Here is a 110,013-nt window from a genome sequence, read left to right on the forward strand (position 1 = left end):
ACTGTTATTCAAATGTCTTTTTACACTCAATATGTCTGTTTTTATTCTCAATTAGATGTTTTCTCTCCGTAATTTCCCTCTGTGACAGTTAGGGGGCGGAAGGTGGGATGTAACTTTGGGTATTGAGTTAAAGGTGTGGCGGGATAAAAAACGCGATCCCCAAACTGAGGGTATTGAGCAGTTAGAATCCTATTTAGGGCGTTTAGAGTTAGATTTTGGTTGGTTGTTTGTGTTTGATAGGCGGAAAAATGCTCTACCAATGGAAGAACGTTTATCAACTGAGGTTGTGGTGACGGAAAATCAACGTAGGATTACTGTTATTCGGGCTTGAGTATTTTGAATGATTGATTTCGTGTTTGAATATTGCTAACAGATAAGATTCCGGTTACACCCTCACTGATAGGTCGCTGTTGCTTCCCTGATTACTTCTAAAACTTCTTTCGGATGCGAAATCATAGGAAAATGACTTGATTCCACAGTAACTGTTTTTGCCTTCATTCGCTCAGACAAGTCACGCTGTAAATCAGGCGGAACCGCCTTGTCGTTTGTTGCTAAGATATACCAGCTTGGTTTATGTCTCCAAGCGGGCAAACTTGCCTTCACTTCTGTTAATGATATAGATGGTGTTGTTTGAGTCACATGAATTAATGCCTTTCTTTCTTCTGAGAGATCACTTGCCAAAACTTCATCAATACCTTCTTTAGAAATCCAAACAAAACCATTTTGCTCTTGAAAATGCGGTGAAGGAGAACCATATTTACTCATTAAATCAATCATGGATTCACCAGCATCAGGAGCAAGTGCCGCAATATATACCAAACCAGCAACTCGTTCGTCATTGCCAACTATAGTAATAACGAAACCGCCCCACGAATGACCAACCAGAATACATTTCCCTTCGATACGATCTAAAGCACGTTTAGTCACAGCAATTTCTTCTTCTAGAGATGTAAGTGGGTTTTGCACTGCAATAACTTCATAGCCTTCTGCCAGCAGCGTTGGAATAATCTCCCTGTAACAAGAGCCATCTGCCCAAAAACCGTGAACCAATAGGATGTTTTTAATTTTGCTCATAAATATTTGTATAAATACAGTATTAATTGCAAAGCATTGATTTTCTAGGTAAAGTTTAACATTCACATCAACTCAGGTTGTAATAAAGTCGCTTTTCTCAAATATATTTAACGGTGAAGTTATGAGGTGCGTTACATTCCATTAACGCACCCTACAAGATAGCACTGATGCAGAATTAGGTGTTTTTGTTATGTGTTTTATCCATCAATTTCAACTCTTCAAAGGTTATTGATTTCCTTTTTGAAAAAATAGAAATTGTAAGTGCTAACTCTTTAGGAATTGTAAGATTATCAGCATCAGCCTTACCGGATAATAAGATATCTTGGCTCATCTTACTACCAATGTAGAAAGAATCTGAACAAATATGTCTGCCAGGCTGCAAGTCTCCAAAATCAATTTTAATCATCTTCCCTTCAAAATTATTTTCAATGTTTACATCTCCAGGATTTTTATGAATGGATCGAATACTTTTTAAAAATGTAGCGTTTTCAAATCTTTTTTTGTTCGGGCGTAGTGGCAAGTCAGATTCTTCAAAGGTTAAGATTTCACCCTGGTTCGGAACTGTCAGTTCAACGCGCACATTTTTGGCAGCAACTTTGCCAGTGTTTTTAACAGCTAATCGCACAGGTTGACAAAGCCGACGAACATACTCATAGTCAGCTAGCTGGCGATAAAAATTGGAATTAACCTGATCTAATATGTTAGATTGCCATAATTCATTCGTGGGACTAGGCAAATCAGGAATTGAATACTTTGATGGCATTTCGTAATACTCAGATTTCCAATCAAGTGAAGAACCTATAAGCATTCCAGTTTCTATATCGCAGAACTGAACGAAGAGTAAAGCATCTTCATGAGATGATCCTATTCTCATTGTTGCGATCTCATCAGGCAATGCAGGCTTTGTAGGATCAGTAGAACTTCCCCTGCGAACATAAACCTCATTTTTTTTAAGCTTTCCGTAATCACGCTTCAAATAGATAGGCCGTATTTGTTCTTCAATACTTATGATGCCGATTTGCTTGCCTTCAAAACAGAATGCTTCATATTGAAACTTCACTGGATAATTAGTTAAGTTGTGGACAAACTGTTGAAGTGCATGATCTTGTAAATGGTCATTTGGAGAAATGCCTATTATTTTTCCACGACCACCTCGAATATCTTCTACCCCAATAAGGATGTATGCAGTAGTTCTACGCCAAGCGTTGGCAAAACCTAAAATGTCTTTAAGTAACTCTGACTTTTCTTCATCTGTTGCTTTTGAAAACAAATACTGCTCTTTCTTAAAGTCAAGAGTGTTTCCTTCTTCTTCATACAAAAGCTGTTCAAATTGATCCCTGTCCATAGCTTATCACTATTTAATATCCATATATTAACAACTTTTCTGAACAATCAGCCGTATGACCTAAATTATCTGCTATGACTTTCATTCTTCCATAACTCATACGTAAGTCCTAGTAATATTAGAAAACATCAGCCTAAATAGACTCAGAAAACCGAGCAATCTTCTGTTGATATATCCAAAAAAGACCACCCAACACTGCCATCAAAACACCAGCCAAACCATAAGTACCCGACAGTTTTATCGCTTGGTTCAGGGGTTGAGTGACGATGGGCGACAAAAATTGTCCTAAGAAAATACAGGTTGTTAGTCCACCTAAAGCCCGCCCTCTCAATGCGGCTGGAACTGTGATTGTAGTCCATACATTTAAGTTTGGTGTGAGCATTCCCAGACCTAAACCTGCGGGAATTAGCACTAATAAAATGAGGTTATAATTTCCCACTAAGCCAATTCCTATATATCCTAATCCTACCAAAACAAAAGAAATAGATAATATTTGAACATAACTAAATTTCTGTTTGATTTTGCCGTAGTTCATAGAAGCGATCGCTGCAAAAAGTGTTACCAAGGCGATCGCCAATCCACTTTGAGAAGCACTCGCTCCTGATAACTGGGCTAGATAAAATGGCAGTTGCACAGGAATCATATAAAATACAATCTGCAAGATGAGTGCAGAACCATAAATTAAACCCAGCAACTTGAAAGGAGTTTTTACCTCAGTTTGCTCAACATCTGGAGAACTGATTGATGTAGATGGGTTTTGGGTTGAATTAGAAGCAGGTTCATACAGCGCCCAAATAATGGTAGGTAGTAAAAACCAGGAGAACAGATAAATCAGAAATGGAAAGCGCCAGTTGATGTCTGCAATAAACCCACCCACAGACAAAAAGACCACACCGCCCAGAGACATAAACGCCGCCTGAAGTCCCATAAAGCTAGAACGGCGATCGCCTTGGTAATAATCAGCGATCAGTGTTGTGGCACTCACCATAATTCCAGCTACAGCAAGCCCTAAAAATGCCCTTCCTGCCAGCATTTGGAATAGGGAGTTGAGAACAAAACCTGAACTTCCAGCTAGTCCATAAAGTAAAGCTGAGACAATTAATAGGGGTTTACGTCCCAGAGTATCCACCAATTGTCCCGCAACAGGCGCACCAAGAGCAATCAATAAAGCTGGAGTTGTCAGCAACAAGCGTACCCAAAATTCTACATTTTCAACATTAGCAAAATGGTTTTGCATGGCAGGTAAAGAGGGCGCAATTGTCGCTCCAGCCATGATGGTGAGGGTGCTGGTGAGCAGCAGTGTGAATTTAAGAAGCCAGAAGTCAGGATTATTTTTAGTCATGTTTAAAGGGTATTTAAAAAGAAAAAACAGTGCGGATTGTACCGGTCATAATCGTGCCGTTGTCAGCTTGGTTTCCCGGATTCACAATCACTTGAATCAAAGGTGTAATGCGAATATTTTGGTTAACAGGAAAGTTATAAAATGCTTCAAAATTGGTTTGGGTAGCGTTGCCAATATCACTTTCAATAAACGGTTGCCCCATAGCGATGCCAGCGATCGCACCTTCCTGGAATAAATCAGGAAAAGCCAGTCCAAACATCCAATAATTAGGGTTAATATCTCCCACAGTGGTATCAGGATAGGAACTATAGCCGTATCTGCCAAAAATCCCCACGCGATCGCTCAAGGCCAATTCTCCATTAAACCCAATTGCTTGAAAGTTACTCCCGAAAACTTCACCGCCGCTATATTGCAACCGTAGAGCTAGGGAGCGATTTGGTGCATACTCTAGTTCAACTACCCCCTGATAAGGATCTCCAAACAATCCACCTTTTGCACCTCCCCCCGCACTAGGAAAGAGTCGAATATCTTCAGAACCACCACCTCCCAAACGTTGTTGATTTTCGGGTAACTGATTGGTGGCATCTCCGGCAATATAAACGGCTCTGACAGAAAAAGCCCCAGCACCTGGATTCCAGTGCAACGCCGCTCCAGCCCCCCTTTCTCTGGGAAGTAATACGAAGTTTCCCACAAAGGCTTGAGTGGAAAAATCCTGAAAACTCCGCTTGGCATAACGGTTGTTGTCTATATAGTCCGACGCAACCATAGAAGCTCCCACAGTGGCTGTTAAATCCTTAGCGGGTCTGAAGGTATAGTAAGCACGAGCAAGGCTGAGTTCTTCCCGTCCTGGAATGGAAAACTCTAAGGTGCTGCCTAAATTTGGCTCTAGGAAACCTGCCGCATTATCATCAGCCCCATTACTCCCCGCCACCAAACGGACTTGCAACAAATCAGTGCCAGTAAAGCTGGTGTTGAGATTTAAGCTTGCCCGGTAGATAAAAGTAGCTTGGGGTTGTGCAGTGGTAATTGTCGCACCTCTGGGGGCAATCATGCGATCGCCTGTAAAACCACCTGCATTCACCGCAAAAATGACTTGACCACTGAGTTTAGTGGTAGTGGAGAATTGATTACTCTCTAATTCTGTAACATCATTCTCCACTTTGTTGATTTGCTGCCGTAATATGGATAATTCTGGAGCAAATTCAGCTTGCAGTCGTTGTATAATCAACCAATCTTCTTGAGTAATAAAATCTTGGTTTCCTTGCTGAAAACGCTGCTCTAACTGCTGTAACACCATGTTCAGAGCTACCGCAAAAGCATTTCGACTCCAACCCTTGCCATCCTGACGACTAACATCAAAATTCTCATCCAGGACAAGACCATATTGTTTAGCTAGTGACTGGAGTGCTTGAAATGCCCAATCATCCGGTTTTACTCCTGAGAATTGACTCACAAAAGGAACTGAACAGAAATTAGAGTCAGTGGGATTGGGTTCTACTGTGGTTAAACATTGAGGTGGTGAAGATGCGATCGCGAAGCGCGACCTAGGAATCGCAGTTATTTCTGCGGTTATCACTGTCATTGCAACCATACCCAGCCTCAACAATAATTTAGGTTTCATGGGAGGTGGGAGTAATGACAACATTGGAGCTATAGATATGAGGTGCAACTTTAGCGATCGCTTTGTTAAAATCCTGATCATGCAGGTCTCGAAATCGGGGAATATCCCACAGCGCTTTCAGCCTATCTGGATTATCCCAGTGAGCGATCGCTGTAACTGTTGTACCATCATCACTTTTTAGTAAAGTGGCATCCATAAAGCCCGGTTGCTCTTTCACCACCTCGGTATAAATTTGATGAATGCGTTCAAAGGCTGTATCCTGCTGACCAGGATTGACGGTAAACACATTAACAAAGGTAATCACTTGTAAACTACTCCTCTCAGAACTGGTGAAAAACTCAAGCAAGATTTTTTTAGGACTTCGAGTTACTGGGCAAACGACGACCCCAGGGTTTGAGTACAGAGATAGCAATGATAATTAAAAGGCAAATTGTTTGAATGATTCCGCCCCAAATAACGGCATTAGTGTCTAAAACATAGAGGGGATTTTCTAAAGCTTTCAGGCGTTCTGCTTCAGAAATTGCCGTAATCGCATTAGTCCAAGGACCGAGCCAGAAAGTACCAAACACAATCAGAGAAATCGTCAACAACCATTTGGTGATCACCCAATAGTGTTTCACAAATCCCCAAGTGGTCAGCCAAGACAGTAGAAAGCCTGTGAACAGTGACAGAATGGCGGTAGGAATAATGACAAAATCATCTAGAAATTTGACCATTTCATTGACAGCATAAAGAGCATCGCCATCGGTGGTGTGGGCATTTTTCAGACCCATGATGACTAAGCAAAGAGCAGTGCCAAACCAAATACCCACAAAGGCAACGTGAGCCGAAACTAACCAGTTCTTCTGTTTGACATCGAGTTTGAAAGCTTTTTTGGAGGGAATATCTGTAGTTGAAGTCATGGTAAAAATAGGATAAATTCAGCACTATTTAGAGGTTAAATGTTTTTAGTTTTGCCAGTAGGCGATCGCTCTATGGAAGCTGTATTTAATCTACAAGTGATACAAAATCTAATAAATCTGGTTAAATGAAATTGACTATTCCATACATGGAACAATTGTGGAAATACCGGATTTAAATGCCTTGGTGGTGTTTGCCCATGTCGTCAAGCAAGGCAGTTTTGTGGGGGCAGCACAACGCTTGAATTTACCCAAAGCAACCGTTAGCCGTCGCATTCAACAGTTAGAAGATTTTTTGCAGGTTAAGCTGTTAGAGCGATCAACAAGGGTGGTGCGACTGACAGAGATTGGAAAGCTATACTACGAATATTGCGATCGCATCGTGGCCGAAATTGAAGAAGGAAATGCCGCGATTGATGAGCAACAGGCAGAACCCCAAGGTATTCTCCGCACCAGTGCGCCCAGCGCCTTTACTCACCTATTTCTCAAAGATTTGATACCTGAGTTCCTCAGTCGCTATCCCAAGATCAGGCTGAATCATTGCATCATGAATCAAGAGGTGAATCCCTTACAGGAAGGATTTGATATCTCCATTAGAATTGGACGCATAGAAGACTCACTACTCAGGATTCAGCCATTGGGTGAACTTTCTCGTCAGTTGTTTGCCAGCCCCACTTACTTAAAGCGTCACCATACGCCCCGGACTCTCGCTGAACTGGGCAATCATGACACTATCATTACTGGGAACAGAGACAGTCCCCATTGGGAGTTGTGCCACAAACTCACAGGTAATCAAACCATTGTACTTAATCCCCGTTGTTGGATGAATGACCCTACAATTGCTTTTGAAATGGTATTAGCTGGGGTGGGTATTGGCTTATTACCAGTTTTTTTCTGTATCGAAGCCATACAATCGGGAGCATTAGTCCCACTGTTAGAAGATTGGTGTGCTGCTCCTGTTCCTCTCAGTGCTATCTTTCCTACTACGCGGGAGCGATCGCCCAAGGTTAAAGCATTTCTTCAATTCCTACAGGAAAACTTGCAACTTTAACAATTAAACTCTTGTGGGGTGGGCATCCTTGCTCGCCAAAGTTCTTGTACATTGCAATTGTTAGGCATTATCTTGATGCTTCAGAAAAGGTACTAAATGCATCATAAAGTCACGCTTACCTATTGGCGCTCCTGCCATACGTAGGATATTGTACGCCGTTGTGATATGGAAATAAAAGTTGGGTATGAGAAAATCATCTACATAGGAAAGTCCAGATAATTCCACATATAGCCCTTGTCCAAGATCGATCCGATGGAGTTCTGACAACTTAGAATCAGCAACATTGATACTTGCTAACAACTCCTTAGTTGATGAAATATGACCACGGGCCTCAACTAAAGATGGGACATTAGGGTTCAAGTTGTTTGCCGGCTGTCCTAAGCACCACAATGCAAAGTTACGGGGCTGATTGCAAACAAATGCTATTTGTGTGCTGAAAGGCAACATATCGGGTGCAATGCGACGCTGCAATATAGACTCTACATTGTCTGTGAAATGACTCTCTGCTATGTCTAATAGATGACTCAAGGTATCCAGCCTAGAACTGAAGATATTTTGTAATCCTATAATCTTCTGATTTTTCATACAATTTTACTAAAACGACTTATACCAATTCTCCAAAAGCAACCGACACATTTGTTGGGTTTCGTTCTTCAACCCAACTTACACTCTACCTATTCTTGCGATCAAAAAACTTAACCAAACCAAAAATACCAGCATAAGATATGGTCAAAACGATCAATCCTTTGATTATTAGATCGAACATCAAATAGAAAATCCAAGAGAACATCCAATACAATAAATCTTGAATTCCACGAGCAAACATTTTATTGCAAGTGTCTCCAGTCCCTCCACATGCTAATACCGCAGAGTGACTTGATAAACATATTCCACTTACCAAAATTCCTATTACCCATAGCTTAAAAGGAAGCGGCTTCAGATAGGAAAAAGTTTCCCGATGAAGTTTGGCTAAATATGTCCTGAATTTTTGACTCATAAGACGCTCATAATCAAGGTTAAGTTGCTTCTTTTTTTGGTTAAATAGGGAGATAGAGGGATTGTTAATAAACTTCATCCTATAAACCAATAGCTAACAATACAATTTTTTTGGCTGCTTTTTCGCAAGCTTTTTCTTGATTTAGCTCTAAAATGCCTTTTAGGGCTTCTCTTAGACTTTCAAAATGTACCCTTAATCTTTGGAAAAAGGAACTTTTTTCGAGAATTTGATGTTTGTTTTGAGCGTTCAGAATACAAGATAAAAATTATCCGAAGTGATTAGCGATATCGCGTTTTTCAAAGATGTTTAACGGTAAAATTATAAGGTGCATTACATCTCATTAACGCACCCTACTGGCATGTCAAGCCTAAAGTAGTGCATTATCAAAAAAGTTGAAAACATTGATTTATCTCGATTTCATCCAAAATCTATGGAGTTAAACTCAATGAGTGCATTATTTAATTTACTCGAAAAAATTAAAACCAAACCAGGCTTATATTTGGGAACAGCATCTATCAGTAATTTACGGATGTTTATTTTGGGATATCGCTTTTCTCGCTCTGAATTAGGTATTACTAATACTGAAACTGAAAGCGATTTTTATAAAAACTTTCAACCCTGGCTACAAAACCGCTTATCTATCCATACCGTTAACGCTTGGGATAAAATTATTTTACTTACCTGTATTGATGAAAAAGCTGCATTTGATTACTTTTTTCAATTACTAGATGAATTTATCCAAAGAGACAAAAGCCAGGATATTGAACCAATTCTGGCTGAACCATCTTCTAAAAATTCTCAAAAAGCTGCCTGAAGAATAACACAATTATTTTTTCAAGTGCGATCGCCTTCTCATTTTAACCTAGCAAGGATCGCAGTTAATAGTAGTTAAGGAAGCACAAGAAAATGGAACTTGAGCGATCGCACTCTCGCGCACTGCCAAAGGCAATCGCATTTCTCAAAGATGTTTAACGGACTCGTTAGACCTTACCTCACAGATCGCTTATGATCAATGTATTCTCGTATGTCTGGGAGTTTAAACTATGTCACTCGCTGAGTTAATTCCTCTGGTTAATAATCTGAGTCACTCAGACAAATTATCACTCTTCAAACTCCTAGCCAAACAAATCCCAGACGCTGAACTACAAGTTATCTTTTCTGCTTCAGAGTATCCCATTTGGTCGCCCTACGACGCAACGGAAGCTACAAACATTCTCATGCAGATGATTCAGGATGGCCAAGAGGCATCTACTGATGGCTAGTACAGTGGAATTTCCCTTTAATGATGATGAAGCATTACCCACAATTCCTATCATTCTGAGTTATGCAAACTCTTCTATTTATACGTTCGCACTACATCATAAAAATTCCTGAAAGAGATTATCGAATGGTTCTGTATTTTTCCAACGATAGGTGTTAAAGTCTCGATAATCAACTGACAAAATTCGCCCATGACCTAATTCTTCTGCCAAGATAACGAGAGAGGAATCGGCTAAATCCATCGGTAAGTCTTTATATTTTTCCATCAGTTCTTCAATACGCTGGCAATGATGTAGTTTCAGATCAAAGATTTGTAGCTTTCCTGTATAAATTTTATGAATAAAGATTTTTGGAGCATCTACTCCTACTCTTTTTTGTAATAGATAGCACGTTTCCGTGACGACACACCAGGTTGTAATAAATTGCTGATTAGCTAAATCTTGAAATCGTTTTTTGGCGGCTATATGAACTGCATCTTGTTTATTGGCAAGAGCTAACCAAAAGCCTGTATCAACTATGATCATATTTTTGGTTAAGTTCACGTTCTAAGTAGTTTTTATAGTTTTTTGAGAGGTCTGTTTCAGCTTCTATGCAACCGATAAAGTCTGACCAGTCTTGCAAGGAATTTTCTGAAGATTCGTTTTGATTGAGAAGATAGCGTTTTTTAAGGACTTCTACGAGTTCGACTATGATTTGTTGTGCATCGGGAGGAAGAGACGCAATATCTTGTTGAATTGTATCTAAGTTCATAATCTGATTTTGCTGTTTCTCTGATTATAGTTTAGCGAAAAATGTTTTTACTAAACCAATGAAATAAGATGCGTTACATTGATAGCTTCGCTCTCTTCGAGACGCTCCGCGAATGTAGTAGGCATCGCAGTGTTTGATGAAAACCTGTCCCAATCGCTGTTTTCAAATATTTTTAACAGCAAATCTAACACCTCTAGACTGCGATCGCTTGCTTACAGTCCACAATATCGGTACTTTTCCAGGAATTTATTTGTGGATTAATTAGCAATTGTTGTGAGGAAAGCACCCTACAAAATCTGCGATCGCACTACAGGATTGGCGATTGCACTTCCATCTCGTCTATAGTTGAGTGTTCTTTCCAGAATAAAGGGGACTGCGATTATCGTTGTGTTGTAACCACTTATAATAGCCATCTATTTCCCGTCCACCAAGGTTTAACGCATACTCTACTCCAAACAAGGCAACAACAATATAAAACTCAGAAGAATCAGTAACTAAAATATCGTACTCATGCAGTACTTCAAATGTTTCACCTTCTTTTACAAAGAGGAAATCAGGTGGATAGATTGAACGGCAAGAATATGGCCAAACACGTCCAGGCGTACCGATTCTTACATATGAACGTAGTTCATTCAATTCTGGTTTATCTACAATTTCATCTAAACCACCCTCAATATCAATAAGACGAGATGCTAACGATTCCAATCCAACTTTAGCTAGAAACCGTGAAATAGCATAATCATCGGGTAGAGAAGCAACAGGAATTATAAGTGTTCCATGTTTCTGCTCTGTTACAGATTTAATCCATCGCGATTCATTTTGACCTAAAGCAGCACCTATACTAGTTCCATCTTCATTTGGTCGCTTCATGAATTCAATCAGTGTATGAGATTGAAGATGGATGCCACTAATTGTTGGAATTTTATTTCTTTTGCTTGGAACAGACATATTGAAACGCTGTTCCTTGAAGTAAGGTGAATCTAGCAAAGGCTTTTCTATTTCACGAGCGATGTAATTGTTACATCTATCACACACAACGCCAGGTGGTAACGTGTGCTCCTTATTGCCAAATGATTCAGGAATAATATGTTCTCTTGAAGTAGATGAGGAGGACTGACACTTGCAGAAAATACAACGCATAACGCTATCTAGCAAAAAACTCAATTTCAGGTAGGTCTTAGCTCGATGTTATCACAACAAAATAATCTTTATACCCACGTTGTTAACCGTGGTGCTAAACCTTTTCGCAGTCCTCTAGATTGTTAAACATTCTCCAACAATTTCAACTTTTCCACCTCCAACCTTAACGTTTCATTTTCCATCCTTAACGCCAAAATTTCATTCTTCTGCAACTCAATTAACGACCTTTGACTAATTACCTCACCAAAGGCTTTTTTCCTATTTTCAATTCCAAACCATCTTTGATAAGTCTTTGTATGTTCATCAACAGTATGACCTAAATTATCTGCTGCGGCTTTAATTGGTATTCCCTGAAGATGCGCTCGAATCGCGCAGGCGTGACGCAAATCGTAGGGTTGAAATTGAATTCCCACTTTTCTAAACCATCTGGATATATCTCTCCGCATCCAATTAATATTTTGTACCGATGCAATTTTTTCAACTTTTCTTTCTAAAATATTTAATGGTTTGGAATTTCTTAAATCAAATAATTCTATCCATTCAGGTACAAAGGGAATAACTTCTCTATATCCAGTTTTTGTATTTTTATTCACTTTCCAAGTATGGTCTATATTTTGGGTAGACATCCACCAATTAATATCCGGTTCTACAAATAGTTCCCTTGGTCTTAACCCAAAAGTTGCTAACATGCCATATACCCAACGCCACATTTCCCAGGTGTCTATTTCATCACTAATGTTGGTATTTTTGCGACTGAGGGCGAATTTTTCAAACATGTGAAAAGCAGATATGATTTTTTCATCATCAGGTATTTCTCGATAAGCAGGGGTGACATGATCTCGTTTGACATCAAGTTGAAATCCTAAATTAAAAGTTTTAATCAAAACAGAAGTTACAGCAATTAGTTCATTTTTTTTATTACCCTGAACCGAATTAATAATTGCTTCAATGTTTTCTTTTGTGGCTAAATGGGTGAGAGGAAAGTTTCTTTTAATTACAGATAGATAATTAGCAAAAGTATTTTGACTAGTTATGGTTTTCTGACGGGTTTGATAATATTTTTCTTCAAATGTATCTAATAATTCCCCAATTGTTTTTATCTCTTGTTTCTCTCTAGATTTAATTCCTAAATATTTCTCATTCCATTGGAAAGTATGACGAGCAATTAATTTACCTAATTCGTAACTTTCTTCAATGGCTGTTTTTAGTCCTTCTAAATTCGCAGGTATTCCTAGAGACAAATCATACTGTTTTTTCTGCTTACCTACACTGTTATCACCTGGTTTTAGGGGTAGGGTAGCTCGTAATTGGAGAGAATTGCCAGTTTGTTTAATGGTAACTCTTATTCTCTCTCTTTTTAAATTAGTATTGGCTTCGACTAACTTCTGTTCAAAAACCGCTTGATAATGTAATTCCGTTGCTTTTATTTTCGCCATTGTTCCCCTATAGCTGCCATCTGTGGTGTTCTGCGGCTCAAAATCGGCAAACATATCTGCGAACCAGTCCCCTGAGTCTGTATTCGCATCCTCATGTAGAGATGGGGTATCTGTTTCCGATATTAACTTTTGGTGGTCGCAATTACCCTGATTTTGCCGACTCATTCCCTAAATATTCCCTTATTTATAAGCTGCAATGGCGAAAATAAAATGTTCTGAATGAGCAAAGTTATTTCACGAACTAAGTTTATCAGTAACATTTTCAGGATATCACTAGTTGTCATAGCAGTTATATGGTGCCTGGTGGTGTGATGTGCGCCCCCACTCTGACTGACATTACTCGCGCTTGGGGTATTCTCGAATATTTCCGCACTAATTGGTTAGAACCAGTTTGGTTAGGTTGTTCTTTGGAAAGATACGAAGAAATCCAAAGCTATGACGACTTTATGAATTGGTTAGATGAAGATGTCAAACATCGGGAATCTGATTTAGGTTTATATTGGCGGATGGGTTTGGATATCGGTTTAGAGCGTTTTGGTGGTGGTGTAGGTAAATATGTAACTTGGGGATATTTACCCCATGAGGATAGATACAACAAACCCACTATTGAGGGTCGTAACGCTGCGGTAATTATGAAAAGCGGTGTTTACGATAGCTTTAGTGATAGCCATACTTTGATGGATCAATCTTTTGCCCGTGAGAATTTAAGCCATTCTTGGTATGATGAAGGAACTCAAGATTGGCATCCAAGCGATCGCACCACATCACCCACCATCAACAACCAAAAAGACTTTAGCGGTGCGTATTCCTGGGCAAGTGCCGTCCTCCACAAAGACTTCGGACGTTTAGAAGCAGGCCCCTTAGCCCGGCAGTTAGTTGCAGGTGGCACACATGGTGAATCTTGGCAGCATTATGACCCCTTCATTCTGGATGTGTTCAAGAAAATGGGAGGGCCAAGTGTTCATGTCCGTCAATTGGCACGGCTTCACGAAATTGTGAAACTATACCGTCAAGCTGAACACTGTTTGCGAGAATTCAAATTAAATGACCCTTGGTATATCAAACCCAAAGAAAAAGACGGCAAGGGTTGGGGTGCCACTGAAGCTGCAAGAGGTGCATTGTGTCATTGGGTGGAAATTGAAGAAGGGAAGATTAAACAATACCAAGTTATTGCCCCTGGTACTTGGAATATTGGCCCCCGTGACGGTGCTGGTAAACGCGGCCCCGTTGAAGAAGCATTAATTGGTACACCGATTGAAGACCCAACAGACCCGGTAGAAGTGGGTCATGTTGCCCGTTCTTTCGACTCTTGTTTAGTGTGTACAGTTCATGCCCACGATGCGAAAACCGGGAAGGAATTGGCACGTTTTCGGACAGCTTAGTATTTTTATCACGCAAAGACGCAGAGAGATTTTCTTTCTGTTCTTTGCGATTTTTTTAAATTGCAATTACTAATTACGAATTATAAATTACAAAAAATCTTAAAACATTGGGATAGGCTGATTGGAAATGAGTGATTACTAATTGAAGATATTGATTTATTAGTAATCCAAAATCTCAAATCTAAAATTGGTACTGCTTGTGTCTGATTTAGCATTATATAAATATCTGCCTCGTCTTTCTGAGGAAGCACTAAAAGAATTTGCAGAATGGTGTATTTTAGAACATGCGAAAGTTGCGGAAATAGAGTTTACACCTGATGCAGCAAAGTTAGCTAATTTAATACCCAATGAATATATTTGGGAATTGATTGACCAATTTTTGAAGGTTAAACCAGACCCCATTCGTGCAGGTTTAGTTTTACCAATTGCTGGGAAAGAAGCTGATGATCATGGCTTAACTGGTTCTGCCATTATGGTTGATTTTATTTCCCTATATATCAAATATTTGATTCCTAAGGATGGTTCGACTGGAGAGTTTGCTGATCAATTACTAGCTGAAGCATCCAAAACTCAGTATGACAAGTTGATGGAAATTGCTAAAAAACACGGTATAGATTTATAGATTTTTCGGTGGGCATTGCCCACCATATTTTTTATTTCGAGCTAAGTCGCAAAGGCGAAAGAACGGCAAGATTAATGAATTTGCAGTTGACACATAACAAGCAGATATAAGACCTGCTATAATCGTGCAAATACAGTCAGTTCCCGATGCTTGAATAGTAGTCTGGTGTAGACAATTAAAATCAAACAACTATAGCTTGTAAAGGTTGGGGTTAATATTGTTCAACCCAAGCTACTTGAATACATTAACTGACAACGGGAATAATTATTCATTTCTGTTTTTCAGTGCTTCTGCATAACCTTTAACTATTTCCCTGTCTGGTGATTCAGCAAGAATACTAACTATTTTTTGTTCACCATTATATTCAACTTTTCTCTCAATTACCGTTGCACTAAAGGAAAATTCTCGATTCTCTATAGAAGGAATAGGTGAATTCTCTACCTCAGCCTTTATCCCAACTCTTTTTGTAATTTTGAAGGAATCACCCTTTTGATAACCAGGATCTATTTCTGTTGGTCCCTCAATAATTAGTCCGCCTGGTTCTAGAGAATCAATATGTATAAGCAATATTACCTCATAAGTGGTTTGAATAGACATATCTTGTTCACTTCCCCTGGAGTTAAATTTTAGTAAATCACTACCCAATAGTATCACGCTTAATTATTTATGTGCTTAGACATTTAATCTTTGCAATTAATTGTGACGAATATTAATTATTTAGATGCGCTACGCAAACTTTTTATATAGCCATCTCTAGAAATTAAATATGTATTTTCTACCGTTGTAGAGACGTTACATGTAACGTTTCTACTTTTTCACCAGGTGTCTAATTGTTGCTATGTGAGAAACTTATTCCATCACATCAAACCATACAGGGGATAAATCATCAACACGCCCATTGTAATTAACTGTAATTTCCTCACCTTCCCGAATATATCGATAAGCAATTACTTCAATTACCTGTTCAGCGAACTTTTTCACATAAAAAGCATTGGGATGGTAAGAGTGATTAAAAAGTGACACAACTCCTAAAGCTATTGCCCCACTTTCTCCATGCCACCCAAAATAATAATTAGTGAGAACGGTCTTGGTAATTAACTTCACTTGCTGCTTAGGAATCACAATTACAGCAGCCTTTTCAATTACTTGACTTTGAGCATAATCTTGGGCAGCAAACACACCTCTGCCTTTAGTTTCTGTATCACGAACTACAAGCATAGTAATGAAAATTGCACTCTGAATAACCTTCACAAATATTAATTTTGGGGTGCCAATTTCACGAGTTTCATGTTATTATAAATATCCCATGATAACGATAATTGGCTGCGGAAATCTGAATCGGAATGATGATGCCGTAGGCGTAATTATTGCCCAACGCCTACAACAATATCTCTCACAAAATCCTCACCCCAATATCCGCGTTTTTGATTGTGGAACTGGAGGCATGGAAGTGATGTTTCAAGCTAGAGGAAGTACACAGTTGATTATTATTGATGCCAGTTCCACTGGTTCAGAACCAGGTGCAGTTTTTAAGGTTCCTGGTAAGGAATTGGAGGCTTTACCGGAACCTAGTTATAACTTGCATGACTTTCGGTGGGATCATGCTTTAGCAGCAGGGAGAAAGATTTTTAAAGAGGACTTTCCCCAGGATGTGACAGTGTATTTAATTGAAGCCGCAAACCTGGATTTGGGGCTAGAATTAAGCCCGGCTGTACAAAGTTCTGCTAACTTGGTATTTGCGGAATTAACATCAATGATTAACGCAGAATCTTGATGTCACTTTGATGTTTTCTAGTGTCACCTATTGTCAAGGTAAAACGCGAATTTAGGCCCAATGACGATATACAGGCAGTTCATCTACTCGCATTTCAAAGGGTACACCGTTATCGGGGGGACAAACGCGGATTTTGGCAGTGGTGACAATTCCATACAACACATTGGCCATGGGGACTATGTTTTGCAAGACTTGCCAGTTAGTAACCTGATCAGTACATTCAATCACCAAGGTTAAAATGCTGCCGTGGTTTGTCGCATACCATCGACAATTAGACAACAAACTCCGCAGAGAGCGATCACACCCTTCATAAAAGTATTTACTGATGGAATGCTCTAATTGTTGCCGCAAGATTATATCTGCCGATGTTGCTTGCAGGGGGTGGAAATCATCTTCATTTCTGGCCATCATACCTGAACTTCCTATTTACCTATTGCCATGGCATAAAGTACATCTTTCTTGGTTCCTAGAAATGCTTGGGCTTCATCATCATAAAAAGCACCAATACCGCTACAATCTATTCCCCAATAATTGCTCACCAAATAAACTCTGTGTCCCATCAACCCAGCAATTTGCATTGCTGTTTGATAACTTAAATAATCGGACACAAAAAACAAAGTCACAGCGCAATCTTTAGCAATACTTTGGTTAATACATAAATAACCAGTTTGGTTGCTAAATTCACCTGCTTGAATTAAATTTCTACCCTGATATATTCCGGGCAGCATCCCCTCAACTCGATGCACCACAGAGAAAATTTCAATTTCTTCAAAATGCTCACTAGGTATTGGTTGCTTGACATCCTCAAAAATACGCCAATAAGTTTCTTGAGATATAGGTTGTTTGTACAACCGTCGTTGAGAACGGCGATACCAAACACTCTCAAAAAACTGTGTTTGTTGCCAATTAAATTGAGGATCAGCTAATTTTTGCTGGCGACTAATTTGCCCAGAGGTAGCTTGATAAGCTTCTTCAATGAATGAATTCGCTTGAAAATAATCAGTACCATTTACAAAGGGAATTGGGAGTCTTAAGCGTCTAACTTGCTTCTCCTCTGCTTCTCCAGAAATCACACAACCTGTCACAAACTCTTTATTCTCAAACCCTAAATCTTGATTGAGAGTGAGTTTATCAAAATCAAAAATCAGTTGAGTATTTCTGTCATGGAGATATGCAGATGCGGCAATTGCTCCTAAATGGTGGCCGCTATCTAACAAGCAATATCTCAGGCTTCTGTTTTTGTATTTCCAGCTAGACCTATAATAAACACAACTAACTAAAAAAATGAAGCCGTTGATACATTTACCAGGTGTTACATAATTTTCTAACCCATCATCAATTAATTCATAGATGAGAGTTAGACAATTATTCTCAATTTCTAGATGGTAGATGCCATCAATAATTCCCTTTATTCCCCGCATCTGTACATAAATTTCTGTGGGATATAAGGCACCTGCTGAAGGATTCACACGGAGTTGATAGGTGACATCTTTATAGGTTTTCTCCAAAGTGATGGCACTAGTTAACCAGATAAAATTATGAATGGGGTCTTGGCGATTTAATTGCCAACGTCGATAGAACTTTGGATAAACTTTAACGCTGCTAGGTTGGGTAGAAGGATCTACATAGTTGGGGTCAATTTGTACAGATTGGTAAGAATGCTTGGTGGCATGATGATAGGTTTTTCCCAACATCTTACTTGACCGCTTTTTTCAGCAAATTTAAAACTTCTATATTACTAGCAAAATCAATGGCTTGATAATCGTCCAAATTCTGTAAATTCAAATTCGGATTATGCTGCAAAAGTAACTTAACCACTGCGGTTTTACCTGCGGATGCACCATACATGAGAACTGTAGCACCGTTATCATTTTGATTATCTATATCAATCTTGGCGGCTAGGAGCAATTCCATTAAATCGTAATGATTACCAAAACAAGCAAACCACAAGGCATTATTGCCATCATTATTTCTCGCGTTGACATCTGCACCAGCATTTAATAATTCTTTGACAACGGCATATTGTCCTAATCGTGTTGCTTTCATTAATGCCGTATCCCCATTTTCACCACGCTGATTTAAATCCTCACAGTCATAACCATAATCCATCAACCATTGACTAGTTTCTCTACTCAGATTTCTGGAATTTACTGTACTCATAGTTACTTTTGAGAATGGAAAAACGAAAAAGGTTATGGTGGGCATAACCCACCATAATTTAAAACACTATTTGAATGATGAAAACCTCACAGTAGCCAACAAACAATTTCCAGTTGTTAACAACATTAATTTAGTGCTACAATTACCTTAGAGCTAAACAAAATTCTCGAAACATTTAGCTTTCTTTAAGCATTTCTTCCTGACAATAGAGATGCTGAACAAGCTAGAGGAATTGCTAAACTCTGCGGTTTTTGATGACTCAATTAATGTTTTCATCCCAACTTGTCTAGCCAACAGGTTGTTCAACAGGAGTGGGTTTTCGTTCTTCAGAGAATAGCTCTCTAGCAGTTTTTTCTGATCTAGGTAGACCATAAAAAGTAGCTTCTGCTTCTAACTCATCAACGATATCCCACGCTTCCATTGCTCGTTTCGAGTCTGAACCGTAGTTAGCAGAAATTGAGCGAGCTTCTGAGACAGCTTTGTGCAATTCTTTCCGCAGGAATTTTAATTTTGGTTTTTCGACAAAGTTGCCTTTAGTAATAATATCGGTAACAGAAATAATACCTAATAATTCGCCTTGAATAACGGGAGCGCGCCATACCCCAGTATTGGCAAACAAGCGAGCAACATATTCAATATCTAGGTCAGGATTGACGAAAACGCATGGTTTCGTCATTACTTCAAAGATATGCACCCGTTCTGGATCTTTGCCATAAGCAGCAACTTTGCTGACGATATCCATTTCTGTCACCATGCCATAAGCATCACCGCTATGACGAGGTTCAACAACTAATGCCCGTAGTCCTCTGAGTCGCATAAGTTTGACTGCTTCAGCGATAGTAGCGGAACCGCGAATAGTTGCTACATCTTGAGTCATGATATGTTTGGCTCTCATAATTCCTACTCCTTAAGATCGGTTTCGCTTTTTGTGCGAGGTATATCTAAAAAGCTGCTACTTGGTGAGACTAGATTTACTGCTCGACAATTACAGCAATTAGAATTCCCAACCAGAATAATTAAACTCTTTGGAGGTTTTGATTATTCTGTTGATATTAGGAATAAGATTTACGCAGTTGACCAGTTATATGAATTTGATGTTGATTTATCTTTGATTCTGTTTCAGTTGAATTAGAAATCAACAGATAAACTTTGGAATCACTCTGTAATCGCCTCTTGCTGCGTTTCAGTTCACTAGCAACAATTTAGCTTATTTATATATTATCACTCCGATAAGTTTGAATTATGAATGATTCATTAAGATCCCCAGATATTTACCTCTAAAACGGTTTAAAAAAACCTAAAATTGACCATGAATTGGTGGATTATATTTGATTTTTGACAATGCAATATTACAAATTATGTTGTGCATACATAATTTTGCTGCTAAGTAATTGCTATTAAAAAAAGTGGAAGTTTATTTGTTTTCGTTGGGCTTACTTGTTGCTGCTGGCAATGTCCTCTACAGCTTGCAACAGATGCTCAATTTCTGATTCGGTGTTGTAGTGGACTAAGCCAATTCGCACCAAACCACCCGCAGCATCAATTCCTAGTCTGGTAATCAGGTCAATGGCATAGAAATGGCCATGCCAAGTAAATATACCGCGATCGCCTAAAATTTGAGCTAGGAGTTGTGGTGTTTGCCCTTCTAAGGTAATTCCTACCGTTGGTGTGCGTTGAGTAAAGCGGTTGGGGTCAGTGATACCGTAAACTTTCACCCCAGGAATGGCCAATAATCCAGAAATTAGCTTTTTACTCAACTCTCGTTCGTATTGCTGAATCGCTGACATAGCTGCAATTAAGGCTGCACGGCGACTATGGTAGGCAGAGGCTAATTCATGGCTTGGTTGTTCTGGTGAGGTGAGGAAGCGGGGACAATGAAAGGTGGTTAATCCTTCTTTATCCGCATTCATCAAAGCTGATAGTAATTCACTATCTAAAGTAGGAGCAACATGACAACCTAATTTGGCTAGATAGTTAACCGCTGCCACTACTCCCGCTAAACCTTCATGATTTAACGTTCCTGTTTCCCAACGGGATGGCACTGTATCGGGTGCTGGTTGGACTTTATAGGGTGTAAACCGAGCTAAATGTTCTCGTTTCCCATAGAGAATACCCACATGGGGCCCAAAGAATTTGTAAGCAGAACAAGCGAGAAAGTCACAATCTAAAGTATGGACGTTAATAGGTGCATGGGGAGCATAATGGACAGCATCGACATAAACTAAAGCGCCCACACTATGGGCTAGGTGGACGACTTTGGCAATATCATTAATGGTTCCCACCGCATTAGACGCATAAGTAACAGCAACTAATTTTGTCCGTTCATTAATTTGCTGTTCTAAATCCCTCATATCCAGGGTGCAGTCGGTGGGATTAATATCAACTACACGGATATTTACGCCTTTTTCTGCGAAAGCGTACCAAGGGGAAATATTGGCAGAATGGTCAAGACGAGTAACGATAATTTCATCATCGGGTTGGAATTCTTGAGCAATGGCACGACTGACAGCAAAGGTCAGAGTAGTCATATTCGCCCCAAATACCACCTCATCATGATCGCATCCCAAGAAATCAGCGATCGCTGCCCGTGCAGAATTAATCAAGGCATCGGTGCGTTCACTCGTCACAAAAGGCCCGTGAGCATTGGCATTGGAACGGACTAAATAATCGCTCATCCCATCCAAAACTGCACCGGGGACTTGAGTTCCCCCAGGCCCATCAAAATAAATAGGTGGATGTCCATTAATTTTTTGAGTGAGTGCAGGAAACTGAGCACGAATCCATTTCAGATCGAGAGATTCCATAAGAAAATATATCTATGATTTTCATTCATCATAGACGCTTGCACCCTAGCCACTGTTCTCAATCATCAAAATTTGGGGCTTGCCAATTTAATTAAATCAACCTAACAATGAAGGGAAAATTGGCAAAAAGCTGTTAGTTAATAACTAGTGACTTTTGGCCAAACATGATTTCAATCGCAGACGAATTGTGATGAATATAGCTAATTTCCCGTGGTTGACGACTATTATTCTGTTACCAATAGCTGCGTCACTACTGATTCCCATCATCCCCGACAAAGACGGTAAAACCATCCGTTGGTATGCCTTAATTGTGGGATTGATTGATTTTGCCTTGATTGTTACTGCTTTCTATACTGGGTATGATTTCTCTAACCCCGATTTGCAGTTGGTAGAGAGTTATGCTTGGATACCACAAATAGATTTAAAGTGGTCAGTAGGGGCAGATGGCTTATCCATGCCCTTAATTATTCTCACTGGCTTTATTACCACCCTAGCCACTCTAGCAGCTTGGCCTGTCACACTTAAACCAAGGCTATTTTACTTTTTATTATTGGCGATGTATGGCGGTCAAATCGCTGTTTTCGCCGTGCAGGATTTGCTGTTGTTTTTCTTGGTGTGGGAATTAGAGTTAATTCCTGTGTACTTGCTGTTAGCAATTTGGGGCGGGAAAAAACGTCAGTATGCAGCCACCAAATTTATTTTGTACACAGCAGGTGGTTCCCTGTTTATTTTGTTAGCAGCATTGACGATGGCATTCTATGGCGATACAGTCACATTTGATATGCGATCGCTCGCTGCTAAAAATTACGCCCTGAATTTCCAACTTCTACTCTACGCTGGCTTCCTCATTGCTTACGCCGTCAAACTACCCATCATTCCCCTCCACACCTGGTTGCCAGATGCCCATGGTGAAGCCACAGCCCCCGTACACATGTTATTGGCAGGTATTCTGTTGAAAATGGGTGGTTATGCCCTCATTCGCATGAATGCCCAAATGCTGCCCGATGCCCATGCGTATTTTGCACCAGTATTGGTAATTTTAGGGGTAGTTAACATTATCTATGCCGCTTTAACATCCTTTGCCCAACGCAACCTCAAGCGGAAAATCGCTTATTCGTCCATTTCTCACATGGGCTTTGTCACCATTGGCATCGCTTCCTTTACCGACTTGGGCTTAAGCGGTGCCCTCTTGCAAATGGTATCCCATGGCTTAATTGGTGCTAGCTTGTTCTTCCTCGTTGGTGCCACCTATGACCGCACACACACCCTGATGTTAGATGAAATGGGTGGTGTTGGTAAGCGAATGCAGAAAATTTTCGCCATGTTCACAGCCTGTTCCATGGCATCTTTAGCATTACCAGGAATGAGCGGCTTTGTCGCAGAATTAATGGTATTTGTAGGTTTTGCCACTAGCGACGCTTATAGCTCTACCTTTAAAGTTATTGTCGTATTTTTGATGGCAGTGGGTGTGATTTTAACCCCAATTTACCTGCTATCAATGTTGCGAGAAATTTTCTACGGTCAAGAAAACGCAGAATTAGTTTCTCACCAAGCTTTGATAGATGCTGAACCCAGAGAAGTCTTTATCATTGCTTGTTTACTAGTACCAATTATCGGTATTGGTTTCTATCCCAAACTACTCACACAAATGTACGATTCCACAACTGTACAATTGACTGCCAGATTACGTGACTCTGTGCCCACCTTAGCCGCAGAAAAAGAAATACAAAATATTTCTTTAAATGCTCCAGTCATTGGTAATTAAATAGCAATTACCTAATAGAATGACTAAGAAAAGAAAGGGCAGGTACAAAACCCGCCCTTTTTTCATTTATGTCAATTTATTCACCAATAATTGAAAATCAAAAATATGATTTATTAAATGATTGGTTCCCTCATTTTTTTCAGGGCATCACCGATATTGAGAAATTCAGAGTTTTTACTAATTTCTTGCAACACATTACTATCAGCCTTATCAACAATATCGTTATAGGCAGTAATTGCTTGATTTAATTGAGTAATATTGACATCGGAATTTTCTCTAATCAAGCCATTAAGACCTAAAATCAAATTACCCACAGATTCAGGATCTGCCCCAGCCATCACCAAAGCAATAGCAGTCTTCACTCCTGAAGCATTAACCCCTGCTGCCAACATAATGGCTGCGGTAGCAGCAGCATTATTAACTCTTTGTGGTTGGCCAGAAACTTCAAAATTTAAACTTTCCCCATTAGCTTGTTTAAGTGTTACCACTTTCTTGATTGTTTCTGGAGATGAAGCTGAATTTTGCCCATGACTAGGTAGACTACATACACCTACAAGCATAGTGCTAATGCTCAGGGACAACAGTAATGATTGCAGAGTTTTTTTGTTCATAAACATCACCAAACGAACCAGTAACTCAAAACGCCTTACATTCTTCTTAATTTTCAACAGACTCAATTCAGAAGATTATTCTTATTACTGGAGTGTCACAGTAACATCGCCAATGGTCAAAATAATATTCTGATTATTATCAATTTCGCTATTTAAATTTCTTAACGCCTCCCTTAAGTTGTTAAAAGAAACGGTATTATTAGCACTAGCAATCTGGCCTTGACAGGCTACTGTAGTGGTATTTAAAGCAGTACATAGTGTAGGTGATGATGCTAACAATTGTGCAAGTCCTGAAGTTGAAATACTCACAATAATATTTCTGCCCACATTATTGACGGAAGTAGCGATCTCAGGTGTCACACTAAGATTAGGAGTAGTACCTGGGGTTGTTGGTGTAATAATCAGATTTGCAGGTATACCAAATACAGGAAATGAGTTAAAACCTGGTAAAGAAAAAACACCTCCACTGCTGGTAGTAGTTCCGCCACCACTAACGAAGCCAGCCGTACCTAAACTAGGTGATGTGAAAAATGAAGAACCTGATGAAGAACTGGATGAGCCGCCACTTGAAGAACTAGATGATCCTCCAAAACTTTGTGCATTGCTGGGTAATTCCCCAATACTCAAAAGTAAAGAACTTAAGCCGACACTAAAGAGCAAAGATTTAATATTCATCACGGTGATTGTCCACAAGGGAAGTATTGTAAATGGACCAGACTTTGATTCGCCTATAGAGACTACAAAAAAGATAATTGATGACTGGTAGTCACAAAATCTTATCTAGGCAAGAAGTTGAAACCGTAACTGACGCTAAGGACAAAAATCGTACCGCCAACAGAGTTATCTGTTAAGTCTGCACCCTGCGCCACAATAGTTAGGGGTATAGTTGGTACTGGCACTACAGATACACCCAAATTTAAACCAACACCACTCCAAGCCAACCCCATACCCACTTGAGGATGAACTTGCAAACCAACACCGCCAAATACTCCTGTACTAGCATCACCCTGGCGAAACTGGCCCCCTCCTACCCCAAATGTGAGTAATAGAGGCAACTTATTGTGTGGGTTGTTGGGTTGCAAGAGAGAGTAACTGGTAACAGCACCATAGGCTGAAGAAGGAATATCTGTTTCACTACTTGCATCACTTTGATACTGAGCAAAAGCATTCCAACCAGCTGCTACGGCAACTTGAGTTCTTTCGTTACCATAGACAACACGGTGTCCCTTGAGGTCAAAAGTACCATTGCTGCCAAAGTTGCGGAAACTGCCAAGGTTATAAGCAAGCTCTAAGCCAACTAATTTGCGGCTATCTCCTAAACCCAGACCCACGCTCATACTACCATCAACATCTCCACCACGAGCCTTACCAGCTGTTGCTCCTGATACTCCTACAAATACATCACCCCAGTTCGCACCAAAAGCACTGGGAATACCAAAACTTAAACTGGGTGAATAGGTTGGTTTTCCTGCTCTTAGTAATGGTGTAATTCTCAGTCTTTGGCGTAATTCACTCTCACTTTCTGGTGTATCAGAGTTAGGAGTAGAAGTTTCTGCTTGGGATATTAATTGCTTTGGCTGAGGTTGGGGTAAAATTTCTTCAGCTTTAGCTTGGGCAGAATCAATACTTTTTGTACTATTTGAATCTTCTGCGGTAGTTTGAGTTTGGTCTAAAACAGAGATTTCTTGAGTAGCTGAGAAGGTAGCCTGTTCAGCTTGATTAACATTGATACTGGTTGTGGAATCTGTTTGTAAAGCTGAAAGTTTTTCAGTGACTGGAGATGAATTAATATCTTTTGTAGCCAAAATAGCAACAGGTGTTTCCTTTTCAATTTTTTCTGGGCTATTTTCAGATATTAAAGCAGTATTTATACGGTTGGGATTAGTGGCGGAAATGCGAGAATCCTCGTCTCCAACTGAGTTCAATTCATCTGCTGATGATAGTTGTGTGTTTGTATCTTCTAAATCTTCTACTTTCGTGGGTATATAAGCGGCAATCTCTATTGGAGATATTTCTAGGCGGGAATCAGCCTGAGCAGGGTATATCCAACCTAAAGTCAGGATAGAAGTTAAGGAAAACAAATAACTTAATAGTTTACGAATTTTCATGGTGACTATCGTGAATTGCCAATTATCAAATTGATGTTGAGTTGTAATATGCGGATGCTGTTGATGAATTTTCATTCGTTGCATCCATTGCTCAGGGTGTTAAAGAAAAATTCTCAGTAGTTGTTAGGATATCCTTCTACTGGGAAATTCATTTTTAACCGCATTTTTCAAAAAGCGCAAATTGGCTACACCCTCTCATAAGTTTACAGTGAATAGCAAGTATTTACTACTAAGCTAATATGTTGATAAATTACAGAATTAGGGTAAGTAAGATATCTACTCTACAAAGCTTTTACTCTTCAAGAATATGCAACTTTAAAATTCCATAGACTCTATTATGAGAGTAATTTTATACAAAATACCTGGCAATGCAGACGAAGTGTGCTCAATGGCTGGGTTCTAAATGCGTTTTGTCTTATATTTACGTGTTTATTTTTACAGCAAAATATTTAGTATCAACAATACATGTAAATACATATATTTACGATTTAAAAGTCTGTCACCCTACAAGACTCCAGATTTATCAGTGATATCAATCCAAAATCTGATGACTATTGATTGGTAAGTGCTGGCATACACTAAAAATAGTTTTACGTTAAGGATTGTTAAGTAATGACCATTACGACTTCCCATAGTCAGGTGACGCATTTTGAAAAACGCCTTTGGAATTGGCAAGATTATCAAATTCAATATACTGTCCAGGGAAATGGGCAACCATTGTTACTAGTTCATGGCTTTGGTGCTTCCATTGGTCACTGGCGAAAAAATATTCCTGTGTTAGCTGAAGCTGGTTATCAGGTTTTTGCGGTGGATCTTTTGGGGTTTGGTGGTTCTGATAAAGCACCCATTGATTACAGTATGGATGTCTGGGTAGAAATGCTCAAGGATTTTTGGGCTGTACACATCCAAACACCAACTGTATTGATTGGTAATTCTATTGGTGCACTTTTAAGTTTAATTGTGGTGGCTGAAAATCCGGAAATGGCATCTGGGGCCGTGTTGATTAATTCAGCAGGAGGTTTAAGTCATCGTCCCCATGAATTAAACCCGGTACTACGAGTTGTTATGGCAACTTTTAACAAGTTAGTTGCTCACCCAGTGACTGGCAAGTTCGTATTTAATCGGATTCGGCAAAAATCACAAATTCGCCGCACTCTTTACCAAGTTTATCGCGATCGCCAAGCGGTAACAGATGAATTAGTCGATTTACTTTATACTCCATCCTGTGACCCAGGAGCGCAACAGGTTTTTGCTTCTATTCTGACTGCACCTCCTGGGCCTAGTCCTGAGGAACTATTACCCAAGGTAGAACGTCCTTTACTAGTAATTTGGGGCGCAGATGATCCTTGGACACCCATTACCGGGTCTACAATCTACGCCCAGGAACGTGACAATGGTAAAAATATCACTATTGTGCCTATTCCTGGTGCTGGTCACTGTCCCCATGATGAAGTTCCCCAAGTTGTCAATAGTCAAATTATTAATTGGTTAGGACAACTCAGATAATTTTTGGTCAAGATGCAAAGACTATGCTTGCATCTTGGCTGAGGTAGGGTACACAAGCGGCTAAAAATTTTATAAGAGTGCCTTTATAGATATTTTCTTCTTCAGTGACCAAACATTAAATAATGTCTATTAGTCAGCTTGATGTGCAGCAAAATCAGAAATTATACAGGGAAAATCATTACCCAGATTTTTCCCAGTTTGGTTACGGTGTTATCCGAAAATTAGGATGTAACCAAGCAGGAGGAAGAACTATTTATTTAGCTGATGATTTGAAGTCGCAGCGAAAAGTTGTCATTAAAGAGTTTTCTTTAGCTAGCAACATTTTTGACTGGTCGGGTGTCAGGGTTTATGAACGAGAAAGGGATATTTTACAAAAGCTCAACCATCCACGTATTCCCTGTTATTTGGGGTCTTTTGAAACAGCTACGAGCTTTTGTTTAGTACAGGAATATAAGTCCGCTAGTTGTTTGGGTATAAGCCGGAATTTTCAGCCAGGAGAAATTAAAAAAATTGCCTTATCGATTTTAGAAATTTTAGTGTATCTCCAACAACAAAATACTCCCATTATTCATTTAGATATTAAACCAGACAATATTTTAGTGGATGAAAACTTAAATGCTTATTTGGTAGATTTTGGTTTAGCTAGAACGAAAAATGAGCGCAAAAGTTTTAGCACCTTAGTGGCAGGAACTCCCGGTTTTGTACCTCCAGAGGAATATAGTGGAGACTTACTGACTGAAGCATCAGATTTATATAGTTTGGGAGTGACTTTGATTTGCTTGCTGACTCAGACTCGTTCCGCTGATATCCATCAGTTAATGGATGATGGCAGACATTTTTTATGGAAGAATCTGTTAACGCCAATTAGCCATGATTTGCGCCTATGGCTGCGAAAAATGGTAGCACCGAGTCGAAAACGTCGCTATGTCAATGCAAAGGCGGCATTGAAGGCTTTAGAGTCTATTCAGTTGATTGGTCAGGGTCAACAACGAGGAAACTTCAGCACTGTCAGCGAAAGAAACAGGTTAATCACTATGGTTGGATGGGGAACAGTGAGTGCATTAGCCGTTATCGCCACAAATGTGTTGATGCTTCAACCTGAAGATAGAATTTTTTTAGAAGTGCAAATTGATCAAGAATTAGAACTAATGCCAGTTACCGCTAACTCTAAACTGGAGTAACTCTTAATGGAAACTAACAAGTAAAGATTGTTCAGTACCCTTGTTCTATCAGAAGCAGATCAAAGATAGTATTATGAAGAACTGTTTCACAGGGTCATTAGTTCACCGTCTGCAAATATGTCAGAACAATCAGCAGCATCCATCAACGGTCGTCTTCCCCACCCCCAGCACAATAGCCAAAATACCATTCGTATTCGGGGAGCAAGGCAGCATAATCTAAAAAATATTGATTTGGAATTGCCCCGTGACCAGTTGATTGTGTTTACTGGTGTTTCTGGTTCGGGTAAGTCGTCTTTGGCTTTTGATACGATTTTTGCAGAAGGTCAACGGCGGTATGTGGAATCTCTGAGTGCCTACGCGCGGCAATTTTTGGGACAGTTGGATAAACCTGATGTAGAGGCAATTGAAGGGTTAAGTCCGGCCATTTCTATTGACCAGAAGTCAACTTCCCATAACCCCCGTTCCACGGTGGGGACGGTGACGGAAATTTATGATTACCTGCGCTTGTTGTATGGTCGGGCTGGTGAACCCCATTGCCCTATATGCGATCGCTGTATTTCTCCCCAAACTATTGACCAGATGTGTGATCGCATTATGGAGTTGCCTGACCGTACTCGCTTCCAAATTCTTGCCCCTGTGGTCAGGGGTAAAAAGGGAACTCACCGTAAACTTTTATCGAGTTTATCGTCCCAAGGTTTTACGCGCATCCGGGTCGATGGAGAGGTGCGAGAGCTATCTGACTCGATTGAATTAGATAAAAATATTACACATACTATAGAATTGGTTATTGACCGCTTAGTTAAAAAAGCTGGTATTCAGGAGCGTTTGTTTGATTCTCTCTCTACTTGCCTTAAGCAATCTAACGGAATCGCTATAATTCAGGTATTTAATGATACAAAACAAGAGTTAACGCAGGAGCGACGTGATAGTAAGTATATAGAAACTGAGGAGAAAAATCAAGATATTTCCTCACAGGAATTACCATCAGAAATGGTGTTTTCAGAAAATTTTGCTTGTCCAGAACATGGTGCGGTCATGGAAGAATTATCACCGCGATTATTTTCTTTTAATTCACCTTATGGTGCTTGTCCCCATTGTCATGGGATTGGGACGCTCAGAAGATTTGCAGCGGATTTGATTATTCCCAACCCGGAAGCACCCATGTATGCAGCGATCGCTCCCTGGTCAGAAAAGGAAAACTCCTACTACCTAGAGTTACTTTACGCTTTGGGGCAGAACTACGGCTTTGAGTTGCAGACCCAGTGGAATAATTTGACACCAGAACAACAGCAGATAGTTTTACATGGGGAAGGGGAAGAGAAAACTGCTGAAGGCAAGAAGCAAAGTTTTAAAGGTGTAATTCCCATTTTGCAGAGACAGTATGAAGGTGGGTCAGAACTAATTAAGCAGAAGTTGGAAGATTATTTAATCGACCAGCCCTGTGAAGTTTGTGGTGGCAAGCGGTTAAAACCAGAAGCCCTGGCGGTCAAGTTGGGACAGTATGGAATTTTAGATTTAACTGGGGTATCGATTCGGGAATGTCGAGAGCGGGTAGATAAATTCAAGTTGAGCGATCGGCAAATGCAAATAGCGGATTTGGTGTTGCGAGAAATTAAAGCCAGATTGCAATTTTTATTAGATGTAGGCTTAGATTACCTCACCTTAGATCGTCCGGCCATGACTTTATCCGGTGGTGAAGCACAACGCATTCGATTAGCCACGCAAATTGGTTCAGGTTTAACAGGAGTTCTTTACGTTTTAGACGAACCAAGTATTGGTTTGCATCAACGGGATAACGGACGGTTGCTGAAAACTTTAACCAAGTTGAGAGATTTAGGCAATACATTAATAGTCGTTGAACATGACGAAGAAACCATCCGTGCTGCCAATCATATAGTGGATATTGGCCCTGGTGCAGGTATTCATGGTGGTCACATTGTTGCCCAAGGGAATTTAGATAATTTGTTAAAGGCAGAAACTTCTTTAACAGGTGCATATTTATCTGGGAGAAAAGTTATTCATACCCCAGCAGCGAGAAGAGAAGGTAACGGACGCAGTTTAATTATCAAAAATGCTCGTCGTAACAACTTAAAAAATGTTGATGTAGAAATTCCTTTAGGCAAATTAGTTGCAGTTACTGGCGTTTCTGGTTCTGGTAAATCTACATTAATTAATGAATTACTTTATCCATCCCTTCAACATCATTTGTTAAAAAAGGTGCCTTTACCAAAAGATTTAGATGAAATTAAAGGCTTAAACTGTGTAGACAAAGCCATTGTTATTGACCAATCACCCATTGGGAGAACACCCCGGTCTAACCCAGCTACATACACCGGAGTTTTCGATGTTATTCGTGAAGTATTTTCCCAAACCATCGAAGCAAAAACCAGAGGTTATAAACCAGGACAATTTTCATTCAACGTCAAAGGTGGAAGATGTGAAGCTTGTAGTGGTCAGGGTGTAAATGTAATTGAAATGAACTTTTTACCTGACGTTTATGTCCAGTGCGAAGTGTGTAAAGGTGCAAGATACAACCGCGAAACATTACAAGTGAAATATAAGGATAAATCTATTGCTGATGTTCTCAACATGACCGTTGAGGAAGCCTTAGATTTTTGTCAAAATATTCCTAAAGCTGTGACTCGACTGCAAACTTTACTGGATGTGGGTTTAGGTTATGTACAGTTAGGACAACCAGCCACAACTTTATCTGGTGGGGAAGCCCAACGGGTGAAATTGGCAACGGAATTATCTCGACGTGCTACAGGGAAGACACTGTATTTAATTGATGAACCAACAACTGGTTTATCTTTTTATGATGTCCACAAATTATTAGATGTTTTGCAAAGATTGGTGGATAAAGGAAATTCCATTTTAGTCATTGAACATAATTTAGATGTGATTCGTTGTGCAGATTGGGTGATAGATTTAGGCCCGGAAGGTGGAGATAAGGGGGGAGAAATTATTGCTATGGGTACACCGGAAGATGTAGCGAAAAATCAGCGTTCTTATACTGGGGAGTATTTACGGCAGGTGTTGAAGCAGTATCCGGCAATGGTGTGAATTAGGATTTAGTGGACGAAATAATAATTGTGTTTCGCACAATCGCGCTTCGCGATCCCGTTCGCGTTAGCGTCTCCGAAGGAGAAGGGTAGACGCAAAGAAAGAAGCTAGAGATGCAAAAAGTAATTTGTTGCAGGTTGCGTGTTATCTTTGTATGGATACACACCACAATTTACGCTTCTCTTAAGAAATTAACAAAAAATAAATATGCGTGATTTATTCCCTGGCTACTATAAACCCACAGATGAAGAGTTTGCTGAACTATAGAAAGAATGTGTATTTTCTTTTGATACAAATGTTTTATTACACATCTATCGTTACTCTTCTAATACAAGAGAAAGATTGTTTGATATTCTCCAAAAGCTTCAGGAAAGAATTTGGATTCCACATCAAGTAGCTTACGAAATTCATAAGAATCGGTTAACTGTAATATCTGATCAGTCAGTAGCTTACAAAGAAATCCAAACTATTTTGGATAAGAATCTAGCTATAGGAACATTAAAAGATGAGCTATTTAAGAATTATAAAAGACATCCTTTTATTGATGTAAAACAAATTATAGAAGATATTGAAGGAATTATTAATAAAGTTAAAGATGATTTGCAAGCTACGAAGCAAGCACATCCAGATTTTCTTGAAAATGATGAACTGTGGAAGCAATTAATAGCCATTATAGATGGTAAGGTAAGTCAAGCATATAGTAAAGACAAACTAAAAGAAATTTATAAAAATAGTGAGCAAAGATTTAAAGATTTAATTCCTCCAGGATATAAGGATGATGATAGAAAAAAAGGCGATGATAAGTATGGTGATGTTGTGCTTTGGTTACAATTGATTGATTATGCCAAGTCTCAGAAAAAACCCATTATTTTTGTAACAGATGACGACAAAGAAGACTGGTGGCTAAAACATGGTGGAAAAACCATCAGCCCAAGACCAGAGTTAGTGCAAGAAATGCTAACTGAAGCTGGTGTGAGATTTTATATGTATCCATCTCACAGATTTTTGGAGGAAGCGCAGAAGTTTCTAACTCTTCCAGAACAGCCAGAAGTAATTGAAGAAGCTAGAGAAATTAGGGAACAGAAAAAATATATTGATTACTTGTCAGCTTACTCTTCAGCAATTGAAAATAGTTTGATAAATTCAGAAATGACAGAGGCTATAGCTAACATGACAAAACTTCAAGATAGGTTGATAAATTTAGATATAAATCAATTCTCATAAATAACAGACAAAATTTTGATAATTTGATAGTTTTTCTCACGCAGAACCCCAAAGAAAGAAAGGAAATAAGAAGTGAGTTTATAATATTAATACACAATAAAAAGGTGAAAATTTATGAAGAAGGAGAAGCTTAATAAATGATCAGGAGTTAGAAGTTCTCCTATGTTTCACTTAAAACCTGCTGATGGTGCTATTGGCGCTCATACTAAAATCGTGAGAAATGTTTATGATGATTTTAAAAAATTAGCTTACAAGATAGCAGAAATAACACAAGTAAAAATTCTAAATATTTAGTGGATAAATTGTGTATTTATCCATACATTTAGGATGAAGGGATATTCAAGGACAAAAAAGTAAATCATAATTTGAATTTTTTTAGCTACCCTGTTATGCTCACACGCGTAGTAAATACTGAAATTTAATTCTCATGTTTTAGAAAACTAAATTTTTTTATAAGCAACTGCAAAACGTTCTATTCCTTCTAAATCATGATGAATAGAAATATTTTGATAATTACCATTATTTTCCAATAATTCTTTCACTGCATCTGCTTGTCCCGCCATCATTTCAATTAACCACACTCCACCGGGATATAAATAAGTGGTGGAAACATCTATTAAATGACGAATACAATCTAAACCATCAGCACCACCATCTAAGGCTAAATGGGGTTCATGATTGACGACTTCCGGTTGTAAAGTTAAGACGGTATTACTGGGAATATAAGGTGGATTAGATACCATACCACTAAACTTACCTTGCCAAAATTCTAAAGGTTGCCACCAATAACCTTGATAAAAATTTATTCTTTCCCCAAAACCTAAATTCTTTGCATTAGTTCGGGCAATAGCTAAGGCATCTGCACTCAAATCAACAGCGTGGATAGTAGCTTGGGGAAACACTTCTGCTAATCCCACAGCGATCGCACCACTTCCTGTACCTAAATCAGCCCAATGTCCTGTTTTTAAATCATCACTGGCAGCATTCACTGCTAAATCAATTAAACATTCTGTTTCTGGTCTGGGAATTAAGACTGCATTGGAGACCGCTAAGTGAAACTTCCGCCAAGGTGTGACTCCTGCAATATACTGCACTGGTAAGCTTTCATTTAATCGCTTTTCCCACAATTGCTTTAATTCATTAATAGATAACTGCGTTGATATTTGTTCCCATGTTTTAAACGACTCCAACCGCAGTGCTAAACGGTCTAGACCAGCTATTTCCTGTAATAGCCAATCTACCTCCCCTGGTGAGATATGATGAGCGATCGCTGTGGCAATTGCTTGTTGTCGCCATTGCCAAAGCTCAAAACCAGAAACTAGCTGCTGTTTCTCTCTCATACCAGGGGGATAGATGACTTATTATTGATTACTTATTTTTTTGGTGCAGCTGGAGTTTGATTGTTTGCTGGTGCCTTCTGAACCAGAGACCGAATAAACTCTATTGACTCCCGTGATGGAAATAAGAAAATCTTACTCAAAGTAGGATCATTACTACTATTGAGAGTATCAATCAAACCGTAGAGATTCACTACCTGAATTTCTGTATTTGCGGCTTCCTGTGGAACAGCTTGTTTAAAAGCATCCAATAACGCTAATGCTTGTTCCTTATCAAAATAGAAAGGAATAAATCGTTCATTTCCTTGAGGGATGGTCAAATAGCTATTATCTTTCTTAAATTTGGGTACAAACAAAGGAATGCCATTAAATTGCTGTCCCTGTTGACCACTTTGTGTTAGCAAATTTCTCGCTGATTCTACTTGTTGTTGGTTAGGGACTAAAGTAAAAGCAACATTGGAGTCTTTTTTCTTCTTATTTTCTAGCACCAATTTATAATAATCTGCTAAAGAAAGAGGTCTAATCTCCAGAGTATTGGCCAATTGAGGATTTTCTTTTTTCAGACGATTATCTAAAAACTTCTGAGCATCTTGTTTGCTAATAAAAAATCCTATTTGTGAAAGGGTCTTTGATTCTTTTTGAGTGGACAGTACAACAAATTCCCCTTTGTTATTAGTCAATGTAAATACTGGTACTTCTTGTAATGCTTTGACTACTTGCTCCTGTGGCAATGCCATTGCTGATAAATTTCCCATCCCAGAAATGCCAGCAAACATGACACTACCTGCAATACCCAATGTTACGCCCCAGCGCAATAAAAATTTCATGACCGCTCCTTGTTTCAACAGCTTAACTAACTCAAACAATCATTAACAAACTCAGATTTATCAAGCATTAAACAGCTTTGGTGATATAGCAATCCTTCAGAGTTATAAAAAACTTATGATAGCTCTGGGAAAATAACTATCAACTTTCAAAACACGATATTACGACATTATGCAATTTGACTATACTATCGCCTTCATCAAGTGACGGTCAGCACTAACTTAAGTTCTTTGTTATTAATTTCGTTGTTTACGACACAATTCTGTCAACACCTATGGGATTCTTTTTGTAAAGTCTAATGATTTCTGGGATTTTTAGCAAACCCATGCTCTCCGATAGCCTAGTTTAATCATCGGTGACGCTTGATTTCCATCAAACGTTCCAACTGAAATTGAGTAAATATTCAAGCAATGAAGACTATACAAAAGCAAATACAGCTATCCTGATATCTTCTTCAGGAATTTCTGTGCTTTTAGTCTTACCATATGGTTAAACCCAAACTTAATATTTTTATTTTCTGTTTAAAATCGGGATGACAGGATTTGAACCTGCGGCATCCTGCTCCCAAAGCAGGCGCGCTACCAAGCTGCGCTACATCCCGGAAATTGGACTGGCTGATGAAGAATTTTATAATTTCTTCACATCAACTCATAGATTATATCATACCTCAGCCTAGTTGGAAACCCTTTTTTCACAAGAAAAATGTGAGCTACCTGGGTTTAAATATGTTAAAGCTGATTTTATAAATCCCCCAAATAGGATTTGTGGGGATTTACTCGCTGCTCATAACCAAGAAAACCAACCCGAAATGGATATATCTCACTGAGGATACCAAAACATGCCTTTAATGCCTTCAGGATCAGACATAAAACCCATCCCTCGATAAAAATCGACTACGTGGGGATCAGCGAAAAGAGTCACATTACTAATCTCTTCACTTCTGAGTTTCTTCAGGACATATTTCATCAGTGCTTTCCCCAGACCTTTACCTTGAAAGTCTGGATGAACTACCACATCCCAGATAGTGGCATTAAAAGCATGATCTGAGGTAGCACGGGCAAAGCCAATTAACCGCCTTTGATTTCCTCGTACTTGCCACATGGAAGCAACGAGAAAGCTATGTTCAATGGCTTTTTTCACTTTTCGCAGAGGACGACGCGACCAACCAACAGCATCACAAAGTTCCTCCAGTTCATATAGGTCAATATCTCGTTCCGTACTGAAAACGATTTGTTCTTTGACCGAACTAGAGTTACTACCAGCGATCGCTGTGTGCTCCTCAAAAGCACCTGTTTTACTGGTCGTTACAGATTCAGACGTACTAAACCAAGTTTTCCAAAAACCCATGCCAACGTGGTTCGGGTAATATAACTGAATTGATTACAACTCTCTGAGAGTGTAAATTTATAGTTTCCATCAGCACAACCTTTGAGGTCAGACTTGACAGTTAGTCGGGGATAATTACGACTGGGTGAACTACAACACCCCCATCCCTTGGCCTAAACCTATTGGGACTGCCATTTTCAACTTTAGCATTTTGTTTTGACACTCCTCCATAAAACTAATACAAAGCCAGACTAATCAACGAAATAAGCATGTGTCAGTATGGCCCAGTGTTGGTTTGATGAGTTTTATCTGGGGAAATTTCATAATCATCCTGAAAAAGCCAAATTATTTCACTCCAGTGTTTACCAATGAAAGAAAAACTACCTCTCTTGTTCCCCATGGTTTGCCAATCGTTCATACAGAAGCATCAGCAGCGTTATCCACCCCTGATCCCAATTTTTTTTGAAGATGCACATAATAACACCCTTCTTGCCAAGGAGGGACAGCGAATCTGGGGGGTAAATATATGCAGCTACACAAAGAAACGGTATGAGACGTGAAGCTACAAAATCTTTATTCTCACTGCTTTCTCTTTTTTCTGAACCCCTGAACCTATGAACTTCTTATTTCTTCAGGTACAAAGTGTAATTCATACCACTATAACCCGCTATGATCTAAGCACTTTTTAGCTTTAGATTTGACACAGCAAGCAAGTCTTACCTCCAACAATGACTTCTGGTTTAAAATCTTCAACACTAGAACTCCTCAAACGCTTTAATCGAGCGTTCCCGCAATTCTACGAGCAATTTGTCAGCAGCGAAATTCAGCTGCAAAATTTACGCCTGGCATATCGTCTGTATAAAACCAGACGGGCTGTCATAGAACTAAAACCGGAGGGTAGCAAAAGCGCCCTGCATTTTGCTTACCGTAACCAGTCTTTTTTGCTCAGTGATATTTTTGGTGTGTTAGCAGCTTATGGGTTAACCATCCACGGTCTGAGCCTCTACGGTCAAATTCGACCACCAATGTTAGTCTTTATCAAACTTTTGGTGTCTCGTGGCAGCAAAGCCTTAACGGAAAAAACTGCTGAAAATGTTTGTCGTGCGATTCGTGAGGCACTGGGTGGTCGGTTCGAGGTAGAGGAAATGCTGGCTGTAGAATTTAACCTAGATGCCGGTCTAGAGCAAGTACAGACAGAATTTTATGTTGACCCAGTCTTCCATCTTCCAGCTTTAGTGATTGAGGCTGATAATCAGCCTGGATTATTTTATAAAGTGATGTACGCTATTTGGCAGGAAGACCTGCTGGTAGTCAATGCCAACTTATTGGTATGGCGAGGACGTACAAGGTTGATACTCTACTTACTTGGTCCTAATGAAAGCCTCATTCCTGAATACTTAGGTCACAAAATTGCTGAAGGAGTACGACAGCGTTTACTTGCATCCTAAGTTTCCCAATCAAAATGGCAAATTTCCAACTTTGATTTTGTCTTGTCTCCCTGAGTATTTAGTCGCACCCACTCTAAGGGGTACGATATAAGTATGGCAACAATAGAAATCTTAGGCATTCCACACGCATACGAACTGACGGCTCCTACGTCTTGCCCCCATGCTTTAGTCTTTATCCACGGTTGGCTGAATAGCCGTGGATACTGGCAACCTGTGATTTCTCGTCTATCAGTTGATTTGCAGTGCTTGTCTTATGATTTGCGTGGTTTTGGTGAATCTCAATTAGTATTTAAATCTCATGTTCATCAAGCTACACCTGTGCTGACTCCTCTGTCTTCAGAAATTCAGGAGTCCAGGTCAACTGGAGATTCCCAATATTCGCCTTTAGCCTATGCTCAAGATTTAGGAATTCTCCTCCAACAAATGAATATTTCTAGTGCCTGGTTAATCGGCCACTCCTTGGGAGGGACTATTGCCCTGTGGGCTGCATCTCAACTGCCAGAAGTGATTCAAGGTGTCATTTGTATTAACTCTGGTGGCGGAATTTACCTGAAGGAAGCATTTGAGCAGTTTCGTACAGCAGGGCAGAAATTTTTACAAGTCCGTCCTCGCTGGCTGTCTCAAGTTCCTTTAATTGATTTGTTATTTACCAGAGCAAGTGTTGCACGGCCTTTAGAACGCTATTGGGCAAGACAACGGGTCATTGATTTTGTCGTAGCTGACCCAGAAGCAGCCTTGGGAACTTTATTAGATTCCACTACGGAAGAAGAAGTTAATCGCTTACCTCAATTAGTGTCGCAGATCAAGCAACCAGTATATTTTTTAGCTGGTGCTGACGATAAAGTGATGGAACCGAAGTATGTCCGTCATTTAGCGAGTTTTCATAGGCTTTTTCAATATATTGGCGATAATGTGATTGAAATTCCTGATTGTGGCCATTTGGCAATGCTAGAACAGCCGGATACAGTTGCTGAACTTATTCGGTCAATTGTGATTGGTCATTAACAGTTATTTTGGATTTTGGAGAAACTCCATAGATATAAATGAAAGCCACTCCAAAATCGATCATTTGCAACCAGAAGAATATAATTCCATCACTTGGGTCAAAGGTAGGCGCGAATGAACTCCTAAGGTCAAAGGAGATGTATGACCACGAGACAGGTGTTCAGAGGCTGCACAGCCTATCATAGCGGCGTTGTCAGTGCAGAATTTCATGGGTGGAAAGAGGACTCGCAAATTGTGCTTTGCTCCCGCAATTTGAAGGTGGTTTCTCAGCCCACTGTTAGCAGCAACACCTCCTCCCACAGCAATGGTTTCTAACCCATAATCAAGGGCACAAGCGATCGCTCTTTTGGTGAGCGATCGCGCTACAGTATCTTGAAAGCTAGCTACTATATCTGCTACTGGTATTCCTTGCCCTTGTTGCTCAAACTGCTGGACTAACCTCAATACCGCCGTCTTTAAGCCACTAAAACTGGCATCATAGGGATGAAAACCCCCATTGGGTAAAGAAATCTTTCCTTCTGGTAATCCAAAGGCTTGGGGGTTGCCTGTTTGCGCCAATTTATCAATGACTGGCCCCCCTGGATAACCCAATTTTAATAACCTAGCAACTTTATCAAACGCTTCTCCCGCTGCATCATCACGGGTTTCGCCCAAGGTTTCGTACATACCACAGTCTTTCACATAAATCAAGCTTGTATGTCCGCCTGAAACCAGTAAGCTAAGAAATGGGGGGTTTAAATTGCGATCGCTCAAATAGGTCGCATGAATATGACCTTCTAAATGATGAACTCCCACAAAGGGTTTATTATGCACCATGGCCAGGGTTTTGGCAGCCGTTAGCCCTACTAATAGCGCCCCCACTAATCCCGGCGCACAAGTAGCGGCGATCCCATCAATCTGTCCCCAGTTCATCTGGCTTTGCGCCAAGGCTTGTGCTATTGCTTGATTCAGCGTTTCCAAGTGTTGGCGCGATGCCACCTCCGGTACTACTCCACCATACTGCTGATGGACGGGAATTTGTGAAGCAATAATACTGCTAACAACTTGACGCTTAGTGACAATTGCCACAGCAGTTTCATCACAACTAGTTTCGATGGCTAAAACGGTTGTCATAGGGGGTAATGAGTGGTAAGTCCAAAAAGAATGAGTTTAGGCACTCTGTGACTAAGCTTGAATTAATGGGGTTTTCTTCCCATATTAAGAAATTTTACTTAGCACTTGTCACTCCGCACAGCCGATGGGCAGAACTAAACAGGGAATTGATCACCCTTAGACTTTCATCTAGGTTGAGAAGCTTTAACTTTTATTGACTTAAACTTTACTCAATTCCCCGCCAAGAGTATGATGACTTGCTAGTTAAGCAAATAAAAACTGTACAAGCCGCTTCGTTTTGTACACAGAACTTTTTGTTTTGTAATAAAAGGAAACAACTCCATGAGACGATTGTTTGCTTTGATTTTGGCGATTTGTCTGTGGTTCAACTTTGCTCCACCTGCCCATGCACTAGGAGCTAACCTTGTACCTTGTAAAGACTCCCCCGCCTTTCAAGAGCTAGCAAAAAATGCTCGTAACACAACCGCCGATCCCCAATCAGGCAAAAAACGCTTTGAGCGCTACTCTCAAGCCCTCTGTGGTCCTGAAGGCTATCCCCACTTGATTGTGGATGGTCGTCTAGATCGTGCTGGTGACTTCCTCATTCCCAGCGTGCTATTCCTCTACATCGCTGGTTGGATTGGTTGGGTAGGTCGTGCCTATCTCCAAGCAATTAAGAAAGGATCTGATACAGAGCAAAAAGAAATCCAAATTGATTTAGCTACTGCACTACCCATCATTTCCTCTGGTTTTGCTTGGCCCGCATCAGCACTGAAGGAATTTGTCTCTGGCGAATTAACTGCTAAAGACAATGAAATTACAGTTTCTCCACGCTAATTAATCTGTCCTGATTCACTGATTTTGGAGATAAAATTCATGGCTGACAAAAGCGACCAATCTAGCTACTTGATTAAGTTCATTAGCACTGCTCCCGTGGCTGCTACCATCTGGTTGACCATCACCGCAGGCATTCTGATTGAATTTAATCGCTTCTTCCCAGACTTGCTTTTCCACCCCCTGCCATAGCAGAAAATTCAGGTTGAAAAGTCAAAATTTCTGGAAATTGTCAATTGAGAATTGTGTAGTTTAATTCCTTAGTTTGCGGAATTCAACTAACACAATTAAATCAGTTTCCACCTAGTATGAAACTCGTCAGGCTGGGATTCAGCTTGCGAGTTTCATACATCTAAAAAAAATTAAATTAAGTTTTCTAAACTTCCTTACTAAAAAACAGTTGGAGCGACAATTATTATTAATAATAAAAATGCCACCATTCTCATTTAGAGGCGAACATAAAATATGGCGCAAGCAGTAGATGCATCAAAAAATCTCCCCAGCGACCCCAGAAACCGGGAAGTAGTTTCAGTTGCTGGAGGTGATCCACAAATAGGTAATTTAGAAACCCCAGTGAACTCTTCTCCCTTGGTGAAGTGGTACATTGGCAATTTGCCAGCCTATCGCGCAGGTTTAACTCCTTTAAGACGCGGTTTAGAAATTGGCATGGCACATGGTTACTTTATCTATGGACCCTTCGCTAAATTAGGGCCATTGCGTGATGCAGCCAATGGTAACTTGGCTGGTTTACTGGCGAGTGTTGGCTTGATTGTCACTCTCACTGCCGCTTTATCTTTGTATGCCAACAGCAACCCCCCCAAAGCTCTTGCTAGCGTTACTGTACCTAATCCTCCAGTAGACGCTTTCAATTCCAAAGAAAGCTGGAACAACTTTGCTGGTGCCTTCTTAATTGGTGGTATTGGTGGAGCAGTAGTTGCTTTCTTCTTAACCAGTAATTTCGGACTAATTCAAGGTCTAGTAGGTTAATTTCCTGCTTGGTAATGGGTAATAGGTAACGAAGTATCATTGATGACTTTTACTTATTACCTATTACCAACTTGCATGTATTATTCAGCTAGCACTGAAATTAGCTAAATAAAGCTTGTTCAATTTGCCCAAGGGCGGTTTCAAAATCGTCATTAACTATTTGAATATCAAATTCTTCAGCAGCAGCAATTTCTACTTCCGCTCGATTGAGTCTGCGAGCGATCGCTTCATCTGAATCTTGACCACGACCACGTATTCTTTTTTCTAATTCCGCAAAAGAAGGCGGCAAAATAAAGATATTCAAAGCGCTAGGGTAAGAAGTGCGGATTTGTCTTGCACCTTCTAATTCAATTTCTAGCACCACTAATTTACCAGAGTGAATATGGTTAAGCACAGCAGCACGGGGAGTGCCGTAATAGTTGCCTGCAAATTCTGCCCATTCCAGAAATTCACCTTGAGCAACTAATTGTTCAAACTTGCTCCGACTGATAAAGTAATAGCTTTTGCCTTCTATTTCTCCTGGACGAGGAGAACGAGTCGTAGCAGAAATTGAATAATACAGTTCTTGATGACGCTGTAGCAGCGCCTTCATTAAAGTACCTTTGCCGACTCCACTGGGGCCAGTTAAAACAATCAGTCTGCCCAGAGGCGGGCTTGCTTGGGTAGTAGCACCACTAGGGATGGGTAAAACTTGCATTATCCGTTCAAATTGTGAATTAATTGGTAGACATGGTTCCTTAGTTCTGTATCTGTTGTCAGGTCAACACCAGACTAAAGAGTTTTGTAGCACTAGTGACAGAAAACTTGTCTAATTCACATGGTACGGCCGATATGGTGCAAATAGGGGTGAGTTGATAACCCCACCTCTAATTAATTAATTGTCCACAACTTGATGCTCACGAGAAATCACAAAGCGATTGGCTACCGTTTCTGGTTGAATCGCTGAGAGAATCACATGACTAGAATCGGTGATAATGACAGCCCTAGTGCGGCGGCCATAGGTAGCGTCTACCAGTTGACCTCTGTCCCTAGCATCCGTAATGATGCGCTTAATGGGCGCAGATTCTGGACTGACAATAGCCACTACTCGGTTAGCAGAAACAATGTTTCCAAAACCAATGTTAATTAGTTGAATCTCCATAACAAAACTGACCCTAAAGGAGCTATTAGTAGCTGTTAAGAAACTTATTTACATGTTATCCCTAAAGAATCGGAGTTACAACGATTCAAGTCTCGTGAGGTTGTGTTTTTTTCTATCAACTGGTCTTTTTTAGCTATTTATCAACTAAATTTCCGAAAAATCTGCCCTAAGAGATATGCACAATGACAGTAAGACAAGTTAAGGAAAAAGACTAAGAGCGAAAAAATAGCTTACTTATGTCAGCGTTACCTTGGTCTATCATTCTGGATCAAGTTTCCGACACAGCGTGCTGCAAGTAAACTATTTTCTCTTGTTAATCTTGAACTGGGAAGTTTGCATTTTTAACCCCGCCCATTTATGCTGCAATTCCTGCCAATCCGGATTATGCCCACCATAACGCCACTGCACATAAGCTTGGCAGATGTCGTCAATAACTTGAGCAATAGATAGGGAATGATGGTGATAGGAGGCTTGGGCGTATTCTAGGGGTGTCTGGGCTGGATGCTTACCTAAACCTTTTTGGGCTGTCCACTGGAGCATTTGTTGATAGAGGCGTTCCATTGGTGGTAATTGATTGAGCCAACGTTGATTAAGCCATTGTCGCCACTGTACCCAACCTAACCAAGAGAGGAAAGATAGGGCGGTAGCCACCATCAAACCAGCCAAAATCCCAAACCAGCCTTGAGTAAATAAGGCAAAAAACCATGATATGGCTCTAAAGATGGCTCCAAATATTGCCCCAAATACAGAATTGAGTAATCCCGTCACTGGGGAAGGTAGCCAACCTGCCACCCAATTCCAGAATTGGCGCAGCACACTAAAGGTCTCCACATCTTCCACAGAAGGGGGATATAAAGGATGGTTGGGAATTGGGTCAAAGGTAAACCAACCGTATTTAGGAAAATACACTTCTGTGAGTGCATAGGCATCTGTATTTTTGACTACATACAGCCCCGTAAAAGGATTAAATTCTCCTGATGCATAGCCAGCTACCAACCGTGCCGGAATGCCAATGGAACGCAGCATCATAGTTAGCACTGTGGAGAAGTGATCGGGATAGCCGCCTTGATGCTTGAATAAAAAGGCTTCTACTAAATCTTCTTGCTCACCCAAATATGGCAAGTCTAAGGGGTTTTCGGGAATGGAGTAATTCTGTTTAAGATACTGAGCTAAATACAGGGCCTTTTCATAATTGGAATTGAGACTTTTCTTTTCTTGAGAGCGGGAAATGGTTTGGCGATGATAGTTAGCTAAAATTTCTTCGGTTTTCTGCTTGACCTTGGAGGCAATGCTAGGAGGAATTTGTAAATAATGTTTTTGGATGGTGGCAGAATACTTAGTAGAGGCTTGATTGAGGCGGGTTCGATTCCGCAATGGTACTTCGGATACTACTGTATAGGTTAAACCCTCCGACAATTGGACAGGCGATCGCAATCCGTTCTCCTGATCCACAGCAATTACAGCGGTGGGGAAGAAAATCTCTTTCGGATCAGCCATTGCCGGAATCAGGTTTGGTAAATCAGAAACCACTGTATATGTTTGGACTACTTCCTGTGTCCGAGTGGCAATTGGGGGTAAATCTAGTTGAATGCGGTAAGACCAAGGAGATTGTCTGAGGGTTCTTACATCATCGTTGCGAGAAATTTCCCATCCCTTACCTGTGTAACGGTCAAAGGCTAAAACTCGCCAAAAACCCTCTGCTTGCGATCGCACCCGCATCACTACTTTGGGTTTCATTTCTCCCCGCAAGTTCTGGTTAATTTGGCTATTAAACCCGTAGTAAAAATCACTATCTATCTTACCGGGTTCACCATTATTGACTTGTTCTGTACCTGCACCCCTGCCATTACCATTGCCTTGACGCACATAACCAGGATTGACAATACTCTGCCCTGTAAATCTTCCCCGTATTTCAATGGGGGTACTGACTGGAAACTGGCGTAATTGATAACCTGGGAACCGGGGTAAAACAGCAAAAATTGCCAGTCCTAGACCGACAATCAACAAAAAATTAAAGATTAAAAATTTAAAGTTAAAGTTAGAAGACTTGTAGATAGTAAATATTTTGTTATTGGCAGGTTGAAATCCTAAACGGGAGCGGTAGTCTAAAACTAAAGTTGGCAGGGCGATCGCTAAAAATAACAGCAATACAGGCGCAAAGGCCATAGTTTGGCTTAAAGTAGCCGCCACACCCAACAAAATTAACCCAATGACAATGGAATAGCCCAAGTCCTTACGTCTAGGAGTATCAAAGCAGTGCAGGGCTTGCAGTTGAATCAATAATTCTGCCAAACTCAACCGCGTATCATTCCACTCCCCTACAAACCTGCCAAAAAAAGCTCCCAATGCCGCTAACATGCCAATGGCAATACAAAATTTCACCGCTATGTTAGATTTGCGGCGACTATAATAACTCCAAAAAGTGCCAACTATACTGAAGGGAATCGCCCAAAGGCTAAATTTAGACTCACTGGCAATATCTGTGGCCCCAATTCCCAAAACTACCAGTGCTAGCACCAGTACCCGTAAAAGAATAGAATCTTCTACTTCTTTGAAAGGCGACTTCTGGAAATTTTGCCGCCAATCATCAACCGCAGGTAAACGCCACAATCGATTTATCCTGGATAAATTAAACATCTTCAGGTCAGCAAAGCTATGAAGTAGACGACACGGACACCATGCTAGGGACGAAAATTAATCACCTTGTCTTCAACCGTAGCGTCCCTATCCTAGCCTAATATTTCCTGCCAATATTTAAGGAAATTTACGTATTTTTGTAGGTATCCTCATCATAGCACCTGCTTTAAACCCCCCTAAAGATAATTGATTCAAAAGCTCAGTCTATTTAAAACCAGGATATTAATTGTTAATTATTAATCGCTATGGCAGTTATTTAGTGACGTGCTAGCACTGGTAGTTACGCTTACATCATAACTTTGATTACCAACACAAAGGGCTGAGATTGGTTGAGTTCTGGAAATTCAACCTTGAGAAAATAAGTTTGGTTAGTCTCTGGAATGGATAACTCAACACCAGGATTTACAGATATGGGAGAAAGAGCAAGATTGGTAGCGCCTTCACCTTGTAGCTGTAAATTTCCTTGCATAGGTAACTCAGCTTGGACATTTAATTGCATCAGCTGGTCTAAAGACTGTAATTCAACTTTGAAGCTGAGATTACCAACACTACTGAACAATAGTTTTTCAGCTACAGGTTCAGTTAGTGATACAGCCAACGTCATATTCTCCAGCATTTGTCTAGCAGCCATTAATGACAATGCCATTTGCTGACGTGGTAATAAATCTGAGTAATCGCTTTGCAGATTAGGTGCTGTAGCAGCTACAGCATTTCCAGAACGATAAGCACTTCTGAGTACCAAGCCCGCTAAATCATTGACCGCTTGATGCTCATCAGGAAACAAACTCTCTACCGCTTGAACTAGTTTTGCTCCTAACGGTAGGGAAGATGTCACCAATGCCTGACATTTGGTAGCTAATTCCTGGAATACCTTTTCTGGTATAGGGATTGGCAAATTAAGCAGACTGGGCTGTGTTAACCACCCCCAACCAGACACTGAGGCAATTGACGGTTGCTCAACAAACTCAGGATAATCTACTAATTCCGATTCCCAAGGGAATAACGGCGGGTGGTTTTGGCTTTGAATTTGTAGCCGACGCTTGAGGACGGCTTGGTAACGTTCTTGCACAGTAGGAATTTCTCCTATTTGAAAAGTTTGGGGTTCTACTCCCAATCCTGATTCATCACTTGTGACAGTAATGTTTTGATTCAGGGGGTTAGATACCCCATCATCTTCCTCACTTTTTACCAAGGCCTGCTCACCAGTTGTGACATTATCTATCATTAACCAAGTAAGTAGTTGGTATTGTAAGGATTCTGAGTCACTATTCATGAGTAGATGCACCTGATCCGGACACTAAAGAGTTACGAATTTCCCAAGCTTGTTCCAAAATTTTGAACCACCGTTTTTGTAGTTGGGCCATAGACCATCCTAAGGTTTTGGCGATTTTTTCATCGGGTAATCCCTGTTGTTTTAACTCTAATAAAGACCGTTGCTTTGTATCCAATTGACTGGTATAGGCCTGCCATTGATGGGGAGTTAGACCCAAGTTAGTGGGTAAGGATGCTTCTAACCATTCATGGACTAATTCCCATCGATGTAATAAAGCGAATCGGATTAAATGGTACTTAAACCTTTGCTGTAGATAATCTCTCTGTCTGGGGGTTAGTCCTAAAATTGCTTCAATCTCCGGTGCTGACAAATCCTGAAGCCGTAGGGCAAAATAATCAGCACAATCAGATTGTTGTCGTTCCTCTAAATAATTCATTAATTCTTCAATCACCACCGACCGCAAGGTTTCTTCTTCTGGCTCTGGTTCTGGCTGCATAGCCATTGCCGATCGCAATTGTTGAATGGCTGGTTCTTCCCAGGAACCGTCTCCTTCATTACTGCTGCCTTCCGCAGCCTGTTCTATATCAACACTGGTTTCTGGTGGTTGCTGTTGAGAAAAAGTTTGCGCTCTTAAAATGATTAACTGTTGCTGTCTCCCTGGTAGGGGAATACGACGTTTACCATAACGCTCGGTAAAGGCCATATATTCAGCTAGTTCTAATAAGGTTTGGGGGCGATAGGTAGATTCTAGCTGGTTCTCGCGCCGGAAAGCATTTAATGCTTCCACATAAAAACTTTGGAGAAAATCTTCTATAATAGTCAACCGCCCTTGATAACTCAATTGTTTCTGGGGCGGATTAATGTAACGATAGATAATGGCACTTAAGGTGCTGTGCAGTTCTACCCTGCCTCGGTTAGAACCTAATTCATAATATCTAACACATTGTTGAAGCCGATGTTTGGCTAAGGTCAAAGCAGAGTTTTCTATAGCTCCAGAGGCTTGGATACGCTTGCTTTCATGGCAAATCCGGTTGACTTCGGCAGCGATGCGAGAGGCTACAGCGTGACAATTTTGTTCAGAAGCTTTGGTGGACTGCTGAAGTTCCTGAAATAGAAATTGAAAAATCACCTCCACGCCTGTTGACTTTTCTCCCTGAGTAGTTGCGGTTGCGGCTGAATTCATAGTCTCAGTATTAAAAATACCCTAACATACTTAAACACAACCTGTAAAACCTTGGGTATGAGCAAAATGGGTTTTGTGGATGACTTCAACCCAAGCTGATCTTACCTTGAGTAGGATAGATAGCTTCTGATATTTTGGCTATGACCCAAGACTCTTTTACAAGTCATGATGGATTTAGAAACACAAATTCAATTGCTAATTAACAATGCACCCCAGGATGGTCAAACACCACAAATTGTGGCAGCGATCGCTCCTACCCTGATGGCACTGGCTCAAAAGTTACAGCATACCCATTACTATATTCTGCAAAATTCGCAGGGAAATTGGGTGTTAACAACCTTGAGCAACCGATCCAATCCAGAAATAGAAAAGCGAGTCATTTACGCTTTTCCTACATTACAAGATGTTTCACTCTCCTCATCTGCTGGGCTTGACCCTCAAATACTAGCTAAAGCTATGCCAGTGATTCAAATTTTGTTTCAACTGGTTGCCTTAGAACCAGTAGACAGTATAGTTTTTCGGGAAACTCCCGGAAGTAACAACCATACAGTAGAAGTGCAACGTCAAGAATTCCAGACTTTGATTCAGCAACAACTACAACAGCACAAACGTAGCCGACAAGTACCTCCCAATATCGCCTAAACAGTAGAATTGGGATTTTGGACTCGCATCAGCCCAAATCCCAAATCTAGAATCAATGTAAATTTTTTTTAGTAAAGCCGACTGAGTACATAATCAGTCAAGTTAATTAATGCTTGTCTTGATGCCGATGGTTCTAAAGTGGCTATGTGTTCCGCAGCCAATTTTGTATGTTCCGCGGCTAATTCTCTGGCTCTTTGGATGCCTTGACTATCTTGAACTAACCTTAATGCCTGTTCTAAATCACCTTCTTGGGCAAACTCCCGCTCAATCAACACTTCTAGGTAGGGTTTTTCCTCTAAGGCAAATAATACTGGTGCAGTTAAATTGCCACTTTTGAGGTCAGAACCAGCTGGTTTACCCAAGGTATCTGTAGAACTGGTGAAATCGAGAATATCATCCACGATTTGGAAGGCTAAACCCAGATGTCGTCCATAACAATACAAATTTTCGGCTCTTTCTGGGGAAACTTCACTCAGTAATCCAGCAGCTTTAGAACTGTTAGCAATTAGGGAGGCAGTTTTGTAATAACTTTTTTCAATGTATGTCTCTGTGGACAGACTAGTATCAAAACGATTTAGTCCTTGCTGGATCTCCCCAGCCGCCAGATCCATAATTACTTCAGAAAGCAGCTTGACCACATCCAAGTTATCTAAATTCGCCAAATACCAAGATGATTGAGCAAACAGGAAATCTCCTGCCAAAATGGCAATACGATTACCAAATAAACCATGAACTGTGGGTACACCACGCCGCATATTTGATTCATCTACGACATCATCATGCACCAAGCTAGCGGTGTGAATCATTTCCGTAATTTCTGCTAAACGGCGATGACGGGGTGTAATATCTTGTGTGAGCATAGTCGCCCGCGATACTAACAACACAATCGCTGGTCGAATACGCTTTCCTCCAGCGCCAAATAAATGTTCGGCGGCGGCATACAGAATAGGATGGCGATTTCCAACTAGCTGCTTGAGGTTTTCTGCTAGTATTTGCAGGTCTGCTTCCACAGGGGTAAACAGAGAGGTGGCTGGGGTCATGGATGGGCGGACTCTGGCTTAGGTTACGAAAGTTTACATATCCTTTACTCATTTTAAGATAACGCAGGGCCAGCGCAAAATTTTCATCAAAATCGGGAATTGGTTCTAGAAAGTAGTCAACATAGGTCTAGAACACTGTCAACCTCTATGCACAGGTAAAATCACTGCTCTTATCTATCACCTGTCACTGGTGTTAATTCCCAAAATTAGCATTAAATAAATTTTCTTGCTTTTAATGCCAAAGTATTGATAGATAAAGCTAACAATCCAATCTCGTCCATGATGGCAATTATTTAAATAGTGACTATAATCACAATATATATATGTCTAGTTTTGATTGAGCCTTAGCTAATTACACATTGAAAATTTCCGAGTATAGCTGGTTGTGCCAAAACTTTTGTTTAACCAGTTAGAAAAATTTTAATTTCGTCTAGAAGTTAGCTCAAAATTCCAGGCTGTTGTGTTACCCTAAGTCTAGGGATTTTAAATTTTTCTGATATTCACCCTCCAACGGTAAATCATCGGTAGGTGATTTTACTCTACTGGTGTTGTGAGTTGAAAATAACTATTGTCTGCCGGAAGTAGAGGAATAATTCCTACTAACATCTGGGCGACAGATGAGCCATTTGGATGGAAAAACGTACTTCTAAGGAAGCACAGCTATAGGTTTCAGCATTAGTTGAGTGCCATGATAGCTCTATCCTGATTGGTTCGGGGGTAGTTGATGCAGACTAGGTAGATTGCTGATGAGCGCAGTTGGTAATTGCCATAAGGTAATTTAACTGTCGTCTGATGTGTGGTCTGCAAGAAATTTAATTAAATAATCAATTGTGAACCGGGAAAGATTTGTTCTTTACTGGTGATTTTAGCATAGCGAATTAAGGCAATAAATCAACTCTTTGATTTTGTCCAAGTTCTGCTGATTTGGTATGGAATTTTATATTTTGAACAATCAACAATTGGTGGAACAATGATTTACGAAAATATGCCTATGATGATATTTATTTTGGCAGCTGGATATTTATTTACCGTTTATTTATTGTTAGCTTTAGCTAAAAGAACTGGCAAGAAAATTAGTTCTAAAAATGACTCGGTAGCAGTAACGGAGCATCAGTCAGAACGTAATTTAAGAGCTAGTGTTACTGAAGTTGTTAATAGTCAATAAGACATGATCATCAGGAAAACAGAAACCAGTATTCAACTGTCACTGGTTTCTGAAATTTTTCTCACATAACTTAATATTCTTAAGATACAGCAGCGTCAGTAAAGTATACCTGTTCTACCATTGGGGTATAACCTAACCACAATAATCCAGATTGAGCAAATTGTTGGGGACAACCACTGACAGCAAAGCGGGTGGGTTGTGGGGGGTGAGTGTTTCTGAGTCCCAGGAGGTCAAGCTCTTGAGCACAAGCTGTGACAACATGAATAGCTGGGTCAATCAGTTTGACTTGTGGGGGTAGGAGCGATCGCAATACTGGGGCCAAATGGGGATAATGGGTACAGCCGTAGACTAAAGTATCTATCTCTTGGTGAATTAAAGGTTCTAAATAAGCTCTAGCCACTTCCGTGGTGTAGGGGTCGTGGATACGATTTTGCTCAATTAAGGGTACAAATTCTGGACAACTAACCTGCCAGACTTGCACATCTGGATTAATTTCTACAATAGCTTGACGATAGGCATTACTTTTAGCTGTGGCTGGTGTAGCAATCACACCAATGCGCTGTCCTTGCTGGACTGCTGCCTTAGCACCAGGAAGAATTACACCCAAAATGGGGAAATTATATTCTTGCCGAACAATTTCTAAGGCCAGGGCAGAACTGGTGTTACAAGCCATAATCACCATTTTTACCCGACACTGTTGCATCCAGTTGAGGATATCGCGGACAAATTGTAAAATTTCTGCTTGAGAACGTATACCGTAGGGCAGTCTAGCTGTATCCCCAAAATAAATAATTGATTCCTTGGGTAGTTGTTTATAAATTTGGCGCAGTACCGTCAATCCACCAACACCACTGTCAAATACTCCTATAGGGGCGCGAGCAGGTTCTTGAGCAAAAATATTGTCAAGATTACTTTCAAAGATAGAGGATGAATACACAGGCAAATATGGATTTTAGTTGTGGGATTTAAAATACAGAATTTAGCAGACAATGGTCTGATTGACTACTAAATCCTGCACGCCCTATTAGTTCCATACCACCAGTGTAATGAGGAATTCCCACTCAGTTCATAGAGCGCGGGGATTTTTATCGAGATTTGAGGTACTGGAGAATGCCACTAGCGATCGCTTCTGCCATCCGATTTTGATATTCTCGTGATCCTAAACGGGGATTATCTTCTCGGCCAGTCATATAACCTGTTTCCACTAAAATGGCAGGCATACTGTTTTTTCTCAACACATAAAATCTAGCTTTTCTAGTACCCCTATCCTTCAAAGTGCCAATATTTTGCAGAATATTACGACGCACAACTTCCGCCAATCCGTAACCACTGTCGTAATAATAAACTTCTAAGCCATTGACATCTGGACGACCGTCAACGGAATTAGCATGAACACTCACAAATACAGTCGCATTGACACGATTAGCAATATCTACACGTCCTTGCAACTCGACAAAGAAATCCGCATCTCTAGTGAGTACAGCTTGCACACCATTCTGTTCTAAAATCGAGGCAATCCTTGAACCAATGGGTAGTACCACATCCTTCTCTAATAAACCACCCAAACCAGGCGCACCAGAATCCTTACCCCCATGTCCAGGGTCAATCACTACCACCACTTTACCCTTGGGAACAGATAGACGGGGCTGGGGTCGAGGAGATGGAATTGTCTCTATTTTTGGGTCTGGTAACTGTCTATTGGCCGACGGCAGAGGTGGAAAATTTGTGGGTGGTGTGTAGCGACCAGAACTTTGCAATTGTAAAGCTAATAACTTTTCTCCCACCTGATTCAGTTCACCAATTTGAATGCCTGCCGCAGGTTGGAGTAGAACGACAACCGAGTTGGGTGCTTGTGGTTGCAAGCGGACACGTAGAATCGGACTATTAGCACCAAAATTAGGCCCTGTGACTCGGTTAGCTAATTTAGCATTGGGAATAGTGATGCGAAACAAACCAGTTTTTCTATCCCAACCACCACTACCAGAGAAAGGTTGGTCTCCTCTAATTAATAATTGGGTACCATTACCCCCCAATTCCACCGCTTGAATTGTCGCAGGTGAGTTGTTAATCACTAGTGTAGATGATTGATTTTCACCCCAGCGGCCAAAACGGTCTGGTAAGAGAACAAAACCACCTGCACTACTAGATATAGCTCTCCAGCTGGGGCTATTGCGGTCTACCTGCAAAGTCATACGAACAGCGGGAGGACTACTAGAGAGTTGGGTAAATTGGATACGGTTCACACCATATCGATTAATAGATACATCCCGTTGTCGCAAATTGGCTGATAAGGTAGCTCCAATTATATCTACGTTGATTGATTGCTGATCATCACTGCGATTGACTTGGAGTTGAGGATTACCACCGCTAGTGCTAATGAAAAAACCATCACCAGTAACTCGCAAATTTTGGATTTGCACTCCTCCAGTGGCGTTGATGGCCAAATCTGGGGAGTTAGGGCGGGTGACAGGGGTAGTTGTCACCATGTTATAGGTGTTGTTCCGAAATCTAGTTGGTTGAGAGGCGATAGTAGATTCAGAATCAATTGTTGGCTGCTCATCGTCTACGGTGGGGGTAGCAGTATCAACTTCTGGTGTGGGTAACTGAACCAACCAACGACTACTCGTAGTCCCAATAAATTTAATTTGTTTGGGGTCAAGAACGTAACCAGGACTCAGTTCGACAACTACACGGGTGGTTTGTTCATCAAATTGACCGATGCGGATAGCACGAATTGCACCACCGATAGTTTGTGTTAATTGTGGACGGTCAAACCTAATTCCTGGTAAATCAATTACCAAGCGTGTGGGATTAAAAATTAATTGGGCTTGGGGTTGTACCGCTCCAGATGTTCTAATTTCTAATTGATTGCGGCTGCTATCAAAACGCCAAGACTCTAACTTAGCGGCCCAAGTTGGCGACGATAGCATGAAGATGGTTCCCACAGTACCGGGTATTAACCAGTGTAGTTTCACAATTCTTTCTCCTGATTTGCTTTTATAGAAGCCGTCAATACCTTTTGAAGATTCTTGCTAATCCTCACACCATCACCGCCTCAACCGAAATCTTGACGTTTTAACCCTGGCATTTAGTGCTGGGATCAATACACAGCTAATGGCGTAAGATTCTAGCACATGCCTATGGTTTTACCATGTAGAAATTGCCAAGAAGTGGGAATTTAAACTTGAGAGTATTGTTCCCTGGATATAGATATGGTCACTTTATCGTTGTCTTAAATACTGGAGAATACCTTGAGCGATCGCTTCAGCCATCTGATTTTGATACGCTGAGTTTTGTAACTTCGCCACATCATCCCTACCAGTTAAATAACCCGTTTCCACCAAAATCGAGGGCATAGAACTTTTACGCAGGACATAAAATCTGGCACGACGCACACCTCGGTCTCGGACGTTGACACTTTGAAGAATTCTGTTATGCACCGCCCGCGCCAGTTGTAGACCATTGTCGTAGTAATACGTCTCTAATCCGCTCACCTCCGGACGACCTGCACCAGCCGAATTAGCATGGATACTGACAAACACATCCGCTCTTGCTCTAGCTGCCATTTCCACTCTGCCTGGGAGAGTGACAAAATAATCAGCATTCCTGGTCATAACTACCTGTACACCGTTTTGCTGTAATACCTCCGCTATCCTTTGACTGATAGGCAGGATAATATCTTTTTCACGCACTCCACCAATACCAATAGCACCAGGGTCTTTGCCACCATGTCCAGGGTCAATTAACACTACTAATCTTCCCTTAGGAACTACTGGACGTGATGGAGTCCGGGGATTTTTCACATTGGGATCTGGCAACTGACCATTGTTGGATGGTAAAGGGGGTAAGTCAATTGGTGGGGTGATGCGGCGTGAGCCTTGTAATTGTAATGCTATTAGCTTTTCTCCCACTTGGTTGAGTTCACCAACTTGCACACCGGCGGCTGGCTGGACATAAACAAGGACTGTATCTGGAGCTTGGGGTTGGAGACGGACTCGCAGAATCGGACTTTTAGCGTCAAAAGCGGGCCCAGCAACTCTGTTGGCTAATTTGGCATTGGCAATTGTAATTTTAAATAAACCTGTTTTTCTATCCCATGCCCCTGTAGCGGCTAGAGGTTGGTCGGCTCTAATTAATAATTGTGTCCCATTGCCGGCTAATTCTACGGCTTGAATGGTGGCTGTTGATTGAGTTGGACGCACAATGGGAGTAGGAATTTCATTATCTTCGGGGATACTACTCACTCGTCTGGAGGGTAGTAGCACTAAGCCACCAGAACTACTGTTTCTGGCTTGCCAATCAGGACTATTAGGATCTACTCGCAAGGTGACACGCACACCAGAGGGCTGAGTTTGTAGCTGGGTAAATTCAATCTGATTTACACCATGCTTGTTAATTTGCAATTTGCCCTGAGCTAAACGTGGGGATAAAGTGGCACTAGCAATATCAATAAATATAGTGGAGCGATCGCGACTCCGAATAGTTGTAATTCTAGAATTACTGCCATTGGTACGAATAAAAAATCCATCCCCTGTGGTTTGTAAATTTTCTACTTGTGTGATGCCAGAATTGTTATTCGCAATGGGTGATAATTCTGGTTGTGCTTGAGATTCAATGGTCGCCAAATTATAGGTATTATTAACACCAGTCACTGACTCTGCTTCTGGCTTTGGTAACTGTATTTTCCATCGTTTAGCAGTGATATTGATAAACTTTACCTGGTTAGGGTCAAGAGTATAACCAGAATTTAATTCCACCACGACACGGGTAGTTTCCTTCTCAAACTGACCTATCCGAATAGCCCGTATCGCTCCCCCAACATTTTGGGTTAACTGTGGACGGCCAAACTTTGTCCCTGGTAAATCAATAACTAAGCGGGTGGGATTAAAAATCAGTTGAGCCTTAGGTTGAACAGCACTGGATGTCTGTATTTCTAAATGGTTTTTTTGACTATCGAAGCGCCAAGATTCTAATTTGATATCTGTTGCCCAACTAGGTGAGGACACCATACAGATAGTACCAACAGTACCAGGTATTAACCATTGCATTTTCATAATCTTGACTCCTCAATAAATAACAGATGATAGATAAAGAAAATAGATTTTTATCATTTGTTGTCTAGTTTCATCGATGGCTGATTTTCCTTGCTCAAAGCTTTGAAGTGACGACCAAATCTGTTTTTTGTATTTTTTTATACTTTTTAATACAGCTAAGTTCTTCAATATTTTCGTCAAATGCTCATACTTTCATCATTAATCTTGTATTTGCCAATTTTCATTGATGGTAATTGATACTTCATTCACGGTACTTACACATAATAAATCACTTCTTGATCTGAACCACAAAAAGATAAACAGAACAGAGTCCGTTACGTCAAGTCCCATTACAAACCCTTGACTTAATCAGAAATTAATGCTTTAAATTCTCAGGGGATATTTATATATCAAAGGTAATACCAAGGTTTTCTATTTACATCGTCTATTCAACCTCTTGGCAGATGCTATTTTTGCTAGCTCGAATCATGGTCAGAATATGGCTTCATTATCCTGTCCATGGTGATTAGTAAATGTCAAGAAGGGGTAAGCAAGAAGAAACTTTTTTCTCCAATCCTTCACAACTACTAGAGTAATCATCAAAGTTAGTAGTTAATTATGGCAGAAGCATCAAGAAAAGCAAAAAATTGATAATGATAGGTTTTGGAAATTGAGTGGAGTAAATTTTTTAGTTTAGCCAGGCGCAGAAAAGACAAGCTACTCTGAACTTTGTTGAATGATAGGGGACGGAGATTGCTCAAGATAAGTTTCCCTTAATTTACTTTCAGACGGTTGTGTCTAGACAGAAATGATATTAGATGCCAGTGGAAAGATTTTGAGAAATTTGAGAACTAGAGAGGAGTAAAAACAAGATGCCAGGAGGCACTCCAGATGATCAAGGAGCGCTCCTAGAACAATGGAACTGGTATTAGAACTTAACTTTCATGAGAATCTGAGAAAATCTCTGTATTTCTATCTTCATGGGAAGTAGCAATTAAAGAAGGTGATGATTCAATTTTTAATGCTGTATTAGTCGCACCATTGAGCGCAACTTCTGTGTTTGTTTCTGGAAATACAAATCGTAGTAAAGGCGGAGCTAAAAAAGTAGTCAAAATTACCATCATGATGATTGCTGCTCCTAGTGGCTTGGAAAGCACACCACTGGCTGCACCGACACCAGCAAAAACTAACCCAACCTCACCTCTAGGAATCATACCGACACCAATTGCCAGACGGTTAATTTCTGGTTGTCCAAAGACTGTCAAACCTGTCACTACTTTACCAATAATGGCTACTGTGATCAGGAAAGTTGCCATAATCAAACCTTCCCGACTACTGGGAATTGCTGGATTGAGGACTCCTAAATCAGTTTTTGCACCAACAGTAACGAAGAAAACTGGAACTAGCATATCAGCAATGGGGATAACTTGCTTTTGCAGTTCCTTACGTCTGTCGGTTTCCTCTAATACTAAACCTGCGGCGAAGGCTCCCAGAATGGCTTCTAACTGAATAGCAGCAGCCAGGTAAGCCATGACAAAAGCGAAAATGAAAGCGGGAATGACTACTTCACCTCTAGTTTTGAGTTTATCAGCGATCGCTACAAAGGTTTTATTGAAAACATTCCCCAGAATAATTGCACCTACCAAAAAACCAGTAGCACTGAGAATCAGGTAGAACACTTGGCTCACATCGACTTCACCGTTTTTAGCCAAGCTAGCTACCACTGCTAAGACGATTATTCCCAGCACATCGTCCATAACAGCTGCCCCCAGAATTATCTGCCCTTCTTTGGAATTCAACCGTCCCAGTTCTGAGAGCACTTTGGAGGTGATACCAATACTCGTAGCAGTTAAAGCCGCACCTGCAAAAATTGCTGGGACAGGACTAATACCGAATAACGTCATTAACCCGACAGTACCAGCAGCAAAGGGAACTACCACGCCTACCACTGCTACTACTGTAGCCTGGATACCTACGGCTAACAGGTCTTTTAAATTCGATTCCAGACCAATCTCAAATAGCAGAATAATCACACCCAATTCTGCTAAAACTGAAATTACCTCTGACTGAGCAGCAAATACCTGGGGTGCGGCTTCAGGAGTCAATCCTGCTGTAGTTTGCAGAAAGCTAATAATCAAGGAACTAGAACTATCTGCTCCACCATCTGGAAACACTAACAGGTGCAGAACAGAAACACCAATAATGACACCACCGACAAGTTCACCCAAAACGGGTGGAAGACCTACTTTATTGGATAATTCCCCTCCCACCTTGCTCGCAAAGTAGATGACCACTAAGCTCAAGAGCACAGATGCTATGACCATGGAACTATCAGCTGTTTCTGTAGCACTGGCTAGTAGAGGATAAGAGAAGTTGATTGCATTTAAAAACTGCATTGGTTACGCAAAAATCCTTCTCTCTATTTGTAACCTTTTGTGGACATAGATGAATCAAGAGGAGGGAGACCAGGAAGATGGCTGTGCTATCAGAAGTTTGTCAGCATAACCAGTTCTCTTTTCCACAGTCAATATGTGATCAACTAATCTCTGTAGAGATTCATTTTTTCAGTTTCCAAAAATGTAACCACTCTTGATTGCCAGATTATCAGTGCCAAAGTAGAAATATCAATTTTTAAATCTTGTATGGATTAAATCAATTTCCATGCAAACATCCATAAATTAAGATTGTTCACTTGGTGAGGAGTGCAAATTTTATGTCTCAACCTAGTTTATTTGGTATGTCTTTATCTACTGGTAAATGGTGGAAAACGGGAATTTTAGTGTTGCTGGTTTGTGGAACTTTTGCTTTACCGACATCAGCTCAAGAAAAAGAAAAATTGTGGCGAACTTTGACTGTCAGTGGTCGTGCAACAGAAACGATTCCCACTACTTTGTCACAAGTGAGTTTAGGGGTGGAAATTCAAGGGAAAACTGCTAAGGAAGTGCAGCAAGAAGCGGCCCGTCGCTCATCAGCTGTGGTAGCGCTATTGAAAAGCCGAAATGTCCAAAAATTGGAAACTACTGGAGTACGTCTCAATCCTGTTTATAGCTACACCAATAATGTACAACGCATCACTGGTTATGCTGCAGGGAATACGGTTAGTTTTCGGGTAGCAACTGAGCAAGCGGGGGTGATATTAGATGAAGCTGTTAAAGTTGGGGCTACGCAAATCAATGGTGTCAGCTTTGTAGCTAGTGATGATGCGATCGCTAGTGCCCAGAAACAAGCTCTCAAAAAAGCTACTCAGGATGCACAACAACAAGCTGAAGCTGTTTTCAGTACCTTGGGATTACAAGCAAAAGAGGTGGTGAGCATTCAAGTTAATGGTGCTAGTGCCCCACCACCACCCATGCTTTACCGTGCTGAAGCTGCGAAAGCCACAATGGATGCTGCATCTACCCCGATATTGGGTGGTGAACAGGAAGTACAAGCTTCTGTCACCCTACAGATTAGTTATTAAGAATTGCTCTATAGGCACCAGGAAGGTAAGGGGGACACGGGGGACAAGGGAGACAAGGAGGAATATCTTCTTTTTCCTCCCCCTCTCCTCCTCTCTTTCTGTCACCTGTCACCTGTTCTAAAAATTATCTGGAGACATATCTCCCATATCGCCTTCTTCGTCACGTTTGGAACCCAACAACTCTAATTGTTCTACTTGAATAACTGGAGAAGAGCGAAGTGCGCCAGTTTGTCTATCGTTCCAAGTGTTAAACTTAAGAGAACCTTTCACGGCTATTTGTTTGCCTTTACGGACATAATTACCAGCAACTTCTGCGGTTTTTCCCCACAATTCTAGATTAAACCAGTCTGGTTTATCACTATTGCGCGATCGCCTATTTACGGCCAAGGTTAATTTACACACCACACTGCCAGAGTCATAATACTTCATTTCCGGATCAGTTCCCACACGACCAATTAGGGTGACGACATTAATACTCATAGGTCTTTCCTCTCAATACACTTGTACTGATTTATGCTGCATCCTATAATAACTAATTGTGAAAGTGTTTAAAAGATGCTAAATATTAACCATATAAATAAATCAATTAAATGAGCTAAACCATACTTGTTATCATTCTCAGAAGATCCAGTCCTACTGAGTTACCTTGACTCAATGACAACTCAATACTCTCTAGTTTCTATTAAGATTGACAAAAACTATAGAAAAAAATAGTCTGGTTTACTGGAGTTAGGCGGCAAAACATAATAGAATCCAGCACAATTCACTCTTACTGTTTTATTCACAAGTAGCGCAAATAGGGGGCGTAGCAACGCGTGGGTCTTTTTAGGAACTTTCGCTCATCATGGGATATGGGTATTGACCTTGGTACAGCCAATACCCTTGTATATGTATCTGGCAAGGGCATTGTACTTCAAGAACCATCAGTAGTTGCCATTGATCAAAATGAAAAAGTGGCGCTAGCGGTGGGAGAAGAAGCAAAAAAAATGCTCGGACGGACACCAGGCAATGTAGTTGCTTTGCGACCTTTGCGTGATGGTGTGATTGCGGATTTTGATACTGCTGAGTTGATGCTTAAAAGCTTTATTCAACGGGTCAACGAAGGCAGATCCCTAATTCTACCAAGAATCGTCATTGGTATTCCTAGCGGTGTCACAGGAGTGGAAAGACGAGCCGTAATGGACGCAGCTTCTCAAGCTGGTGCGAGGGAAGTCTACCTGATTGATGAACCTGTAGCAGCAGCAATTGGGGCTGGACTGCCTGTAGCTGAACCAACTGGTAACATGATCATTGATATCGGTGGTGGCACAACTGAAGTTGCTGTGTTAAGTCTTCAAGGTACTGTGATTAGTGAATCAGTACGTATTGCTGGAGATGAATTAACTGAATCAATCATTCAGTATATGAAGAAAGTTCATAATCTGGTCATAGGAGAACGTACTGCTGAAGACATCAAAATTCGCATTGGTTCTGCCTATCCTGTCCGTGACGATGAAGACGCAATGATGGAAGTCCGCGGCTTACACTTGCTATCTGGACTACCCAGAACAGTCACTATCAAAGGACCAGAAATACGTGAAAGCATGATAGAACCTTTGTCAGTGATTATTGAGGCAGTAAAACGGACTTTGGAAAGAACACCACCAGAACTAGCTGCCGATATAATAGATAGAGGCATCATGTTAGCTGGTGGAGGAGCTTTACTTAAAGGTATAGATACTCTCATTAGCCATGAAACAGGCATTGTCACACACATTGCAGCTGACCCTTTAAGCTGTGTAGTCCTGGGAACAGGCAGAGTCTTAGAAAACTTTAAGCAATTAGAACGGGTATTTAGTGGTCGTTCTCGCAATATGTAAGGAACAGTTTCAGGACGATATTGGGTTCTGTACTGCTAAACTATAGAATCCATTATCTTCAATATTGTGTATCTGTATTTATAGGAATAAATGTTTACCGGAAGACATTGGTGGGAGCATAAGGCATTACATTTAGGTTTATTCGTTCTAGTAGTGGCTGGCGCTTGGACATTAAGACAAACTCAAGGTACGTTCTTGCTGGAGTTGTATCAAGGCATAACTCGCCCCTTGCAGACATTACAGCCAAGTCCGAGCGTTGAAGAACAAAGGCGAGATGCACGGTTATTGGAGTTACAAACACGAATTGCTGACCTGGAAAGCGAAAATGAAAAGCTACAAAGCTTGTTAGCATATGTGGAAAAGAAACCAATGTCAGCTAAACCCATTATTGCCAGGGTTATGGGTAGAAGTGCTGATCACTGGTGGCAGCAAGTAACCCTGAATCGAGGTACTAATGCGGGTATTCAACAGGGATTTATTGTCAAAGCCGATGGTGGCTTAGTGGGTTTAGTAGAAGCAGTTACCCCCAATACTAGCCGTGTGCTACTGGTGAGTGATTTAAAAAGCCAAGTCGGTGTGACTATTAGCCGCACTTCTGCCAAGGGTGTATTGAGAGGAGATGCGTCAGCACAAGGGGTACTGGAGTTTTACGAAAAAGTCCCCAATGTGAAAGTAGGTGATTTAGTTTCTACATCTACCTACAGTCAAAAGTATCCCTCTAGTGTGCCTGTGGGCAGGATCATATCTTTAGATTTAAAGAAATTGCCAGCATCTGTGGCTAAAGTGGAGTTATTTCCACCCATTCGCTCTTTAGACTGGGTAACTGTCTATCCCAAACCAGATAAACCAGACCAGGAACAAGTTAATGGGGTAAGTCAACAGCCAGAAACGTCTAACTCACTTCTGCAAGATTCTGTAAAAAATGAAAATTCTGGGACTGACAGGCAATAAAAGACGAAAAACATCGTCAGCGCGTAACTCCAAATCATTTTTACCACCTCTAGCACTTTGGCGGCCATGGATGCGGCAACTAATGGACTGGATGGTGATAGGTGGTTCTGCTTTGTTATGTTTATTGATGCTACCTACCCGCTTACCAGGAATGGAATTATTGGGTATTGGCCCCAACTGGTTGTTGATTTGGGTAGTGGTTTGGAGTGTCAAACGCTCGGTTGTGGCTGGTCTATTGTCTGGTGTAGTTTTGGGGATGCTGCAAGATGCCATGACAGCACCTGATCCTTCCCATGCAGTGGGTTTAGGGGTGGTAGGTGTGCTGACGGCTTTAATGCAAAAGCAGCGTTTTATTCAAGAGGATTTTATTTCTATTGCCTTGATTGTATTTGTGATGGCAGTGGTAGCAGATACGATTTTTGCAGTGCAGTTGTCTTTAATGGGCGATCGCACTTTGGAAACAATCTGGACTTATTATCAACGTGCAGCCTTAGCTTCAGCTATTCTCAGCAGTTTGTGGGCCCCTGTAATTTACTATCCCCTCAATCGCTGGTGGCAAAAGCTGAAATTAATTCATAATTCTTAATATGTATTGGTGAAAGTCAACATCCAAAATTATCCATAAACACCATGCTATTAACTGTTTTTTTCCATCCTCAATCTCAAATCTAAAATTCCCACAGGACAATTTCTAGTGAGCGCAGATAACCCAACTCAGGCAATGGTAGGTAGTGATTTTGACTCCCGCATGATGCAAAGGTGCTTAGAATTAGCCCGTCGTGCTTTGGGACGCACTTCTCCTAACCCCTTAGTGGGGTCTGTAGTTGTCAAAGATGGCGAAATTGTCGGTGAAGGATTTCATCCCCGTGCCGGTGAACCCCATGCAGAGGTTTTTGCCTTGCGAGCCGCAGGAGAGAGGGCTAAAGGTGCGACAATTTATGTCAGTTTGGAACCTTGTAACCACTATGGTCGCACACCACCTTGTTCGGAAGGGTTAATAGCTGCGGGAGTATCTAAGGTAGTTGTGGGCATGGTTGACCCTAATCCTTTAGTAGCTGGGGGTGGTATTGCCCGGTTACGGGATGCGGGAATAGAGGTGGTGGTAGGTGTAGAGGAAGCAGCTTGTCAAAAGCTGAATGAAGGTTTTATTCATCGCATTGTCCACAAGCGACCTTTGGGAATTCTCAAATATGCCATGACTTTAGATGGCAAAATTGCTGCTAGTTCTGGTCATAGTGCTTGGGTGACCAATCAAGATGCTCGCAGTGAAGTTCATCAACTCCGGGCCGCTTGTGACGCGGTAATAGTGGGTGGAAATACGCTGAGACTAGATAACCCACACCTGACTAGTCATAAAGAAGGGATGCACAATCCTTTGCGGGTGGTGATGAGTCGGCAATTAAATTTGCCGCAAAATGCTTATTTATGGGACACAAAGGAAGCACCAACCTTGGTGTTAACTGAGGTGGGGTCTGCACCAGATTTTCAAAAGTTTTTAGGTGCCAAGGGTGTGGAGGTGGTAGAGTTGCCATCTTTGACACCAAATCAGGCGATCGCACATTTATATGACCGTGGTTTTTGTAGCGTTCTATGGGAATGTGGCGGTACTTTAGCAGCTAGTGCGATCGCTCAAGGAGCAGTACAAAAAATTCTCGCCTTTATCGCTCCCAAAATCATTGGTGGTAACCATGCACCTACACCTGTAGGAGACTTAGGTTTAAATACGATGACTGAAGCATTATCCTTGGAACGTGTAAGTTGGCGTGTTATTGGTTCCGACTGTTTGGTGGAAGGTTATTTATCACAAAAAACTTTGTAGCCATTTGCCCTGAATTATTTAGGTATTTCTTCCTCAGGTTACACCATCAATTGCCCTAATTATAGGAATGTTGGCGCTCATAAGCTAGCTCGCGAATCAAATTGAGTCGCGCGCGAATGTAGTCATACAGATAATCAGTTTCATTAGCATCTAACAATATTTGCTTGGCTGTTTGTTTCACCAGCCACTGCACCAAACTGGCATCGTCTAACTGTAGTAGAGTTACAGTTTGAGCGGCTTCAACGATAGACCAAAGCTGACGTAAGATTGAAGGAGTCATCAGACCTCTAATAAATCATTAAATTGCGTTGTTTTTAGGTTACACAATTCCGATGTTAGCTGACGGAATAAATCTACAACCTGAGATAAGTATTATTAAAAATTTAATTACTAGATGTATATTTATATGAACGTTAAGAACCAAGAAATCTCATAAATTAAATTAACAAAAATTGACTAACCTGGAGACAATTTGTTAATCACACCGTCAGATGAGATTGTGTTTTTCAAGCGACAATTTTGATTCAATTATCTGAATCAAACTTCATGGAGACTACGATTTTTAGTTTAAGCGGACACAAATAAGCTGACTAGCGTGAAATTACCGTAAATGTCAAAAGAGAAGCTTACCATCACTAGTCCCGAATTATACGCTAATTTTGGTCAAAAATCTAGGCCAATCAAGGATAACCCAGATATGTAATTTTAGGGATTGGTAAGGATTGATCTGCAAAAGCCAATTTGACCAATTTTGCACAAATGGAATGGAGTCATCATGACTCAAGTATTTTGTATCATCATTAAATTAAAACGCTATGAGTGAGGTAGTAATAAATTTCCAGAGTTGATCAGGAAAAAGAATGAGAGAATTGAACAAAGCAGCATTTCTCCATTTATGAGTGCCATGTTTACGCCTGACAATAGCGAGAACATTGTTACAGAAACCTGCGTCAATTCAGACTTAATAGAAATTAATATCATTGCTGATTACTGTCAAAAAAGCACAGCAGGTAAGCTTTTACCAGATGCCTTTTACATTCATATATTAGCTCTGCATATTCTTGACCCTTTGCTGCAAAAATATGAGCGTCTTGCTCGTGATGTTGCGCCTCAAGGAGCAAAAGCAACTCTAGTCAAATTTAGTCTCAGTAAAGCCAGGATTTCTTACCTATTTTATCCTGATTTTGATATTGACCCCCACCCGGCCCTACACACTAGTATTCAAGTAGATTTAAATACTCTGGCAGTTAGTTATCGCGATTATAGAGACTCAGAAAACCCACCGATTCTTCATCGCAAAGAAACTTTTGTTACACCTGATTATCCTCTTTATGAACAATTTGCAGCCTTAACCCAAGCACAAGAAGCTTTAGGGTTACTGGATAATACTAGAGGTATTGGCACAAGGGATGGTTGGTTAAGAAGGTTAGAAACCCACGGAGTAGAAATTCATGGTCATAACTTGATTCAAAAGAAAAACCATGTTGCCAGTAATTTAACACCAAAAATCCAACGTCATAAAGCAGCAATTGTCCGTCATGATTTATCTAGACCTGTACGTTTAGCTTGGGAAGCTGGTTTATTTACCCAAGAAACCACCTTTTTTGATTATGGGTGTGGACATGGGGGAGATGTTCGACGTATTGGGGAAATGGAATTTACTAGTGCTGGTTGGGACCCTTATTATTCTCCCCATATTCCTTGTACATCTGCGGATATTGTGAATCTTGGCTTTGTGATTAATGTCATTGAAGACCAAAGCGAACGACGAGAGGCTTTAGTTAAAGCGTGGGAACTGACACAAAGGGTATTATTAGTTTCTGCTCAAGTTTTGATTGCAGATAGTAAAAAAGGTGTAGTTGCTTATGGTGATGGTGTCATTACCAACCGCAATACCTTTCAAAAGTATTATGAGCAGGAAGAACTGAAAATATATATTGACCAAGTGCTGAATGTAGATGCAATTCCTGTAGCCTTGGGAGTATATTTTGTGTTTCGGGATGAAGCACAAGCACAGTTATTTCGCGCTTCTCGCTTCCGGTCGCGGGCCACAACTCCGAAAGTGCGGACTAGTGTCAAGCGATTTGCAGAATATCAACAACTTTTACAACCTTTGATGGCGTTTGTCACAGAACGTGGTCGCTTACCTGGGTCGGGGGAATTGGAACAGGAAGAACCTATCTGCGCTGAATTTGGCAGTTTACGCCGAGCCTTTAATGTTATTTTACAGGCAACGAACCCAGAAGAGTGGGAAGCGATCGCTCAACAACGTCGTCAAGACTTGATGGTTTATTTAGCCTTGTGTCAATTTAGCCGTCGTCCCAAGTTTGCGACATTAGCACCAGAAGTGCAAGAAGATATTTTAGGTTTATTTGGTAGTTATAAACAAGCTTGGTTGCAAGCAGACGAGATGCTGCATAGTTTGGGCAATACAGAACTAATTATAGAACATTGTCAAAATAGTAAAATTGGCAAAGTTTTCAGTAGTTCTCTGTGGGTACATATCTCTGCACTCCAGTCCCTTGACCCCATTCTGCGGCTGTATGAAGGCTGTGCTAGTCGGACTATTGGCAGATTAGAAGCAGCAAATGTAATTAAGTTTCATACGAAAAAACCCAAGATTTCCTATTTATTTTATCCAGAATTTGATACAGAGGCTCATCCACTTTTGTTGAAAGCAATGGAAGTAGACTTGCGCGATTTACATGTGACTTATCGGGAATATGACACTGCGGATGATCCACCAATATTACATTGTAAAGATGCCTTAGTTACCCCTGATTATTATCAGTATGAAAAATTGGTGAGATTGACTCGTCAAGAAGAAGATTGGGGATTATTTGATGACTGGCGCAATATTGGCAATTTGTCTGGTTGGCAGAGATGTTTAAGAGAGCATTGTGCGGAAATTAAGCATCATAAATTAACTTGGATGAAGGATGCAGATCCTTATAAAGTGAAATTATTAAAATCAGCTATTAATAATCGACGTAAAAATCGGCACAAGGTAACAGAGGATTAATTATTTAATTTCCTTGGCTAATTTTAGCCAATTCTCAATTCCTTTTTTGGTTGGTTGTCGAGAATCGTTGAATGTCCAAATATCTCGTTTATGTTGTTGCCCATAACTAATATGGATGGGTCTATGGGGATGGTAGAAATATAGGGAGTCAAAGGGTAATTTGGCTCGTAATATCCAATCTACTAATTGATTGCTGGGTAAGTCGATAATCAGAAAATCACAGGCAGCTCCTAATCTTTCACAGTAGTATTTACCATTTTTATTTATTTCATGGCTCATATGTTGGTCTAGGTTAGGCGCTACTCTGCCATTTTTTTCACCGGTAATTGGGTCTTTTTGTTCGAGGTATTTTTTTAAATCTGGTGAGCAAAAACCATAGGTAAGTTGAAATTTTTCAATGCCAAAATAATCAATTATTGGGTCAATAATAAATTGATTCAGTTGTTGTAATGCGGGAATGGTCTCTTGGTGATTTTGAGGATAGGGATTAATATTTGGAGAATATTTTTGATATGTTTGTGTACAGGTACAGAATTGTTTTAAGTTGAGATATTTGCCTAGTTGTATATTTTCATAGTGCATGAGATTTATTTTTATTATAAATAATATTAAACTCGTAGAAACGTTCCGTCGGAACGTCTCTACATTGATTTTTTCCAGATATCTATTAGATTAATTCACAGCTTGAGACTGAGAACCAGGAATCGTAACATCTATGGAGGTAACTTGTTTTGTGAGTTGGGTTAAGGGAGGTTGAATTGTTGTTTGATTTCCCACTACTAAAGTCACAAGATTTTCTGGTTTGAGATATTTACGCGCTACTCTTTGTAAGTCGATGACGGTGGTTTGAGCGACAGCTTTTTGATAGCGAAATAGGAAATCTGGGGGATAGCCGTAGTATTCATAGCGCATGAGTCTAGATAAGGTTTGACTGGGGTCTTGGAAATTAAAAACGAAGGAATTCAGGGTAGACTCTTGAGCGAATTTGAGTTCTTTGTCGGTGACTCTTTCAGTTTGTAAACGTTTAATTTCTGCTTGGACTGCCTTCACAAATTGGACTGTAGCATCAGAACGGGTTTGTCCACCGGCGATAAACATGCCCGGATAATCGAAACGGGGACTCCATAATCCATATACAGAATAAGCTAAACCTTGGCGCGATCGCACTTCGTTAAACAAGCGGCCACCAAAACCATTTAACACCCCATTCAATACATCCAGTGCGGCATAGTCGGGACTGTTAAATTGTCCACCTAAATGACCAAGTAACACACTACTTTGGGTGAGTTGGGGTTGGTTGACAAAAAACACACCACCTAAATTAGCCTGTGATACCTGCGGTAATTCAGTTTTAACTGTTGTGGGGCGTGGTTGCCAATCACCAAACTTAGCTTGAATGAGCGATCGCATTTTCTGCGGGTCAAAATCGCCCACAATCCCTAAAATAAGATTATTGGGGTAATAATATTGCTGATAAAACTTCAGCAAATCCTGACGAGAAATCTTATCTAGAGTTGCATACTCTACCGTGCGAGCATAGGGACTTTCCTGACCATAGACTAACTTTCTAAACTCTCGGCTAGCAATACCATTGGGGTCATCGTTACGACGAGCAATACCACCCTTAGCTTGGGTTTTAGCTAAATCTAACTTTTCCTGAGCAAACACAGGTTCTCGCAGCACTTCCGCAAACAACCCAAACACTGTATCTACATCTTCACTCAATGAATCAAAACTAGCAGTACCAGCACCTTCACTAATACCCGTTTCCACTGCGGCTGCTTGTTGTTCCAATATCTCATTTAACTGGTCAGCAGAATGTTTTTTCGTTCCTCCACTCCGCATCACCGTTCCCGTTAAACCAGCTAAACCCACCTTATCAGCAGGTTCCCAGCGACTACCAGTTTTAATCAAAGCTGTACCACTGACTAAAGGTAGCTCATGGTCTTCCATCAAATAAACCACCAAGCCATTTTCCAAAACATATCTTTCATACTTGGGTAGCTTAATTTCTGGTAAAGCTGAGAACTGTAACTCATCATAATGCTTCGTCGTTGGTGCTGCCCAAGAAAAGTTAAATGTCACCAGTAAACACGAAACAGCCAAAAACAAAGCTAAAAAAAACCGACGACTCTTCTTAAAAAGTTTCAATTTTTTACCTCTCAAAATGATGTGAAGAAGGAGTTCAGAAGTTACAGAAGTATGGCTGATGCCTCCGGCACGCTACGCAAACAGAAGTTACAGAATTATGGCTGCGTTAACAGGAGTCTCTTACTCTTATCTGTCACCTGTCACCTGTCACCTGTCACCTGTCACCTGTCACCTATTACCTATTACCTATTACCTATTACCTATTACCTATGCTTTTTTCGACAACAATTTACCAATAGTGCGATTTTCTGGGATAAAAGTTGCCTTGGCTACTCTTTGAATATCTGCGGGTGTTACCGCGGCAATTTGGTCTAATTGCTTGAATAAATTCCGCCAAGAACCAGTTTTGACCTCGTATTCTAGTAATTGTTGCGCCATACCCATGTTTGAGTCTAAATTACGCAATAAACCTGCTCTCGCTTGGGTTTTGACCCGCTGCAATTCTTCTGCTGATACCAGTTCAGTTTTCAGTTTGTCAATTTCTTTCCGCAGTGCTTTAGCTACATCATCAACTGTGTTACCGGGGGCAGTCAGGGCATAAAATAACATTAAATTTGGGGCTTTATCACCAGGAAAGCCGCTAAAACCTTGAGCATTGAGGGCTATACGCTGTTTTTCCACCAAAGATTTGTAAAGGCGTGATGTCCTGCCATTACTCAACAAACTACCCATAATTTCATACACCACATCATCGGGATGATTTACGGACGGACGATGATAGCCTTCTAAATACAAGGGTTGAGAAGGAAATTCTAAAGAGACTTCTCTGGTTTCTGTTTGGGGAGGTTCTATTGGTAGTTGTTGTTTAGGTTTGGGTCTAGCTGGATAACGTCCAAAGTATGCCTGTGCGAGTCTTTTTACTTCGTTGGGATAGACATCTCCCACAATAGCAATGGTGAGGTTGCTGGGTACATAATATGTGGCGAAAAATTGTTCAACGTCATCTGGTGTTAAGTTGCGGATGTCTTCGTCATAACCAATGACTGGCCTTCTGTAGGGATGAACTTTGAAAGCTGTATCAATAAATTTTTCAATCATGGCACCGATGGGGGAATTTTCTACCCGCATCCGTCGTTCTTCTAAAATGACATCTTTTTCTTTGTAGAACTCTCGAAATACAGGTTCTAAAAATCTCTCTGACTCTAGAGACATCCACAATTCCAACTTATTAGCAGGAAAACTGTAAAAATAACGGGTTGCTTCACTAGAAGTAGTGGCATTTAACCCTACTCCTCCAGCTTGCTCAACTATCCGTCCCATTTCGTTTTGTTTAACTAATTTTAAGGCTTGGGATTCTACTGTTTTAAACTCGGCTTGTAGTTGGGTTAATTCCTCTTTTTGTGCCTTGGTTGTAGCAATTCTAATTTTTTTGTCTAATTCTTCCAACCGTTCCAGTAATGGTTGTTCTGCTTGGTAGTCTGTAGTACCAATACGTTTTGTGCCTTTAAAGGCTAAATGTTCTAAAAAGTGGGCTAAACCTGTTTTTCCATCTGGTTCGTCAATGCCACCAACATCAGCATAGGTAACAAAAGAAACTACAGGGGCTTGATGGCGTTCTAAAACAATAAATTTCAGACCATTATCGAGACGAAATTCTGTTAATTGTTTAATGACTCGATCTAAATAAGGTTGAATCGAAGCAGCGGGAGGTTGTAATGCTAGAGCAACTTCTGGCATCCAGAACCAACAGGTCATGAACAAAGCCAAAGTGAAGAATAGAAGACGACGCAAGAGAAAATTGTTAACCATGCCTAAGAACCAAGGAAAAATCGTTTTATTCATCAGCAAAAAGTAAATTAAATTTACATGTCTTGAGAAATAGGTTAAATCAAAAATACAGCGTTAATCTTGTATTAAGCTTTCTGTGCTTTTTGTACTTGACGTTAGACAATAATGCTACAAGTCGTCTCCTGGAGATATCATTAACTAATATGCGAGTTTTTAATTCTTCTCCACCCTCTGAGGCACAGACGCGCACCCGCATTTTACAGGCAGCACAACGATTGTTTGCTTCCCAAGGATTTGATGGCACTACTACTCGTGATTTAGCACAAGCAGCAGGTGTAGCTGAGGGTACTTTGTTTCGCCATTTTCCCAATAAAAAGGCAATTTTGGTAGAAGTAGCAACTAGTGGCTGGGTTGATATTCTCACAGATTTGCTGACGGAATTAAGTGAAATGGGAAGTTATGAGGCTGTAGCCCAAGTCATGCGGAGGCGGATGTGGAATTTTCGGAAAAATGCTGATCTCATGCGTGTTTGTTTTATGGAAGTGCAGTTTCATCCAGATTTGCGCGATCGCATACAATTAGAGGTGATCGCCAAAATGACCGATGTTGCTGAAGCTTTCTTTCAAACAGCGATGGATCGGGGCATTTACCGCCAAATGGATGCTAACTTAGTAGCTAAGGTGTTCTTGGGTATGTTTGCCATTGCTGGTTTTTCTGATAGTACCCTCATGGAACCTAACGCATCTCCCCAAGAAATGCAACACATGGCCGAAGGTCTTGCTGATATCTTTCTCAATGGTGTCTTAGCAAAAGAATCTTCATCCTGAATTACTTTAAAACTCTAACTGCAAAAACTCAATTAAACAAGGCTTACGGTAATTTTACACAGTTCATTGATTTTTGCCATCTTGTAATTTTCTATGGCAGACATCGAAAATAGGGGTTAAGCAATGTGCTTAACCCCTAAATTAAGTAATCAACCTCATTCAATATAAAATAGACCCCTGGTGAAAATGAATGTAGAGATGTTCCGGCCGAACGTCTCTCCAAGGGTTTCAAACCACGCACATTTAATTACCACCAGATGTCTAATGGATGTAGAGACGCTGTATTCAACGTCTCTACAAACTTTGTTGAATCTTCAGCAGTAAATCTTACAGCAGATTTCATTGCTATGATGTACAAATCATAATAATAAAACTCTTAATTCAACGATTGCATTAATATCATATTGGTAGTGGCAGGTGACTTGATAGCCTTTTCCACAAAACAACCAGTCCTGATCAGTTCGGGAACCCCCACTATCAAAGTCCGTCAAATCTATATAATGAATGTTAGTAGTGTTATATATATTGTGAGTAAATTCTGATGACTTCTGAAGATACTAATCTCAAACAAGGTAAGGGCGCTAAATTTATCTACCGATTTCTTGGGGGTGCTGCACTTGGTGCTTTCGTTGTTTCCATTCCTATCTCCTATGGGTCTTCCATAGATTTAAACTTAGTTCAATTAGGTATTGCATCATTATTGATTATATCATGTGGTTTACTATCAAGCTTGTGGGGTGAAAAATTTATTGAGGCAGTCACAAGAATGTTAAATTCTTTTGGTTTTTAAAGTGTATTTCTATCAAACTAATTATAGTTTTTATGTCCTCAGCTTAATGGACATGGCTATCTATAATCAGCCGAAAATTATTCAGTTTTTTTGATTTTTGATTTTCTATCATACCTGTATTCAGAACAGTCCTAACTTGTATTTTCTAATCTGACTGATGTTCATCACCTTGGATTTCTGCTAATTTATTTTGTGCGTATTCTTGCAAAGGTTGATAATTAATCTTCGCTGCTAATTCCTCAGATGTAATTAAAGAATTAATTGCTGCGGCTTTATCTGCCAATTGCAACTGCACATTAGCAATAAATAGTAAATTGCGGCTTTGGCTATAAATATCACCAATTTGCTGATAAATATTGTGCGCTTGTTGGAGAAATACTAAACTCTGTTTTGGGTCATCTTCTAATTTACCAAATTCTTGCAAAACGTTAGCTTCCCCCAAGCGAGAACCTGTATCTCGGTAAAATGACAATGCTTGTTCATAGCGGGATAATGCTTCATCTCTTCGGTCGAGAAATTGCAACACATCCCCAATGGCTTGTAAAGTGTTAGCTTCCCCCAAGCGATCGCCAATTTCTCGGTAAAATGACAATGCTTGTTCATAGCGGGATAATGCTTCATCTCTTCGGTCGAGAAATTGCAACACATCCCCAATGGCTTTTAATGTGTTAGCTTCCCCCAAGCGAGACCCTGTATCTCGGTAAAATGACAATGCTTGTTCATAGCGGGATAATGCTTCATTACTACGTTTGAGAAATTGCAACACATCCCCAATGGCTTTTAATGTGTTAGCTTCCCCCAAGCGATCGCCAATTTCTCGGTAAAATGACAATGCTTGTTCATAGCGGGATAATGCTTCATCTCTTCGGTCGAGAAATTGCAACACATCCCCAATGGCTTTTAATGTGTTAGCTTCCCCCAAGCGAGACCCTGTATCTCGGTAAAATGACAATGCTTGTTCATAGCGGGATAATGCTTCATTACTACGTTTGAGAAATTGCAACACATCCCCAATGGCTTTTAATGTGTTAGCTTCCCCCAAGCGAGCGCCAATTTCTCGGTAAAATGACAATGCTTGTTCATAGCGGGATAATGCTTCATCTCTTCGGTCGAGAAATTGCAACACATCCCCAATGGCTTTTAATGTGTTAGCTTCCCCCAAGCGAGCGCCAATTTCTCGGTAAAATGACAATGCTTGTTCATAGTGGGATAATGCTTCATCTCTTCGGTCGAGAAATTGCAACACATCCCCATAAACTTTAAGGGCATCACTGAAAAATCTTTTCTCATTCTCCTTCGGAGATTGCCATTCTGTAATTAATCTTTCATATAAAGTCAGCCGAACAGCATTGTAATAGCGTTTTCTTAGAAATTCATCACAATCATCATGATTATTTTCTGCATAAAAAACACTAGAAAACGCCTCAGCATATTGTCCCAACTCACAGTAATGATGGAAAATTTCTAAATACTCCGTCACTGCTTGCAAATTATCATCAGGTTCCAGTTGCAGTTTGCGGCGTTGTGTATAGTAAGCTATAGCTAATTCATGGGCTTGAGTTCTGTCTTCTGGTCTTTGTTGTAAATAACTTTGAATTAACGGTTGAAACTGAAATTTCCACACCCCTTCTTGTTTCTTTTCTTGCAATAGAGAACGTTTGGCTAATTGTCGTAACTCTGCTGTGGTAATTTGCTCATTTATTAATGCTGCTGCTGCGCTTTCATCAAAAGCCAAACGATAAACACTCACATTCAACAAAAGAGTTTGTAATTTCGGACTTAAACGTTTAATACTAGCATCAAGAATTTTACCAATACTGGCTTCTGGATCATCTCGATGTAAGCCTAAAATTGCAAATAAATTTTGCTTTAACTCCTTTAATTCTTCTTGTTCATCTAACAATAAACCAGCTACCAGCTTGATTAATAAAGGATGTCCGTTAACACGTTGAACAAAATTCTGTAAATCTAAATCACTACCTTCAACTTGTAAATTTCGCAGTAAGGCTACACCTGCATCAGTGGCAAGTCCTGGCAAGTCAAGCCATTTACTGTAACTAAGAGTATTGTTTGGTAATGTTGGTTTTTCTCGACTAGTAACTAAAATCACACTGGGACTATTTGACCCAAACCATCGTAATAAAAACTCTCCATAAGCCGCATCTTGCCATTGACCATTATCTGTTAGCAGAGTCTCTAAATTATCCCACACCAGCAAATATCGCCCCTTTTGCAAACAATTACATAAGGCAATTAATAATTCCTCGTCCCTTTCTGGTGCAGGTTGTTTTAACTGTTCTAATACCCACCGTCCCCAAATCCCAAAAGGATATGCTTGACTAAAACTTGTCCAAATTTTGTGATCAAAGTTTTGTAAATTATCAAATATTTTTCCCACCAGTGTTGATTTACCAAAACCACCAGCAGCAGTTACCCCAATTAATTTAATATTTGGTAGATTCAACCAATTTTGAATTTTAGCAACTTCATTTTCCCGTCCATGCCAATAAATAGTATCAGGACGGCGTTGATCAATAATGTAATTGGTGGGATTTAACTTTGACCGTTCCCCTACGGACGAATCCGGTCAAGTTGCTTCATGAATCGTGATACTGTCAGCAATATAGCTTTTTCCACCTTCAACAGCTACGTTATATTGTTTTTGAGTACCTGTATTATTTTGACCATCAATATTCATCACCATCTGGCTATTATCTTGAATTTTGCCAGCATGAATTTCTTGGGCTAATTTTTGCACTTCTTCGGCAAATGCAGCATCTTCCCTCATTTCATCTTCTAAATACACTGCTAATCGGTCTAAATCAGCCTTAGAACCTTGCTCAATTGCCGTCAGTGCTGTAACTGCTCTATTATTACCTCTGAGCTTATCCCAAATCTTTTTACGCAGTTCATCCATTTTTGCCAGTGCGGCCTCGGTGAATTTTTCACCCAACTTACCAACACTAGACTCAAAGAACTTACTGAAAGCAAAACCAGCAATTGTTGCAGCCGTTAGGGTTACAGGATCAGCCATAACTGTGAATATTTGAGGTTTCAGTATAAAATATACAGCTTTTTCTAGCTTTTATTCACATTCACAGTTCCTACTTCCGTAAATTTAGCGTTTAAAAATATTTATAACTTATAAACTTAAAATACTTCTCGCTTGTTGACTCCACTGCTGGACTAACTCAATCGCTGGACACAAATCACGTCTTTGCATAGTTGCTACCTGCAATCGCATAATTTGTTTGTGTAATCTATGGGTGGGAATTTGTGCTAACTGGGCTAAAGAACCAACACCAGCATGAAGTAATAAGCCGCAATATTTTGTCCCTACAGTAGGAACCCTAGCCAAGTCTGCCAAAGCTACCCATTTATTCACATATTGGAGATGAACTTGTAATTTACTAGCTAAAGCAATTCGCGTTTCTAAAGTTTTCCCCTGTCTAAATAACAAACCTGTGGTAGTAATGCCACAATCTTGTAATTGAAATTTTTCTGCTTCTGTTAAACCTGGTAATTCAGCAATGGGCCAATCAGAAGAGGGGAGAGATTTTTTAATATGGGGTGATTTTTGATGAGACATACTTGATTATCAATGATATTTTATCCATAATCTTGTCCCAGGTTCCTGAAATTTGCACCAATAAAGGAAACAGGAAAAGGGTATGACACAAAAATGGCTATCAATTATTGGTATAGGGGAAGATGGCATCGAGGGATTAAGTGCGATCGCTCTTTCTCTGTTGCACCAAGCTACAATTATTGTCGGTGGAGAGCGTCATTTGTCCATGTTATCCCCTGACGACCAACGCCAAAAAATTCTCTGGCAATCTCCTTTTCAGTCTTCCATAGACCAAATTATTGAACAACGGGGTCAATCTATTTGTATTTTAGCCAGTGGCGACCCGATGTGCTATGGCGTGGGTGTAACTCTCACCCAGCGTATCCCTATTTCCGAAATTACCATTATTCCCGCACCCTCAGCCTTTAGTCTCGCTTGTTCTCGGTTGGGATGGTCGTTAACAGAGGTAGAAACCCTCAGTTTATGCGGTCGTCCTGCTGACTTGCTGCAATCTTATATTTATCCTGGGGCAAAATTATTGATTTTAAGTGCAGGAAAAGACACACCACAAATTGTGGCAGATATATTGACAAAACGCGGATTCGATGATAGTAAAATTACCGTTTTAGAAAGAATGGGCGGTATTCATGAACGTATTTTAAAAGGTGTGGCCGCCTCTTGGCAGGAAACAAATATTGCTAGTTTAAATACTATTGCCGTGGAATGTATAGCTGATAGTGGTGTGTTGCCTTTATCGAGATTTCCGGGTTTACCAGATGATGCTTTTCACCATGATGGACAACTAACAAAACGGGAAGTTAGGGCAATTACCCTTTCTACCTTAGCACCCTTACCAGGACAATTATTGTGGGATGTAGGGGCAGGTTGTGGTTCCATTTCCATCGAATGGATGCGAAGTCACAGCCGATGTAGGGCGATCGCTCTGGAACAAAACCCCACTAGACTAAAATATATAGCTGATAATGCCGCCGCTTTGGGTACACCCCATTTACAAATCATCCCCGGAAAAGTCCCCGAATCAATGGCAAATTTGCCCACACCCGACGCTATTTTTATTGGTGGTGGTGTAACAGCACCAGGATTATTTGATATTTGTTGGAATGCCCTGGGGCCAGGGGGAAAGTTAGTAGCAAATGTAGTCACTTTAGAAGGGGAACAAACATTATTTAATTGGTATGAACAGGTGGGGGGAAACTTTACCCGCATTGCCATTCAAAGGGCTGAACCTATTGGTAAGTTTTTAGGGTGGAAAGGTATGGCTATGGTGACGCAATGGGTGGGGGTGAAGAATTAGGGAATAGGGGACAGGGAACAGGTGACAGGGAACAGGGGACAGGTGACAGGTGACAGGTAACAGGTGACAGGGGACAGGAAAAGAGATTGTTAAGGTTCTGAAGTTTGAGGAATGAAAAGCGATCGCCCTCATGATTGAGGCGGTTTTGCTGTAGAATCACAGTAAGCTGGAGCGATCGCTTGCTGATCACCATTTGTAATTTTGTCGTGATTGTGGTCTTCTGCCCTGACGTTGCTGCATTAATTTGCCTAATTGACTGCGCTGTTGAGTCGTTAAAATTTGTCGTTCTGCTAACATAGTCTCAAAGCGTTTGTCATCAAGACGTTGACGTAAACTCTGGATTTTTTTGTGTTGTTGCCGCAACTGATCAGCTGACGCATCACTCGCAAAAAGCGATCGCATTTTTTCATCAGCTTGCCTCAATTCTGTTCTTAGTGATTCGCTATCTTTTTTCGCTTGCTCGTGTAATTGCTTGATTTTTGCTTTTTGCTCGCTAGATAGACCAATTTCCTTAGCCCAAGGTGGTTCACCATTGCCACGTTTTTCATTTCTCCCACCTTCAGGAGGGGAAGGAGGAAAATCTCCAGGTTCTCTATCAGCAGGTGCTTGATTTGGTGATACTTGGGCGATAATTGGTGCTGAGTGGGTTTGTGTCACCGCAAGAGCACTACTAATGGGGATTAATAAAGAAGCTGCACCTATTAACAACAAGTTACGTGAAATCATGGTTTTTGTCTCCTGAGTTGCTTGATGTTTTCATTTCATCAGCCCAAAATTACAGGGACAAGTGCAGTTAAATTACGATTTTGTAATTTTGCAGCAAATCACAACCCACTAGAATATAAAAACCTCAATTATTTAAGTTCCCATTTTTAATTTTTAATTTTTAATTGGTATGAATATTTTGTACATAGAAGACGAAGCGAAAATAGCCAGCTTTGTCTGTGCAGGATTAAAAGAACAGGGTTTCGTTATCGATTATGTAGATAATGGAAATGAAGGATATCATCGAGCAATGGAAAACGAGTATGATGTTGCCGTAATTGATATCATGCTCCCAGGTAAAGACGGTCTAGCTATTCTCAAAAGCTTACGCCGTTCTGGCAAGAATTTACCAGTCATCTTATTAACTGCCCGCAACGAACTAGATGACCGTCTCGAAGGGTTAAACTTAGGGGCAGATGACTATTTAACCAAACCCTTTTTTGTAGAAGAACTGATAGCCCGTATTCATGCGGTGATTCGTCGTATTTCCGGAGAACGGCAGAATATTTTGCGTGTAGGTGCTTTGTCATTAGACCGCATAACCCGCGAAGTTACCTGCCATCAACAATTAGTAGAACTCACCACCCGTGAATTTAATTTATTAGAGTATTTAATGCGTTCTCCCGGCAGAGTTTTTACTCGTACTCAAATTCTTGAGCATGTTTGGGGTTATGACTTTAACCCTAATACTAACTTAGTTGATGTTTGCGTGCAGAGATTACGCAAAAAAATTGAGCGTGTTGCTGGAGAAAGCTTAATTGATAGTATCCGTGGTGTTGGTTATACCTTTCGCAAACCAGAGTGAGAGTCAATAGACATCTGATGGTAAAGGTAGTTAGGACATTAACTAACACTCAAAAGAAGTCCAGAAGTTCAGAAGTTCAGAAGTTCAGAAGTTCAGAAGTCCAGAAGTCCAGAAGTATGCCTACGGCACGCTGCGCGAACAGGAGTTGAAAAATGCAACAATTCAGCAGCAATTGCATTAATTATTCTGTAACTCCTGCAACTTCTGTAACTTCTGTCTTCTTCTTCTGCGCCACCCTGGGCGAACAGGAGTTGAAAAATGCAACAATTCAGCAGCAATAGCATTAATTATTCTGTAACTCCTGTACGGGCGGGTTTACCAAAATTCTCGTTCATAGTTGATGATATCTGTAAACCCGCCCCTACTGACTTCTGTAACTTCTGTCTTCTTCTGTCACCTTACTGTCCTTGCTTTTTCCCCCTATCCGTGAGATGCTATATTTGTATACAACAGTAAATCGCTCGTTTTACTGTAGTAGCAGCAAAATTGCCAAAAGAGCAAAAATTACATTCCCATAATTACTTGTATCTATAAATTTGATATGTTTCCTCCCAAAAATAACGTATTCGTAATATATTAAATCTAACTAATTGACAATCTAAATTTCAGGTTTTCTATACATCGCCAATTAATCAACACTTGGGAATAAGGAGGCTAGAGATTGTCTACATCACAAACACAATCTCAATCTTTGTCAGATTTACAACAATTTTGGGTGCTGTTAGGAATTGGTATGGGGGTGTTTATGTCTACCCTCGATGTAGGTATTATCAACGTGACTTTACCTACTTTGGTGCAATCATTCCAAACCACTTTTCCTCAAGCACAATGGGCTGTATTGAGTTACTCCTTAGTAAGCTCTAGTTTGGTTTTGGCTGCTACTCGCTTAGGTGATATGTGGGGTAAGAAACACCTCTATCTGGGGGGAATGGTTATCTTTACCTTGAGTTCGTTGTTGTGTGGATTAGCACCTAGTATTAATTGGTTAATTGGCTTTCGTGGTCTACAAGGATTAGGTTCTGTCTTTCTCTCTGGGCTGGGTTTAGCAATTATTACTGAAGTTTTTCCTTCTTCAGAACGAGGTCGGGCTGTGGGCATCATTGGCAGTGTGGTGTCATTAGGAGTGGCCCTTGGCCCTTCCACAGGAGGGTTGCTACTGGGTTTGGCTGGCTGGCGCAGTGTCTTTTTAATCAATGTCCCACTAGGTATTATAGCTAGTTTCCTCGTCGCTAGGGTGGTTCCTCGTTCTCCACAGGTGATGGTGAAACAGAAATTTGACCTAGTAGGTGCGTTCTTAGCCTTGGTTACACTGGGGAGTTTTGCTCTAGGTATGACCCAAGGACAACGGCAGGGGTTTGGGAGTGAGAGTGCATTGTCATTATTAGCGATCGCCTCTGTAGGTCTGGTAACTTTTTTACTACTGGAAGTCCGATTAAAACACCCGCTGCTAGAGCTATATTTATTCCGCAATCTGCGGTTAAGTATGAGTTTGCTGAGTAACGTTCTAGTATTTATAGTCTTAAGTGGTGTATTGCTAGTGACACCGTTTTTTTTAGAACGAGTCCAGAACTACTCAACATTGAAAGTAGGACTATTGTTAGCTGTGCCCTCAGTCATTAGTGGTTTAGTTGCCCCTATTTCCGGTACACTTTCAGACCGTTTTGGTTCTCGGTTAATGGGTTTAGTGGGGCTGGGGTTAATGATTGGCGGTTGTTTGGGAATTAGTACCTTTAATGCTCAACTAACGGAATGGGGCTATGTTTTACCCTATTTCCTCTATGGTTTGGGGTTGGGTTTTTTCCGTTCTCCTAACGATAGTACGGTGATGGGGGCAGTTCCCAGAGAACGTTTAGGGATAGCGTCAGGTTTGTTATCTCTGTCCCGTACCTGCGGGGTGACAATGGGAATTTCCATCATAGGTGCAGTGTTTGGGTCAATTAGTGCCCAGGTCGCTGGAGGAATAGATGCTGCGGCCGCACCACCGGCAGCCATTATTGCGGGATTCCAAGGGACTTTTCGGGTAGCAGCATTAATTCTCTGTGGTGCAGCAGTGGCTTCAGCGTTGAGATTTCACCAAAGTAAACAGATGTAATTCAGGAGTTGATGATGACTGGTAAATTAGAAGATAAAGTAGCTATTGTTACCGGAGCATCTTCGGGAATTGGGCAAGCAACAGCGATCACCTTAGCCGCAGTAGGGGCAAAGGTGGTAATTGCCGCCAGAAGGGAAGATAGGTTAAATGCAGTAGCCAAACAAATTACAGACAATGGTGGTCAAGCATTGCCAGTAGTTGCAGATGTGACTGATGAAGGGCAATCTCACAACCTGATTCAAAAAGCCCATACAGAATTTGGCAAGATAGATATTCTGGTGAACAATGCAGGTATAGCCCTAATTGGCAAAATTGATGGGGCAGATACCTCTGAATGGCGACGGATGATAGATATCAACGTTTTAGGACTACTTTATACCACCCACGCCGTCCTACCCATCCTCAAAAGCCAACAATCAGGGCATATCGTCAATATTTCCTCCGTTGCGGGAAGATTCGCGCGGGCAGGAATGGGTATCTACAACGTGACGAAATGGGGTGTCAATGCCTTTTCGGAAGCATTACGGCAAGAAGTATCTAAAGACCATATCCGTGTCACCATTATTGAACCGGGTATAGTGAATACAGAAATCAACGATTATATTACTGACCCAGCCGCCAAACAGAACTTTGAAGAACGACGCAAAGCCATCACACCATTAGAAAGTGAAGATATAGCAGCAGCAATAGTTTATGCTGTTACCCAGCCCCAGCGTGTCAACGTCAATGAAATTTTAATTCGTCCAACTTTGCAAGAACAGTGAATGAATCTATGCGTAAATCTGGTTTAATTTTAGCGATCGCCCCCTTAATTTTTGCCCTCAGTGCTTGTAGTAGCGGGTCAGACAAAGCCACAACCACAGCCAGCACCTCAGAAACATCAGTGACGCGCGATCGCTGGAACACCATTAAAAACCGTGGCAAACTCATCTGCGGTGTGAGTGGTGAATTACCAGGATTTAGCTTTGTAGGTACAGACGGCAAGTATAGTGGAATTGATGTAGATGTGTGTCGAGCGATCGCATCTGCTGCATTTGACAACCCCGAAGCCGTAGAATACCGCAACCTCAACGCCAAAGAACGATTCACAGCCCTGCAAACTGGAGAAATCGACGTTCTCAGCCGTAACACTAGCTGGACATTCAGCCGTGACACCTCCCAAGGATTAGATTTTGCCCCCGTAGTCTTTTATGACGGACAAGGGGTGATGGTTCGCAAAAATAGCAACATCAAATCCCTTACAGACCTGAAAGACAAAGCTATTTGTGTCCAGACTGGAACCACCACCGAACAAAACCTAGCCGACCAAATGCGGAAACGGGGTATCACCTACAAACCCGTCGTCTTTGAAGATGTCAATATTGCCTTTGCCACCTATGCAGAAGGAAGATGTGACGGAATAACCGCAGACCGTTCCGCCTTAGTTTCTCGACGCACCACCCTACCCAACCCTGACGATAACCAAATTCTCGACGAAGTTATCTCCTCAGAACCCCTAGCACCAGCCGTCAGCAAAGGAGATACTAAATGGTCAGATATCGTCAAATGGACAGTTTATGCCCTCATCAAAGCTGAAGAATTGGGCATTAACTCACAAAATCTCAGCACCTTTATCACCAGCACCGACCCAGACATCAAAAGGTTTTTAGGTACAGAAGGCAATATGGGTGAAGGACTCGGTTTAAGCAAAGATTTCGCCGCCAAAATCGTCAAACACGTTGGTAACTACAGCGAAATCTACGATCGCAATCTTGGCAATAAAACAAAACTCAATCTAGCCCGTGGACAAAATCAACTCTGGTCAAAAGGCGGCCTCCTCTACTCTCCACCCTTCCGATAATAACTCTTGCCTTCCTCTCTGCGCCTTTGCGTGAGGTAATTTCTTATCACCATATTGGTATGCCTAAACCACGACCTTGGCAAATCATCAGCCAAATCATCGCTGTCCTGTTAGCAATCACCATCATAGCCATACTATGGAATAACCTGAACCGCAACTTACAACAACTAGGTATACAATTTGGCTTTGATTTTCTCAACCAACAAGCCTCTTTTGACATTGGCGAAAAAATCATCAACTACAGCCCAACAGATACCTATAGCCGTGCTTTGTGGGTAGGGCTAATTAACTCTTTGCGTGTAGCTATTACAGGAATTATTCTCACCACCATTGTTGGGATGACTGCGGGGATTGCTCGTTTATCAGATAATTGGCTAGTACGGAACATCAGCGCCGTTTACGTTGAAATCTTCCGCAACACACCCTTATTACTACAATTGCTGTTTTGGTACTTTGCAGTGTTTCTGGCTTTTCCCAAAGCAGAAAATAAAATTTCCCTTGGAGGCTTATTTTATTTCAGTCAAAACGGTATAGAACTACCAGGAGTTAACTTTTCTCCAGAGTTTTCCGCGTTGCTGTTGGGGTTAACATTTTACACAGGTGCGTTTATTGCTGAGATTGTCAGGGGTGGAATTCAATCCGTACCCAAGGGACAATGGGAAGCAGCGCGATCGCTGGGACTCAAACCTAGTTTAGCCATGCGGCTAGTGATTTTTCCCCAAGCCTTACGGGTTATAGTTCCTCCACTCACCAGTCAATATCTGAATTTAACCAAAAACTCCAGTTTAGCGATCGCTATTGGTTATCCTGACATGTATTTTGTTGCTTCTACCACCTTTAACCAAACAGGAAAAGCCGTAGAAGTGATGTTATTACTTATCCTCACCTACTTAACCCTGAGCTTAACCATATCTGTAATCATGAACTTATTTAACCGCACCGTAAAAATAAAAGAAAGATGAGTAAATAATAAAATGGATGATAATCATAATTTTCTAGAAAATCGAGCAACAAGCTGGTTTAAACCAGGTGAATAAAAATTTGTACCAGCGATAATTGATTATTGAAATAGAACCAACATAAACAGTTTATTCAAATATATTAAAAAAATTGCGGCGGAAAATCCCCACCGCAAGCAAAGATATGAAACAAGTTTACAGGGGTCTGGCGCTATTTTTTAACTCATTCCAAGCCTTCACCACTGCACTTAATTGATTGGGTAAGCCCCCTTGAGAAATATCGTTGTATTGAGTTGTTGCTGATTGACTGCTGAGGGTGTAGGTAATAAAATCAGCCGCACCACTAGGCGCTGGATAACTTAAGTTGTTGTATTTCTCAAAATTCTTCTTATTCAGCAATTTTTTAAATTGTTTTACTTGTTCTACAGGCACACGGCGAACACTACGTTCTGAATCATTAGCATCACCAATGCGAACCCGATTCAAAAGACCATCATTTAATAATACAGTTTCATAAACGGCTCCGGCAAAACCACCGCTAGAAATCTCTCTAAATACAACACCAGCATCTAAAGGAGATGGTAATTGATCTTTAGGAATGGGTACGGGCTGAATTTTATTAGCTTTAACAGTAATAACCTGAGGGTTAATTTTATTAGCTAAAGCAGTGGTACTATTAATCAATGTCAGTCCACCAGCTAGCGATAAAAATGCAGTTAATGTTAAAGTAGAACCAATCTGTTTGCGGTTATTCATGATTTTTTCAGAAGTTTATTACAAAAAAACAACCGAGTCAATAATGAAAAGTTTTTCATGTGCTCTTATTTATGATAATTTATTACAAGCAAAAATTACCCCATTCACAAGTTTAATAGCTTTTTCTAGCTTTTTAGTTGGTAGTGTGTAGTTGCTGGTATCATCTAGGCTGTTCATGAAAAATCCTGTATTTTCATGGAGAAATTTATCAAATTTGAAAAATTATTCCCATTCAAGCTATTGATCAAGAATTAAAAAAAAATTAAGATATTTTACTCAATGTGAGCATGGCGTAATTGCTCACCAAACTTACAAATTTTCCCTTAGCGGGTCAATCTCTATCTATTTTGCCAATCTGTTTGTGTAAACCTGGGACAAAAATTACCAGTCCTCCCTCAAATTTCAACTTCGGTCAGCATCACACCACATCCTTAATGAAGTCTAATCGCTAATGACCAATGACTAAAATATCCTGGTTGCATAAAAACCTATTTAATACTTGGTACAACAGCTTATTAACTGTTTTATCTTTAATATTGATATTTTGGATAACTAAAGGAATATTAACTTGGGCATTTACCCAAGCACAATGGCAAGTCATTCAAGCTAACATTCATTTATTTTTAGTTGGTAGATACCCCCAAACTTTATATTGGCGAATTTGGATAATTTTATTCATAGTTGTTACTCTTAGCATTATCACTTGGGCAGGATTTACAGGCTTATTTATTTCTAAAAAAATATCCCAAAGCATCACACCTTGGCTATCTCCCCTTTGGTTATTATCCTTCCCCATTATTTGGTGGTTAATTGGTGGTGGATTAGGTTTAGAATCTGTATCAACTAACCTCTGGAACGGCTTATTACTCACCTTACTGATGGCAGCAGTAAGTATTGTACTATCCTTTCCCATGGGCGTTTTATTAGCTTTAGGGAGAACTAGCAATTTACCAGTAGTACGTTGGTTTTCTATTCTTTATATTGAAATCATTCGAGGAGTTCCACTGATTGGAATCTTATTCCTAGCTCAAGTTATGTTACCTTTATTTTTACCCAGCGACTTACGTTTAGATAGATTGCTACGAGGAATCGCGGGACTAGTCTTATTCAGTGCTGCTTACATGGCAGAAAACGTGCGCGGAGGACTGCAATCAATACCCAGAGAACAAATTGAAGCAGCAAAAGCCTTAGGATTAAATCCACCATTAATAGTCATATTAATTATCTTACCTCAAGCTTTACGGGCTGTAATTCCTGCCATCGTCGGTCAATTTATCGGCTTATTTAAAGATACTTCTCTGTTATCCTTAGTAGGACTAGTTGAACTGACAGGTATTGCCCGTTCTATTTTGGCACAACCAAGATTTCTTGGTCGTTATGCAGAAGTCTATATTTTTATAGGTTTTATTTATTGGTTATTTTGCTATTCCATGTCCTTAGCTGCCAGAAAATTAGAAAGACAATTAAGTAATAATCATTAGTCATTAATATTTAAAAGTATGGTAGAAACAACACCCATTATAATTGCTGAAGATGTTCATAAATGGTATGGTAAATTTCATGTTTTGAAAGGAGCAAGTTTAACCGTTAATCGTGGCGAAGTTGTAGTGTTAATGGGTCCTTCTGGCTCTGGAAAATCTACCTTTATTCGTACTTTTAATGGACTAGAAGAATATCAACAAGGCAAAATCACTATTGATGGTATTACCATCAGTAATAACTTGCGAAATATTGAAACCATTCGCCAAGAAGTAGGGATGGTTTTTCAACAATTCAACTTATTTCCCCATTTAACCGTACTACAAAATATCACCTTAGCACCTCTGTGGGTGCGTCGCTGGTCAAAGTCAAAAGCTGAAGCATTGGCAATGCAATTGTTAGAAAGAGTAGGTATTTTAGAACAAGCGCAAAAATATCCAGGACAATTATCTGGTGGTCAACAACAACGAGTTGCTATAGCCCGTGCTTTAGCTATGCAACCAAAAATTATGCTATTTGATGAACCTACCTCCGCTTTAGACCCCGAAATGGTGAGGGAAGTATTAGATGTGATGCGAAATCTTGCCAGTGAAGGGATGACAATGGTAGTCGTCACCCATGAAGTAGGATTTGCCCGTGAAGTTGCAGATCGAGTTATTCTCATGGATAGTGGTTCTCTAGTAGAATCAGGCAGTCCTGAAACCTTTTTTACTAATCCTCAAGAAGAAAGAACCCGCAAATTTTTATCACAAATTATCTAAAAAATCTGCCTTTTTATGGGCAAGTATTGACCATCAGCCTAGACATTTTTATTAACTATGTCCAAAACATAACAATAATATAAAATTACTTATATTTTTATACTACGGTAAATTGATCGATTTAACGTAGTTTTGCTATAAAGCAAGTAGCGGTTTCAAAAAGAATAACGAAACTTTATAGGCATATTTCACAATACCCGCCCTTCAAGCTGGACACCATTGTACAGCGTTAGTTTTATTGAATTCCCCATTTTTTAGCCATGAAAATTCCATTTTTACCACAGCGTCGGACATTTTTAAAACGCCTGACTCAATACTCACTTCTAGGACTATTTGCTTTATCTGCGCCTTTAGCAAGTATTAATTTGCAAGCGACCCAAGCGCAAACGAAACCAGGATTTAGTTCTAAAGTAATTAACTTGGCTTATCAAACTTCTGGTGATATTGTTAAAGTTAAAAGAGTGGTTGAGCCTCGTTTGCAGGCATTAGGTGTAAAAGTCAATTGGGTTGGGCCATTTCCAGCCGGTCCACAACTAATAGAAGCGATGAATGCAGGTCGAGTTGATATTGGTACTGTGGGAGAAACACCACCAATTTTTTCTCAAGCAGCTGGTATTACTGAAGTAATTTACATAGCTGGACGTGTTCCTAGTAGAGGACTTGGACAAGGTATTATAGTTCGAGCTAATTCTCCCATTAAAAAATTAGCAGATATCAAAGGAAAAAAAGTTGCTTTTCAGCGCGGTTCCAATGCCCATTATTTACTAGCAAAAGCTTTAAAAGAAGTAGGTTTGAAAATTTCGGATGTGAAAGTCGTGGGGCTAACACCTTCAGAAGCCCGTGACGCTTTTGTTCAGGACAAAGTAGAAGTGTGGGTAGGTGGTGATCCATTTTTAGCTCTTGTGGAGAAAACGATTCCGATTCGTAATTTGAGAAACGCATCAGGAATCAACACTCTGGGCGGATTTTATTTAGGTAGGCGTGATTTTGTCACCAAAAATCCTGAATTGGTCAGAATTTTCTTAGAAGAAGCAGACAAGATTGGAGAATGGGCTGATAAGAATCCCAAAGAAGTTGCAAAGGCTTTTGCACCTGAATTAAAAATAGATCAATCTATTTTAGAAACAGTGGCACGTCGGCGGACATATCGGTTAAGAAGACTCACATCGGCTATTATTGCTGAACAACAACGTGTTGCAGATTTTTATTTTGAGGAAAAGGTTATACCCCGCAAAATTAGAGTTAAAGATGCGACTCTACCACCGCAACTAGCTGATGCTATTACACCTAAAAGGCTGAAGTAATTTTGCTGTTAATATCTATCAGCCGCGCTGGTAAATATACAGCAAATTCCCTCCTATTGAGGTATAAATGGGCAGGATAAATGCCCACCTCACGAAATTTTTAAGAATAATATTGATTTGATTATATTAGATATTTCTCCACAAGAATGTAGAGGTTTTATATTTAACTATCAAGGTAATGGAAAGCACATATTTAATTTCACTAGAGTCTATTTAACTAAACCTAATGTCATTCCAGCAAACCCAATTAAACCACTACCTAGAACTAACCAAGCTGCGTTGACACGGTAGCGAGTAATCAATACTGTGGAGATAAGTGCGATCGCTATGCCGAAAATATCCAGATATGGTGACTTTGCTATCGTTAAGGTAGCTACTGCTAGTTGTAAGGTGGCTACAACCATTAATGCTACTGCACTGGCATTGACAGCATCTAAAAAACACTTTGTCCAAGCAGAACTGCGTAACCGGGGAACGAGAGGATTTAAAGCCGCAACAAATACAAAAGAGGGAAGAAAAATACCCACAGTTGCGACTATGGCACCGGGGATACCAGCTAGAATATAGCCAATGAAGGTAGCAGTAGACAATACTGGGCCTGGGGTAAACTGACCAATAGCGATCGCATCTAACAACTGTTGTTGTGTCAACCAACCATATTCTTGAACTAATCCTGTTTGTAAAAAGGCTATAAGCACATAACCACCACCAAACAAAACGCTACCAATTTTGAGAAAAAACCAACCTAATTCCCATAAAGGAATAGAGGTGCTAACTTCCACTGTGCCAATTGCAGATGTTGTTGGCCAACTGGTGCTAGTTGTTAATAAAGCAATTAATAAGTTGGTTTGGTTTCCTGGTGTTTTGTTTTGATTTCTGGGGTATAGCCAAATCATTCCTATGAATCCACCCAATAATAATGCCAATACTTCATTGACGTGCAAAACCAATACTACCAACCCAACAGCTATAGCAATAATTAATAATTTACGATTTTTTACTGCCTTTTTAGATAATCCCCAAAGTGCATTGAAAATAATAGCCAAAACCGCAGGTTTAATCCCATAAAGTACAGGAGAAATTTGCGGTAAAGTGCCATAATCAACATAAATCCATGCAAATATACTCGTAATTAAAACTGCAGGTAAAATAAAGGAAACGCCAGCCACAATTAAGCCTAGCCATCCTGCATAAATATATCCGATATGAATTGCCATTTCTGTGGAATTGGGTCCAGGAATTAAATTCGTGGCACCTAATAAATCTAGAAAATGGTCTGATGTCAGCCAGCGACGACGCTTCACAACTTCATCTTCAATCATGGCAATATGGGCAATGGGGCCACCAAAGCCAATCAGACCCAGTTTAAAAAAGAGTGCTGCTAATTCACCCAATCGACTAAATAACATACTGTATGCCTAATTTAGTGAATCTCTTAATCAGAAAAAAAAATAGGGTGTTTCCACCCTTATTTTGCCCTAAAAGACATATTCTACAATGAGATTTTCTCTAGATTTGTAGATATAGCAGGTGACAGTTAACAGGTGACAGGTGACAGTGCTAAAAGCCTTTTGCTATCAAAATTTTAGTGTTAGTTAATGTCCTAACTGCTCTGTCCATTGCTATATAAAATGTAAACAAGTAAACTTATTATCTGCTACTACACTCCAGGAGTAGAACCACCATCAACCTGAATTTCTGCACCGGTGATAGAAGCAGCTAAATCAGAAACTAAAAACAGAGCCAATGAGGCAATTTCTTCAGGATGGACAATTTTTCCCAAGGGAATAGATTTTACTGCTTGGGCTTGATATTCCTCTACACTGATTCCCAAACTTTGAGCATTTTGGACTGCTAAAGTTTTTGCTCTTTCTGTATCGGTTAAACCTGGGGAAATAGCATTAATGCGAATATTATCTAGGGCTAATTCCTTAGAAATACCCCGTGTGAAGTTGAGTAGAGCCGCATTAGTTGTTCCTCCTGGTAAAAAGTTAGGTCGAGGTGTCCGTCCAGCACCACCGATAATATTTACAATTCGTCCATCTTTCTGATTTTTGAAATAGGGTATAACAGTTTTGACTAAACGAATGTAACCCAATAATTTTAAATTCCAAGCATCTAAAAAGGCTTCATCACTTAATTCTAAAAATGATCCCGCACGGGCTGAACCAGCATTATTAATCAAGATATCTACTTTGCTGAATTGTTCTAGCGTTGTAGATACAACTTTTTCCACATCTTCAGCTTTGGTTAAATCGGCACTAATCTCGATTACCTTAGCCCCGGTGGTAGGTAGAGACTGAATATCGAAAACTGCTTGCTCTAGCCTTTCAGGGTTGCGGGCAGCGATCGCTACATTCACTCCTTCGCTATACAATGCTTTGGCTGTAGCTAATCCAATTCCCGCACTGCCACCAGTCACAATCGCTGTTTTACCGACAAGATTTAGTTCTAAACTCATAGAAACTTTGAGAATTTTGGTAATGGATTGAAGATAGATTTCACGCCAATTAGAGAAAGGAGCAAAGACGCAAAGTTTCCAACTTTTAATCTTGCTTAATTGCAAACTTATCTAACAAAAATTGCCGCAAATGTGGTTGCTCTAAATTGATACCCAATTCAGTGGCTTTTTTGACTATTTGCTCATAAGTCAAACCGTCATCAATAGCATTGGAGATTAAAGCAATTCCTCCGGCTCTAGCTCCAGCCGCGCAATGAATAAAAACCGGTTTATGTAAAGCTTTAATCGCTTGAATTGCCTCAGCAGTTAAATGTTGATTGGGTATCTGAGGATTTAACGGTACATTTGCATATTCCAGACCCGCAGCTTCTGCTTGTTCTTTTTCATTCTGCAAAAAACCTTGCTCCTCTGGAGAACGCAAATTCAGAACAGATTTAAATCCCGCAGCAGCTAATTCTGGTATTTGCTCATCAGAAATTTGTCCCGCTACACTCAAATCATCACTAATCTTTTTGAACTCGCTCATTCTTTCTTTCCTCTGTGTGATTGTGCGTGAGCAAAACTAATAAATAGCCGCCAAAACTTGATCTGCCGCTGTTCTCAAGGCAGTTGCAGCACCAGCGCTCATATCACGTGGTGCACAAATACGATTTCTGATATAAGCCAGGGTAATAGCTCCTACCGCAGCAAAATTGGTATCGATGCTATCTTTACCACCAGTTAGTCCACCCAGTAAGGCTCTACCATCACCATACAGAAGATAATTAGCTAATAGCCTGAGATGAAAATCAACAGCAGCTTGCACAGTGGAAATATCACCTTCTACAGCTAATCCTTGTACACCAGAATTTTTCAAAATATCGCCAATAGCCGCTTCTCGATTATCACTTAATCTTTCTGCTGCTTCTGCACGGTTGTAAATAGCTTCACTGTCAGCAGAATTTAAAGGTAAAGGATGACCGATAGGTTGTATGCCAAACCTACGCCTTAACAGTAAATTATTTGTAATATTGTCCGACTTCACCCGATGATAAGCCGGACGCTGATTGAGTGCATCAAACCAAGCATTAATATGAGGAAAACGAGGATTACCTTTGATGTGATAGCCACGATATACAGGTAAATTAGCTGCCAATCGATCCAAATGGGGGCTATACATAATATCAACTAAACTGAATGTTGATAAAAAGTAGGGGCCAGGATATTTACCCAAATTTTGCTCAATTTCGTCTAATTTAGCTGTAAATTCTACTTGGAGGTTAGTTAATTCCTGCTCATCCTCTGGTGGTTGACGCAAAAACTTGTAGGCTATGTCTCGAAAACCATTGGTTTCTGCATCCTCAATCCATTGTTTAGCTACTGCTTTTTCTGCTGAATTTTCAGGTAATAAAGTTTCGCCAAATCTTTCTTCTAAAGCTAAGAGAATATCTTTAGACTCATACACTAACTGCCCCTCAATTTTGGCAGCAGGGACAAGGGTAGTTGGTACAAGGTCGGTGTACCACTTCGGCTTATTACTTAAATCAATAAATTCAGTTTCAAAAGGGATAGCTTTTTCTTCCAGAGCAAACCAAACCCGTTCACAAAAGGGACACCAGGAATTACTATCACGATATAACAAGACTGGTGGTTTTGTATCTGGTGGTAGTGTATGTAAACTACTGGGAATGGGAGCAGTAGAGGGAGCTTGTCCTGGTCTTTTTACCCGACGCGCTGGTGTATGTTGACGAGCAGTTTCTAGCAGTTCTTCCCAACTAAATATTGTGCTGGATAGAGGAGTTAACAGTGACATTTTTACCTCGCCTTGTTTGGAACACCAGAAAACACAAATAATTGCTGCTCTTTGGGTACAGATAGGGTTTCACCTAAATAACGATGAATTCCTACACCCATATCTCCTGTAGCTGTGAGTTGAAAATTAATTTCTTCAAATCCAAACTCACGGAAGTATTTACGCACTGTTTCTGAGTAAGCAATACCTTGAGAATGACCGCGAGTCCAAAGCACAAACGCACCTTTTTTACTGAGAAAACTGAGATTTCCTAGTAAGCGATTGAGTTCGTTTTCATCAGCTAGATTGCCAAGCACACCACAGACAATCACAATATCTGCGGGGACTGCACCTATATAATTAGCGGCGCTAGTAGCGTCACCATTGATAAACTCAATTTGTTTGCTTAAACCTAATGATTCTATAGTTGCACGTCCGCGTTCAACTAACTGGGGATTGAGTTCTACTAATCTGGCATATACATCTTGAGCACGAGGATGATTAGCTAAAGTACCTAATAAATCTCGTCCATCACCTGCACACACACTGACAACCTGAATCGTTCCGGCTGGAGAAGCATCTAGGCTATAAGCAATATACTCACGCACTATTTCTAGTCGTTGTTGTAATTTCGCATCAGTATTGTAGAGGTCGTGCCATTCAAACCAATCTTTGGGCATAACAGATATTTCCGTTGATTAAAAACTTGGATTAAAACAAAGTGCGCTGACCACTCTGAATATAAAGTACAGTAAACCTATCGATGATTAGTATTTTCTATGAAGGCAGACTAGCACAGAATTTTGTCAGAAATCAAGTCTTTAAGAATACAAAAATAGACGGCAGGAAAAAACTATGAATCAAATTGAATTGATTAATACACATGTAGTAATAAGAAATAAAACATGTACAAAGCGATGAATACAGGCATTAATAGCCGCAAGCTTGTACACCTGTAATTTAATCATCATCAGCTAATGTTATATATTCGTATTCACTTAAATTAGGGCAGTGTTAATTACTAAAAGAGTTATATTGATTTATACTCAGCACTCAGCACTTTGCTATATCTATAGCTTGCTCAGAATATTTCCACTAAGATTAACTGTGTAAGTAAGTGATTTCTGAAAATTTGTCACTGTGACATTCCAACCGTCAAGGTTCTGCGTTGGTATGCAAGGTTCATTGGGTGCAGCTGTGGGACTGCGGAAACAATAGAATCTTGGTTCAACTTGGGAAATGCTGAGATTGGCAATGGGTTTTTTCAAATCTGATTGGGCAGTGTTGAATACTGTGCGAGCGATCGCTGTTGGTAGCTCATCAGTGCGGTTGGGAAGCCCAGCGATCGCTTCGGTGCGAAGATAAACTTTATCATTGCTAATGCGGTATATTTGCCTTGCTTGCGACTTTCCCGCCACCGTTACCCGATAGCCCCGAATTCTTTGTTGAGCGCAGGATTCTGCTAAATTTCCTAATCCTAAACAGCTATCAGTAAAGGTTTGAGGCTCGATTTTAGTAATCAAAACAACTGATGGTAAGATTTGCAAGTGTTTGCTGGCAATACTCTTGATTTCGTTAACCACCGGAATCGGTAAACCGCGTTCAATCACAGGATTAGTACGTGCAATCAATTGTAAATCATCGGCTGTTTCACCTTGAAATACCCAGCGTTGGCGTTGGTGGGGAATGGTAATTTTCCAGCCTTGGTTAATAATCGGATCGCAAGGATAAGGGAAAGAAATATTTTCACAACCGCTTGCCCAAGTTGTCTTGGCAGATGAAATATTAGTTAATGTGGGTTGTCCAGGATAGCCCCACTCTTTCGCCAGGCGAATCGCTGCTGTGATCATTTCTGGTGGTGGAATTTCTTCGGCAGGTTTTCCCAGAGAATTGGTGTTTTGCTGGTTCATTTGCATCATTTGCGGATTACCAACGGTAGATGGTGGGGGAATTAGCACACTAGAAAGAAGCACACATCCAACAATAGTTGATTTTATTAAGGCTTGGGGGGAAAAGTATTGCAGCATAGAATATTGATTGAGACATATTAGTAAATCTTGCAGTCTCAAGTTAGCCAATAAATACTCAAACTCAGGATTAAGTTACAGATTTGGAAACAAAATATAGGTTTAATCAAGATGTTGCTCATGGATAGGAGGACTCCTATCCATGTTTCACATTCTTTTTTCAAATTGGTATAACTACTCAGCCAAACCTTTTACCAAGGCCATCACATCAATGGGAATTTCTGTGACCAGACGGAAGGGAAAAACTGGTGTAGAGGCAATTTGCGCGTAATCTGGTGTCAGAAATACTGCATATTTATCAGCATCAGTTGTTAACTGTGCTGCCATAGCTAAAGTAATGGCTTTGACAAACTGACGGATATCTGCGGCTTTGTCTCCGACTACTTCTCCACCAGTGAAAGGGGTATTAGGTCTACCCTGCTGATTTGCTGTGGCTTTGGGGTCTTTGACACTCAAATGAGTGCCACCGACTATTCCTGCTAGCCATTTTTTCCCAGGAATTTTAGTAAATCCGAGAATTTGTTCTGTTAAAGCTGGGGTAGTTTTATCTGCGGAACTAGTCAAGATTAAAGTCGGGACTTGTACCTTTGTTAAACCAGTTTGACCAAAAATGAGGGAACTAACAGGATTTAAAGCGATCGCTTGTTTAATTCTGTTATCTCGCAATTGATAATTGTTTTCTGGTAATTCCTTAGCTAAACATTGAATACCCTCACCTAAGCTGAGTTGAGCTAAGTTATTTTCACAGCGTTGTTTGAGACCTGCTAATTCAAATTCTCCCCCAGCTAAAGCTAAAGCTGTACCACCACCAAAGGAATAACCGACAACCATGACTTTATCGGTGGCTAATTTACCTTGTAAGGGATTGTTAGGAGTTTGGTTGAGCTTTGCTAATTCATCTAAGAGAAAACTGACATCCCGTGGACGTTCTAAAAATTCTTGTGGTTTGAGTAGCCTATTTTTACCTTGGGCAGCTAAATTAGTATTGCTTTCATTACTACCAGGATGTTCTAAAGCAGCTACTACATAACCATAGGATGCTAGATGTTCAGCCAGATAGCGCAAATCAGTACGAACAGACCCTAAACCGTGGGAAAACACAATCAGAGGTTTATCTTGTGCGATCGCTTGTGACCAGTAAATATCCACTGGAATCTGGCGTTGACGTTGTTGGTCATTGAAGTTGAGTGTCTGTAGTTCAACTTTAGCTGGGCCTGTTTGAGTAGGGTCAAAAGGAACAGATATACCTGGCTTTCTAGGGTCTAGTCGGGGAGTAATGGCGAGCATAAACTGTTGAGTCCGCCAAAAACCCATATTTAAGCTTTGAGCTACGGATATAGCTCTTTGTAAATCGATTTCTAAGCGTTGGCTAGGATAAGCGGCAATAAAACTGAGTACAGACAGACCTTGAGGGGAGCTAGCACCTAATACTAATCCCGCACGAATAGCCTGAACTCCTGCCTGATCTTTTCTGACTAGAGCAGTAGAAATATCTTGTAGAATTTGGCTACCAATTTGGGTATTCAGCAATCTATTCAACGTAACAACATTCAAAGGAATTTTCGCTCTTAACCCTGCTATCAGTAAGCGGCGTTGTTGTTCAGTTAATCTTTTGGTATAAAGACTCAAACTGTCTGGTAATTCTCCTGTTTCTGCCGCTTTTTTCAGTTCTGTGAGAGAGGCAGATTCAGCAAAAGGCCCAAACCGAACCACAAATGATTCCGCAGCCTCAACAGCATTGTTAAAACCGAAGAATTGGGCTAAGGTCATTAAACCCAAAATTCCTGCAAATATCTGTTGATTTCTCCAGTTTTTTCCTATCAACATTTCTTACCACCCTGTACCGAAATAATTGTATCACTCCTCAGTAATTATATGGATAAAATGTCATCATCATTTAATTTATGAAATTTTCTTGCGGATATTCACTATGAAGTTTGCATCTTATAAATAAGAAATTTCTTTTATTTTGCGAAGATTTACCATGATATTTGTATTTGATAAATCAGACTTTTCTATTAATAGCTATTGCCTCTATTAATAGGTTGATTTTTTTGCGTCGTATAATAGTTTTAATATTGCTTACTTGTCAACTATATTCACAGTAAAAGCCTTGCGTTTATTTATGCGTCGTCCAGTGATTTATATATTAATTTTGCTACTTTCATGCTTGTTAATTGTTCTATGGTGGCCCATAGACAATGGCTCTAATTGCAGTTCCTTAGCAGTGCTGAAATCAAAAAAACCTAAATATCAGGTTCAAGCTAGCCAAGTGATAATCAAGCCGTGGTTAGGGCAACATCATGTATATGGTATCTTTATGCTGCCTGAGCGTTATAAGGAATCTCCATTTTTTGTCTTATCTGTGAAAGATGTGGGTGAATTTTGTTACCGTCCTTTTGGCTATAGTCAAAGCTATGATGATGTTGTCGCTAAACCAGGAACCTATCTTATCCGCTATTACATTCTCACCCGGATGGCCATGAAGAACATTTTTAAAGGTGGGTATGGTGAGTTAAAGCAACCCCAAAATTGGACACTTACGGTGCAGGAGCCAACAACGAATCAGTTGTCTTCAACAAAGTCTCAGTAGTATTGATGATAATTTGGGCCGAACCTTGGAAAAAATCCGGCACGATGGTTTTTGGCACATCAGTTGGTTGATGGTAATGAGGAGTACGTAAATTAGCTGTATCTGTAGCTAGGACTGCACCTACTCCTTGATACCAAAATGGTGCATGGTCACTACGCAGGGTATCTGGTGTTAATAAACCTTTGAATGGGACTGGTAGGGTGAGAACTGGGGGAAGGTAGGAATTAGTTTGCTGAAAAGCAGCAAGTAAGGGCAAATGTTCCACATCACCAACAACTGCTAAAAAGTCCCCTTGATTGCTGGGTGGGCTGACAGGTATGGTGGGAGGATATTTTTGGCAGCCTGGTTGGTAGCAAGCATAGCCGACCATATCCATAATGATTGCACCTTGGAGATGAATGAGGTGTTGATTTTGTTGTACAAAAGCCTGACTACCTAACAGGCCAGCTTCCTCTTGGTCAAAAAACGCCAGTTGTAAAGTTCTGGCTGTAGGGAGAGAGTTAAATAGCCGTGCGACCTCTAAGACCACAGCCACACCAGTGGCATTATCATCAGCACCAGGAGAGCCAGCAACAGTATCATAATGGGCAGCAACTAAAATTGCTCCAGCCGTTTTGTCTGTTCCTGGTCGTTGGGCAAAAATATTGACACCTGTAGAATATTTTTCTAACTGGGGTCGCCAACCAAATTTTCGCAATTGGGTTGTGATATAAGTACGAGTAAGCGATCGCTCTTTAGCTGTATATCTTTGAAAATTCAAGTTCTGAACGTGAGCAACAAGTTTTTCCCTAGATGCCAACAGGTCGTCACTGGGTTTTTCTGTTTTTGGCTGGTTTGTAGGTGATACTAAAGGCTGTTGTTGAATTGTTTCACTAACTGGTAATTTTTCTGGTGACTGAAAGATACCATTAATACCCATCACAATTACTGCCCCCAGGATAACCAACGGCAGCCATAGCCACTTCTTCATGATGATAAGTTCTTGCATTCCTGATTAACGATAGCGCAAGACCTCTTTTGACGACTGGTCTGTTGACAGGGAGACACATTCAACTTTTACAATTTAAGTCTGCCTAATGGGGATTAGGAACTGGTCAATGAGTAATAGGCACAGAGTGGGAAAATCAAGGGAGAAAAAGGTAAAAGAGGCAAGGAAGTTGACTAATCTTCTTCTGAACTTCTGTTCGCGCAGCGTGCCGTAGGCATACTCCTGAACTCCTGTTCGCGCAGCGTGGCGCAGCCATACTCCTGACCTTCTGCACTTCTTCAATAGGTAATTTATATATGTTGGATTTGCTACTGATTAGCATTTTGGGATTTTTAGGGAGTTTTGGTCACTGCTTTGGCATGTGTGGCCCCCTGACAGTAGCATTTTCTCTATCTCAACCAAAAACATCTACACAGCCTACCTCTAATTGGCAACACCAATTAAAATTTCATACCCTGCTCAATTTAGGTCGAATGTTGAGTTACGCTTTGGTGGGTGCGGGTATTGGTACGGTGGGTTCCGTACTCATAGAAGGGGGACAATTAACAGGTATTGGCAGTGATTTTCGCCGTGGGATTGCCATTATTACTGGTGTGATGCTGATTTGGTTTGGTATCGGACAAGTGATGCCAGATTTATTTCCAAAAATTCCCCTACTCCATCCTCTCTTGCAAAAAAGCTTACATAATCGTCTAAGTGCTGGTATGGTCAAGCTTTCCTTTGACAACAAATGGTGGACACCAGCACTTTTAGGCATGACTTGGGGACTAATGCCCTGTGGCTTTCTTTATGCTGCCCAAATTAAAGCTGCTGCTACGGGTAATTGGTGGTATGGTGCAGCTACAATGTTAGCTTTTGGGGTGGGAACTTTACCCACGATGTTAGGTGTTGGTGTTTCCACTGCATTAATGAGTCAAGACCGACGTAGCCAATTGTTTCGTCTGGGAGGTTGGGTAACTTTGCTCATTGGTGTACTCACATTGTTGCGAACTGGCGACACCATGGTAGATTACACCGGACATGCAGCTTTATTTTGCCTGATTATGGCGTTGATAGCTCGTCCCTTGAGTGGTTTGTGGCCTGCACCTCTACGTTATCGTCGTGCTTTGGGTGTAGGTGCGTTTATTTTAGCTGTGGTACACACAATTCACATGCTGGAACATTCCCTAGAATGGAAACTAGAGGCTGTTTGGTTTTTACCTGTGGAATTTCAAGGGGCTATGGGTGCTGGTGCTGTAGGTTTGGTATTCATGGCACCGGCAGCCATAACGAGTTTTGATTTTTGGCAAAAGTATTTAGGTCAAAGCTGGCGAAAAATTCACTTGTTAAGCTTACCAGCGTTATTGTTGACTGTTATTCATACTATATTAATTGGTTCTCACTATTTAGGTGCATTGAGATTGAATTGGGGGAACAAATTAGCAGTTGCGGCGTTGGTCATCACCACTGTAGCTGTGTTTTTGGTGCGATCGCCCTATTTCTGGTTAAAGTTAAACAAGGAAAATCTATATGTCCCTCCCAACAAGTCGCGGTAAAACAAATATTTCTCTTGGGCTAAAAAATATACACAAAAACTCTATTTTGTCAATATTATTTTTAGTTATATCTTTAATTTCTACTTCTCCAGCTTCAGCCCATACAGTCAAAATCGATGGAGATGTGGGTGGTACTCTACACATAGAACCTAATGATAATCCCCGCGCTGGGGAACCTGCTCAAGCTTGGTTTGCTCTGACTCGCAAAGGTGGTAAGGTACTACCCTTAGCGGAGTGTAATTGTCAGTTAGCAATTTATGCTGAACCCTACTCCCCTGGAGAACCAGCACTATTGGAACCTGCTCTCAAACCAGTGCAAGCAGAGCGTTATCAAGATATTCCAGGGGCGGAAATAGTCTTTCCCAAACCGGGGGCTTATCAACTACAACTCAAGGGTAAACCAGTTACAGGAAATGGGTTTCGACCATTTGCATTAAACTTTTCAGTCACCGTTGCCGCAGGTAAGGCTCAACCTGTATTACAGATACGGGAGCAAGGGCAAAGTCAGGCTGAAAACATTAACTTAGCTCAACCGACACTCATTGTGGCTATCATCTTCTTTTCCCTTGGTGTCTTGGTTTTTGTGATTCGGAAAGTAACAGCGCAAAGGGAACAGGGAACAGGTGACAGGGAACAGAGAACAGGTGACAGAGAACAGGGAACAGGGAACAGGTGACAGGGAACAGGGAACAGGTGACAGAGAACAGGGAACAGGGAACAGTGTTAAAAGCTCTTAGTGCCTCAGTTTTAGTTAATGCCCTAGCTGCGTTGTCTATAGCTATAAGTGTAGGTTTTTAACAACGAAGTAAGCAATGAATCACTTTTTTAGAGCATAAAAGCGGAAAACCAGGGTGAGTAAATGTGAATTAAAAAATACCTTCACCGGTCAACTACCCACAGACAGACAAATAAAATCGAAAAAATCCAGAGATTTTGTTGATGACGGGCTGCAATTTTAATGGCAATAAAAGCATAATAGAAATGTGACTAATCTGTTAGCCCCTTTACAATCACTAAAACAAGGACACTGGTTCAAATTAATTTGCGGAGCCAGTTTCCAAGATTTACCCGCAGTCAGAAGTTTAACATTAGCCTATACTTTGGCTGGTGCTGACTGTATTGATGTAGCGGCTGATCCAGCTGTCATTGCATCTGCACAATCAGCTTTACTAGCGGCAAAAAAATTAGCGAGGGAAGCTCAGGAGCGAGGCTTTAACTTTCAAGGTGATTTACCCTTGTTAATGGTCAGCCTCAACGATGGAGAAGACCCCCATTTTAGAAAAGCAGAGTTTAATTCTACTTTATGTCCTCCAGATTGCCATAGACCTTGTGAAAAAATTTGTCCGGCCCAAGCAATTGTATTTAATAGTATAAAAAATGACTATTCAGGTGTAGTTTCCCAAAAGTGTTATGGCTGTGGCCGTTGCGTTCCTATCTGCCCTTATGATATAATTTATACATCATCATATGTGTCAACGCCGGGAGCGATCGCGCCATTGATCATGTCAACGGGAGTAGATGCAATTGAAATTCATACTCAAGTAGGACGGCTAGCAGAATTTAAGCGACTGTGGCAAGCATTGGTTACTCCCACCGAAGGCATCACACCTTGGACAAAGCAATTAAAACTAGTTGCTGTCAGTTGTCCCGATGGTGAAGGACTAATTGATTACCTCCAGGCAATTTACGAAATTATTGCCCCCCACGTCCAAATGATTATTTGGCAAACAGACGGTCGCTCCATGAGCGGTGATATTGGAGATGGCACCACCATCGCAGCCATAAAACTCGGACAAAAAGTTTTAGCGGCAAACCTTCCCGGATATGTGCAGTTAGCAGGTGGCACCAACAGCTACACCATAAAAAAATTAAAAACTATGGGACTGCTCAAAGATTTGGGATTGCCAACGGTAGATTGGGAATTAGATGACGACAATTCAAAATCCCCAATTCCCAATTCCCCATCTCAAATTTCCGGGGTTGCCTACGGTAGCTATGCCCGTGTATTGCTATCTCCAATTTTGGAACAATTAGAGCCAAAGGAGGTGATTTCTACTGGTGTGCAGACAAGCATTTGTCTTGAAGATAATCCCCAATTACTCTGGCAAGCCGTAGGGCTTGCTCATTCTCTCGTTTCCCAGATCAAGTCACAGCGGTAACACTAATCGCTCATTCGTTATCTCTCACAACGTCACCATATAAGCATGACGATTACAGACGATCTCCAAAAGTTACTGGAAATTTTGCCCCAAGACCTACGACAAGAACTAGAGAATCACCCCCGACGGGATAGTTTAGTTGAAGTTGTCTTGGACTTGGGCCGTCGTCCAGAGGCTCGGTTTCCCCATGCAGCCGAGTATTTGAGCGAACAACCAGTTACTCAAGCACAGATAGATGATTGCATTCAGCGAGTCGGAACCTTTGGCGGAGATAATCGGGCAGGAATTGAGCAAACTTTGCATCGCATCAGCGCCATCCGCAACCGCACAGGCAAAATTATCGGTTTAACTTGCCGTGTTGGTCGGGCAGTCTTTGGCACCATTGGCATGATTCGCGATTTGGTAGAAACTGGCAAATCCATTCTCATGCTGGGTCGTCCAGGGGTGGGAAAGACTACCGCTTTACGGGAAATAGCCCGTGTTTTAGCAGATGAATTGCACAAGAGAGTAGTAATTATTGACACCTCCAACGAAATCGCTGGAGATGGTGATATTGCTCACCCGGCAATTGGTCGTGCTAGAAGAATGCAAGTAGCTCAACCAGAATTACAACATCAAGTCATGATTGAGGCAGTGGAAAACCATATGCCTGAAGTCATTGTCATTGACGAAATCGGGACAGAATTAGAAGCCTTAGCTGCCCGTACAATTGCCGAAAGAGGTGTACAGCTAGTAGGTACTGCCCACGGTAACCAAATCGAAAACCTGATTAAAAATCCTACCTTGTCTGATTTGGTTGGTGGTATTCAAGCCGTAACACTAGGAGATGACGAAGCGAGAAGACGCGGTTCACAAAAAACCGTTTTGGAACGCAAAGCCCCGCCGACTTTTGAAATTGCTGTGGAAATGTTAGAAAGGCAACGCTGGGTAGTCCATGAAAGTGTTGCAGATACAGTGGATACCTTGTTGCGGGGTCGTCAACCCAATCCCCAGACCAGGACTGTAGATGAAAGTGGCAAGGTGGCAGTTACCAGGCAGTTAGCTGTCGTTAATGGTCGCAATGGACACTTTAGCAGTGGAGAAGAATCTCTCTCACCTGCCAAACCTGTTGGTTGGCGAGCTTCAGGACAAATGTTAGCCTTGCCTCCCTTGGGGGTTGAGCGTGAACGGCTCTCTAGTCGAAGTGAATTTGATAGGTTGTTAGATGAATCTTTCAACTACTCCGACAGCTTTGATTTGGCTGAAATTCAGCCAGCTGGCCCCAATGGGGAAGATTTGCCACTGCATGTGTATCCCTACGGAGTTAGTCGCCATCAACTAGAACAAGTGGTGAGCGTGTTAACTTTGCCTGTGGTTTTAACCAAAGATATAGATAATGCTGATGCTATTTTGGCATTGCGATCGCATGTGAAAAACCACGCCAAATTACGGCAAATGGCCAAGGCTCGTCATATTCCCATTCACATGATTAAGTCCAGCACAATTCCCCAGATTACTCGTGGGTTACGGCGTTTACTGAATATTGATGATCCAGAATTCGCTGACGATAAGGAATTGCAACTGTTCTTACACAATGGTAGTGATGACGAGATGGATGCTCTAGAGGAAGCCAGGCTCGCAGTTGAGCAAATTGTCATTCCCAAAGGTCAGCCAGTAGAATTATTACCTCGTTCTGCTCAAGTACGGAAAATGCAACATGAGTTGGTAGAACATTATCGGCTCAAATCCCATAGCTTCGGGGAAGAACCCAACCGCCGCTTAAGGATTTATCCTGCCTAATCTCCTGAATGTAGAGACGTTCCGGTGGAACGTCTCTATTGATTATGCTTCAATCACAACTCGCAAATTGCCCCGTTTATTGGCAACACGACAAGCTGTAGTTTTACCAGACCGCTCGAATTCTAAGTCTAGAACGGTTCCGCCTACACGTAAGTTGTGTAACGATAAACGATTAATGGATTCTGGCAAGGCTGGGTCAATGATGCGTAAACAGTTATTTTGTGCATCTGGGACTAAATTGACCATCATTTGCAGAAGTTGAAAAATACTACCTGTTGCCCAAGCTTGGGGTGTACAAGCCACTGGATAATGGACGGGGGTGTTGTCCCCATTTAATTCGTAACCGCAAAATAGCTCTGGTGGACGTTGATAAGCCTGTTGACTGGTCATATTAAATAGACCTTGGAACAATTCTAGAGCCTGATCAATTAAACCAAGCGATCGCAATCCCATGGCAATCATGGCATTATCATGGGGCCACACTGAACCTGTGTGATAACCCATAGGATTATAGGCAGGTGACAAGCTACTCAAGGTGCGAATTCCCCAGCCATTAAACATATCCGGGGCGCGTAACCGTTCGGCGACACTGTATGCTCTTTCTGGAGTTAAAATGCCCAAGTGCAAACAATGACCAGGATTAGATGTAATACTATCTACTTGCTTACCCTCTCCATCTAAAGCTAAAGCACAAAAATCTTGGTCTTCTGTCCAAAAATCTTGGTTAAATCTAGCTTTGAGACTTTTGGCTTCTTCTTGCCATTTCTCTGCTAAGTCCAGACGTTTTTTCATCTTGGCGATATCTGCTAAACGGTTTTTAGCGGCATAAACATATGCTTGCACTTCACATAATGCGATCGCACCGCTAGCCAATTCACCTTTATGATTCACAATACAGTCGCCAGAATCTTTCCAACCTTGGTTGATTAAACCACGTTTGGACTTGCGGTAGTAGCTGAGATAGCCTGTCTGGTGCATATTGCGGTCAATCCAGTCCATCGCTGCTAAAGCGTTAGGCCACAGTTGCTCTAAAATTTCTTGGTTATGAGTCCAAGCGTAGTATTCAGCGTACAGCATCAACCACAAAGGAGTGGCATCAACAGTTCCGTAATAGGGTGTGTGAGGAATTTCTTGACACCGTGCCATTTCTCCTAAGCGTAATTCATGGAGAATCTTGCCCGGTTCCTCTTCTCGCCATTCATCATCTATTTTTCCCTGATATTCTGCCAGGAGTAAGAGAGTTTCCTTGGCAATTTGGGAATTTAACATCAGGGTTTGGGTGGCTGTGATAATGGAATCCCGACCAAACAAAGTAGAAAACCAAGGTACACCAGCGGAAACTGTTTTATATTTGCCACAGGATTGGCGTAACAAATACATATCTTGTTCTGCCCTTTCAATCACTCGATTGAAAATTCCTTTATCGGCTCTAATTCCTGTGATTTGTTGTACCCAGTTTTGTTCTTCCATTAACTCTGAGGCTTTGGCTTGTCCTAAGGTAATGGCAGCACTGACTGTAGAACTGGGTTGGTTATTGGTGAGTAAATTAACCCGATAACCTAACTTTTGAGTTTCATGGGAAGCCAACTCTAGCCGCCAAATAGCTGTGTAGCCCTTGAAATAGTCTGGTTGATGATGCTGAAATTGAATACGAGATTCCATCACCAAACCATCTAAGCCTTGATAAGCCAATGTCAGGGATTCTTCGCGATGAGGACTAACTAAGCCAGCTACACCTTCATCATGGGTCGGCTCAACTAAGCGCAGTAATTTACCTCGTTTTTCTCGGTCGTAACCCCGTACTTCAAATAAATCCACAAAATCAGCATCAAAGCTGAGACTGAGTTCAAAACTAATGTTGGTGGTGCTGTAATTAGATACCTGTATTTCTTCAAAAATTGCACCATTGAGAACAATTTCCCGACGAACACCGATGGTGTCAGCTTTAAGTCGTTCATCAATTTTGGGATTGGTACACAAAACTGATAGGGCAAAACCTTTGTCAGCAGTGCTACTGAGGAGAACAGGTGATCGCCCATCGATTTGTAATTCTAACCGACTCAAAAACCTTGTATCGCAGCAGAATAGCCCCAGACTAGGATTACCATCATTCAGGGAACAACCAGAAATATTCCCCATGGTATCTGTCACTAAAAATAAATCGTCATCTTTCACTGTCAGGGTTGGCTGTGGTCTTTCACTGGCAACAGAAGGCCATTCTGGGATTGGCAATTGTTCTGCGGGAATAAAAGTTTTGCCATCAACGATAATTTTGTCGGCAGTCATCAATGTATCCGGTGTCATTAGCCAAATTTCCCTATACAGGTATAGATTTGCAAGTATCTAGGTCAATTAATTACAAAAGCTTGAAAAAACAAGGTCGTAGATGATGAATCATCCGACCAAATTACTCATCAAAAATTACTATGAGCCATTCTAGTTAATTTCATCCTGACATCGTTATGGTCAACGAGTCGGCATTGAGTTAACAATAGTAAATCCTTATAAATTTATATCTTCTCAATTTGAAGTCAAGGCTGAAAATTTTTGATTTTTCGCTAATTTATGGGGTGTTGAACATTGAGAGAGGCAAGAAGTAGAAAATACTCAAATTCCGAAGTATTTCACTTTGGGCATCATCAAAAACAGCAAACGCCCAGACTATAAAAGCCTGAGCGTTTGACCAATAGGTTGCAGATCAACTTCTGCGAGGGAATTGAAAATTAAGCGGGCATCATTTGCATAGAACGGCAAGATTCTGCACATTTACGACAAGCAGCAGCACATTCCATCATCTTGGTATCATCGCTCATCATTTCACAAGCCATGGCACAGCGATCGCACATTTCTGCACACAACATACAAGTGCGTCCCATAAACTCGGAACCACCCATCATCATATTCATACACATCATGCACATTTCTGAGCAATCACGCATCATGCTCATCATGCTCATATCCATGTACTTACCACCTTTACCCATGCAGTAAGTCATGGTTGCCATACACATCTTGTGACATTCCATGCAAACATCCATACACATTTGCATTTCGCTGGTCATGGATTCAGTCATCATCATCATCATAGGAAAATCTCCTGATTTTCTGATGCGAGTATTAAGTCCTGAAGCTGGACTAATTACAACATTAATTCCAACTTTTTAAAGAGTCAATAGTGTTTTTATTCTCTATTTTATAACCCTATTATTCCGATATAATTACCGGGCTTACTGTCAATAAATAACAAGTTATTCCTTGGTTTTTGCCAAAAATATTGCTAAATCAGGATTACAAAAATCCCATTGTCAATGAGGGATTTATTGCTATACTAACAAAAGAAAAACAAAATCTGACAAAAGTAGGAGTTTTTGGATAATTATTAATTTATTTATCCTTTAATAAAAGTAAACAAAGCTGTTTAATTAAGTTATGTAGCAGGTGAGAGGGAACAGGGAACAGGGAACAGGTGACAGGTGACAGGTGACAGTTTCAAGAGTTAGATGGGAACGATTTTTCCTTGGAATAGGAATTAAATGCAAGGTTTTTAAGTTTCCACCTCGTAAAAGCTTGCACTTTTTTTACCTGAAAACGGCTCAAAGCCTTTACTTGTAATCTTTTCATGTTTATTCAGCAAGCCCTATTTATCTAAAATTCACACTTTCAAAAGCAATCATGGTTTGAATCACAGACAATGGCACGGTGGCAAAATACTCGCGTTGAAATTGTTCTTCGCGAACGGCGGCTAAAAAGTAGTTAATAGCTACTTCTGGTGGTTTTTCTGGTTTCTGAGTCTGGTTCCAGGAGATTTGCAGGTAACGGTCTTGACGTTGGACGGTGAAACCTAAATATTTCAGGGCTTTAAATCCTGAATGTAGGGTGGGGTCGCTGATACCTAACTTTTCTAAAAGTTGGAGACGGGTAACTGGTTGTTGGGTACGGTGGAGATATTTGGCAATACCCACGAGATTAAGCCAAATCTCCTGTGGAGGTGGGTTTTGAGGAGAAGACCAAGCGATCGCTAGTTGTTGATGATGATAAAGCGATCGCCTCAACCAAGGACGTAAATCATCCCAACTAGTAGGACAATCCTCGACAATTAAGATAGATGGCTGGGTTTTCAGTTCTGCATAATCTTGATTACGCCAATCTAAAATTTCTGTTGAACGAGAAGTTCCTAATTGTGAATCTAAACTGGAACGGACAGCAATTAATCTAATTTCATAACGTTTTTTATAACTGTTGTAATCTAATTCAGCGATACAATCACATTTACCTATAGGTAACTCATCTTTATAGTGTCCCCACCAAATCCCTGGAAAAGGACTTTTACTCCCATCATCGCGAATATCAAACTCTGTTTTAATATATTGAATTTTCTTACCTTGTAAATCCTGTTGATTGCGATGCCAAGCATTTTCAAACCAACAGTTTTTAATTAACAACTTCGGCACAGGGTTGCCCATACCGCAGGGTTCCAATAATTTCAGTTCTAAAAATAAGTCCTTACCTAAATCTGCCACTGTCACCACCAAATCAGCTTGAACTGTCGGTGTGAGAGTTGTTCCTCCTAAAGACTGTCTTAATTTCTGGTTAATTGCTGCGGTAAATAAAGGAATATTTTCAGCCCGTAAACTTAACCCAGCTGCATAGGGATGACCACCAAAACGATGCAATAAATGGGCCTGTTCCTTCACTAATTGATATAAGTCTACAGAATTAATTGAACGGGCTGAACCCCGTGCGAACAGAGTACCATCTTCTAAAGATTCCATCCCTTCCGTACTCAATAAAATAGTGGGACGACCAGTTTCTTGTGCCACTTGTCCCGCAACCAACCCCAGCACCCCTACAGGCCATTGCGGGTCTTCTAACACGATAACCGTCGTGGTTGATAAATCTAATTGGGAGACTTTTTGACTGACCTGGGTTTGCACATCTTTTTGTAAGGATTTGCGACGGGAGTTAGCTAGTTCTGTTTCCTCTGCTAACTGGTTGCAGCGTTGAATATCCCGACTCGTCAATAATTCCACACAAAATCTCGCATCTCCTTGGATACGACTCACAGCATTGATGCGGGGGCCAAGACCAAAAGAAATATCTGTGGGGCGATCGCCACTTTTCTGGCACAATTCCAATAAACGCCCTACTCCTGGTCTTCTTCTCTGTTCCGGGGGCTGTTTATAATCTGCTTGCAGTTGTTGAATACCTAATTGGGCTAAATAGCGACAATCACCACTTAACTGTACCAAATCGGCAATTAATCCCACCGCCACTAAATCCCATAAATCTGATAAGGGATGTAGAGGAATATCCGGGAAAGTTTGATAAAGTGCTTCTACCAACTTATAAGCAACCGCCACCCCAGAGAGATGAAATAAAGGATGGTCACTAGATAAATAGCGGGGGTTAATAATAGCAATTACTGGTGGACGTTCTGGAGGTAAAGTGTGATGGTCAGTGACAATCACATCAATTCCTACAGTTTGAGCATAGATAATTTCTTCAATATTTGTACTACCAGTATCACAAGTAACGATTAACTTACACCCCTGTTGAGCTAAATTATCTATACCAGATTGATTGAGTCCGTGGGATTCCTTTAAGCGATTGGGAATGTAATAACTTAAATGAGAATGTTGGCTAAAAAACTCTCCTAACCCATCCCATAAAACAGCAGTAGAAGTAATGCCATCAGCATCAAAATCACCCCAAATCACCACCTTTTCTTGATTCAACCTTGCCTGCTGCAATCTTTGGACAGCTAAATTCATCTCTATGCCAAACTCAAAGCCACTTGCAGGTTGATAACTCTGATAATTGATAAACGCTGCTAATTGTGATTCAGTTTTAATTCCCCGTTGCCAAAATAACTGGGCTGCAAATACACCCCGTGATGAAGGTGCATACTTCTGCGCCGCTTCAATAAACCAATGGGGCGGTTCTTCAGTTGTTGCTAAAATCCACTGCATGATTAAAACTTCTCTTTATTCACTCTGCGTCTTTGCGTCTTTGCGCGAACTTATTTCCCAATCACTTGGTGATTCATTTTTTATTTAAAGAAAGACTTCTTGAATATCAGCAAAATTAGATAAAGATTGAGAAATTATGTCGTCATCAATAAATTTGCGTTCACATTGGGTAGCATATTGACAATATTCACAGGCATTTTTCACAATGGGAATTTGGGGAAAAGGAATATGGTTTTGGTCAGAAATGTTGAATCCTAATACAAAACTTTACATATCTAGTTATACTAGCTCTAAAAAGGTTAAATATGTCAACAAAACATAATCTCCTCAAACCAATGAACATAACTGATTTTCTGACACATACAAGATTGTAAATAGCGAAGTTTATCTAATAGCT

At 40.6% G+C, this 110,013-nt stretch carries 97 protein-coding genes, 1 tRNA gene and 4 pseudogenes; 44 read left to right on the forward strand and 58 right to left on the reverse strand.

Annotation, left to right across the window (positions count from 1 at the left end):
• Nucleotides 1-106: 106 nt before the first annotated feature.
• A pseudogene (locus H6G73_RS11895) lies at nucleotides 107-331 on the forward strand (ATP-binding protein); the annotation flags it as partial.
• Between the two features lie 62 nt (nucleotides 332-393).
• Here the strand turns inward: H6G73_RS11895 and H6G73_RS11900 are convergent.
• The 6 genes from H6G73_RS11900 to H6G73_RS11925 all read right to left on the reverse strand — a co-directional run bounded on the left by H6G73_RS11900 (nucleotide 394) and on the right by H6G73_RS11925 (nucleotide 6,284).
• A complete protein-coding gene (locus tag H6G73_RS11900) occupies nucleotides 394-1,140 on the reverse strand; it encodes an alpha/beta fold hydrolase (protein WP_199317708.1) in 747 nt (248 codons plus the stop codon).
• A gap of 109 nt (nucleotides 1,141-1,249) precedes the next feature.
• On the reverse strand, nucleotides 1,250-2,419 hold the full coding sequence (locus H6G73_RS11905; RefSeq protein WP_190604615.1) for an AlbA family DNA-binding domain-containing protein: 1,170 nt from the start codon (nucleotides 2,417-2,419) through the stop codon (nucleotides 1,250-1,252).
• Between the two features lie 133 nt (nucleotides 2,420-2,552).
• A complete protein-coding gene (locus tag H6G73_RS11910; RefSeq protein ID WP_190604617.1) occupies nucleotides 2,553-3,761 on the reverse strand; it encodes an MFS transporter in 1,209 nt (402 codons plus the stop codon).
• A 13-nt stretch (nucleotides 3,762-3,774) separates the two neighbouring features.
• Nucleotides 3,775-5,343, reverse strand: coding sequence for an iron uptake porin (locus tag H6G73_RS11915; RefSeq protein ID WP_190604619.1), 1,569 nt, complete (start codon nucleotides 5,341-5,343; stop codon nucleotides 3,775-3,777).
• A 28-nt stretch (nucleotides 5,344-5,371) separates the two neighbouring features.
• Nucleotides 5,372-5,728: an antibiotic biosynthesis monooxygenase family protein gene (locus H6G73_RS11920; protein ID WP_190604621.1), complete on the reverse strand. Its 357-nt coding sequence runs from the start codon at nucleotides 5,726-5,728 to the stop codon at nucleotides 5,372-5,374.
• 7 nt (nucleotides 5,729-5,735) lie between these two features.
• The gene (locus H6G73_RS11925; protein ID WP_190604623.1) at nucleotides 5,736-6,284 is read right to left on the reverse strand and encodes a DUF2269 family protein; all 549 of its coding nucleotides are present in this window, start codon (nucleotides 6,282-6,284) and stop codon (nucleotides 5,736-5,738) included.
• A gap of 157 nt (nucleotides 6,285-6,441) precedes the next feature.
• On the opposite strand from H6G73_RS11925, the gene H6G73_RS11930 reads away from it, so the two are divergent.
• A complete protein-coding gene (locus tag H6G73_RS11930; RefSeq protein ID WP_190604625.1) occupies nucleotides 6,442-7,332 on the forward strand; it encodes a LysR family transcriptional regulator in 891 nt (296 codons plus the stop codon).
• A gap of 60 nt (nucleotides 7,333-7,392) precedes the next feature.
• Here H6G73_RS11930 and H6G73_RS11935 read toward each other — a convergent pair whose 3' ends face one another.
• On the reverse strand, nucleotides 7,393-7,917 hold the full coding sequence (locus H6G73_RS11935; RefSeq protein WP_190604627.1) for a DUF1993 domain-containing protein: 525 nt from the start codon (nucleotides 7,915-7,917) through the stop codon (nucleotides 7,393-7,395).
• Between the two features lie 85 nt (nucleotides 7,918-8,002).
• Nucleotides 8,003-8,407, reverse strand: coding sequence for a hypothetical protein (locus H6G73_RS11940; RefSeq protein WP_190604629.1), 405 nt, complete (start codon nucleotides 8,405-8,407; stop codon nucleotides 8,003-8,005).
• 352 nt (nucleotides 8,408-8,759) lie between these two features.
• Here H6G73_RS11940 and H6G73_RS11945 point away from each other — a divergent pair, with 352 nt between their 5' ends.
• Nucleotides 8,760-9,143 carry a hypothetical protein gene (locus H6G73_RS11945; protein WP_242034178.1) on the forward strand — a complete coding sequence of 128 codons (384 nt, stop codon included), beginning with the start codon at nucleotides 8,760-8,762 and terminating at the stop codon, nucleotides 9,141-9,143.
• 229 nt (nucleotides 9,144-9,372) lie between these two features.
• Nucleotides 9,373-9,591 carry a hypothetical protein gene (locus H6G73_RS11950; RefSeq protein ID WP_190604633.1) on the forward strand — a complete coding sequence of 73 codons (219 nt, stop codon included), beginning with the start codon at nucleotides 9,373-9,375 and terminating at the stop codon, nucleotides 9,589-9,591.
• A gap of 96 nt (nucleotides 9,592-9,687) precedes the next feature.
• On the opposite strand, the gene H6G73_RS11955 is transcribed toward H6G73_RS11950, so the two are convergent.
• From H6G73_RS11955 to H6G73_RS11970, 5 genes and pseudogenes are all read right to left on the reverse strand, one after another.
• Nucleotides 9,688-10,113: a type II toxin-antitoxin system VapC family toxin gene (locus tag H6G73_RS11955; protein WP_190604635.1), complete on the reverse strand. Its 426-nt coding sequence runs from the start codon at nucleotides 10,111-10,113 to the stop codon at nucleotides 9,688-9,690.
• Nucleotides 10,100-10,339 carry a hypothetical protein gene (locus H6G73_RS11960; RefSeq protein WP_190604637.1) on the reverse strand — a complete coding sequence of 80 codons (240 nt, stop codon included), beginning with the start codon at nucleotides 10,337-10,339 and terminating at the stop codon, nucleotides 10,100-10,102. Before H6G73_RS11960 ends, H6G73_RS11955 begins: the two co-directional genes overlap by 14 nt.
• 339 nt (nucleotides 10,340-10,678) lie before the next feature.
• Nucleotides 10,679-11,287, reverse strand: coding sequence for a hypothetical protein (locus H6G73_RS11965; RefSeq protein ID WP_242034179.1), 609 nt, complete (start codon nucleotides 11,285-11,287; stop codon nucleotides 10,679-10,681).
• 42 nt (nucleotides 11,288-11,329) lie between these two features.
• Nucleotides 11,330-11,479: pseudogene (locus H6G73_RS25110) on the reverse strand (HNH endonuclease); the annotation flags it as partial.
• A gap of 122 nt (nucleotides 11,480-11,601) precedes the next feature.
• Nucleotides 11,602-13,080, reverse strand: coding sequence for a site-specific integrase (locus H6G73_RS11970; protein ID WP_190604639.1), 1,479 nt, complete (start codon nucleotides 13,078-13,080; stop codon nucleotides 11,602-11,604).
• 116 nt (nucleotides 13,081-13,196) lie between these two features.
• On the opposite strand from H6G73_RS11970, the pseudogene H6G73_RS11975 reads away from it, so the two are divergent.
• Nucleotides 13,197-14,297, forward strand: a pseudogene (locus H6G73_RS11975) (nickel-dependent hydrogenase large subunit); the annotation flags it as partial.
• 199 nt (nucleotides 14,298-14,496) lie between these two features.
• On the forward strand, nucleotides 14,497-14,919 hold the full coding sequence (locus H6G73_RS11980) for a hypothetical protein (RefSeq protein WP_190604641.1): 423 nt from the start codon (nucleotides 14,497-14,499) through the stop codon (nucleotides 14,917-14,919).
• Between the two features lie 264 nt (nucleotides 14,920-15,183).
• Here the strand turns inward: H6G73_RS11980 and H6G73_RS11985 are convergent, their stop codons facing one another.
• Both H6G73_RS11985 and H6G73_RS11990 read right to left on the reverse strand, forming a co-directional pair.
• Entirely contained in the window at nucleotides 15,184-15,516 is a 333-nt protein-coding gene (locus H6G73_RS11985; RefSeq protein ID WP_190604643.1) for a hypothetical protein, read from the reverse strand.
• A gap of 252 nt (nucleotides 15,517-15,768) precedes the next feature.
• On the reverse strand, nucleotides 15,769-16,137 hold the full coding sequence (locus H6G73_RS11990; RefSeq protein WP_190604645.1) for an SET domain-containing protein: 369 nt from the start codon (nucleotides 16,135-16,137) through the stop codon (nucleotides 15,769-15,771).
• Between the two features lie 88 nt (nucleotides 16,138-16,225).
• On the opposite strand from H6G73_RS11990, the gene H6G73_RS11995 reads away from it, so the two are divergent.
• Entirely contained in the window at nucleotides 16,226-16,693 is a 468-nt protein-coding gene (locus H6G73_RS11995) for a hydrogenase maturation protease (RefSeq protein ID WP_190604648.1), read from the forward strand.
• Nucleotides 16,694-16,744: 51 nt separating this feature from the next.
• Here H6G73_RS11995 and H6G73_RS12000 read toward each other — a convergent pair whose 3' ends face one another.
• From H6G73_RS12000 to H6G73_RS12020, 5 genes are all read right to left on the reverse strand, one after another.
• Nucleotides 16,745-17,101, reverse strand: coding sequence for a hypothetical protein (locus tag H6G73_RS12000; protein WP_190604786.1), 357 nt, complete (start codon nucleotides 17,099-17,101; stop codon nucleotides 16,745-16,747).
• A 14-nt stretch (nucleotides 17,102-17,115) separates the two neighbouring features.
• Complete coding sequence (locus tag H6G73_RS12005) at nucleotides 17,116-18,387, reverse strand: SagB family peptide dehydrogenase (RefSeq protein ID WP_190604650.1); 1,272 nt, start codon at nucleotides 18,385-18,387, stop codon at nucleotides 17,116-17,118.
• 1 nt (nucleotide 18,388) lies between these two features.
• Entirely contained in the window at nucleotides 18,389-18,853 is a 465-nt protein-coding gene (locus H6G73_RS12010) for an ankyrin repeat domain-containing protein (RefSeq protein WP_190604652.1), read from the reverse strand.
• Nucleotides 18,854-19,139: 286 nt separating this feature from the next.
• Nucleotides 19,140-19,748: a CBS domain-containing protein gene (locus H6G73_RS12015; RefSeq protein ID WP_190604654.1), complete on the reverse strand. Its 609-nt coding sequence runs from the start codon at nucleotides 19,746-19,748 to the stop codon at nucleotides 19,140-19,142.
• Nucleotides 19,749-20,286: 538 nt separating this feature from the next.
• Entirely contained in the window at nucleotides 20,287-21,657 is a 1,371-nt protein-coding gene (locus H6G73_RS12020) for a cysteine desulfurase-like protein (protein ID WP_190604656.1), read from the reverse strand.
• 190 nt (nucleotides 21,658-21,847) lie between these two features.
• Here H6G73_RS12020 and ndhD1 point away from each other — a divergent pair, with 190 nt between their 5' ends.
• Nucleotides 21,848-23,422 (forward strand): photosynthetic/respiratory NAD(P)H-quinone oxidoreductase subunit D1, encoded by a 1,575-nt coding sequence (gene ndhD1, locus H6G73_RS12025; RefSeq protein ID WP_190604658.1) that lies wholly within the window; start codon nucleotides 21,848-21,850, stop codon nucleotides 23,420-23,422.
• 113 nt (nucleotides 23,423-23,535) lie between these two features.
• Here ndhD1 and H6G73_RS12030 read toward each other — a convergent pair whose 3' ends face one another.
• The gene (locus tag H6G73_RS12030) at nucleotides 23,536-24,033 is read right to left on the reverse strand and encodes a hypothetical protein (RefSeq protein ID WP_190604660.1); all 498 of its coding nucleotides are present in this window, start codon (nucleotides 24,031-24,033) and stop codon (nucleotides 23,536-23,538) included.
• A gap of 235 nt (nucleotides 24,034-24,268) precedes the next feature.
• On the opposite strand from H6G73_RS12030, the gene H6G73_RS12035 reads away from it, so the two are divergent.
• Nucleotides 24,269-24,799 (forward strand): hypothetical protein, encoded by a 531-nt coding sequence (locus H6G73_RS12035; RefSeq protein WP_190604662.1) that lies wholly within the window; start codon nucleotides 24,269-24,271, stop codon nucleotides 24,797-24,799.
• Between the two features lie 10 nt (nucleotides 24,800-24,809).
• Here the strand turns inward: H6G73_RS12035 and H6G73_RS12040 are convergent, their stop codons facing one another.
• Nucleotides 24,810-26,225, reverse strand: coding sequence for a hypothetical protein (locus tag H6G73_RS12040; protein ID WP_190604664.1), 1,416 nt, complete (start codon nucleotides 26,223-26,225; stop codon nucleotides 24,810-24,812).
• A gap of 528 nt (nucleotides 26,226-26,753) precedes the next feature.
• Here H6G73_RS12040 and H6G73_RS12045 point away from each other — a divergent pair.
• The 5 genes and pseudogenes from H6G73_RS12045 (at nucleotide 26,754) to H6G73_RS24805 (ending at nucleotide 33,409) form a co-directional block, all read left to right on the forward strand.
• Nucleotides 26,754-27,647 (forward strand): alpha/beta fold hydrolase, encoded by an 894-nt coding sequence (locus tag H6G73_RS12045; protein ID WP_190604667.1) that lies wholly within the window; start codon nucleotides 26,754-26,756, stop codon nucleotides 27,645-27,647.
• A gap of 122 nt (nucleotides 27,648-27,769) precedes the next feature.
• Complete coding sequence (locus tag H6G73_RS12050) at nucleotides 27,770-28,828, forward strand: serine/threonine protein kinase (protein ID WP_190604669.1); 1,059 nt, start codon at nucleotides 27,770-27,772, stop codon at nucleotides 28,826-28,828.
• Nucleotides 28,829-28,945: 117 nt separating this feature from the next.
• Nucleotides 28,946-31,891: an excinuclease ABC subunit UvrA gene (gene uvrA, locus H6G73_RS12055; RefSeq protein WP_190604670.1), complete on the forward strand. Its 2,946-nt coding sequence runs from the start codon at nucleotides 28,946-28,948 to the stop codon at nucleotides 31,889-31,891.
• A gap of 288 nt (nucleotides 31,892-32,179) precedes the next feature.
• Nucleotides 32,180-33,115, forward strand: a pseudogene (locus H6G73_RS12060) (PIN domain-containing protein); the annotation flags it as partial.
• Between the two features lie 162 nt (nucleotides 33,116-33,277).
• Nucleotides 33,278-33,409 carry a hypothetical protein gene (locus H6G73_RS24805; RefSeq protein WP_277925186.1) on the forward strand — a complete coding sequence of 44 codons (132 nt, stop codon included), beginning with the start codon at nucleotides 33,278-33,280 and terminating at the stop codon, nucleotides 33,407-33,409.
• A 146-nt stretch (nucleotides 33,410-33,555) separates the two neighbouring features.
• Here H6G73_RS24805 and prmC read toward each other — a convergent pair whose 3' ends face one another.
• The 4 genes from prmC to H6G73_RS12080 all read right to left on the reverse strand — a co-directional run bounded on the left by prmC (nucleotide 33,556) and on the right by H6G73_RS12080 (nucleotide 36,624).
• On the reverse strand, nucleotides 33,556-34,455 hold the full coding sequence (prmC, locus tag H6G73_RS12065) for a peptide chain release factor N(5)-glutamine methyltransferase (protein WP_190604672.1): 900 nt from the start codon (nucleotides 34,453-34,455) through the stop codon (nucleotides 33,556-33,558).
• Nucleotides 34,456-34,487: 32 nt separating this feature from the next.
• Nucleotides 34,488-35,279, reverse strand: coding sequence for a Tic22 family protein (locus H6G73_RS12070; RefSeq protein WP_190604674.1), 792 nt, complete (start codon nucleotides 35,277-35,279; stop codon nucleotides 34,488-34,490).
• A gap of 525 nt (nucleotides 35,280-35,804) precedes the next feature.
• Nucleotides 35,805-35,878 (reverse strand) — tRNA-Pro (locus H6G73_RS12075).
• Between the two features lie 218 nt (nucleotides 35,879-36,096).
• Nucleotides 36,097-36,624 (reverse strand): GNAT family N-acetyltransferase, encoded by a 528-nt coding sequence (locus H6G73_RS12080; protein WP_190604676.1) that lies wholly within the window; start codon nucleotides 36,622-36,624, stop codon nucleotides 36,097-36,099.
• A 707-nt stretch (nucleotides 36,625-37,331) separates the two neighbouring features.
• Between H6G73_RS12080 and H6G73_RS12085 the strand changes: the two genes are divergently transcribed.
• Together H6G73_RS12085 and H6G73_RS12090 are read left to right on the forward strand one after the other, a co-directional pair.
• On the forward strand, nucleotides 37,332-38,051 hold the full coding sequence (locus H6G73_RS12085; protein ID WP_190604677.1) for a hypothetical protein: 720 nt from the start codon (nucleotides 37,332-37,334) through the stop codon (nucleotides 38,049-38,051).
• A 93-nt stretch (nucleotides 38,052-38,144) separates the two neighbouring features.
• On the forward strand, nucleotides 38,145-39,056 hold the full coding sequence (locus H6G73_RS12090) for an alpha/beta fold hydrolase (protein ID WP_190604679.1): 912 nt from the start codon (nucleotides 38,145-38,147) through the stop codon (nucleotides 39,054-39,056).
• A gap of 60 nt (nucleotides 39,057-39,116) precedes the next feature.
• Here H6G73_RS12090 and tsaD read toward each other — a convergent pair whose 3' ends face one another.
• A complete protein-coding gene (gene tsaD / locus H6G73_RS12095) occupies nucleotides 39,117-40,169 on the reverse strand; it encodes a tRNA (adenosine(37)-N6)-threonylcarbamoyltransferase complex transferase subunit TsaD (protein ID WP_190604681.1) in 1,053 nt (350 codons plus the stop codon).
• A gap of 321 nt (nucleotides 40,170-40,490) precedes the next feature.
• On the opposite strand from tsaD, the gene H6G73_RS12100 reads away from it, so the two are divergent.
• From H6G73_RS12100 to H6G73_RS12110, 3 genes are all read left to right on the forward strand, one after another.
• The gene (locus tag H6G73_RS12100) at nucleotides 40,491-40,985 is read left to right on the forward strand and encodes a Photosystem I reaction center subunit III (protein ID WP_190604683.1); all 495 of its coding nucleotides are present in this window, start codon (nucleotides 40,491-40,493) and stop codon (nucleotides 40,983-40,985) included.
• A gap of 39 nt (nucleotides 40,986-41,024) precedes the next feature.
• The gene (gene psaJ / locus H6G73_RS12105; RefSeq protein ID WP_006276004.1) at nucleotides 41,025-41,174 is read left to right on the forward strand and encodes a photosystem I reaction center subunit IX; all 150 of its coding nucleotides are present in this window, start codon (nucleotides 41,025-41,027) and stop codon (nucleotides 41,172-41,174) included.
• Between the two features lie 273 nt (nucleotides 41,175-41,447).
• Nucleotides 41,448-41,969 (forward strand): photosystem I reaction center protein subunit XI, encoded by a 522-nt coding sequence (locus H6G73_RS12110; RefSeq protein WP_190604685.1) that lies wholly within the window; start codon nucleotides 41,448-41,450, stop codon nucleotides 41,967-41,969.
• Nucleotides 41,970-42,069: 100 nt separating this feature from the next.
• Here the strand turns inward: H6G73_RS12110 and gmk are convergent, their stop codons facing one another.
• The 5 genes from gmk to hetZ all read right to left on the reverse strand — a co-directional run bounded on the left by gmk (nucleotide 42,070) and on the right by hetZ (nucleotide 48,203).
• Nucleotides 42,070-42,666 (reverse strand): guanylate kinase, encoded by a 597-nt coding sequence (gene gmk / locus H6G73_RS12115; RefSeq protein ID WP_190604687.1) that lies wholly within the window; start codon nucleotides 42,664-42,666, stop codon nucleotides 42,070-42,072.
• A 177-nt stretch (nucleotides 42,667-42,843) separates the two neighbouring features.
• Nucleotides 42,844-43,110, reverse strand: coding sequence for an extracellular matrix/biofilm regulator RemA (gene remA / locus H6G73_RS12120; RefSeq protein WP_015127199.1), 267 nt, complete (start codon nucleotides 43,108-43,110; stop codon nucleotides 42,844-42,846).
• Nucleotides 43,111-43,410: 300 nt separating this feature from the next.
• On the reverse strand, nucleotides 43,411-45,747 hold the full coding sequence (locus H6G73_RS12125) for a transglutaminase TgpA family protein (RefSeq protein ID WP_190604689.1): 2,337 nt from the start codon (nucleotides 45,745-45,747) through the stop codon (nucleotides 43,411-43,413).
• 286 nt (nucleotides 45,748-46,033) lie between these two features.
• On the reverse strand, nucleotides 46,034-47,020 hold the full coding sequence (locus H6G73_RS12130; RefSeq protein ID WP_190604691.1) for a PatU: 987 nt from the start codon (nucleotides 47,018-47,020) through the stop codon (nucleotides 46,034-46,036).
• A complete protein-coding gene (gene hetZ, locus H6G73_RS12135; RefSeq protein WP_190604693.1) occupies nucleotides 47,013-48,203 on the reverse strand; it encodes a heterocyst differentiation protein HetZ in 1,191 nt (396 codons plus the stop codon). Before hetZ ends, H6G73_RS12130 begins: the two co-directional genes overlap by 8 nt.
• A gap of 168 nt (nucleotides 48,204-48,371) precedes the next feature.
• Between hetZ and H6G73_RS12140 the strand changes: the two genes are divergently transcribed.
• Nucleotides 48,372-48,845 (forward strand): hypothetical protein, encoded by a 474-nt coding sequence (locus tag H6G73_RS12140; RefSeq protein WP_190604790.1) that lies wholly within the window; start codon nucleotides 48,372-48,374, stop codon nucleotides 48,843-48,845.
• 68 nt (nucleotides 48,846-48,913) lie between these two features.
• On the opposite strand, the gene sds is transcribed toward H6G73_RS12140, so the two are convergent.
• Complete coding sequence (sds, locus tag H6G73_RS12145) at nucleotides 48,914-49,885, reverse strand: solanesyl diphosphate synthase (protein ID WP_190604695.1); 972 nt, start codon at nucleotides 49,883-49,885, stop codon at nucleotides 48,914-48,916.
• A gap of 970 nt (nucleotides 49,886-50,855) precedes the next feature.
• On the opposite strand from sds, the gene H6G73_RS12150 reads away from it, so the two are divergent.
• Nucleotides 50,856-51,050, forward strand: a complete 195-nt coding sequence (locus H6G73_RS12150) for a hypothetical protein (RefSeq protein WP_190604697.1) — start codon at nucleotides 50,856-50,858, stop codon at nucleotides 51,048-51,050.
• Nucleotides 51,051-51,129: 79 nt separating this feature from the next.
• Here the strand turns inward: H6G73_RS12150 and murI are convergent, their stop codons facing one another.
• The 4 genes from murI to H6G73_RS12170 all read right to left on the reverse strand — a co-directional run bounded on the left by murI (nucleotide 51,130) and on the right by H6G73_RS12170 (nucleotide 58,479).
• Complete coding sequence (gene murI, locus H6G73_RS12155) at nucleotides 51,130-51,987, reverse strand: glutamate racemase (RefSeq protein WP_190604699.1); 858 nt, start codon at nucleotides 51,985-51,987, stop codon at nucleotides 51,130-51,132.
• A gap of 148 nt (nucleotides 51,988-52,135) precedes the next feature.
• On the reverse strand, nucleotides 52,136-54,025 hold the full coding sequence (locus H6G73_RS12160) for an N-acetylmuramoyl-L-alanine amidase (RefSeq protein ID WP_190604701.1): 1,890 nt from the start codon (nucleotides 54,023-54,025) through the stop codon (nucleotides 52,136-52,138).
• A 246-nt stretch (nucleotides 54,026-54,271) separates the two neighbouring features.
• Nucleotides 54,272-56,104 carry an N-acetylmuramoyl-L-alanine amidase gene (locus tag H6G73_RS12165; RefSeq protein WP_190604703.1) on the reverse strand — a complete coding sequence of 611 codons (1,833 nt, stop codon included), beginning with the start codon at nucleotides 56,102-56,104 and terminating at the stop codon, nucleotides 54,272-54,274.
• A 914-nt stretch (nucleotides 56,105-57,018) separates the two neighbouring features.
• A complete protein-coding gene (locus H6G73_RS12170) occupies nucleotides 57,019-58,479 on the reverse strand; it encodes a cation:proton antiporter (RefSeq protein WP_190604705.1) in 1,461 nt (486 codons plus the stop codon).
• Between the two features lie 317 nt (nucleotides 58,480-58,796).
• On the opposite strand from H6G73_RS12170, the gene H6G73_RS12175 reads away from it, so the two are divergent.
• Entirely contained in the window at nucleotides 58,797-59,543 is a 747-nt protein-coding gene (locus H6G73_RS12175) for an SIMPL domain-containing protein (RefSeq protein ID WP_190604707.1), read from the forward strand.
• A gap of 117 nt (nucleotides 59,544-59,660) precedes the next feature.
• Here H6G73_RS12175 and H6G73_RS12180 read toward each other — a convergent pair whose 3' ends face one another.
• Entirely contained in the window at nucleotides 59,661-60,023 is a 363-nt protein-coding gene (locus tag H6G73_RS12180; RefSeq protein ID WP_190604710.1) for a single-stranded DNA-binding protein, read from the reverse strand.
• Nucleotides 60,024-60,394: 371 nt separating this feature from the next.
• On the opposite strand from H6G73_RS12180, the gene H6G73_RS12185 reads away from it, so the two are divergent.
• The 4 genes from H6G73_RS12185 (at nucleotide 60,395) to ribD (ending at nucleotide 64,172) form a co-directional block, all read left to right on the forward strand.
• The gene (locus H6G73_RS12185) at nucleotides 60,395-61,402 is read left to right on the forward strand and encodes a rod shape-determining protein (protein WP_190604712.1); all 1,008 of its coding nucleotides are present in this window, start codon (nucleotides 60,395-60,397) and stop codon (nucleotides 61,400-61,402) included.
• A 90-nt stretch (nucleotides 61,403-61,492) separates the two neighbouring features.
• A complete protein-coding gene (gene mreC, locus H6G73_RS12190) occupies nucleotides 61,493-62,353 on the forward strand; it encodes a rod shape-determining protein MreC (RefSeq protein WP_190604714.1) in 861 nt (286 codons plus the stop codon).
• Entirely contained in the window at nucleotides 62,325-62,939 is a 615-nt protein-coding gene (gene mreD, locus H6G73_RS12195; RefSeq protein ID WP_190604716.1) for a rod shape-determining protein MreD, read from the forward strand. The genes mreC and mreD overlap by 29 nt, the downstream gene beginning before the upstream one ends.
• A gap of 135 nt (nucleotides 62,940-63,074) precedes the next feature.
• A complete protein-coding gene (ribD, locus tag H6G73_RS12200) occupies nucleotides 63,075-64,172 on the forward strand; it encodes a bifunctional diaminohydroxyphosphoribosylaminopyrimidine deaminase/5-amino-6-(5-phosphoribosylamino)uracil reductase RibD (protein WP_190604792.1) in 1,098 nt (365 codons plus the stop codon).
• A gap of 55 nt (nucleotides 64,173-64,227) precedes the next feature.
• Here ribD and H6G73_RS12205 read toward each other — a convergent pair whose 3' ends face one another.
• Nucleotides 64,228-64,452: a hypothetical protein gene (locus tag H6G73_RS12205; protein ID WP_190604718.1), complete on the reverse strand. Its 225-nt coding sequence runs from the start codon at nucleotides 64,450-64,452 to the stop codon at nucleotides 64,228-64,230.
• A 624-nt stretch (nucleotides 64,453-65,076) separates the two neighbouring features.
• Between H6G73_RS12205 and H6G73_RS12210 the strand changes: the two genes are divergently transcribed.
• Entirely contained in the window at nucleotides 65,077-67,194 is a 2,118-nt protein-coding gene (locus tag H6G73_RS12210) for a DNA phosphorothioation-associated putative methyltransferase (protein ID WP_190604720.1), read from the forward strand.
• Here the strand turns inward: H6G73_RS12210 and H6G73_RS12215 are convergent, their stop codons facing one another.
• From H6G73_RS12215 to H6G73_RS12225, 3 genes are all read right to left on the reverse strand, one after another.
• A complete protein-coding gene (locus tag H6G73_RS12215) occupies nucleotides 67,195-67,776 on the reverse strand; it encodes a hypothetical protein (RefSeq protein ID WP_190604722.1) in 582 nt (193 codons plus the stop codon). It lies immediately after the preceding gene.
• 90 nt (nucleotides 67,777-67,866) lie between these two features.
• Entirely contained in the window at nucleotides 67,867-69,345 is a 1,479-nt protein-coding gene (locus tag H6G73_RS12220; protein ID WP_242034180.1) for a M16 family metallopeptidase, read from the reverse strand.
• A 207-nt stretch (nucleotides 69,346-69,552) separates the two neighbouring features.
• A complete protein-coding gene (locus H6G73_RS12225) occupies nucleotides 69,553-71,127 on the reverse strand; it encodes a M16 family metallopeptidase (RefSeq protein ID WP_190604726.1) in 1,575 nt (524 codons plus the stop codon).
• Between the two features lie 149 nt (nucleotides 71,128-71,276).
• On the opposite strand from H6G73_RS12225, the gene H6G73_RS12230 reads away from it, so the two are divergent.
• Together H6G73_RS12230 and H6G73_RS12235 are read left to right on the forward strand one after the other, a co-directional pair.
• On the forward strand, nucleotides 71,277-71,900 hold the full coding sequence (locus H6G73_RS12230) for a TetR/AcrR family transcriptional regulator (protein ID WP_190604728.1): 624 nt from the start codon (nucleotides 71,277-71,279) through the stop codon (nucleotides 71,898-71,900).
• Between the two features lie 541 nt (nucleotides 71,901-72,441).
• Nucleotides 72,442-72,690: a hypothetical protein gene (locus H6G73_RS12235; protein WP_190604730.1), complete on the forward strand. Its 249-nt coding sequence runs from the start codon at nucleotides 72,442-72,444 to the stop codon at nucleotides 72,688-72,690.
• 145 nt (nucleotides 72,691-72,835) lie between these two features.
• On the opposite strand, the gene H6G73_RS24990 is transcribed toward H6G73_RS12235, so the two are convergent.
• The 3 genes from H6G73_RS24990 to H6G73_RS12250 all read right to left on the reverse strand — a co-directional run bounded on the left by H6G73_RS24990 (nucleotide 72,836) and on the right by H6G73_RS12250 (nucleotide 76,279).
• Complete coding sequence (locus H6G73_RS24990) at nucleotides 72,836-75,229, reverse strand: tetratricopeptide repeat protein (protein WP_313947849.1); 2,394 nt, start codon at nucleotides 75,227-75,229, stop codon at nucleotides 72,836-72,838.
• Between the two features lie 48 nt (nucleotides 75,230-75,277).
• A complete protein-coding gene (locus H6G73_RS12245) occupies nucleotides 75,278-75,724 on the reverse strand; it encodes a hypothetical protein (protein ID WP_190604732.1) in 447 nt (148 codons plus the stop codon).
• Between the two features lie 108 nt (nucleotides 75,725-75,832).
• A complete protein-coding gene (locus H6G73_RS12250) occupies nucleotides 75,833-76,279 on the reverse strand; it encodes a DUF4332 domain-containing protein (protein ID WP_190604734.1) in 447 nt (148 codons plus the stop codon).
• Between the two features lie 82 nt (nucleotides 76,280-76,361).
• Between H6G73_RS12250 and cbiE the strand changes: the two genes are divergently transcribed.
• Nucleotides 76,362-77,573: a precorrin-6y C5,15-methyltransferase (decarboxylating) subunit CbiE gene (gene cbiE, locus H6G73_RS12255; protein WP_190604736.1), complete on the forward strand. Its 1,212-nt coding sequence runs from the start codon at nucleotides 76,362-76,364 to the stop codon at nucleotides 77,571-77,573.
• Between the two features lie 186 nt (nucleotides 77,574-77,759).
• On the opposite strand, the gene H6G73_RS12260 is transcribed toward cbiE, so the two are convergent.
• Complete coding sequence (locus H6G73_RS12260; RefSeq protein WP_190604739.1) at nucleotides 77,760-78,299, reverse strand: Spy/CpxP family protein refolding chaperone; 540 nt, start codon at nucleotides 78,297-78,299, stop codon at nucleotides 77,760-77,762.
• 169 nt (nucleotides 78,300-78,468) lie between these two features.
• Here H6G73_RS12260 and H6G73_RS12265 point away from each other — a divergent pair, with 169 nt between their 5' ends.
• From H6G73_RS12265 to H6G73_RS12285, 6 genes are all read left to right on the forward strand, one after another.
• Complete coding sequence (locus H6G73_RS12265; protein WP_190604741.1) at nucleotides 78,469-79,143, forward strand: response regulator transcription factor; 675 nt, start codon at nucleotides 78,469-78,471, stop codon at nucleotides 79,141-79,143.
• A gap of 152 nt (nucleotides 79,144-79,295) precedes the next feature.
• Nucleotides 79,296-79,424, forward strand: coding sequence for a hypothetical protein (locus H6G73_RS24820; RefSeq protein ID WP_256443820.1), 129 nt, complete (start codon nucleotides 79,296-79,298; stop codon nucleotides 79,422-79,424).
• Between the two features lie 380 nt (nucleotides 79,425-79,804).
• Nucleotides 79,805-81,235 carry a DHA2 family efflux MFS transporter permease subunit gene (locus H6G73_RS12270; protein ID WP_242034181.1) on the forward strand — a complete coding sequence of 477 codons (1,431 nt, stop codon included), beginning with the start codon at nucleotides 79,805-79,807 and terminating at the stop codon, nucleotides 81,233-81,235.
• Nucleotides 81,236-81,246: 11 nt separating this feature from the next.
• Complete coding sequence (locus H6G73_RS12275; RefSeq protein WP_242034182.1) at nucleotides 81,247-81,999, forward strand: SDR family NAD(P)-dependent oxidoreductase; 753 nt, start codon at nucleotides 81,247-81,249, stop codon at nucleotides 81,997-81,999.
• A gap of 8 nt (nucleotides 82,000-82,007) precedes the next feature.
• On the forward strand, nucleotides 82,008-83,075 hold the full coding sequence (locus H6G73_RS12280; protein WP_190604800.1) for an amino acid ABC transporter substrate-binding protein: 1,068 nt from the start codon (nucleotides 82,008-82,010) through the stop codon (nucleotides 83,073-83,075).
• Nucleotides 83,076-83,134: 59 nt separating this feature from the next.
• Nucleotides 83,135-84,037: an amino acid ABC transporter permease gene (locus tag H6G73_RS12285; RefSeq protein ID WP_190604743.1), complete on the forward strand. Its 903-nt coding sequence runs from the start codon at nucleotides 83,135-83,137 to the stop codon at nucleotides 84,035-84,037.
• Nucleotides 84,038-84,229: 192 nt separating this feature from the next.
• Here H6G73_RS12285 and H6G73_RS12290 read toward each other — a convergent pair whose 3' ends face one another.
• Complete coding sequence (locus tag H6G73_RS12290; protein WP_190604745.1) at nucleotides 84,230-84,790, reverse strand: hypothetical protein; 561 nt, start codon at nucleotides 84,788-84,790, stop codon at nucleotides 84,230-84,232.
• 458 nt (nucleotides 84,791-85,248) lie between these two features.
• On the opposite strand from H6G73_RS12290, the gene H6G73_RS12295 reads away from it, so the two are divergent.
• The 3 genes from H6G73_RS12295 to H6G73_RS12305 all read left to right on the forward strand — a co-directional run bounded on the left by H6G73_RS12295 (nucleotide 85,249) and on the right by H6G73_RS12305 (nucleotide 88,334).
• Nucleotides 85,249-86,271, forward strand: a complete 1,023-nt coding sequence (locus tag H6G73_RS12295) for an amino acid ABC transporter permease (RefSeq protein ID WP_190604746.1) — start codon at nucleotides 85,249-85,251, stop codon at nucleotides 86,269-86,271.
• Between the two features lie 18 nt (nucleotides 86,272-86,289).
• On the forward strand, nucleotides 86,290-87,030 hold the full coding sequence (locus H6G73_RS12300) for an amino acid ABC transporter ATP-binding protein (RefSeq protein ID WP_190604749.1): 741 nt from the start codon (nucleotides 86,290-86,292) through the stop codon (nucleotides 87,028-87,030).
• Between the two features lie 260 nt (nucleotides 87,031-87,290).
• The gene (locus H6G73_RS12305; protein ID WP_190604751.1) at nucleotides 87,291-88,334 is read left to right on the forward strand and encodes an aliphatic sulfonate ABC transporter substrate-binding protein; all 1,044 of its coding nucleotides are present in this window, start codon (nucleotides 87,291-87,293) and stop codon (nucleotides 88,332-88,334) included.
• Between the two features lie 209 nt (nucleotides 88,335-88,543).
• Here the strand turns inward: H6G73_RS12305 and chrA are convergent, their stop codons facing one another.
• The 7 genes from chrA to H6G73_RS12340 all read right to left on the reverse strand — a co-directional run bounded on the left by chrA (nucleotide 88,544) and on the right by H6G73_RS12340 (nucleotide 96,420).
• On the reverse strand, nucleotides 88,544-89,743 hold the full coding sequence (gene chrA / locus H6G73_RS12310; protein ID WP_190604753.1) for a chromate efflux transporter: 1,200 nt from the start codon (nucleotides 89,741-89,743) through the stop codon (nucleotides 88,544-88,546).
• Nucleotides 89,744-89,994: 251 nt separating this feature from the next.
• On the reverse strand, nucleotides 89,995-90,795 hold the full coding sequence (locus H6G73_RS12315) for an SDR family oxidoreductase (protein WP_190604755.1): 801 nt from the start codon (nucleotides 90,793-90,795) through the stop codon (nucleotides 89,995-89,997).
• An 85-nt stretch (nucleotides 90,796-90,880) separates the two neighbouring features.
• On the reverse strand, nucleotides 90,881-91,321 hold the full coding sequence (locus H6G73_RS12320) for a beta-lactamase hydrolase domain-containing protein (RefSeq protein WP_190604757.1): 441 nt from the start codon (nucleotides 91,319-91,321) through the stop codon (nucleotides 90,881-90,883).
• 36 nt (nucleotides 91,322-91,357) lie between these two features.
• Nucleotides 91,358-92,587 (reverse strand): glutathione S-transferase family protein, encoded by a 1,230-nt coding sequence (locus tag H6G73_RS12325; RefSeq protein ID WP_190604759.1) that lies wholly within the window; start codon nucleotides 92,585-92,587, stop codon nucleotides 91,358-91,360.
• Between the two features lie 2 nt (nucleotides 92,588-92,589).
• Nucleotides 92,590-93,246, reverse strand: coding sequence for a class I SAM-dependent methyltransferase family protein (locus H6G73_RS12330; RefSeq protein WP_190604761.1), 657 nt, complete (start codon nucleotides 93,244-93,246; stop codon nucleotides 92,590-92,592).
• A gap of 390 nt (nucleotides 93,247-93,636) precedes the next feature.
• Nucleotides 93,637-94,593, reverse strand: coding sequence for a hypothetical protein (locus H6G73_RS12335; protein ID WP_190604763.1), 957 nt, complete (start codon nucleotides 94,591-94,593; stop codon nucleotides 93,637-93,639).
• A gap of 174 nt (nucleotides 94,594-94,767) precedes the next feature.
• Nucleotides 94,768-96,420 carry an alpha/beta hydrolase gene (locus H6G73_RS12340; RefSeq protein WP_190604765.1) on the reverse strand — a complete coding sequence of 551 codons (1,653 nt, stop codon included), beginning with the start codon at nucleotides 96,418-96,420 and terminating at the stop codon, nucleotides 94,768-94,770.
• A 259-nt stretch (nucleotides 96,421-96,679) separates the two neighbouring features.
• Between H6G73_RS12340 and H6G73_RS12345 the strand changes: the two genes are divergently transcribed.
• Entirely contained in the window at nucleotides 96,680-97,186 is a 507-nt protein-coding gene (locus H6G73_RS12345) for a hypothetical protein (RefSeq protein WP_390839811.1), read from the forward strand.
• Here the strand turns inward: H6G73_RS12345 and H6G73_RS12350 are convergent.
• The gene (locus H6G73_RS12350) at nucleotides 97,134-98,156 is read right to left on the reverse strand and encodes a M20/M25/M40 family metallo-hydrolase (RefSeq protein WP_190604767.1); all 1,023 of its coding nucleotides are present in this window, start codon (nucleotides 98,154-98,156) and stop codon (nucleotides 97,134-97,136) included. The two genes, H6G73_RS12345 and H6G73_RS12350, sit on opposite strands and share 53 nt — an antisense overlap.
• Before the next feature lie 314 nt (nucleotides 98,157-98,470).
• On the opposite strand from H6G73_RS12350, the gene H6G73_RS12355 reads away from it, so the two are divergent.
• The 4 genes from H6G73_RS12355 to H6G73_RS12370 all read left to right on the forward strand — a co-directional run bounded on the left by H6G73_RS12355 (nucleotide 98,471) and on the right by H6G73_RS12370 (nucleotide 103,647).
• The gene (locus H6G73_RS12355; RefSeq protein ID WP_190604769.1) at nucleotides 98,471-99,709 is read left to right on the forward strand and encodes an urease accessory protein UreH domain-containing protein; all 1,239 of its coding nucleotides are present in this window, start codon (nucleotides 98,471-98,473) and stop codon (nucleotides 99,707-99,709) included.
• Complete coding sequence (locus H6G73_RS12360; protein WP_242034183.1) at nucleotides 99,684-100,385, forward strand: hypothetical protein; 702 nt, start codon at nucleotides 99,684-99,686, stop codon at nucleotides 100,383-100,385. Before H6G73_RS12355 ends, H6G73_RS12360 begins: the two co-directional genes overlap by 26 nt.
• A gap of 307 nt (nucleotides 100,386-100,692) precedes the next feature.
• Nucleotides 100,693-101,868 carry a circadian clock protein LdpA gene (gene ldpA / locus H6G73_RS12365; RefSeq protein ID WP_190604771.1) on the forward strand — a complete coding sequence of 392 codons (1,176 nt, stop codon included), beginning with the start codon at nucleotides 100,693-100,695 and terminating at the stop codon, nucleotides 101,866-101,868.
• Between the two features lie 45 nt (nucleotides 101,869-101,913).
• The gene (locus H6G73_RS12370) at nucleotides 101,914-103,647 is read left to right on the forward strand and encodes a R3H domain-containing nucleic acid-binding protein (RefSeq protein ID WP_190604773.1); all 1,734 of its coding nucleotides are present in this window, start codon (nucleotides 101,914-101,916) and stop codon (nucleotides 103,645-103,647) included.
• Nucleotides 103,648-103,689: 42 nt separating this feature from the next.
• On the opposite strand, the gene H6G73_RS12375 is transcribed toward H6G73_RS12370, so the two are convergent.
• From H6G73_RS12375 to recJ, 3 genes are all read right to left on the reverse strand, one after another.
• Nucleotides 103,690-105,951 carry an amylo-alpha-1,6-glucosidase gene (locus H6G73_RS12375; protein WP_190604775.1) on the reverse strand — a complete coding sequence of 754 codons (2,262 nt, stop codon included), beginning with the start codon at nucleotides 105,949-105,951 and terminating at the stop codon, nucleotides 103,690-103,692.
• Between the two features lie 419 nt (nucleotides 105,952-106,370).
• Entirely contained in the window at nucleotides 106,371-106,733 is a 363-nt protein-coding gene (locus tag H6G73_RS12380; RefSeq protein WP_190604777.1) for a four-helix bundle copper-binding protein, read from the reverse strand.
• A 555-nt stretch (nucleotides 106,734-107,288) separates the two neighbouring features.
• A complete protein-coding gene (gene recJ / locus H6G73_RS12385; RefSeq protein ID WP_190604779.1) occupies nucleotides 107,289-109,616 on the reverse strand; it encodes a single-stranded-DNA-specific exonuclease RecJ in 2,328 nt (775 codons plus the stop codon).
• Nucleotides 109,617-110,013 lie beyond the last annotated feature (397 nt).

Source organism: Richelia sinica FACHB-800 (assembly GCF_014698825.1).
In the GTDB taxonomy this organism is placed as follows: Bacteria; Cyanobacteriota; Cyanobacteriia; order Cyanobacteriales; family Nostocaceae; genus FACHB-800.

Coding starts and splice junctions, on each gene's coding strand:
- H6G73_RS11905 (WP_190604615.1), bottom strand. CDS start 2,419: ATGGACAGGGATCAATTTGAACAGCTTTTGTATGAAGAAGAAGGAAAC.
- H6G73_RS11910 (WP_190604617.1), bottom strand. CDS start 3,761: ATGACTAAAAATAATCCTGACTTCTGGCTTCTTAAATTCACACTGCTG.
- H6G73_RS11915 (WP_190604619.1), bottom strand. CDS start 5,343: ATGACAGTGATAACCGCAGAAATAACTGCGATTCCTAGGTCGCGCTTC.
- H6G73_RS11925 (WP_190604623.1), bottom strand. CDS start 6,284: ATGACTTCAACTACAGATATTCCCTCCAAAAAAGCTTTCAAACTCGAT.
- H6G73_RS11935 (WP_190604627.1), bottom strand. CDS start 7,917: ATGAAAAATCAGAAGATTATAGGATTACAAAATATCTTCAGTTCTAGG.
- H6G73_RS11940 (WP_190604629.1), bottom strand. CDS start 8,407: ATGAAGTTTATTAACAATCCCTCTATCTCCCTATTTAACCAAAAAAAG.
- H6G73_RS11945 (WP_242034178.1), top strand. CDS start 8,760: ATGGAGTTAAACTCAATGAGTGCATTATTTAATTTACTCGAAAAAATT.
- H6G73_RS11950 (WP_190604633.1), top strand. CDS start 9,373: ATGTCACTCGCTGAGTTAATTCCTCTGGTTAATAATCTGAGTCACTCA.
- H6G73_RS11955 (WP_190604635.1), bottom strand. CDS start 10,113: ATGATCATAGTTGATACAGGCTTTTGGTTAGCTCTTGCCAATAAACAA.
- H6G73_RS11960 (WP_190604637.1), bottom strand. CDS start 10,339: ATGAACTTAGATACAATTCAACAAGATATTGCGTCTCTTCCTCCCGAT.
- H6G73_RS11965 (WP_242034179.1), bottom strand. CDS start 11,287: ATGTCTGTTCCAAGCAAAAGAAATAAAATTCCAACAATTAGTGGCATC.
- H6G73_RS11970 (WP_190604639.1), bottom strand. CDS start 13,080: ATGAGTCGGCAAAATCAGGGTAATTGCGACCACCAAAAGTTAATATCG.
- H6G73_RS11985 (WP_190604643.1), bottom strand. CDS start 15,516: ATGTCTATTCAAACCACTTATGAGGTAATATTGCTTATACATATTGAT.
- H6G73_RS11990 (WP_190604645.1), bottom strand. CDS start 16,137: ATGCTTGTAGTTCGTGATACAGAAACTAAAGGCAGAGGTGTGTTTGCT.
- H6G73_RS11995 (WP_190604648.1), top strand. CDS start 16,226: ATGATAACGATAATTGGCTGCGGAAATCTGAATCGGAATGATGATGCC.
- H6G73_RS12000 (WP_190604786.1), bottom strand. CDS start 17,101: ATGGCCAGAAATGAAGATGATTTCCACCCCCTGCAAGCAACATCGGCA.
- H6G73_RS12005 (WP_190604650.1), bottom strand. CDS start 18,387: ATGTTGGGAAAAACCTATCATCATGCCACCAAGCATTCTTACCAATCT.
- H6G73_RS12010 (WP_190604652.1), bottom strand. CDS start 18,853: ATGAGTACAGTAAATTCCAGAAATCTGAGTAGAGAAACTAGTCAATGG.
- H6G73_RS12015 (WP_190604654.1), bottom strand. CDS start 19,748: ATGAGAGCCAAACATATCATGACTCAAGATGTAGCAACTATTCGCGGT.
- H6G73_RS12020 (WP_190604656.1), bottom strand. CDS start 21,657: ATGGAATCTCTCGATCTGAAATGGATTCGTGCTCAGTTTCCTGCACTC.
- ndhD1 (WP_190604658.1), top strand. CDS start 21,848: ATGAATATAGCTAATTTCCCGTGGTTGACGACTATTATTCTGTTACCA.
- H6G73_RS12030 (WP_190604660.1), bottom strand. CDS start 24,033: ATGAACAAAAAAACTCTGCAATCATTACTGTTGTCCCTGAGCATTAGC.
- H6G73_RS12040 (WP_190604664.1), bottom strand. CDS start 26,225: ATGCAACGAATGAAAATTCATCAACAGCATCCGCATATTACAACTCAA.
- H6G73_RS12045 (WP_190604667.1), top strand. CDS start 26,754: ATGACCATTACGACTTCCCATAGTCAGGTGACGCATTTTGAAAAACGC.
- H6G73_RS12050 (WP_190604669.1), top strand. CDS start 27,770: ATGTCTATTAGTCAGCTTGATGTGCAGCAAAATCAGAAATTATACAGG.
- uvrA (WP_190604670.1), top strand. CDS start 28,946: ATGTCAGAACAATCAGCAGCATCCATCAACGGTCGTCTTCCCCACCCC.
- H6G73_RS24805 (WP_277925186.1), top strand. CDS start 33,278: ATGTTTCACTTAAAACCTGCTGATGGTGCTATTGGCGCTCATACTAAA.
- prmC (WP_190604672.1), bottom strand. CDS start 34,455: ATGAGAGAGAAACAGCAGCTAGTTTCTGGTTTTGAGCTTTGGCAATGG.
- H6G73_RS12070 (WP_190604674.1), bottom strand. CDS start 35,279: ATGAAATTTTTATTGCGCTGGGGCGTAACATTGGGTATTGCAGGTAGT.
- H6G73_RS12080 (WP_190604676.1), bottom strand. CDS start 36,624: ATGGGTTTTTGGAAAACTTGGTTTAGTACGTCTGAATCTGTAACGACC.
- H6G73_RS12085 (WP_190604677.1), top strand. CDS start 37,332: ATGACTTCTGGTTTAAAATCTTCAACACTAGAACTCCTCAAACGCTTT.
- H6G73_RS12090 (WP_190604679.1), top strand. CDS start 38,145: ATGGCAACAATAGAAATCTTAGGCATTCCACACGCATACGAACTGACG.
- tsaD (WP_190604681.1), bottom strand. CDS start 40,169: ATGACAACCGTTTTAGCCATCGAAACTAGTTGTGATGAAACTGCTGTG.
- H6G73_RS12100 (WP_190604683.1), top strand. CDS start 40,491: ATGAGACGATTGTTTGCTTTGATTTTGGCGATTTGTCTGTGGTTCAAC.
- psaJ (WP_006276004.1), top strand. CDS start 41,025: ATGGCTGACAAAAGCGACCAATCTAGCTACTTGATTAAGTTCATTAGC.
- H6G73_RS12110 (WP_190604685.1), top strand. CDS start 41,448: ATGGCGCAAGCAGTAGATGCATCAAAAAATCTCCCCAGCGACCCCAGA.
- gmk (WP_190604687.1), bottom strand. CDS start 42,666: ATGCAAGTTTTACCCATCCCTAGTGGTGCTACTACCCAAGCAAGCCCG.
- remA (WP_015127199.1), bottom strand. CDS start 43,110: ATGGAGATTCAACTAATTAACATTGGTTTTGGAAACATTGTTTCTGCT.
- H6G73_RS12125 (WP_190604689.1), bottom strand. CDS start 45,747: ATGTTTAATTTATCCAGGATAAATCGATTGTGGCGTTTACCTGCGGTT.
- H6G73_RS12130 (WP_190604691.1), bottom strand. CDS start 47,020: ATGAATAGTGACTCAGAATCCTTACAATACCAACTACTTACTTGGTTA.
- hetZ (WP_190604693.1), bottom strand. CDS start 48,203: ATGAATTCAGCCGCAACCGCAACTACTCAGGGAGAAAAGTCAACAGGC.
- H6G73_RS12140 (WP_190604790.1), top strand. CDS start 48,372: ATGGATTTAGAAACACAAATTCAATTGCTAATTAACAATGCACCCCAG.
- sds (WP_190604695.1), bottom strand. CDS start 49,885: ATGACCCCAGCCACCTCTCTGTTTACCCCTGTGGAAGCAGACCTGCAA.
- H6G73_RS12150 (WP_190604697.1), top strand. CDS start 50,856: ATGATTTACGAAAATATGCCTATGATGATATTTATTTTGGCAGCTGGA.
- H6G73_RS12165 (WP_190604703.1), bottom strand. CDS start 56,104: ATGAAAATGCAATGGTTAATACCTGGTACTGTTGGTACTATCTGTATG.
- H6G73_RS12170 (WP_190604705.1), bottom strand. CDS start 58,479: ATGCAGTTTTTAAATGCAATCAACTTCTCTTATCCTCTACTAGCCAGT.
- H6G73_RS12175 (WP_190604707.1), top strand. CDS start 58,797: ATGTCTCAACCTAGTTTATTTGGTATGTCTTTATCTACTGGTAAATGG.
- H6G73_RS12180 (WP_190604710.1), bottom strand. CDS start 60,023: ATGAGTATTAATGTCGTCACCCTAATTGGTCGTGTGGGAACTGATCCG.
- H6G73_RS12185 (WP_190604712.1), top strand. CDS start 60,395: ATGGGTATTGACCTTGGTACAGCCAATACCCTTGTATATGTATCTGGC.
- mreC (WP_190604714.1), top strand. CDS start 61,493: ATGTTTACCGGAAGACATTGGTGGGAGCATAAGGCATTACATTTAGGT.
- mreD (WP_190604716.1), top strand. CDS start 62,325: ATGAAAATTCTGGGACTGACAGGCAATAAAAGACGAAAAACATCGTCA.
- ribD (WP_190604792.1), top strand. CDS start 63,075: ATGGTAGGTAGTGATTTTGACTCCCGCATGATGCAAAGGTGCTTAGAA.
- H6G73_RS12205 (WP_190604718.1), bottom strand. CDS start 64,452: ATGACTCCTTCAATCTTACGTCAGCTTTGGTCTATCGTTGAAGCCGCT.
- H6G73_RS12210 (WP_190604720.1), top strand. CDS start 65,077: ATGTTTACGCCTGACAATAGCGAGAACATTGTTACAGAAACCTGCGTC.
- H6G73_RS12215 (WP_190604722.1), bottom strand. CDS start 67,776: ATGCACTATGAAAATATACAACTAGGCAAATATCTCAACTTAAAACAA.
- H6G73_RS12225 (WP_190604726.1), bottom strand. CDS start 71,127: ATGAATAAAACGATTTTTCCTTGGTTCTTAGGCATGGTTAACAATTTT.
- H6G73_RS12230 (WP_190604728.1), top strand. CDS start 71,277: ATGCGAGTTTTTAATTCTTCTCCACCCTCTGAGGCACAGACGCGCACC.
- H6G73_RS12235 (WP_190604730.1), top strand. CDS start 72,442: ATGACTTCTGAAGATACTAATCTCAAACAAGGTAAGGGCGCTAAATTT.
- H6G73_RS12245 (WP_190604732.1), bottom strand. CDS start 75,724: ATGGCTGATCCTGTAACCCTAACGGCTGCAACAATTGCTGGTTTTGCT.
- H6G73_RS12250 (WP_190604734.1), bottom strand. CDS start 76,279: ATGTCTCATCAAAAATCACCCCATATTAAAAAATCTCTCCCCTCTTCT.
- cbiE (WP_190604736.1), top strand. CDS start 76,362: ATGACACAAAAATGGCTATCAATTATTGGTATAGGGGAAGATGGCATC.
- H6G73_RS12260 (WP_190604739.1), bottom strand. CDS start 78,299: ATGATTTCACGTAACTTGTTGTTAATAGGTGCAGCTTCTTTATTAATC.
- H6G73_RS12265 (WP_190604741.1), top strand. CDS start 78,469: ATGAATATTTTGTACATAGAAGACGAAGCGAAAATAGCCAGCTTTGTC.
- H6G73_RS24820 (WP_256443820.1), top strand. CDS start 79,296: ATGCAACAATTCAGCAGCAATTGCATTAATTATTCTGTAACTCCTGCA.
- H6G73_RS12275 (WP_242034182.1), top strand. CDS start 81,247: ATGATGACTGGTAAATTAGAAGATAAAGTAGCTATTGTTACCGGAGCA.
- H6G73_RS12280 (WP_190604800.1), top strand. CDS start 82,008: ATGCGTAAATCTGGTTTAATTTTAGCGATCGCCCCCTTAATTTTTGCC.
- H6G73_RS12285 (WP_190604743.1), top strand. CDS start 83,135: ATGCCTAAACCACGACCTTGGCAAATCATCAGCCAAATCATCGCTGTC.
- H6G73_RS12290 (WP_190604745.1), bottom strand. CDS start 84,790: ATGAATAACCGCAAACAGATTGGTTCTACTTTAACATTAACTGCATTT.
- H6G73_RS12295 (WP_190604746.1), top strand. CDS start 85,249: ATGACTAAAATATCCTGGTTGCATAAAAACCTATTTAATACTTGGTAC.
- H6G73_RS12300 (WP_190604749.1), top strand. CDS start 86,290: ATGGTAGAAACAACACCCATTATAATTGCTGAAGATGTTCATAAATGG.
- H6G73_RS12305 (WP_190604751.1), top strand. CDS start 87,291: ATGAAAATTCCATTTTTACCACAGCGTCGGACATTTTTAAAACGCCTG.
- chrA (WP_190604753.1), bottom strand. CDS start 89,743: ATGTTATTTAGTCGATTGGGTGAATTAGCAGCACTCTTTTTTAAACTG.
- H6G73_RS12315 (WP_190604755.1), bottom strand. CDS start 90,795: ATGAGTTTAGAACTAAATCTTGTCGGTAAAACAGCGATTGTGACTGGT.
- H6G73_RS12320 (WP_190604757.1), bottom strand. CDS start 91,321: ATGAGCGAGTTCAAAAAGATTAGTGATGATTTGAGTGTAGCGGGACAA.
- H6G73_RS12325 (WP_190604759.1), bottom strand. CDS start 92,587: ATGTCACTGTTAACTCCTCTATCCAGCACAATATTTAGTTGGGAAGAA.
- H6G73_RS12330 (WP_190604761.1), bottom strand. CDS start 93,246: ATGCCCAAAGATTGGTTTGAATGGCACGACCTCTACAATACTGATGCG.
- H6G73_RS12335 (WP_190604763.1), bottom strand. CDS start 94,593: ATGCTGCAATACTTTTCCCCCCAAGCCTTAATAAAATCAACTATTGTT.
- H6G73_RS12340 (WP_190604765.1), bottom strand. CDS start 96,420: ATGTTGATAGGAAAAAACTGGAGAAATCAACAGATATTTGCAGGAATT.
- H6G73_RS12350 (WP_190604767.1), bottom strand. CDS start 98,156: ATGAAGAAGTGGCTATGGCTGCCGTTGGTTATCCTGGGGGCAGTAATT.
- H6G73_RS12355 (WP_190604769.1), top strand. CDS start 98,471: ATGTTGGATTTGCTACTGATTAGCATTTTGGGATTTTTAGGGAGTTTT.
- H6G73_RS12360 (WP_242034183.1), top strand. CDS start 99,684: ATGTCCCTCCCAACAAGTCGCGGTAAAACAAATATTTCTCTTGGGCTA.
- H6G73_RS12370 (WP_190604773.1), top strand. CDS start 101,914: ATGACGATTACAGACGATCTCCAAAAGTTACTGGAAATTTTGCCCCAA.
- H6G73_RS12375 (WP_190604775.1), bottom strand. CDS start 105,951: ATGACACCGGATACATTGATGACTGCCGACAAAATTATCGTTGATGGC.
- H6G73_RS12380 (WP_190604777.1), bottom strand. CDS start 106,733: ATGATGATGATGATGACTGAATCCATGACCAGCGAAATGCAAATGTGT.
- recJ (WP_190604779.1), bottom strand. CDS start 109,616: ATGCAGTGGATTTTAGCAACAACTGAAGAACCGCCCCATTGGTTTATT.